The organism is Microbacterium sp. NPDC057658 (assembly GCF_042799975.1).
GTDB lineage: Bacteria > Actinomycetota > Actinomycetes > Actinomycetales > Microbacteriaceae > Microbacterium.
Genome location: NZ_JBHVHT010000001.1, coordinates 312,326 through 424,739 on the forward strand (window position 1 = coordinate 312,326; position 112,414 = coordinate 424,739).

108 protein-coding genes, 1 tRNA gene and 1 pseudogene (1 of these 110 only partly in view) are annotated in these 112,414 nt (G+C 68.0%); 40 read left to right on the forward strand and 70 right to left on the reverse strand.

Going from position 1 to position 112,414, the window contains the following annotated elements:
* Positions 1-100: 100 nt before the first annotated feature.
* A complete protein-coding gene (locus ACFU8V_RS01425; protein WP_025102685.1) occupies positions 101-1,384 on the reverse strand; it encodes an ABC transporter substrate-binding protein in 1,284 nt (427 codons plus the stop codon).
* Between the two features lie 137 nt (positions 1,385-1,521).
* On the opposite strand from ACFU8V_RS01425, the gene ACFU8V_RS01430 reads away from it, so the two are divergent.
* The 5 genes from ACFU8V_RS01430 (at position 1,522) to ACFU8V_RS01450 (ending at position 6,559) form a co-directional block, all read left to right on the forward strand.
* Entirely contained in the window at positions 1,522-2,388 is an 867-nt protein-coding gene (locus ACFU8V_RS01430; RefSeq protein WP_303709328.1) for a MurR/RpiR family transcriptional regulator, read from the forward strand.
* A 2-nt stretch (positions 2,389-2,390) separates the two neighbouring features.
* Positions 2,391-3,566 carry a DUF1343 domain-containing protein gene (locus ACFU8V_RS01435; RefSeq protein WP_303709327.1) on the forward strand — a complete coding sequence of 392 codons (1,176 nt, stop codon included), beginning with the start codon at positions 2,391-2,393 and terminating at the stop codon, positions 3,564-3,566.
* Between the two features lie 63 nt (positions 3,567-3,629).
* Positions 3,630-4,118: a DUF3253 domain-containing protein gene (locus tag ACFU8V_RS01440; RefSeq protein WP_025102688.1), complete on the forward strand. Its 489-nt coding sequence runs from the start codon at positions 3,630-3,632 to the stop codon at positions 4,116-4,118.
* 70 nt (positions 4,119-4,188) lie between these two features.
* On the forward strand, positions 4,189-5,595 hold the full coding sequence (locus ACFU8V_RS01445; RefSeq protein ID WP_378868424.1) for an MFS transporter: 1,407 nt from the start codon (positions 4,189-4,191) through the stop codon (positions 5,593-5,595).
* A gap of 46 nt (positions 5,596-5,641) precedes the next feature.
* Entirely contained in the window at positions 5,642-6,559 is a 918-nt protein-coding gene (locus tag ACFU8V_RS01450; RefSeq protein ID WP_378868427.1) for a cation diffusion facilitator family transporter, read from the forward strand.
* 6 nt (positions 6,560-6,565) lie between these two features.
* Here the strand turns inward: ACFU8V_RS01450 and ACFU8V_RS01455 are convergent, their stop codons facing one another.
* Positions 6,566-7,123 carry a MarR family winged helix-turn-helix transcriptional regulator gene (locus tag ACFU8V_RS01455; protein ID WP_240743066.1) on the reverse strand — a complete coding sequence of 186 codons (558 nt, stop codon included), beginning with the start codon at positions 7,121-7,123 and terminating at the stop codon, positions 6,566-6,568.
* A 126-nt stretch (positions 7,124-7,249) separates the two neighbouring features.
* Between ACFU8V_RS01455 and ACFU8V_RS01460 the strand changes: the two genes are divergently transcribed.
* Positions 7,250-8,050, forward strand: coding sequence for a MarR family winged helix-turn-helix transcriptional regulator (locus ACFU8V_RS01460; RefSeq protein WP_378868431.1), 801 nt, complete (start codon positions 7,250-7,252; stop codon positions 8,048-8,050).
* Between the two features lie 749 nt (positions 8,051-8,799).
* Here ACFU8V_RS01460 and ACFU8V_RS01465 read toward each other — a convergent pair.
* The gene (locus ACFU8V_RS01465) at positions 8,800-9,447 is read right to left on the reverse strand and encodes a TetR/AcrR family transcriptional regulator (RefSeq protein ID WP_025102694.1); all 648 of its coding nucleotides are present in this window, start codon (positions 9,445-9,447) and stop codon (positions 8,800-8,802) included.
* 72 nt (positions 9,448-9,519) lie between these two features.
* Here ACFU8V_RS01465 and ACFU8V_RS01470 point away from each other — a divergent pair, with 72 nt between their 5' ends.
* Positions 9,520-10,521: an alpha/beta fold hydrolase gene (locus ACFU8V_RS01470; RefSeq protein ID WP_025102695.1), complete on the forward strand. Its 1,002-nt coding sequence runs from the start codon at positions 9,520-9,522 to the stop codon at positions 10,519-10,521.
* On the opposite strand, the gene ACFU8V_RS01475 is transcribed toward ACFU8V_RS01470, so the two are convergent.
* Entirely contained in the window at positions 10,454-10,927 is a 474-nt protein-coding gene (locus ACFU8V_RS01475; RefSeq protein ID WP_025102696.1) for a hypothetical protein, read from the reverse strand. The two genes, ACFU8V_RS01470 and ACFU8V_RS01475, sit on opposite strands and share 68 nt — an antisense overlap.
* 1 nt (position 10,928) lies before the next feature.
* Positions 10,929-11,534, reverse strand: a complete 606-nt coding sequence (dcd, locus tag ACFU8V_RS01480; protein WP_025102697.1) for a dCTP deaminase — start codon at positions 11,532-11,534, stop codon at positions 10,929-10,931.
* Between the two features lie 86 nt (positions 11,535-11,620).
* Here dcd and ACFU8V_RS01485 point away from each other — a divergent pair.
* Positions 11,621-11,694 (forward strand) — tRNA-Gly (locus tag ACFU8V_RS01485).
* 480 nt (positions 11,695-12,174) lie between these two features.
* Here ACFU8V_RS01485 and ACFU8V_RS01490 read toward each other — a convergent pair.
* The 5 genes from ACFU8V_RS01490 to ACFU8V_RS01510 form a co-directional block, all read right to left on the reverse strand.
* Positions 12,175-12,588, reverse strand: coding sequence for an arsenate reductase ArsC (locus tag ACFU8V_RS01490; RefSeq protein WP_025102698.1), 414 nt, complete (start codon positions 12,586-12,588; stop codon positions 12,175-12,177).
* 24 nt (positions 12,589-12,612) lie between these two features.
* Positions 12,613-13,602: a metalloregulator ArsR/SmtB family transcription factor gene (locus ACFU8V_RS01495; protein WP_025102699.1), complete on the reverse strand. Its 990-nt coding sequence runs from the start codon at positions 13,600-13,602 to the stop codon at positions 12,613-12,615.
* Positions 13,599-14,696, reverse strand: a complete 1,098-nt coding sequence (gene arsB / locus ACFU8V_RS01500; RefSeq protein WP_025102700.1) for an ACR3 family arsenite efflux transporter — start codon at positions 14,694-14,696, stop codon at positions 13,599-13,601. Before arsB ends, ACFU8V_RS01495 begins: the two co-directional genes overlap by 4 nt.
* The gene (gene trxB / locus ACFU8V_RS01505) at positions 14,693-15,676 is read right to left on the reverse strand and encodes a thioredoxin-disulfide reductase (RefSeq protein ID WP_378868439.1); all 984 of its coding nucleotides are present in this window, start codon (positions 15,674-15,676) and stop codon (positions 14,693-14,695) included. The genes arsB and trxB overlap by 4 nt, the downstream gene beginning before the upstream one ends.
* 110 nt (positions 15,677-15,786) lie before the next feature.
* Positions 15,787-17,091 (reverse strand): NAD(P)-binding domain-containing protein, encoded by a 1,305-nt coding sequence (locus ACFU8V_RS01510; protein ID WP_025102702.1) that lies wholly within the window; start codon positions 17,089-17,091, stop codon positions 15,787-15,789.
* A 26-nt stretch (positions 17,092-17,117) separates the two neighbouring features.
* Between ACFU8V_RS01510 and ACFU8V_RS01515 the strand changes: the two genes are divergently transcribed.
* On the forward strand, positions 17,118-17,513 hold the full coding sequence (locus tag ACFU8V_RS01515; protein WP_197426468.1) for a helix-turn-helix transcriptional regulator: 396 nt from the start codon (positions 17,118-17,120) through the stop codon (positions 17,511-17,513).
* Between the two features lie 184 nt (positions 17,514-17,697).
* Positions 17,698-19,728, forward strand: a complete 2,031-nt coding sequence (locus ACFU8V_RS01520) for an MMPL family transporter (protein WP_378868442.1) — start codon at positions 17,698-17,700, stop codon at positions 19,726-19,728.
* Positions 19,729-19,752: 24 nt separating this feature from the next.
* On the opposite strand, the gene ACFU8V_RS01525 is transcribed toward ACFU8V_RS01520, so the two are convergent.
* Genes ACFU8V_RS01525 through ACFU8V_RS01535 form a run of 3 tightly spaced genes read right to left on the reverse strand, consistent with a single transcriptional unit; the run spans position 19,753 to position 21,774 of the window.
* Positions 19,753-20,313, reverse strand: a complete 561-nt coding sequence (locus ACFU8V_RS01525) for a dihydrofolate reductase family protein (protein ID WP_025102705.1) — start codon at positions 20,311-20,313, stop codon at positions 19,753-19,755.
* A complete protein-coding gene (locus tag ACFU8V_RS01530) occupies positions 20,310-20,924 on the reverse strand; it encodes a DUF1684 domain-containing protein (RefSeq protein ID WP_085605165.1) in 615 nt (204 codons plus the stop codon). The genes ACFU8V_RS01525 and ACFU8V_RS01530 overlap by 4 nt, the downstream gene beginning before the upstream one ends.
* 40 nt (positions 20,925-20,964) lie before the next feature.
* Entirely contained in the window at positions 20,965-21,774 is an 810-nt protein-coding gene (locus tag ACFU8V_RS01535; RefSeq protein WP_025102706.1) for a sugar nucleotide-binding protein, read from the reverse strand.
* Positions 21,775-21,824: 50 nt separating this feature from the next.
* Between ACFU8V_RS01535 and ACFU8V_RS01540 the strand changes: the two genes are divergently transcribed.
* Complete coding sequence (locus tag ACFU8V_RS01540; RefSeq protein ID WP_164498171.1) at positions 21,825-22,850, forward strand: FUSC family protein; 1,026 nt, start codon at positions 21,825-21,827, stop codon at positions 22,848-22,850.
* 55 nt (positions 22,851-22,905) lie between these two features.
* On the opposite strand, the gene ACFU8V_RS01545 is transcribed toward ACFU8V_RS01540, so the two are convergent.
* Entirely contained in the window at positions 22,906-23,559 is a 654-nt protein-coding gene (locus ACFU8V_RS01545; protein ID WP_025102708.1) for an MIP/aquaporin family protein, read from the reverse strand.
* Positions 23,560-23,730: 171 nt separating this feature from the next.
* Here ACFU8V_RS01545 and ACFU8V_RS01550 point away from each other — a divergent pair, with 171 nt between their 5' ends.
* Both ACFU8V_RS01550 and ACFU8V_RS01555 read left to right on the forward strand, forming a co-directional pair.
* Positions 23,731-25,086 (forward strand): APC family permease, encoded by a 1,356-nt coding sequence (locus tag ACFU8V_RS01550; protein WP_378868449.1) that lies wholly within the window; start codon positions 23,731-23,733, stop codon positions 25,084-25,086.
* Positions 25,073-25,282 carry a multidrug transporter gene (locus ACFU8V_RS01555; RefSeq protein WP_371513850.1) on the forward strand — a complete coding sequence of 70 codons (210 nt, stop codon included), beginning with the start codon at positions 25,073-25,075 and terminating at the stop codon, positions 25,280-25,282. The genes ACFU8V_RS01550 and ACFU8V_RS01555 overlap by 14 nt, the downstream gene beginning before the upstream one ends.
* Positions 25,283-25,342: 60 nt before the next feature.
* Here ACFU8V_RS01555 and ACFU8V_RS01560 read toward each other — a convergent pair whose 3' ends face one another.
* The 8 genes from ACFU8V_RS01560 to ACFU8V_RS01595 form a co-directional block, all read right to left on the reverse strand.
* Positions 25,343-26,113 (reverse strand): SDR family NAD(P)-dependent oxidoreductase, encoded by a 771-nt coding sequence (locus tag ACFU8V_RS01560; protein ID WP_249521216.1) that lies wholly within the window; start codon positions 26,111-26,113, stop codon positions 25,343-25,345.
* The gene (locus ACFU8V_RS01565; RefSeq protein WP_025102712.1) at positions 26,110-26,724 is read right to left on the reverse strand and encodes a nucleoside/nucleotide kinase family protein; all 615 of its coding nucleotides are present in this window, start codon (positions 26,722-26,724) and stop codon (positions 26,110-26,112) included. The genes ACFU8V_RS01560 and ACFU8V_RS01565 overlap by 4 nt, the downstream gene beginning before the upstream one ends.
* A 68-nt stretch (positions 26,725-26,792) precedes the next feature.
* Positions 26,793-27,803: a sugar ABC transporter substrate-binding protein gene (locus tag ACFU8V_RS01570; RefSeq protein WP_025102713.1), complete on the reverse strand. Its 1,011-nt coding sequence runs from the start codon at positions 27,801-27,803 to the stop codon at positions 26,793-26,795.
* A 49-nt stretch (positions 27,804-27,852) separates the two neighbouring features.
* Entirely contained in the window at positions 27,853-28,896 is a 1,044-nt protein-coding gene (locus ACFU8V_RS01575) for an ABC transporter permease (RefSeq protein ID WP_338566938.1), read from the reverse strand.
* The gene (locus tag ACFU8V_RS01580; protein WP_366215736.1) at positions 28,893-30,392 is read right to left on the reverse strand and encodes a sugar ABC transporter ATP-binding protein; all 1,500 of its coding nucleotides are present in this window, start codon (positions 30,390-30,392) and stop codon (positions 28,893-28,895) included. Before ACFU8V_RS01580 ends, ACFU8V_RS01575 begins: the two co-directional genes overlap by 4 nt.
* Complete coding sequence (locus ACFU8V_RS01585; RefSeq protein ID WP_025102716.1) at positions 30,389-31,444, reverse strand: NAD(P)-dependent alcohol dehydrogenase; 1,056 nt, start codon at positions 31,442-31,444, stop codon at positions 30,389-30,391. The genes ACFU8V_RS01580 and ACFU8V_RS01585 overlap by 4 nt, the downstream gene beginning before the upstream one ends.
* 40 nt (positions 31,445-31,484) lie before the next feature.
* Entirely contained in the window at positions 31,485-32,942 is a 1,458-nt protein-coding gene (locus ACFU8V_RS01590; RefSeq protein WP_051582167.1) for an FGGY family carbohydrate kinase, read from the reverse strand.
* Positions 32,939-33,589, reverse strand: coding sequence for an SIS domain-containing protein (locus tag ACFU8V_RS01595; protein WP_051582168.1), 651 nt, complete (start codon positions 33,587-33,589; stop codon positions 32,939-32,941). The genes ACFU8V_RS01590 and ACFU8V_RS01595 overlap by 4 nt, the downstream gene beginning before the upstream one ends.
* A 108-nt stretch (positions 33,590-33,697) precedes the next feature.
* Here ACFU8V_RS01595 and ACFU8V_RS01600 point away from each other — a divergent pair, with 108 nt between their 5' ends.
* Together ACFU8V_RS01600 and ACFU8V_RS01605 are read left to right on the forward strand one after the other, a co-directional pair.
* Entirely contained in the window at positions 33,698-34,678 is a 981-nt protein-coding gene (locus ACFU8V_RS01600; RefSeq protein WP_378868458.1) for a sugar-binding transcriptional regulator, read from the forward strand.
* Positions 34,675-35,283, forward strand: a complete 609-nt coding sequence (locus ACFU8V_RS01605; protein ID WP_025102720.1) for a hypothetical protein — start codon at positions 34,675-34,677, stop codon at positions 35,281-35,283. Before ACFU8V_RS01600 ends, ACFU8V_RS01605 begins: the two co-directional genes overlap by 4 nt.
* A 6-nt stretch (positions 35,284-35,289) precedes the next feature.
* Here the strand turns inward: ACFU8V_RS01605 and ACFU8V_RS01610 are convergent, their stop codons facing one another.
* The 3 genes from ACFU8V_RS01610 to ACFU8V_RS01620 all read right to left on the reverse strand — a co-directional run bounded on the left by ACFU8V_RS01610 (position 35,290) and on the right by ACFU8V_RS01620 (position 38,996).
* Positions 35,290-36,600 (reverse strand): FGGY family carbohydrate kinase, encoded by a 1,311-nt coding sequence (locus ACFU8V_RS01610; protein ID WP_338566943.1) that lies wholly within the window; start codon positions 36,598-36,600, stop codon positions 35,290-35,292.
* Between the two features lie 72 nt (positions 36,601-36,672).
* Positions 36,673-37,689: a magnesium/cobalt transporter CorA gene (gene corA, locus ACFU8V_RS01615; RefSeq protein WP_025102722.1), complete on the reverse strand. Its 1,017-nt coding sequence runs from the start codon at positions 37,687-37,689 to the stop codon at positions 36,673-36,675.
* Between the two features lie 26 nt (positions 37,690-37,715).
* Complete coding sequence (locus tag ACFU8V_RS01620; RefSeq protein ID WP_025102723.1) at positions 37,716-38,996, reverse strand: serine hydrolase; 1,281 nt, start codon at positions 38,994-38,996, stop codon at positions 37,716-37,718.
* An 85-nt stretch (positions 38,997-39,081) separates the two neighbouring features.
* Between ACFU8V_RS01620 and ACFU8V_RS01625 the strand changes: the two genes are divergently transcribed.
* The gene (locus ACFU8V_RS01625) at positions 39,082-39,396 is read left to right on the forward strand and encodes a DUF2470 domain-containing protein (protein WP_249521208.1); all 315 of its coding nucleotides are present in this window, start codon (positions 39,082-39,084) and stop codon (positions 39,394-39,396) included.
* A gap of 56 nt (positions 39,397-39,452) precedes the next feature.
* Positions 39,453-40,100 carry a heme oxygenase (biliverdin-producing) gene (locus ACFU8V_RS01630; RefSeq protein WP_249521207.1) on the forward strand — a complete coding sequence of 216 codons (648 nt, stop codon included), beginning with the start codon at positions 39,453-39,455 and terminating at the stop codon, positions 40,098-40,100.
* Positions 40,101-40,114: 14 nt separating this feature from the next.
* On the opposite strand, the gene ACFU8V_RS01635 is transcribed toward ACFU8V_RS01630, so the two are convergent.
* Positions 40,115-41,524, reverse strand: coding sequence for an ATP-dependent RecD-like DNA helicase (locus ACFU8V_RS01635; RefSeq protein ID WP_249521206.1), 1,410 nt, complete (start codon positions 41,522-41,524; stop codon positions 40,115-40,117).
* Positions 41,525-41,641: 117 nt separating this feature from the next.
* On the opposite strand from ACFU8V_RS01635, the gene ACFU8V_RS01640 reads away from it, so the two are divergent.
* A complete protein-coding gene (locus ACFU8V_RS01640) occupies positions 41,642-42,712 on the forward strand; it encodes a hypothetical protein (RefSeq protein ID WP_025102727.1) in 1,071 nt (356 codons plus the stop codon).
* Positions 42,713-42,722: 10 nt separating this feature from the next.
* Here ACFU8V_RS01640 and ACFU8V_RS01645 read toward each other — a convergent pair whose 3' ends face one another.
* From ACFU8V_RS01645 to ACFU8V_RS01725, 17 genes are all read right to left on the reverse strand, one after another.
* Entirely contained in the window at positions 42,723-44,735 is a 2,013-nt protein-coding gene (locus tag ACFU8V_RS01645) for a cytochrome c oxidase assembly protein (RefSeq protein ID WP_378868464.1), read from the reverse strand.
* An 82-nt stretch (positions 44,736-44,817) separates the two neighbouring features.
* Positions 44,818-45,105 (reverse strand): HU family DNA-binding protein, encoded by a 288-nt coding sequence (locus tag ACFU8V_RS01650; RefSeq protein WP_017203554.1) that lies wholly within the window; start codon positions 45,103-45,105, stop codon positions 44,818-44,820.
* A 322-nt stretch (positions 45,106-45,427) separates the two neighbouring features.
* The gene (gene rpsN, locus ACFU8V_RS01655) at positions 45,428-45,733 is read right to left on the reverse strand and encodes a 30S ribosomal protein S14 (protein WP_017829734.1); all 306 of its coding nucleotides are present in this window, start codon (positions 45,731-45,733) and stop codon (positions 45,428-45,430) included.
* Positions 45,734-45,736: 3 nt separating this feature from the next.
* Entirely contained in the window at positions 45,737-45,907 is a 171-nt protein-coding gene (gene rpmG / locus ACFU8V_RS01660; protein ID WP_017203558.1) for a 50S ribosomal protein L33, read from the reverse strand.
* Entirely contained in the window at positions 45,907-46,143 is a 237-nt protein-coding gene (rpmB, locus tag ACFU8V_RS01665) for a 50S ribosomal protein L28 (RefSeq protein WP_025102729.1), read from the reverse strand. Before rpmB ends, rpmG begins: the two co-directional genes overlap by 1 nt.
* Positions 46,144-46,334: 191 nt before the next feature.
* Entirely contained in the window at positions 46,335-47,057 is a 723-nt protein-coding gene (locus tag ACFU8V_RS01670) for a DNA-3-methyladenine glycosylase (protein WP_303709291.1), read from the reverse strand.
* A gap of 1 nt (position 47,058) precedes the next feature.
* On the reverse strand, positions 47,059-48,885 hold the full coding sequence (locus tag ACFU8V_RS01675) for a hypothetical protein (RefSeq protein ID WP_378868468.1): 1,827 nt from the start codon (positions 48,883-48,885) through the stop codon (positions 47,059-47,061).
* Positions 48,875-49,687: a TIGR03943 family putative permease subunit gene (locus tag ACFU8V_RS01680; protein ID WP_062765693.1), complete on the reverse strand. Its 813-nt coding sequence runs from the start codon at positions 49,685-49,687 to the stop codon at positions 48,875-48,877. Before ACFU8V_RS01680 ends, ACFU8V_RS01675 begins: the two co-directional genes overlap by 11 nt.
* Positions 49,680-50,720 carry a permease gene (locus ACFU8V_RS01685; RefSeq protein WP_085605183.1) on the reverse strand — a complete coding sequence of 347 codons (1,041 nt, stop codon included), beginning with the start codon at positions 50,718-50,720 and terminating at the stop codon, positions 49,680-49,682. The genes ACFU8V_RS01680 and ACFU8V_RS01685 overlap by 8 nt, the downstream gene beginning before the upstream one ends.
* A complete protein-coding gene (locus tag ACFU8V_RS01690) occupies positions 50,717-51,133 on the reverse strand; it encodes a Fur family transcriptional regulator (protein WP_025102734.1) in 417 nt (138 codons plus the stop codon). The genes ACFU8V_RS01685 and ACFU8V_RS01690 overlap by 4 nt, the downstream gene beginning before the upstream one ends.
* 119 nt (positions 51,134-51,252) lie before the next feature.
* Entirely contained in the window at positions 51,253-52,125 is an 873-nt protein-coding gene (locus tag ACFU8V_RS01695; protein WP_378868473.1) for a metal ABC transporter permease, read from the reverse strand.
* Positions 52,122-52,967 carry a metal ABC transporter ATP-binding protein gene (locus tag ACFU8V_RS01700; protein WP_378868476.1) on the reverse strand — a complete coding sequence of 282 codons (846 nt, stop codon included), beginning with the start codon at positions 52,965-52,967 and terminating at the stop codon, positions 52,122-52,124. Before ACFU8V_RS01700 ends, ACFU8V_RS01695 begins: the two co-directional genes overlap by 4 nt.
* On the reverse strand, positions 52,964-53,962 hold the full coding sequence (locus ACFU8V_RS01705) for a metal ABC transporter solute-binding protein, Zn/Mn family (protein WP_126894409.1): 999 nt from the start codon (positions 53,960-53,962) through the stop codon (positions 52,964-52,966). Before ACFU8V_RS01705 ends, ACFU8V_RS01700 begins: the two co-directional genes overlap by 4 nt.
* Positions 53,963-54,025: 63 nt before the next feature.
* Positions 54,026-55,717, reverse strand: coding sequence for a glycoside hydrolase family 13 protein (locus ACFU8V_RS01710; RefSeq protein WP_126894410.1), 1,692 nt, complete (start codon positions 55,715-55,717; stop codon positions 54,026-54,028).
* A gap of 37 nt (positions 55,718-55,754) precedes the next feature.
* On the reverse strand, positions 55,755-56,633 hold the full coding sequence (locus tag ACFU8V_RS01715; RefSeq protein WP_062765712.1) for a carbohydrate ABC transporter permease: 879 nt from the start codon (positions 56,631-56,633) through the stop codon (positions 55,755-55,757).
* On the reverse strand, positions 56,633-57,577 hold the full coding sequence (locus ACFU8V_RS01720) for a carbohydrate ABC transporter permease (RefSeq protein ID WP_172400071.1): 945 nt from the start codon (positions 57,575-57,577) through the stop codon (positions 56,633-56,635). Before ACFU8V_RS01720 ends, ACFU8V_RS01715 begins: the two co-directional genes overlap by 1 nt.
* Entirely contained in the window at positions 57,574-58,899 is a 1,326-nt protein-coding gene (locus ACFU8V_RS01725) for an ABC transporter substrate-binding protein (protein ID WP_303709288.1), read from the reverse strand. Before ACFU8V_RS01725 ends, ACFU8V_RS01720 begins: the two co-directional genes overlap by 4 nt.
* Positions 58,900-58,995: 96 nt before the next feature.
* Between ACFU8V_RS01725 and ACFU8V_RS01730 the strand changes: the two genes are divergently transcribed.
* Positions 58,996-60,210, forward strand: a complete 1,215-nt coding sequence (locus tag ACFU8V_RS01730) for an ROK family protein (RefSeq protein ID WP_025102742.1) — start codon at positions 58,996-58,998, stop codon at positions 60,208-60,210.
* Positions 60,211-60,429: 219 nt separating this feature from the next.
* On the opposite strand, the gene ACFU8V_RS01735 is transcribed toward ACFU8V_RS01730, so the two are convergent.
* The gene (locus ACFU8V_RS01735) at positions 60,430-61,101 is read right to left on the reverse strand and encodes a helix-turn-helix transcriptional regulator (protein WP_197426471.1); all 672 of its coding nucleotides are present in this window, start codon (positions 61,099-61,101) and stop codon (positions 60,430-60,432) included.
* Between the two features lie 17 nt (positions 61,102-61,118).
* Positions 61,119-61,742 carry a flavin reductase family protein gene (locus tag ACFU8V_RS01740; protein ID WP_378868484.1) on the reverse strand — a complete coding sequence of 208 codons (624 nt, stop codon included), beginning with the start codon at positions 61,740-61,742 and terminating at the stop codon, positions 61,119-61,121.
* A gap of 595 nt (positions 61,743-62,337) precedes the next feature.
* Here ACFU8V_RS01740 and ACFU8V_RS01745 point away from each other — a divergent pair.
* Entirely contained in the window at positions 62,338-63,021 is a 684-nt protein-coding gene (locus tag ACFU8V_RS01745; RefSeq protein ID WP_378868487.1) for a hypothetical protein, read from the forward strand.
* Between the two features lie 461 nt (positions 63,022-63,482).
* Here the strand turns inward: ACFU8V_RS01745 and ACFU8V_RS01750 are convergent, their stop codons facing one another.
* The gene (locus ACFU8V_RS01750) at positions 63,483-64,646 is read right to left on the reverse strand and encodes a type II toxin-antitoxin system HipA family toxin (RefSeq protein WP_378868489.1); all 1,164 of its coding nucleotides are present in this window, start codon (positions 64,644-64,646) and stop codon (positions 63,483-63,485) included.
* 88 nt (positions 64,647-64,734) lie between these two features.
* Complete coding sequence (locus tag ACFU8V_RS01755; RefSeq protein WP_378868492.1) at positions 64,735-65,076, reverse strand: helix-turn-helix transcriptional regulator; 342 nt, start codon at positions 65,074-65,076, stop codon at positions 64,735-64,737.
* Between the two features lie 203 nt (positions 65,077-65,279).
* On the opposite strand from ACFU8V_RS01755, the gene ACFU8V_RS01760 reads away from it, so the two are divergent.
* The 3 genes from ACFU8V_RS01760 to ACFU8V_RS01770 all read left to right on the forward strand — a co-directional run bounded on the left by ACFU8V_RS01760 (position 65,280) and on the right by ACFU8V_RS01770 (position 68,958).
* Entirely contained in the window at positions 65,280-66,500 is a 1,221-nt protein-coding gene (locus ACFU8V_RS01760; protein WP_378868495.1) for a helix-turn-helix domain-containing protein, read from the forward strand.
* Between the two features lie 34 nt (positions 66,501-66,534).
* A complete protein-coding gene (locus ACFU8V_RS01765; protein ID WP_378868498.1) occupies positions 66,535-68,280 on the forward strand; it encodes a zinc-ribbon domain-containing protein in 1,746 nt (581 codons plus the stop codon).
* Between the two features lie 474 nt (positions 68,281-68,754).
* The gene (locus ACFU8V_RS01770) at positions 68,755-68,958 is read left to right on the forward strand and encodes a hypothetical protein (protein WP_378868501.1); all 204 of its coding nucleotides are present in this window, start codon (positions 68,755-68,757) and stop codon (positions 68,956-68,958) included.
* A gap of 677 nt (positions 68,959-69,635) precedes the next feature.
* On the opposite strand, the gene ACFU8V_RS01775 is transcribed toward ACFU8V_RS01770, so the two are convergent.
* The gene (locus ACFU8V_RS01775; RefSeq protein WP_378868504.1) at positions 69,636-71,159 is read right to left on the reverse strand and encodes a SulP family inorganic anion transporter; all 1,524 of its coding nucleotides are present in this window, start codon (positions 71,157-71,159) and stop codon (positions 69,636-69,638) included.
* 166 nt (positions 71,160-71,325) lie between these two features.
* On the opposite strand from ACFU8V_RS01775, the gene ACFU8V_RS01780 reads away from it, so the two are divergent.
* On the forward strand, positions 71,326-71,697 hold the full coding sequence (locus ACFU8V_RS01780; protein ID WP_378868507.1) for a MerR family transcriptional regulator: 372 nt from the start codon (positions 71,326-71,328) through the stop codon (positions 71,695-71,697).
* Positions 71,698-72,532: 835 nt separating this feature from the next.
* On the opposite strand, the gene ACFU8V_RS01785 is transcribed toward ACFU8V_RS01780, so the two are convergent.
* Positions 72,533-72,997, reverse strand: coding sequence for a DUF421 domain-containing protein (locus ACFU8V_RS01785; protein WP_378868509.1), 465 nt, complete (start codon positions 72,995-72,997; stop codon positions 72,533-72,535).
* Positions 72,998-73,348: 351 nt separating this feature from the next.
* On the opposite strand from ACFU8V_RS01785, the gene ACFU8V_RS01790 reads away from it, so the two are divergent.
* Positions 73,349-73,888 (forward strand): DUF305 domain-containing protein, encoded by a 540-nt coding sequence (locus tag ACFU8V_RS01790; protein ID WP_378868512.1) that lies wholly within the window; start codon positions 73,349-73,351, stop codon positions 73,886-73,888.
* A 215-nt stretch (positions 73,889-74,103) separates the two neighbouring features.
* On the opposite strand, the gene ACFU8V_RS01795 is transcribed toward ACFU8V_RS01790, so the two are convergent.
* The 6 genes and pseudogenes from ACFU8V_RS01795 to ACFU8V_RS01820 all read right to left on the reverse strand — a co-directional run.
* On the reverse strand, positions 74,104-76,089 hold the full coding sequence (locus ACFU8V_RS01795) for a BCCT family transporter (protein WP_378868515.1): 1,986 nt from the start codon (positions 76,087-76,089) through the stop codon (positions 74,104-74,106).
* Positions 76,090-76,313: 224 nt separating this feature from the next.
* Positions 76,314-76,499, reverse strand: a complete 186-nt coding sequence (locus tag ACFU8V_RS01800; protein WP_378868518.1) for a hypothetical protein — start codon at positions 76,497-76,499, stop codon at positions 76,314-76,316.
* 157 nt (positions 76,500-76,656) lie between these two features.
* On the reverse strand, positions 76,657-77,457 hold the full coding sequence (locus ACFU8V_RS01805) for an ABC transporter permease subunit (RefSeq protein ID WP_378871765.1): 801 nt from the start codon (positions 77,455-77,457) through the stop codon (positions 76,657-76,659).
* Positions 77,450-78,388: an ABC transporter ATP-binding protein gene (locus ACFU8V_RS01810; protein ID WP_378868521.1), complete on the reverse strand. Its 939-nt coding sequence runs from the start codon at positions 78,386-78,388 to the stop codon at positions 77,450-77,452. Before ACFU8V_RS01810 ends, ACFU8V_RS01805 begins: the two co-directional genes overlap by 8 nt.
* A 49-nt stretch (positions 78,389-78,437) precedes the next feature.
* A complete protein-coding gene (locus tag ACFU8V_RS01815) occupies positions 78,438-78,929 on the reverse strand; it encodes a hypothetical protein (protein ID WP_378871768.1) in 492 nt (163 codons plus the stop codon).
* An 84-nt stretch (positions 78,930-79,013) separates the two neighbouring features.
* Positions 79,014-79,136: pseudogene (locus ACFU8V_RS01820) on the reverse strand (TetR/AcrR family transcriptional regulator); the annotation flags it as partial.
* A 244-nt stretch (positions 79,137-79,380) separates the two neighbouring features.
* Here ACFU8V_RS01820 and ACFU8V_RS01825 point away from each other — a divergent pair.
* Both ACFU8V_RS01825 and ACFU8V_RS01830 read left to right on the forward strand, forming a co-directional pair.
* A complete protein-coding gene (locus ACFU8V_RS01825) occupies positions 79,381-80,646 on the forward strand; it encodes a TrkH family potassium uptake protein (protein ID WP_378868524.1) in 1,266 nt (421 codons plus the stop codon).
* Positions 80,647-80,769: 123 nt separating this feature from the next.
* Entirely contained in the window at positions 80,770-81,246 is a 477-nt protein-coding gene (locus ACFU8V_RS01830) for a hypothetical protein (RefSeq protein WP_378868527.1), read from the forward strand.
* Positions 81,247-81,396: 150 nt separating this feature from the next.
* On the opposite strand, the gene ACFU8V_RS01835 is transcribed toward ACFU8V_RS01830, so the two are convergent.
* Together ACFU8V_RS01835 and ACFU8V_RS01840 are read right to left on the reverse strand one after the other, a co-directional pair.
* The gene (locus tag ACFU8V_RS01835) at positions 81,397-82,476 is read right to left on the reverse strand and encodes a sensor histidine kinase (RefSeq protein ID WP_378868530.1); all 1,080 of its coding nucleotides are present in this window, start codon (positions 82,474-82,476) and stop codon (positions 81,397-81,399) included.
* A gap of 142 nt (positions 82,477-82,618) precedes the next feature.
* Entirely contained in the window at positions 82,619-82,792 is a 174-nt protein-coding gene (locus ACFU8V_RS01840) for a hypothetical protein (protein WP_378868533.1), read from the reverse strand.
* A gap of 97 nt (positions 82,793-82,889) precedes the next feature.
* Here ACFU8V_RS01840 and ACFU8V_RS01845 point away from each other — a divergent pair, with 97 nt between their 5' ends.
* From ACFU8V_RS01845 to ACFU8V_RS01870, 6 genes are all read left to right on the forward strand, one after another.
* On the forward strand, positions 82,890-83,540 hold the full coding sequence (locus ACFU8V_RS01845) for a response regulator (protein ID WP_378868536.1): 651 nt from the start codon (positions 82,890-82,892) through the stop codon (positions 83,538-83,540).
* Between the two features lie 161 nt (positions 83,541-83,701).
* Positions 83,702-83,968, forward strand: coding sequence for a hypothetical protein (locus ACFU8V_RS01850; protein ID WP_378868539.1), 267 nt, complete (start codon positions 83,702-83,704; stop codon positions 83,966-83,968).
* Between the two features lie 193 nt (positions 83,969-84,161).
* Positions 84,162-84,494 carry a hypothetical protein gene (locus ACFU8V_RS01855; RefSeq protein WP_378868542.1) on the forward strand — a complete coding sequence of 111 codons (333 nt, stop codon included), beginning with the start codon at positions 84,162-84,164 and terminating at the stop codon, positions 84,492-84,494.
* A 29-nt stretch (positions 84,495-84,523) separates the two neighbouring features.
* Entirely contained in the window at positions 84,524-85,111 is a 588-nt protein-coding gene (locus ACFU8V_RS01860) for a hypothetical protein (protein WP_378868544.1), read from the forward strand.
* Positions 85,108-85,518 carry a hypothetical protein gene (locus tag ACFU8V_RS01865; RefSeq protein WP_378868547.1) on the forward strand — a complete coding sequence of 137 codons (411 nt, stop codon included), beginning with the start codon at positions 85,108-85,110 and terminating at the stop codon, positions 85,516-85,518. The genes ACFU8V_RS01860 and ACFU8V_RS01865 overlap by 4 nt, the downstream gene beginning before the upstream one ends.
* A gap of 14 nt (positions 85,519-85,532) precedes the next feature.
* Positions 85,533-86,063: a hypothetical protein gene (locus ACFU8V_RS01870; protein ID WP_378868550.1), complete on the forward strand. Its 531-nt coding sequence runs from the start codon at positions 85,533-85,535 to the stop codon at positions 86,061-86,063.
* 674 nt (positions 86,064-86,737) lie between these two features.
* On the opposite strand, the gene ACFU8V_RS01875 is transcribed toward ACFU8V_RS01870, so the two are convergent.
* Genes ACFU8V_RS01875 through ACFU8V_RS01895 form a run of 5 tightly spaced genes read right to left on the reverse strand, consistent with a single transcriptional unit; the run spans position 86,738 to position 93,598 of the window.
* Positions 86,738-88,339 (reverse strand): gamma-glutamyltransferase, encoded by a 1,602-nt coding sequence (locus tag ACFU8V_RS01875; protein WP_378868553.1) that lies wholly within the window; start codon positions 88,337-88,339, stop codon positions 86,738-86,740.
* A complete protein-coding gene (locus tag ACFU8V_RS01880; RefSeq protein WP_378868555.1) occupies positions 88,339-90,087 on the reverse strand; it encodes an ATP-binding cassette domain-containing protein in 1,749 nt (582 codons plus the stop codon). The genes ACFU8V_RS01875 and ACFU8V_RS01880 overlap by 1 nt, the downstream gene beginning before the upstream one ends.
* A complete protein-coding gene (locus ACFU8V_RS01885) occupies positions 90,084-90,998 on the reverse strand; it encodes an ABC transporter permease (protein WP_378868558.1) in 915 nt (304 codons plus the stop codon). Before ACFU8V_RS01885 ends, ACFU8V_RS01880 begins: the two co-directional genes overlap by 4 nt.
* A 3-nt stretch (positions 90,999-91,001) precedes the next feature.
* Complete coding sequence (locus ACFU8V_RS01890) at positions 91,002-91,958, reverse strand: ABC transporter permease (RefSeq protein WP_378868561.1); 957 nt, start codon at positions 91,956-91,958, stop codon at positions 91,002-91,004.
* A gap of 41 nt (positions 91,959-91,999) precedes the next feature.
* On the reverse strand, positions 92,000-93,598 hold the full coding sequence (locus tag ACFU8V_RS01895; RefSeq protein ID WP_378868564.1) for an ABC transporter substrate-binding protein: 1,599 nt from the start codon (positions 93,596-93,598) through the stop codon (positions 92,000-92,002).
* A gap of 330 nt (positions 93,599-93,928) precedes the next feature.
* On the opposite strand from ACFU8V_RS01895, the gene ACFU8V_RS01900 reads away from it, so the two are divergent.
* Positions 93,929-95,005, forward strand: coding sequence for a LacI family DNA-binding transcriptional regulator (locus ACFU8V_RS01900; protein ID WP_378868567.1), 1,077 nt, complete (start codon positions 93,929-93,931; stop codon positions 95,003-95,005).
* Positions 95,006-95,016: 11 nt separating this feature from the next.
* Here the strand turns inward: ACFU8V_RS01900 and ACFU8V_RS01905 are convergent, their stop codons facing one another.
* The 8 genes from ACFU8V_RS01905 to ACFU8V_RS01940 all read right to left on the reverse strand — a co-directional run bounded on the left by ACFU8V_RS01905 (position 95,017) and on the right by ACFU8V_RS01940 (position 104,949).
* A complete protein-coding gene (locus tag ACFU8V_RS01905; RefSeq protein WP_378868570.1) occupies positions 95,017-96,651 on the reverse strand; it encodes a hydantoinase B/oxoprolinase family protein in 1,635 nt (544 codons plus the stop codon).
* Complete coding sequence (locus ACFU8V_RS01910; protein WP_378868573.1) at positions 96,648-98,711, reverse strand: hydantoinase/oxoprolinase family protein; 2,064 nt, start codon at positions 98,709-98,711, stop codon at positions 96,648-96,650. The genes ACFU8V_RS01905 and ACFU8V_RS01910 overlap by 4 nt, the downstream gene beginning before the upstream one ends.
* The gene (locus ACFU8V_RS01915; RefSeq protein WP_378868575.1) at positions 98,708-99,577 is read right to left on the reverse strand and encodes a PfkB family carbohydrate kinase; all 870 of its coding nucleotides are present in this window, start codon (positions 99,575-99,577) and stop codon (positions 98,708-98,710) included. The genes ACFU8V_RS01910 and ACFU8V_RS01915 overlap by 4 nt, the downstream gene beginning before the upstream one ends.
* 19 nt (positions 99,578-99,596) lie before the next feature.
* The gene (locus ACFU8V_RS01920; RefSeq protein WP_378868578.1) at positions 99,597-100,622 is read right to left on the reverse strand and encodes an SIS domain-containing protein; all 1,026 of its coding nucleotides are present in this window, start codon (positions 100,620-100,622) and stop codon (positions 99,597-99,599) included.
* A gap of 178 nt (positions 100,623-100,800) precedes the next feature.
* Positions 100,801-101,970, reverse strand: a complete 1,170-nt coding sequence (locus ACFU8V_RS01925; RefSeq protein WP_378868581.1) for an NAD(P)/FAD-dependent oxidoreductase — start codon at positions 101,968-101,970, stop codon at positions 100,801-100,803.
* Between the two features lie 388 nt (positions 101,971-102,358).
* Positions 102,359-102,964: a hypothetical protein gene (locus ACFU8V_RS01930; protein ID WP_378868584.1), complete on the reverse strand. Its 606-nt coding sequence runs from the start codon at positions 102,962-102,964 to the stop codon at positions 102,359-102,361.
* Between the two features lie 666 nt (positions 102,965-103,630).
* A complete protein-coding gene (locus ACFU8V_RS01935; protein WP_378868587.1) occupies positions 103,631-104,440 on the reverse strand; it encodes a metallophosphoesterase in 810 nt (269 codons plus the stop codon).
* Between the two features lie 62 nt (positions 104,441-104,502).
* The gene (locus tag ACFU8V_RS01940; protein ID WP_378868590.1) at positions 104,503-104,949 is read right to left on the reverse strand and encodes a hypothetical protein; all 447 of its coding nucleotides are present in this window, start codon (positions 104,947-104,949) and stop codon (positions 104,503-104,505) included.
* 115 nt (positions 104,950-105,064) lie between these two features.
* Here ACFU8V_RS01940 and ACFU8V_RS01945 point away from each other — a divergent pair, with 115 nt between their 5' ends.
* From ACFU8V_RS01945 to ACFU8V_RS01970, 6 genes are all read left to right on the forward strand, one after another.
* The gene (locus ACFU8V_RS01945) at positions 105,065-105,805 is read left to right on the forward strand and encodes a TnsA-like heteromeric transposase endonuclease subunit (protein WP_378868593.1); all 741 of its coding nucleotides are present in this window, start codon (positions 105,065-105,067) and stop codon (positions 105,803-105,805) included.
* A 21-nt stretch (positions 105,806-105,826) separates the two neighbouring features.
* Positions 105,827-107,827, forward strand: coding sequence for a Mu transposase C-terminal domain-containing protein (locus ACFU8V_RS01950; protein ID WP_378868596.1), 2,001 nt, complete (start codon positions 105,827-105,829; stop codon positions 107,825-107,827).
* Between the two features lie 19 nt (positions 107,828-107,846).
* The gene (locus ACFU8V_RS01955; RefSeq protein ID WP_378868599.1) at positions 107,847-108,905 is read left to right on the forward strand and encodes a TniB family NTP-binding protein; all 1,059 of its coding nucleotides are present in this window, start codon (positions 107,847-107,849) and stop codon (positions 108,903-108,905) included.
* On the forward strand, positions 108,895-111,006 hold the full coding sequence (locus ACFU8V_RS01960) for a zinc-ribbon domain-containing protein (protein ID WP_378868602.1): 2,112 nt from the start codon (positions 108,895-108,897) through the stop codon (positions 111,004-111,006). The genes ACFU8V_RS01955 and ACFU8V_RS01960 overlap by 11 nt, the downstream gene beginning before the upstream one ends.
* Before the next feature lie 72 nt (positions 111,007-111,078).
* Positions 111,079-111,438: a hypothetical protein gene (locus ACFU8V_RS01965; RefSeq protein ID WP_378868605.1), complete on the forward strand. Its 360-nt coding sequence runs from the start codon at positions 111,079-111,081 to the stop codon at positions 111,436-111,438.
* Positions 111,439-111,845: 407 nt separating this feature from the next.
* Positions 111,846-112,414, forward strand: partial view of a hypothetical protein gene (locus ACFU8V_RS01970; RefSeq protein ID WP_378868608.1) — the 5' portion only. It continues 205 nt past the right edge of the window; only the first 569 of its 774 coding nucleotides appear in the window; it begins with the start codon at positions 111,846-111,848; the stop codon falls past the right edge of the window.

Below are 112,414 nucleotides of genomic sequence, written 5' to 3' on the forward strand. Positions count from 1 at the left end.
TGGGGAGGGTTGGGGTACGCTGTGGCGCGCGGCGCGGGGGGTTGTGGGGGGCGCCCCCCCGCCCCCCCGCCGCCCCCCCCCCCCCCCCCCCACGCTCGGATCAGGAGGAGGGGGTGAACCAGGTGGAGATGCCCGACTGCAGGTCGGCGCCCAGCTGCTCCGGGGTCTTCTGACCGAGGAACATGGCCTGAATGTCCGGGCCGAGCACCGCGGTGCCGGTCGGGTCGCCGTACCGGAAGTCGACGAGCAGCAGGTACGGAGCCGGGTTGGCGGTGTACTGCTCGTTCATTTCCTGCATGAGCGGGTCGGAGTACTCCACCCCGGGGAGCGCGGAGAACTGGTCGACCTCGTCGGCGACGAGCTGGCCGAACTCCTTCGTCGTCATCCAGTTGAGCAGCTCGGTGGCCGCCTCCTGATTCTCGCTGGCCGCGTTGATGCCGAAGCTGCCGTCCGCGTAGCCCGGGGTGACCGCGTGGTCGAGAGCACTGTCGGGGGACGGCGGGACCTCGTAGACGCCCCACTCGGTGTCGGGCGCGGAGCTCTGGAACGTGGGCAGGTCGAACGAGCCGCCGGGCCACTGCGCGGCCTGGCCCGAGGTGAACTGCAGGACGGCGTCGGCGACGGCGATCGCGTTGACGTTCTTGTCGAGGTACTTCTGCATGTCCTGCACGATCTGCAGCGAGGACACGTAGGCGGGGTCGGTGAAGTCGACGTCGCCGGCGAGTACCTTCTCCTCGAAGTCCGCACCGCCGTAGTGCGCCGAACCGACGATGTCGTGGAACATCGGCAGGACCCAGTCCTCGCGGGCGCCGAGCGCCATGGGGGTGACGCCCTCCTTGAGAAGGGTCTCCTGCAGCTCGATGAACTCGTCCCAGTCGGTGGGCTCCTCGAGGCCCATCTCGTCGAACATGGTCTTGTTGTAGAACATCTGCATGGTCTGGTACGCGAAGGGGACGCCGTAGGTCTTGCCGTCGTCCTTGCCCTGGGCCGCGCGCAGGACCGTGGGGTCGAACTGGTCGAGACCGTCGACGATGTCGTCGATCGGCACGATCTGCTCCGACTGGATCGCCGACTGCACGCCGCCATAGGCGCGCAGCATCGCGATGTCCGGACCGTCGCTGCCCTCGAGGCCGGTGGCGAGGATCTGGTTGTACTCGGTGGGCTGGAAGCCCTCGAACTCGATGGTGACGCCGGGGTGGGACTCTTCGTAGGCGTCGAACACGGCCTCCCACTTCGGGGACGACGAGGCCTGCCAGGACCAGATGGTCAGGGTGACATCATCCTGACCATCGCCGCTCGAGGCTGCGGGCGCGCAGCCGGCGACGGCGAGTCCGGCGACCAGGATCCCTCCGGTGAGAGCGAGGCGGACGGGGCGGTTTCGCATGGTGTTCCTCTCGGGTGACGTCTTCGTCGCGGCACGGGGACGATGCCGACACTGCCACTGTGGGCAATCTCTTACAAAAATGCAAGCGTTTCTGAAAATTCCTACCGAGTGCGGACCCGACCTGCCATCATGGGCTCGTGCCGAACAGTGTCGTGACAGCCATCCATCAGCGCCTCTCCGCGCTCACCCCCACGGAACGCCGCATCGCCGAACGCGTGCTCGCCGAACCGCAGGCGGTCCTGGAGAACTCCATCACCCGCCTCGCCGAGGAGTGCGGGGTGTCGGTCGCCAGCGTCGCCCGCTTCACCCGCAGCCTCGGGTTCCCCGGGTACCCCGACCTGCGGATCGCCCTGGCCGGAGAGCTCACGCGGAGCGCATCCGAGCGCGAGCGCTTCCAGGTGTCCGCGGGGGATGTGAGCCGCCACGACGACGCCGCGACCACGGTGCGCAAGATCGCCTTCGCGGAGGCCGAGGCCATCGAGCGCACCGCCCGCCAGCTCGACATCGCCGAGCTGGAGCGGTGCGTCGCCGTGGTCCGCGGCGCGCGTCGTATCGACATCTACGGCGCGGCCTCCAGCGGACTCGCCGCGCAGGACCTTGAGCAGAAGCTCCATCGCGCCGGCCTCGTCGCCCAGGCGCGGACCGACCACCACCTCGCCCTCACCGGCGCCGCGCTCCTGGACGATCGGGACGCCGCGATCGCCATCTCGCACTCCGGCCGCACCCTGGAGATCGTGCAGGCGGCCGAGGTGGCCGCCGCCGCCGGCGCCACCACCATCGCCATCACCAACAACCCGCGCTCGCCGCTCGCCCGCGCGTGCGCGCACACCCTCGTCACGGCGGTGTCGGAGTCGACCTTCCGCTCCGGCGCGATGGCCAGCCGCATCGCCCAGCTCGCCGTCCTCGACTTCCTCTACACGCGTATCGCTCAGGCCGACTACGACCGGATCTCCACGAACCTCCAGCGCACGCACGACGCCGTCACCGCTCACAGAATCGATTGATCATGCAGCTCGGAATCGACCGCCTCCTCCACGACGACCTGACGCAGCCGCAGCGGGACCGCCTCCGGGGCGCCCGCCTCGGGATGGTCACGAACGACCTGGCCCTCACCTCGACCCTCGCCCGTGGACGCGCAGGCCTCGCCGACGCCGGATTCCCGCTCACGCTCCTCTTCGGCCCCGAGCACGGCCTCGACGGCCGGGCCAGGGAGGGAGAGCTGATCGGGGATCTGCGGGACACGCTGACAGGGCTCCCGGTGCGCAGCCTCTACGGCGCGGACGTGCGTCCCGCGGCCGCCGACCTCGCCGACCTCGACATCGTGCTCGTCGACCTTCCCGACGTGGGTGCGCGTTTCTACACCTACATCTGGACGATGAGCCATGTGCTTGAGGCGTGCGCCGACGCGGGCGTCGCCGTGATGGTGCTCGACCGCCCGAATCCGCTCGGCGGACGCCTGGAGCAAGCCGAGGGGCCGATGCTCGACGAGGCGGCGAACTCGCTCGTCGGGCGGTGGACGATGCCCGTCCGCCATGGTCTGACGATCGGCGAGCTCGCGCGGCACTGGGTGCGCACGCGCGGGATCGACGTGGAGCTGCACGTCGTCGAGGTGCAGGGATGGACGCGCGATCAGACCGCCCTCGGCCGGCAGGAGCTGACCTGGATGCCGCCCTCGCCGAACCTGCCCAGCGCCGCGACCGCCCTCCTGTACCCCGGCACGTGTCTGGCCGAGGGCGTGAACGTCTCCGAGGGTCGCAGCACGGCCGTGCCCTTCCGCGTCGTCGGCGCCCCGTTCATCGACGCCGAGGAGTACACGACCGCGTTCGTCGAGCTCGCCCTTCCCGGCGTCACCGCCTCCCCCTACGGCTTCACCCCCCTGGTGCGGGATCACGCCGGCGAGGCCTGCCAGGGGCTCCTCCTGCACGTGACCGACCCGGCCGCCTTCCGGCCGGTGCACACCGGCGTCCGCCTGCTGTCGCTGCTCGCCACCCTCTACCCCGAGGCCCTGGCCGAGCGGGCGCTGGTGCCGATGCCCGGGGAGTCCGACTGGTCCCCTCTGGAGAAGCTGTTCGGGGTCGAGGGCGCCTTCCGCCGGATCACGGCGGGCGAGTGGGACGAGCCGGAGTCGCTCGCGGTGCCGGACTGGCCGGGGCTCGTCGACGCCGACCTCCTCTACCGCTGACCGGCAGCCGCGCGGACGTCAAGGGGATGGCGGCGCGCGCGGCCGCCGCGCAGGATGGCCGGTATGACGGACGACGGCCCCGCGCCCACCGCGGACGGACACCACATCGTCGTGAACGGCCGGCGGTGGCGCGCCACCGATCCGTCGATCCCCGAGAACCTGCGGCAGGAGCTCGTCGACGAGCTCATGGCCGCACGGCGCGCGGTCAAGGCGGCGGAACCCGACGCCCGCCGTCGCGTGCAGGATGCGAAGACCGCCCTCGGCGAGCGGGGTGCCCCGTGGTGGGAGGAGCCCTCCGCGGCGCAGGCCGAGGAGCGGATCGCCGCGACGATGCGCGCCCTCACCCGGAAACGCGCGGACTCGTCGATCTGCCCGAGCGACGTCGCCCGCGCGGTCGGCGGCGAGGAGTGGCGCGACCGGATGCCCGACGTGCGCCGCGTCGCCGCGGACCTGGCCTCCCGCGACGTCGTGGTCGTCACGCAGAAGGGCGAGCCGGTCCAGATCGCCGACGCCCGCGGACCCGTCCGCATCCGCCGCGGCCCCGCCCTCTGAACGCCCCGGGCGCCCGACGCCGACGGCGCGCCGTCACCGGGCGTTCACCGTCCGCGGCCAGACTTCGACCATGACCTCACCCGATCCCGCGGCGGGCGCCCCCGAGCCCGTGGCGACAGCGAACAGCGGCGCCGTGGCCGTCGTCGGCCTCGATCTGCGCGGAGACACCCCCGCGCCTCGGAAGCAGGTGTACTCCTGGGCGCTGTGGGATTGGGCGACGCAGCCGTTCAACACCGTCATCCTCACGTTCGTCTTCACCGCGCTGTACCTCGTCAGCGCCTCGTTCCTGCCGCCGGAGATCGCCGCCCTCGACCCGAGCGACCCGGTCCGCGTCGCCGCCGAGGCCGACCTCGCCTCCGGTCTCGGACTGGGGTCGACGATCGCCGCCCTGGGCATCCTCCTGCTCGCTCCCGTCCTCGGCCAGCGCGCCGACGCGGCCGGACGACAGAAGCTCTGGCTGGGCATCGGCACCGGCGCTCTCATCCTCTGCATGCTGGGACTGTGGTTCGTGGAGCCGCAGCCGGCCCTCTTCTGGCTCGGCGTCGCGCTGATCTCCGCCGGTTCCGTGTTCGGCGAGATCGCCGCGGTGAACTCCAACGCCATGCTCATCGGCATCGCGAACCCGAAGAACGTCGGCCGCATCTCCGGCCTCGGCTGGGGCTTCGGCTACCTCGGCGGCATCATCGCCCTCGTCATCGTCGTCCTGCTCGACACCTTCGACTGGTTCGGGATGTCCACCGACAACGGCCTCGCGTACCGGCTCATCGCGGTGGGGTGCGCGGTCTGGGCGATCGTCTTCAGCATCCCGATCTTCCTCAACGTGCCGGAGCCGTCGCTCGGGCGGCCGGAGCGCAAGGTCGGATTCTTCCGCTCCTACGTCCTCCTCGTGCAGGACGTGATCGGCCTCTACCGCGACCCGCAGACCCGGTCGACGTTCTGGTACCTGCTCGCCAGCGCCGTGTTCCGCGACGGCCTCGGCGGGGTCTTCGCGTTCGGCGCCATCATCGGCACCGCGGTGTTCCGGTTCGGCACCCAGGACATCATCGTCTTCGGCATCGCCGCGAACCTCATCGCCGGCGTCTCGACCATCATCGCGGGGCGCCTCGACGATCGCCTCGGCCCCAAGCGGATCATCCTCGGCTCGATCGGATCGATGGTCGTCGCCGGCCTCGCCGTGTTCCTGCTCCGCGACGCCGGGTCGCTCGTGTTCTGGATCGGCGGCCTCGTGCTCTGCGCCTTCGTCGGCCCGGCGCAGGCGGCGGCGCGCTCCTTCCTCGCCCGCGTCACCCCGGCAGGCCGGGAGGGCGAGATCTTCGGTCTCTACGCCACGACCGGCCGGGCTGCGAGCTGGATGGCCTCGGCCGCATGGACCGTGCTGATCGTCTCGACGAGCCAGACCGCCTACGGGATCCTCGGCATCGTCATCGTGCTCATCATCGGGTTCCTGCTCCTGCTCCCGGTGAAGGCGCCGCGCTGAGCCCGTTCGGGGCATCGGACGGGTCGGGCGGGAGTAGCCTGACCCGGTGACCGTCGTCCTCGCCTTCCTCGCCAACATCCTCGTCGCGATCGCGAAGACGGTCGCCGCCGTCATCACCTCGTCCGCGTCGATGGTGGCCGAGGCCGCGCACTCCTGGGCGGACGCAGGGAACGAGGTCTTCCTGCTCATCGCCGATCGGCGCGGCGCGAAGACCAAGGACGCCCGGCATCCGCTCGGCTACGGCCGCAACGCGTTCGTCTGGTCCCTCATCGCGGCGTTCGGCATCTTCACCGCCGGCTCGATCGTCTCGATCATGCACGGCATCCAGGAGCTGTCCGACTCCGGCCCCGTGGAGAGCCCGGTCGTGGCGTACATCGTGCTCGGCATCGCCTTCGTGCTGGAGGGGGCGTCGTTCACACAGGCGATGGTCCGCTCCCGTCGGCTGGCCCAGGAGCGCGGATCCTCCACGTGGGACTTCGTGCTCGAGACGAGCGACACCACGCTCCGGGCGGTGTTCTTCGAGGACTCCGCCGCCCTCATCGGCCTCGTGCTGGCCGGCGGGTCGATCCTCCTGCATCAGCTCACCGGTGTCGCCGCGTGGGATGCGATCGGGTCGATCCTCGTCGGGATCCTGCTGGGCATCGTCGCCGTGATCCTGATCGGACGGAACATCGCGTTCCTCGTCGGCGCGTCGGTGTCCCCCGCGCTGCGCTCCCGGGTCGGCACGGCCCTCCTCGGCATGGACGACATCGAGCGGGTCACCTACCTGCACATCGAGTACGTGGGGCCGAACCGGCTGTTCCTCGTCGCCGAGGTCGACCTCGCGGGCGATGCGCGCGAGCACGACGTGGCCCGGCGACTGCGGGAGGTGGAGCGGCGGATCGAAGCGCACGACGCGGTGGAGACCGTCGTGCTGTCCCTCTCGGTGGACGACGAGCCCTCACTGGACTTCGCCCGCGCGTGAGGCCGGTCAGGCGCGCCAGTTGTCGGCGAGCTTGGTGAGCAGCCGCGCGAGCTCCGTGCGCTCCTCCGGCGTGAAGGACTCGAGCGCGCGGCCGAGCAGCTCGCGGCGTTCGCCCCGCATCCCGCGAGCGAGTCGGCGCCCCTCGTCGGTCAGCGCGATGCGGGTGCGGCGGGCGTCGTCCGGATCGGCCTCGCGCCGCACGAACCCGGCTTGCACGCCCTGCTGCACGAGCCGGGACGCCCGTGGCTGATCCACGCCGATCGCCTGCCCGAGCGCGCTCACGCTGAGGGGTTCTGGCGCGGCGGCGAGGGCTTCGAGCATGCGGAGACGGGCCGGTCCGCCGAGGCGGCCGCCGTCGGCCATCCACGGCGGCATCCCCGGGTGGCCGCGGTGATGGGCGAAGTGCTCGCGCGGGTCACCATGGGGCCCGTGCCCGTGTGCACCGCGTGGCCCGCCGTGCTCGCGACCGCCGGGCCCGGGTCGACGTCCGCGCAGTCGGGAGAGCGCCTGCGCGATCGCTTCAGCAGCGTCGGGGGACGCGGGGTCGATCGGATCGGTGGCCATGCCCCGATTTTACATGCAGCTTGACATGCGTCTCGGTTCCATGTCACACTGCATGTACATGCACAGTGACATTGATATGTCGGATGACATCCGTCATCGGTGCACCACAGACCACGAAGGATCACCATGAACACCACTGCAGACAGCACTTTGGACAACACCTCCCGCCCGTTCGGTTTCTGGCTCAAGGCCATCGACCGCCTGATGGCACAGGACTTCGCCACTGTCTTCGCCGCGGAGGGCGCGACCCGCCGCGACTGGCGGCTGCTGAACGTCGTCGATGGCTCGGTACCCGCCCGCCGCCCGTTGAACCCGCACAAGCTGCACGATCTCATCGACCGCGGCTGGGTCGAGGCGGACGGCGACGGATGGGCGCTGACCGACGAGGGCCGCGCGGCGAAGGAGCGTCTCGGCGCCGCCGTCGACGGCATCCGCGCGAAGGTCGCCGACGCGGTCTCCGACGAGGAGATGGCGACGACCCTCGCGGCGCTCGAGAAGATCGCCCGCGCCTTCGGGTGGGACGAGGAGACCCCTCTCCCCCGGAAGCAGCGCCCCGGGTTCGGCTTCGGCCCTCGTGGCGGCTTCGCTCGCCGGCACGGGCACGGGAACGAGCACGGGCGCGGCTTCGGGCACGGCTTCGGGCACGGGGACTTCGACCCCCGGCACGGCTTCGACCCCCGGCACAGCTTCGGCCCCGAGGAGGGCTTCGGCCCCCGGCACGGCTTCGACCGTCACGACGGAGCCGAGGAAGGCGGGTACCGCGGGCGCGGTCACCACGACGGCCAGGGGCACCGCGACCACGGTCACGCACACCGCGACCACGGCCGCGGTCACGGGCACGGGCACGGCCACCGCGCGCAGCGGATGGCGGAGCGCGCATTCGAGCGTGGCTTCGACGCCGGATTCCGCCACGGCCACGCCGCCTGACCTCACCTCCTCGAAGCGCCCCACCGGAACCCCGGCTGGGGCGCTTCCGTGCACCGGGACGCCCCTCCGGGATCACTTCCGCACCTCCCGAGCGCACTCGAGGCACGTCTTCGATCCCCCACCCGCGCCCCAGCCCGACCCGAGCCGAGGACGGAGGCGAAGCGCCCTGAGCCGAGACGGGATCAGAGTCGCGCCTCCCAAGCCGTTCCGGAGCACGTTCTCGCTCCCCCACCGCGGCGACGCGAGCGCCCACTCTGCGGACGGGATCAGAATCGCCCCTCCCGAACGCCCCAGCGGCACGTTTTCCATCCCGCAGGGTCATGCAGGCAGGCGGCGCGGGAGGGACGAGGAACGAGGCGCCCGGTGGAAGCGCAAGGGCCCGAGGCGACAGGTACAGGGAAGGCACGTGCGCGGATCAAGAACAGCCCCTCCGTCGCACCTCGCGGGCCACTTCTCATCCCGCACGCAAGACGGCAGACCCCGACCGTTAAGCAGGATCGGAAACGCCCCTCCCGACCGACCTCGCGGCTCATTTCCATCCCGCACGCAAGACGGCAGGCCCCGACCGTCGGGCGGGATCAGAAACGCCCCTCCCGACCGACCTCGCGGCTCATTTCCCATCCCGCACGCATAAGGGGGCAGGGCCCGACCGTGGGGCGGGATCAGAAACGGGCCTTCGACACGGGACTGCGGTGCGTTTCTGAGCCCGCAGGGGGAACGGGGGCGTGGGGCCCGGGCGCGGGACGGGGCTAGAGGTCGAGGAGGGCGAGTGCGGTTTCGGGGGCGCCCGCGTCACGGAGGCGTGAGCGCATCGCGGCCGCCGCAAGCGCATACGGCCTGTCGCTCCGCAGGAGGAGCGACCGCGCGTTGGCCTGCTCATTGAGGGCGACGAGCTCGAACGCCAGCACCTCGACGTCAGCCGCGTCGACCTCCCCCTCCGCGGCCGCGAACCGCAGCTGGGCCTCGATGTATCCGTACCAGTCGACGAGGGCTGCACGCACGGCATCGCTCACGGGACCGGGCTTGGAGTCGACGTCCGCCGCGGTCGCCGCGAAGAAGCAGCCGCCCGTGAAGACGCGGTCCTTCGAGTAGACCAAGGCGTTGTGGAGGAGCGCGGCCAGGCGGTGCGCTCCCCTTGGCTGGGCGCGGGCGGGCCCGATGATCCGCTCGACGAAGATGTCCTGAGCGGCGGCGACCGTCGCGAGCTGCAGGCCCTCCTTGCTCTGGAACAGCGTCGCGATGCTGCTCTTGCTCGACCCCGAGGCGGTCGCGAGGCGTCCGATCGTCACGCCGTCCAGACCCTCGACGGAGGCGAGGTCGGTCGCGCTCTCCAGCACGATGCGGCGGGAGGCGTCGCCGCGTGCCCGCCGGCCGTCCTGAATTACACCATCCACCATGGCCCTAGTATACGAACGACCGTTCGCCTAGTATACGGATGATCGTTCGTATAGTTCGGTGAAGGAGCCTCCATGCCGTCCGCGTCCTCTCTCCTCGTCCGCGCCCTCCCGACTGTGGGACGCCTCTCCCCTCTCCTCGCCGGCGATCTCGCCTACCGGCTGTTCTTCTCCACCCGCCCACGGATGGCCGTGCGTGCCGCCGACGCCGCCACCCACGACGACGCCCGCCGCGGGACGCTCCTCGTGCGCGGCATCCCCGTCACGACCTACACGTGGGGCACGGGTCCGCGCACCGTGCTGCTCCTGCACGGCTGGCGGGGCCGCGCCTCCCAGTTCGCCCCGCTCGTGCGGGAACTCGTCGCCGAGGGATTCCGGGTCGTCGCCTTCGATGCCCCGGCGCACGGCTCCTCCGGCGGGCGGCACACCGATATCCGCGACTGGGTCGATGCCGCGGAGCAGCTGGACCGCACCCACGGCCCCTTCTCCGCTCTCATCGGACACTCCTTCGGCGGGCTCGCGGCGCTGACCGTCGCCCGGTCGTCCGGCTCGGTCCCCGCCGTCGCCGTCGTCGCCGGGGCCGCCGCACCCGAGGCGTTCCTCGCCCAGTTCGTCCGTGACCTCCGGCTCGACCCCGCCACCGCGGACCGACTCCGCACCCGCTTCCACCGCCGCCTCCGGCTCGATCCCGCAACCGCCGTCGAACGGTATGACGCAGGCGCGCATCCACTCCCCGCCGGCACCACACTGCTCATCGTGCACGACCGGGGCGACCGCCGGATGCCCGACCACGACGCCCTCCGGCTGCACGCCGCTCATCCCGGCCGCTCCCGTCTCGTCCGCACGGTGGGTCTCGGTCATACGAGAGTGCTGTCGGCTGATCCGACCCTCGACGCCGTGGTCGCTCTCGTGACCGGGGGTCTCGACGCCGTGGATGCGCTCGGCACCGCCACGGGACGAGCCGACATTGATGCCGCACCGGCGGACCCGCCCGCCGCCCTTCGGAGCCCTACACCCGGGTCGGCAGGAAGCCCGCGCCCGGGTCGACGGCCGCGAACGGCAGCCCGACAGTGGTGATCAGCACGACGAGCGTCACCACAGCCGCCGCGAGCAGGAGGAAGAGCACGACGAAGACGACGACCGCGAGCATCCGGTAGCTGCCGGTGTCGGCGACCTCCGGGGCGATCGATCGCTGCGCCCAGTCGTCCGCAGCCGCCGCGGGCTGCTCGCCCTGGAGGATCGCGGGCGTCGGGCGGGATCGCTCCGAGCGACGGGTCGGTGCCGGAAGCGCATCGCCTGCGGCGTCCGGTGCTGTCAAGAGCCCCTCCGGGATCGGTGTCTCCGGCGGTGGAGGCGGGATGACGGCGTCGGCCGGCGGGATCACCGCGTCGGCGGGAGCGACGTCCGGCCCCGAAGCATCCGGCGGCGCCGCCCCCTCGGGCACCGCGGACTCGTCGGAACTCGTCCCGCTCGCGTCGCTCATGTCAGCCTCCGACGGCTCCGATGTCAGTCACACCCACGTCGGTGCGGTGGAAGTTCTGGAACGACCGGGACGCCGTCGGACCCCGCTGACCCTGGTAGCGGTTGCCGTAGGGACCGGAGCCGTACGGGTTCTCCGCCGGTGAGGTGAGCCGGAAGAAGCAGAGCTGGCCGATCTTCATGCCGGGCCACAGCTTGATCGGCAGCGTCGCCACGTTCGCGAGCTCCAGCGTCACATGCCCGGAGAAGCCCGGGTCGATGAAGCCGGCGGTCGAGTGGGTGATGAGCCCGAGGCGCCCGAGCGACGACTTCCCCTCCAGCCGCGCGGCGATGTCGTCCGGCAGGGTGACCTGCTCGAACGTGGCCCCCAGCGCGAACTCGCCGGGGTGGAGGATGAAGGGCTCGTCCGGATCGACCTCGATCAGCCGCGTCAGCTCGGGCTGGTCGACCGAGGGGTCGATGAACGGGTACTTGTGATTGTCGAAGAGGCGGAAGTAGCGGTCCAGTCGCACGTCGATGCTCGACGGCTGGATCATCTCCGGCGCATGCGGTTCCAGGCCGACGCGGCCGGAGGCGAGTTCTGCTCTGATGTCGCGATCGCTGAGAAGCACGGCACAAGCCTAGTCATGAGCGACCCGCGCTTTGGCCATCCGGCCCGCGACAGGTAGGCTTGCTCCACCTGCTCTCGGGCGGGTGCGGGGCTGTAGTTCAATGGTAGAACTTCTGCTTCCCAAGCAGACAGCGCGGGTTCGATTCCCGTCAGCCCCTCCATATGTGACTTCCACAGCTGATCCGGACATTCCGGAGATACTCCAGACCGGAGCTCGCCTCTTGTGCTCCCGCGGTTGCCCGCTTGTTGCGTCGATCCTCCCTGATGACGCTGATGATGCTGACGGTCGTCGTGATGAGCAGCAGGGTCTGGAAGGTGGCCTGGAATGGGTCAGGGTTCTCGGAGGAGTGAGCTTGCGGCAGGGAGGCACCCAGGGTCCCGCGCCCGAGGCGAGGTAGGGCACATCGCCGAGCTACGAGCGATGCCGCGAAGAACGCCGCATCGTGTCGCAAGGTACGGGCCACTCCCGGACGGATGGTTCGTCGCCGAATCGCGACCCTGCCGTTCCGACCCCGACGTTCCGTGGCGGGGCTCCGGGTGTACCCGTTCTCAGGCAGACTGCCCGCCGGAGGCCGAGTTCATCCCGATGTCCGACGGCAGCTGCAATAAGAATGCGCCGTGGTGTTCAGCCGGCCCAGGGATCACAGCAGTTCGGCCACCAGCTTCTGAATGCGCGCGCGGATGTCGTCGCGTATCGGGCGGACTGCGTCGATTCCCTGTCCGGCCGGGTCCTCGAGCTTCCAGTCCTCGTAGCGCTTGCCCGGGAAGAACGGGCAAGCGTCGCCGCATCCCATCGTGATGACGACGTCAGATGCCTGCACGGCTTCGGTTGTGAGCACCTTGGGCTGTTCGGCCGTGATGTCGATGCCGAGCTCGCCCATCGCCTCCACGGCGATCGGGTTGATCTGGTCGGCTGGCATGGAGCCAGCGGAGCGCACTTCGATGCGGTCGCCGGCGATGTCACGGAGGAAACCGGCGGCCATCTGTGAGCGTCCGGCGTTGTGGACGCAGACGAAGAGGACCGAGGGCTTGGTGCTCGTGGTCGTGTCAGTCATTGGTGCTCCTGGTGAGAGGCGTGGTCAGTGGACGAGGTCGTCGACGAGTGCGCGAACGCGTTGGGCGATCTCGTCGCGGATGGCCTCGACGCCTTCGCGGGAGGCGAGGGCGGGATCGCCGACCGCCCAGTCGTCGTAGCGGACGCCGGGAATGATGGGGCAGACGTCGCCACACCCCATGGTGATGACGACGTCGGCCGCGCGGACGGCATCGTCGGTGAGCGGCTTCGGGAATCGCTCAGCAGCCCCGTCACCTTCGATCTCCGCTAGGAGCGAGCGGACGTGGGGGTGGACGACGTCGGCGGGAGCGGAACCGGCGGAGCGTGCGACGACCTTGCCGGGGGCGAGCTGGTTGACGAGCGCGGCGGCGAGCTGCGACCGTCCCGCATTGGCGACACAGACGAACAGCACTTGCGGGAGGGCCGAGCCGCGGTCTCGGGTCAAGTCCGCGAGCCGTTGCCGCGCGAAGCGCTCGGTGAGAGGGATGAGCGTCGAGGTAACGCGGGCGGTCCGCGCGAGCGCGGTGTAAGACTCTCGGACGGTCGTGAGGACGACATCTGGGTCGAGCTCGGGCACTTCTGCCGCGAGCTCCTCGGCGAGGCGGGTCACGCGCGCGTCGAAGTCCGGCCGTAGCGGGCTTTCTTCGTCGACGCGGCCGGGCGCGACCGAAGCCGGCGCGAAGGAGTCCAGCAGTGCGGTGACGGCACCACGTCGCGTCGGGTTGATCCGATACCAGACCCATGTGCCGCGTCGCTCAGATGTGAGCACCTCGACGTCCCTGAGCACCTTGAGGTGGTGGGAGACGGTGGGCTGGGAGACGTCGGCGAGCTCAGCGAGGTCGCACACGCACGATTCTCCTCGCGGGTCGGAGGCGATGGCCGACAGCATCCGTAGGCGCAGCGGATCCGACAGCGCCTTCAGCGTCACGGCGACTGTGGAGGCTGCTTCCAGCCCGATGGCGTGCGTCGCGACCGGACTGCACGTGTCGATGTCCGTCGTTGCAGTGACGTTCATGACTGCATCCTTTCAGCCGCGTACGGGTCCGTGTGGAACCAGCGGCGGGCTGCCCAGAGCGAGACATACACGAGCCCGACGAGAACCGGGACCTCGATCAACGGACCGACGACGCCTGCCAGGGCCTGTCCGGACGTCGCTCCGAACGTGCCGATGGCGACAGCGATGGCGAGCTCGAAGTTGTTGCCGGCCGCGGTGAACGCCAAGGTCGATGAGCGGGCGTAGCCGAGTCCAAGTGCTTTCCCGGTGAAGAGACCGATGAACCACATGACCGCGAAGTAGGCCAGCAGAGGAAGCGCGATCCGCGCGACGTCCCACGGGCGGCTGGTGACCTGTTCCCCCTGAAGAGCGAACAGCAGCACGATGGTGAAGAGCAGACCGTAGAGGGCCCAGGGACCGATCTTCGGCAGGAAACGACCTTCGTACCAGTCGCGTCCCTTCGCACGCTCTCCGATGAGGCGGGAAGCGAAGCCGGCGATGAGGGGGATGCCCAGGAAGATCAGGACGTTCAATGCGATCTGCCAGACCGATATCTCCAGGCCTTGCGAATCGAACCCGAGCCAGCCGGGGAGGACGGTCAGGTAGAACCATCCGAGCAGCGAGAATGCGACGACTTGGAAGACCGAGTTGATGGCGACCAGAACGGCTGCCGCCTCCCGGTCGCCGCAGGCGAGGTCATTCCAGATGACGACCATGGCGATGCAGCGCGCGAGCCCGACGATGATGAGCCCCGTGCGATACTCGGGCAGATCGGGGAGGAACGCCCAGGCGAGGACGAACATCAGCGCAGGACCGACGAGCCAGTTGAGCACCAGCGACGAGATGAGCAGTCTCTTGTCTCCGGTGACGGCAGCGATCCTGTCGTAGCGGACCTTCGCGAGGACTGGATACATCATCACCAGCAGGCCGAGCGCGATGGGAATGGAGATTCCACCGAGTTCGAGAGCGGCCAGGAGATCGGAGACGCCGGGGATGAAGCGGCCGACGAGGATTCCACCGACCATGGCCAGGCCGATCCACAGTGGCAACCACCGGTCGAGAGTCGACAGACGTCGAGTGGCTGGAGCAGTAGTGGGAACAGTTGCGGTGCTCATGCGAGGAGCGCCTCTGCGGCGGCGTCAGCCTCGATGGGTGCGGTTTCGTCAAGCGCGGCCAGGTAGTGCTGGGCATCCTGAGCCGCGGCGCATCCGGTGCCCGCCGCAGTGATCGCCTGACGGTAGGTATGATCCACCAGGTCGCCGGCGGCGAAGACTCCCGACACGTTCGTGTGGGTGGAGGGGTGGTCGACGAGGACATATCCATCGGCGTCGGTTTCGACGAGCCCGGTGACGATCTCGGAGCGCGGGTCGTGACCGATGGCGACGAACACTCCGGTGGCGGGCAGTTCCCGTTCCGCACCGGTGACGCTGTCGCGGAGTGCGACCGCCTCGACCTTCTCGGCGCCGATGAGGCCCGCGACTTCCGCGTTCCAGGCGACTTCGATCTTCGGGTGGTCGAGCACGCGCTGGGCAATGATCTTCGATGCGCGGAACTCGCCGCGGCGGTGCACGATAGTCACCTTCGATGCGAAGCGGGTGAGGAACAGCGCCTCCTCCATTGCGGAATCCCCGCCGCCGACGACGACGATCTCCTGGTCACGGAAGAAGAAGCCGTCACACGTGGCACACCAGGACACGCCGCGGCCAGTGAGGCGCTCCTCGTCTGGCAGTCCCAGCTTGCGATAGGCGGAGCCCATCGTGAGAATGACGGCGCGAGCATGGATAGTGTTCCCCGTGCCGGTCTCGATGGTCTTGGTGCGCCCGTCGAGGTCGACCCGGATCGCGTCGTCCAGGAGGATGCGGGCACCGAAACGCTCCGCCTGCGCGCGCATCGACTCCATCAGTTCGGGCCCCTGTACGCCGTCAACGAACCCAGGGAAGTTCTCGACCTCGGTCGTCGTCATCAGCGCGCCACCCGCCGTCACGGATCCGGCAAGCACCACGGGCGCGAGGCCAGCTCGCGCAGCATAGATGGCTGCGGTGTAGCCCGAAGGGCCGGACCCGATGACCGCAAGCTCGACTTCTTGTATCGACATGTGTCTATATTGACACTCATCAATGCCTGAGGCAACCGCTACGATCCGCGTTGGTCTGACACGGAAGGGCGGGGCTCCACTCATGAGCCCCGCCCTTCCGTCAGCGGAGATCAGCTGACGGCGACGGGCCGTGCGCCGATCTGGATGGTTGAAGGAGCCGCACAGCAGCTGCCCGCGTTGTCATCGAAGTCGCCGGACCCCCCGCACACCCCGGTGTCGGGGAGGACGAGTTCGCTGCGCCCGGCGGCCTCGTGATCTCCCACGAGGTGCGCGGCAACACTTCGCACCTGCTCGAAGCCGGTCAACGCGAGGAAGGTCGGCGCCCGACCGTAGGACTTCGCGCCGACGATGAAGAACCCCTGCTCCGGCTGCGCGAGCTCTCGCGCCCCCGTGGCACCCACAGATCCGCAGGAGTGGATGTTCGGGTCAATCTCGGACGCGATGCCCACGACCGCCTCGAGCGCGGGATCAAGATCGATACGGAGCTCTCGCAGCATCTCCGTGTCCGGCCGAAAGCCCGTGAGTGCGAATACACGCCCGACACCCGCGACCTCGCGCCCGTCTTCGGCGACCACGGTCAGGCCGTCAGCGGCTTGCCGGAACTCGGCGACACGGAATCCGGTCACCAGCTCCACGACACCCTCGTCGACCATCTTGCGCGCACGAGAGCCGAGCGCGGCCCGTTCGGGAAGTTCATCTCTGGCGCCACCCCCAAAGACGTTCGTTGCCTCCCCCCTACGGAGAATCCAGGTGACGCGGGTGCCAGGGGCCCGGCGTGCCAGCTCGCTCAATCTCAGGACAGCGTGCGCGGCGGAGTGCCCCGCTCCCACGACGACGACGTGCGACCCCGCGAGTTCTGACACATCGGCCGGGATGCGGTACGAGATCAGATCGGATGCTGCGGCCTCCCCGAGGGCGGGATATCCATCCGCGCCCGCCGGATTCGGAAGCGCCCAGGTGCCGCTCGCGTCGATGACCGCGCGAGCGAGAACTCGCGACTCTTGGCCGTCCGCGCTGACCGTATGCACGACGAAGGGCTGGCCCTTGCGTCCGCCGTCGACGACCTTGTCACGACCTTGACGAGCGACTCCAGTAACGGTGGTCGCGTAGTGAACCCGCTCGCCCAAGGCATCCGCGAGAGGCGCCAGGTAGCTGTCCACCCATTCGGCGCCGGTCGGGTACCCCGAGTCGGGTGCGGTCCATCCGGTCGGCTCAAGAAGACGTCGTGCCGCCGCGTCAGTGAGCTCTGGCCATGCCGAGAAGAGGCGCACATGCCCCCATTCAGCGACCGCAGCAGCAGGCCCCTGCCCGCGCTCGACGACAACCACGTTCTCGTCGCGTTCGACAAGACGCGCCGCTGCGGCGAGACCCTGCGGACCCGCTCCGATGACGACGACAGGAAGCTCGGACATCATGTCTCCTCAAATTGACAAACTTCAATATGAAGACTGTCGCCCACCTATCGAAGATTGTCAATACGTGTCACACTAGACCCGTGAGCTTGCCGACGACAATCGAAGCGACCAGCTGTTGCGTTCCGCCTATAGCGCCGTCGATGACCGTCGCGGACGCCGAGCGTGTCGCCCGGGTCTTCAAAGCGCTGGGCGACCCCACGCGCGTCCGACTGTTGTCGCTCATCGCCGCCGGAGCCGGCGGGGAAGCGTGCATCTGCGACCTGACCGAACCCGTGGGACTCTCACAGGGCACGGTGTCGCATCACATGAAACTACTGGTGGAAGCGGGCCTGGTCACACGTGAGCAGCGCGGCAAGTGGGCCTACTTCGCTCTGGACGCGGGGGCGATGGATGCTGCCGCCAGTGCGCTCCGCGCGGTGTGACCAGCGCACCGAGCCGGCTGGAGCTGGCTCTTCGTGATGCCCGCCCGTGCGGACGCGTGCCCGACCGGCATCCATCGAAAGAGGGAGACTTCCCTCCATCGTCTTGACGATGTCGCCGCCCGGCGCTCCTGGTGGAGTGACGGGTATGGCAGATTCTCGCGCTCTTCGGCGCTTTCCCGAGTGGATGACCTCCCGTGGCGGAGCGTGGATCACGCTCGGAGCGGTCGTCCTGATCATGATGACTCTCTTCGGCCTGTTCGGGTCGGCGAAGGCACCCGCCGGCAACGAGCAGGCCCCCGCGGGGTCGGAGTCGGCGCACACGAGCGACCTGCTGGCCGAGTTCCCGAACGCGGATCGGCAGTCCGTGATCGTGGTCGCGTCACGCGACGACGGCGCGACGCTCTCGGCAGAGGACGTCACCGCCCTCGAAGGTCTCCTCCCGGTGCTCGACGCGCACGCGGACGCGGATCCGACCGGGCCTCTCGTGAGCGAGGACGAGAAGGCCGCGGTTCTCGTGACGCCGATCGCGGTCGGCCAGACGAGCACCGACACCGCCGCGGTGATCGCGGCGCTCCGCGCCGACATCAACGAGCACGCACCGGACGGGATGACGCTACTCGTGACCGGCGGTCCGGCGTTCGGCGCCGATATCGCCGCCTCCTTCGAAGGCGCCGACTTCACCCTGCTCCTCGTGACCGTCCTGATCGTCGCCGTGCTCCTCATCGTCACGTACCGGTCACCGGTGCTGTGGCTGCTGCCGCTCGCCGCCGTCGGCCTGGCCGACGGACTCGCCGGGCGACTGACCGCGGCTGCCGGTTCCGCGTGGGACCTGCAGTTCGATGCCGGGATCATCAGCGTCCTCGTCTTCGGCGCCGGGACCAACTACGCCCTGCTCCTGATCTCGAGATATCGGGAGGAGCTCACCACCACGACGAACCACCGCCGCGCGCTCAGCACGGCCTGGCGCCGGACCGCTCCGGCGATCCTCGCCTCGAACCTCACGGTCGTCCTCGCCCTCCTGACACTCGCCCTGGCGGTGATCCCCGGCACGCACGGACTCGGCGTCTCGTCCGCCATCGGGCTGTTGGTCGCCCTGGCGTCCGTCCTCTTCCTCCTGCCTCCGCTGCTGGCGGTGTGCGGACGGAAGGTGTTCTGGCCGTTCGTCCCTCGTCCCGGAGCTGCCGCACGACGCGACGGGGTGTGGCGGACGATCGCGACGCGCGTCGTGAGCCGGCCGGTCGTGAGCCTCCTCGGGGGTGCGGCCCTGCTGGCCGTGATGACGGTCGGCCTCGTCGGGACGACCGTCGGACTCGACCAGGTCGACAAGTTCCGGGTCCCGTCCGAGTCCGCGACGGGTCTCGAGGTGCTCTCGAACCACTTCCCGGCAGGAGAGGCGCAGCCGATCCTCATCGTCACGGACAGCGGCGAAGCCGAAGCCGTCCTCACTGCGGCGCGCGACGTGGAGGGCATCGTCCGCGCCGCTCCTGTCGGGACGACGGACGACGAGAAGCTCACGAAGATCCTGGTGACCAGCGAGTATGCGCCCAGCACCGACGAGAGCCTGGCTCAGATCACGGATCTCCGGGACGCCGTGCACGATGTGCCCCGGGCGGGGGCTGTCGTCGGCGGCGCGGTGGCGACGGATCTCGACGCCCGTGCCGGGAACCTCGCGGACCTCGGCGTCGTGGTGCCGCTGGTGCTGGCCGTGAGCTTCCTGGTGCTGGCGTTCCTGCTGCGGTCGCTGGTCGCGCCGCTGCTGCTGCTCGCCGTCAATGTGGCGAGCGCCGTGGCCGCCATCGGCGCCGGAGCCTGGCTCAGTCGCGTGCTGTTCGGGCAGCACGCGCTCGATCTCCCGGTACCGCTGCTGGCCTTCCTGTTCCTGGTCGCCCTCGGCACCGACTACACCATCTTCCTCGTCCACCGCGCCCGGAGCGAAGCGGCGCTGCGGGGTACCCGGGACGGCATGGTGGAAGCGGTCGCCCACACCGGCGGCGTCATCACGAGCGCCGGGATCGTCCTCGCCGCCGTGTTCGCGGCGCTCGGCGTCCTGCCGCTGGTCACCCTCGGGCAGCTCGGCCTGATCGTCGGGGTCGGCGTGATCGTCGACACGCTGGTGGTCAGGACGGTGATCGTCCCTGCGCTGTTCGCTCTCGTCGGCGACCGCATCTGGTGGCCGGGGCGACCGGCCTCCCGAAGCGTCGCTGACGCCGGCTGATTCGTCGGGGCTGCTGTGCGTCGCTCACGCCGCCGGACGGTACCGCTGCGCGACGGCGCCGGAGCGGAACTCCCGCCGCTCCACGAGCTCGAGCCGAAGACGCTCGCGCACGCCGTCGAGCAGCCGAGGACCATGCCCCGCGACGACCGGGTGGACCACGAACAGGTACTCGTCGATCAACCCGAGGTCGGCGAGCGCCGCGGGCAGAGCCACTCCGCCGACCGACAAGCCCTCCCCCGGCTGATCCATCAACCCCCGCACCGCCTCGGCGAGGTCGCCGCGCACGAGGTCCGCGTTCCAGTCGACGGCATCGAGCGTCGCCGACACCACATGCTTCGGCAGGCGATCGATGGTCTCGGCGAAGGGCGTCTCCCATTCCTCCATCCAGCCCGGCCAGACCCCGGATTCCGGACGCCGCCACGCGGCCCGCATCATGTCGTACGTCACCCGGCCGTAGAGCAGAGCGTCGGCGCGCTGCAGCTCCGCGGTCCAGAAGCGCATCGACTCCTCGTCGGGCGGGAGTCCCGCTTCGTGATGGCAGCAGCCGTCGAGCGTCACGTTGATCGCGTACCGCAGCGGCCTCATCGGAGCTCTCCGACCGGGACCGGCACCGTCAGCACGTTGCCGGGTGGCGCCAGCGGGCACGCCCACGCCGGGTCGTAGGCGCAGGACGGGTTGTACGCGAAGTTGAAGTCGAGCACGAGCGTGCCGCGGCGCGGGTCGGCCCCGAGGTCGGCACCCTTGATCGTGTCGATGAGGTACCGCCCGCCGCCGTACGTCCCCCCGCTCTGCCCGGCGGAGGAATCGCGCACTGGCACGAACAGGCCGCCGCCGTAGGAGGCGAGCCGCCACACGTCGAGAGACCCGACGTCAGGGATCTCCACGACGCCGACGCGCTCGAACGGCACGATGCCGTCCGTCCCCGTGGCGAACTCGAACGTGGCCGGCTCCGTGTCGAGGATCGGGAGCTCGAACCGCCAGGCGGGGTCGTACGAGGCGATCGGCAGCCCCTCGAACAGCGCCCTGTCCTGCGGGAGGAGGGGCGTCGCCGGGTGCCGCAGCAGCAGCTCGTCGCGCTCGATCCGCCACAGCTCGTGCGCCTCCTCCGGGGAGTCGGCCCGTCGCACCGCTTCGTACAGGGCGAACACCCGCCGCCGCCAGTCGACGACCTCGACGGCCGTCTGCGCATTCGTCATGCGCCCACGGTACGCCGGACGACGGACGCTCGGAACGGCCTCAGTCCCGGTCGATCATGTCCGCGTAGCCGTCCTCGTAGGTCGGGTAGTCCAGCCTGCCGAGGACCGCATGCACCAGCGAGCCGTCGTAGACGAAGCCGCTCACCGCACCGCCGTCGTCCGGGGGCACGGGCACGCCGAGGCGGTCGGCGAGGAAGGTCACGACGTCTCCCAGGGGGGCGGGCGCCTGGTCGACGGCGTGCACGAGCGCCGGGGGCTCCGGCATCCGCAGCAGCAGGTCGAGAATGCGTACGAGATCGGTCTCGTGGATCCGGTTCGTGCGGCGGCGGTGCGTGACGGGTGCCCCCTCCCTGACCTTCCGGAGGAGGAACTCGCGCCCGGGACCGTAGATGCCCGCGGGGCGCACGACCACCGCGTTGAAGAGCTCGACGGCCGCCTTCTCGCCGTCCCGCAGACCGCGGCCCCGGTCGGTGGTGGGTGCCGGCTCGACCCGCTCGGTCACGGGCTCGGAGCTCCCGGCGCCGTCGAACACCCCGGTGGACGAGACGAAGACCGTCCGCGTCGGCCGGGCCGGCAACGCCGCCGCGAGATGCGCGAGCGCCGTGCGATACGACGACACGTCCGGACCGGGCGGCAGGGTCATCACAACCGCGTCGACCTCGGGCAGCGGCGTGGTGAGCGGAACGGTCAGATCGGCCGCGAGCGCCGTCACCCCGTCCGGCACGGGTCCGTCACTGCGGCGGAGGGCCAGGACCTCACCACCGTCCGCGAGGAGCAGCGGAGCGAGCCGGGTGCCGAGTTTCCCGAAGCCGACCAGGAGGGTGCGGCGCGGCGGAGGCGGAGTGGTCATCCCTCCCACCCTCGCACATCGTCGCCGAGCGACGGACGTAGGCTTGATCGGTGACGGAATCGCAGGGACGGGTGTGGACGGGAGTCCTCCGCGTCGGTCCGCACCGCGGGGATCACCGGGTCGCCCTGCGCGCCGCGGTCAGTGTCGCCGTCCCGCTCCTCGTGCTGTGGGCCGTCGGCCGGCTCGACCTCAGCATCTATGCGAGCTTCGGCGCCTTCGCCGCACTCTACGGCCGGCACGACGTCTTCCGCGACCGGATCCGCATGCAGGCCAGCGCCGGCGGCGTGCTGCTCGGCGCGATGCTGATCGGCACGGCCCTATCGGTCCTCGCCGCCCCCGCCGTGCTGAGCATCGTCGTCGTCGCCCTCGTCGCGTCGGCCGTGACGCTGCTCGCCTACGTCCTGCAGTGGCACCCGCCCGGTCCGCTGTTCACGGTCTTCGCGACCGGGGCGTGCGCGACCATCCCCGCCACCGGCGCCTCCTTCGGCGCGGTCCTGCTGGTCGGCGGGGCGAGCGTGCTCTTCGGCCTCGCGCTCACCGCCCTGGTCGCCGTCGTCACCCGGACCACGGCGGAGGCGGCACCGAAGGCACGCCCGGCCGTCGGGCCGGTCGCCGCCGAGATGGCCGCCTCGGTCGCCGCCGCGATCGTCGGAGCGGGTGTGGTCGGCCTGCTCCTCGGCGGCACCCACTGGTACTGGGCGGCGGTCGGCGCGGTCGCGGCGGTCAGCGGCGCACAGCTCAACGCCCGCGTGATCCGCGGCATCCAGCGCCTCGTCGGCACGCTGCTCGGCGTGCTGGTCGCCGCCGGGATCCTCGCCCTCGACATGCCGCCGCTCGCCGTGATCGCCGTCGTGGTGGTCCTGCAGGGGACGGCCGAACTGTTCATCGGCCGCAACTACGGCATCGCGATGGTGTTCGTCACCCCGCTCGCGCTCCTGATGGTGCACCTGGCCGCGCCGACTCCTGTCGCCGACCTGCTGACCGACCGTGTGCTGGAGACGATCATCGGCGTCGTGGTCGGAACGGTGGTGGCCGTCACGTCCGCCGCGCTGCGCCGACGGAGCCGACGCCGCTGACGAGACGACGAAGCGCCGCACCCCGGGAGGGATGCGGCGCTCCGAGGCGAGGCTTCTACTCGGCGTCCGCGGCGATCTTCCGCGCATCGTCGGCGTTGAGCACCCGGAACAGCAGGGCGGCGATGATGGCACCGACCGCGGGGGCCACGATGTACAGCCAGAGCGAGCCCCACGCGAAGTGCCCGCTGACCGAGAGGCCGAGGGCCACCGCCGGGTTGAATCCGCCGCCCGAGATGGAGCCGACCGTCGCCGCACCGACGAAGACGGTCGCACCGATCGCGAGCCCGTAGAACGAGTTGCCCGCAGTGTCCTTCGAGGTGGCGGAGTTCAGCACGACCCAGACGAGGATCAGCGTGAACAGCGCCTCGACGAGGAATGCCGGGCCGACCTCGATGACCATCGCCTTCTCCCCTGCCGGCCAGACGGCGAGGGCCACGAGAGCCGCGAGCGCCCCACCGGCGAACTGCGCGACGAGGTAGGAGACGAAGTCGGCGACGCTGAGCCCACCGCGCAGGAACACGCCCAGCGAGACCGCCGGGTTGAGGTGGGCGCCGGAGATGTGGCCCGTGGAGTACACGAGCACCATCAGCGTGAAGCCGATCGCGAGCGGGGTGAGCGGGCTTCCGCTGTTCACCGCGGCGATGATGGCGAGGACGAAGAGGAACGTGGCGACCGCTTCTGCGAGCGCCTTTCGAGGTGTACCGGTCATGATGGTGTCCTTCTGTGGGATCGCAGGCGGCCCCCCGTCTCCCCGGAACGGCCCGGGCGACGACCCGCCTTGCGGCACCGAGGATAGCGCGCGGTCGGCTCTCGCTGGCTCATTGGCGGCGGAACTGTCAAGCCCGTCGCCCGCCGGAGTCCCGGCCCCTACCGTGCAAGGATGACCGTCCAGACCGAGCCGCGCGCCGAGAACCCAACCCGGCTGCGCCGCGCCATCACCGGCCCCCTGTTGTTCGCGTTCATCCTCGGCGACGTGCTGGGGGCGGGGATCTACGCGCTGATGGGTGTGCTCTCGGAGGACGTGGGCGGCCTGCTCTGGGCACCGCTCGTCCTCGCGCTCCTCCTCGCCATGCTCACCGCAGGGTCGTATGCCGAGCTCGTCACCAAGTACCCCCGCGCGGGCGGCGCCGCGGTGTTCGCCGAGCGGGCGTTCCGCAGCCCGCTGGTCTCCTTCCTCGTCGGCTTCAGCATGCTCGCGGCCGGCGTGACGAGCGCGGCCGGTCTCGCCATCGCCTTCGCCGGCGACTACCTCAGCACCTTCATCGACCTGCCGACGATCCCGGTCGCGATCGTCTTCCTCGCGATCGTCGGCCTGCTCAACGCCCGCGGCATCCGCGAATCGATGGGCGCGAACCTCGTGATGACGGCGATCGAACTCAGCGGCCTCGTGATCGTGATCGTCGTCGTCGCGGTGTTCGTCGGCGGCGGAGGCGGCGATCTGTCCCGGGCGACGCAGGTGCCCGAGGGGGCGAACGTCGCCCTCGCGGTGCTCTCCGGCGCAGTGATCGCGTACTACTCGTTCGTCGGCTTCGAGACCTCGGCCAACATGATCGAAGAGGTCAAGAACCCCCGGCGGACCTACCCGCGCGCGTTGTTCGGCGCGCTCCTCACCGCCGGCGTCGTGTACGTGCTCGTCGGCATCGCCAGCGCCGTCGCGCTGCCGGCCTCCGAGCTGCAGGAGTCCAGCGGCCCGCTGCTCGCGGTCGTCGAGGCCACCGGGGTCAGCGTCCCGTCCTGGATGTTCAGCCTCATCGCGCTCATCGCCGTCGCCAACGGCGCCCTGCTGACGATGATCATGGTCAGCCGCCTCACCTACGGAATGGCCGAGCAGAACCTCCTGCCGTCGGTGCTCGGACGCGTGCTGCCGAAGCGGAAGACCCCGTGGGTGGCGATCCTCACCACGACGCTCGTGGCCATGGGCCTCACGCTGGTCGGAGACCTCGCGACCCTCGCCGAGACCGTCGTGCTGCTGCTGCTCGTCGTGTTCCTCAGCGTGAACATCTCGGTGCTGGTCCTGCGCCGCGACAAGGTGGAGCACGACCACTTCCGCGTGTGGACGTTCGTCCCGGTGCTCGGCATCGCGTCGTGCATCCTGCTGCTCACCCAGCAGCGCCCGCAGGTGTGGCTGTTCGGAGCCATCCTCCTCGCCGTCGGGGGCGTCCTCTATGCTCTCGCCCGGTGGACCCGCAATCGTTCCCAGACCGCCGACACGAAGGAGAGCCATGAGCACGCCTGACCACACCGCCGACGAGACGTTCGAGGAGAACCGTCACGACCAGCTGACCTCGGCCCCCGATGCCACGGAGGCCGACGCCGCGCCGCGCGTGGACGTCTCGGAGCACGACGGCAACACCCGTATCGACATCCGGGACGATGCCGAGGTGCGTCCGGGCCCCGGTCCTGGCATGCCCGAGGCCGACGGCGAGGACTGAGTCCGTACACGCACGAGCGCCCGCTCTCCTCCCCGGAAGCGGGCGCTCGCACGTGCGGGGTCAGAACAGTGTGTAGCCGCCGTCGACCACCAGGACGGTGCCGGACATGAAGCTCGCGGCATCCGACGCGAGGAAGACCACCGACGGGCTGACCTCGCTCGGCGTGGCGTAGCGCTGCTGCGCGGAGTCCTCGATCCAGAACCGTCGGAAGCGCGGCTCGTCCACCGGCGACATGTCGGTCTTGATGTAGCCGGGCGCCACGGCGTTCACGCGCACCCCCGCCGGCGCCCACTCGGCCGCCAGCGACTTGGTGAGGTGGTGCACCGCGGCCTTGGAGGCGTTGTAGGCGGGCTGCATCTGCGGGCGGTTGACGATCTGGGCCGAGATGGAGCCGACGTTCACGATCGACCCGGAGCCGCGCGCCACCATGTGCGCACCGACCGTCTGCGACAGTCGCCACAAGGCGGTGAGGTTCGTGTCGATGACGTGCGCCCACTCGTCGTCCGTCACCTCGAGCGCCGGGCGGTGGATGCAGGCGCCCGCGTTGTTGATGAGGATGTCGAGACGCCCGCCCACAGCCTCGATCGCCTCCGCCGCGATGCGGTCCACGGAGGAGCGCTCGGTGAGGTCGCCGAGCACGACCCAGGCCCGCCGGCCGACGGCCTCGATCTCGGCCGCGGTCTCCTTCGCTGCGGCCTCGTCCCGGCCGTGGACGACCACGTCGGCGCCGGCCTCGGCGAGGGCACGGGCGAACTCGCGCCCGAGGCCGCGGGTGGCGCCGGTGACCAGCGCGGTCTTGCCGGTGAGGGCGAATGCATCCATGACGCTCATGCGTCGTCTCCTTCGTTCAGGGTGATGATGGCGTCGGCCCGATGCCGGGTCGCGCGGATGAGGACGGCGTTGGGGCCGTCGACGTCGGTCGCCCAGGCGACGGCGTCGGTGTGCGACCTCCCGTACGCCTCGTGGCGGGCGACGAGACGACGCAGCCGCAGGTCCTCGGGCACGTCGAGGTACCAGGTCTCGTCGAGCAGGGGGCGCACGTGCTCCCACCCGTCGGCGTCGTGCAGCAGGTAGTTGCCCTCCACCACGATCACGCGATCCCGGGCGGAGAGCGGCAGCATCTCGGCGACCGCGGCGTCGATATCGCGGTCGAACCGCGGGGCGCGCACGTCCTCCCCCGCGCGGAGGCGGCCGAGGAGGGCCGCGAAACCGGCGACGTCGAACGTCTCCGGTGCCCCTTTGCGGTCGCGGAGTCCGCGGCGATCGAGGTCGTCGTTGGCGAGGTGGAACCCGTCCATCGGGAGGACCGGCATCCCGAGCCGCTCGGCGAGGGTGGACTTGCCGGCCCCGGGCGGCCCGACGACGCCGAGCAGGAACGGCCGCCCGTCGCGGGACAGTTCCCGCACCCGGGTCAGGGCATCGGCGGCGGTGAGTGCGTGCATCAGCGGTCCTCGGCGGTGGTCGGGCACGGATCGGGGGAGCGGGCGGGTGCCCGCTCCCCCGGCCGGTGTCACTGGTCGAGCAGTCCGGCTTCCTTGTACAGGTCGATGTACTCCTGGACGCCGTCCTTCGTGATGAGCGGGTTGCCGATGTCGACGTTCACCTCGTCCTCCGCGCCCGTCAGGAGATCGTGCACGGCCTTGAGGTTGAGCTCCGCCAGCTCGCGGGCGTTCTGCAGGGAGGTGGCGGTCATGGTGCCGGCCTCGATCAGCAGGACGGCCTCGGGGGTGCCGTCGACGCCGTAGGCGAGGATGCCGTCGAAGCCGCCCTTGCCCTTCACCGCCTCCAGCGCACCGGAGGCCATGTTGTCGTTCATCGAGATGATCGCGTCGATGTCGGAGTTGGCCAGCGACCAGTCCTCCATCAGGGTCATCGCCTCGTCCTTGTTCCAGTTCGCGATGTCCTCGGCGACGATGGTCACGTCGGGACGCTCGGCGAAGAACTCCTTCTCCCAGGCGTCGCGGCGAGCCGTGCTGTGGAAGTTGCCGGCCGGGCCGTTCAGCACCACGACGTTGGCCCCGTCCGGGATCTGCTCCACCGCGAGCTCGGCGACGACCGCGCCCTGCTTGTAGGGGTCGGCGTCGACCGAGTCGCCACCGGTCAGGCCCTCCACGCGCGGGTTGGTCGTGATGGTCACGATGCCCGCGTCGATGGCCTGCTGGATGTACGGCAGCTGTGCGTCGGCGTTGTTGGCCTGGACGATGATCGCGTCGAACTTGTTCGCGATCGCGTTCTCGATCATCTTGTTCTCGATCTCGTCGTCGGCCTGGCCGTCGAAGACCTCGAGGGTGATGTCGTCGTACTCGCCGGCGGCCGTCTTCATCTCGTTCGCGAGCCAGGCGGCGAACGAGTCGGCCTGCGCACGGGCGATGTACGCGACGCGGTACTCGTCCTTGTCCTCGGAGCCACCGCCTCCGCCGTTCCCGGTCGGGTTCCCGGTGGTGACGGCGCAGCCGGCGAGGCTGATCGCCGCGGCGGCAGCGGCGCCGAACGCGATGATCCTGCGGGTAAGACTCTTCATTGTCTTCTCCTGTTTCTCTGGGTGGGGTGAAGCGGTCGGGTGGGCGCGGTCAGGACGACGTCCTGCCGCCTCCCGGGTCGGATGCGGATGCGGATGCTCCGACAGGGAAGGGATCGCCCTTCGCGTCGGACTTGAGGATCGTGGTCTTGGCCTTGCCGCGCTTGCTGAACACGTCGTAGGCGACGGCGACGACGATGATCGCGCCCATCACGATCTGCTGGATGTACGAGCCGATCCCGATGAGGTTCATGATGTTGCCGAGGATGCCGACGATGAGCGCACCGGCGAGGGTGCCCATCACGGTGCCGACGCCGCCGGAGAAGCTCGTGCCACCGATGATCGGGGCGGTGATGGCCTGCAGCTCGTAGCCGACGCCCGCGTTGGGGAGACCGGCGTTGACGCGGGACATGAAGATGACACCGGCGATGCCGACCAGGGCGCCGTTCACGAGGAACGCCTGGTACTTCACGCGCTCCACGGAGATTCCGGCGGCGCGTGCCGCCTCCTCGTTGCCGCCCACCGCGTAGACCGAGCGGCCGTACCTGGTCTGGTTCATGAGATACCAGATCACGATCGTCACGCCGATCAGCACGAGCACCGGGATCGGCAGCCAGCCGAGGTTGCCCTGGCCGATGAGGATGAAGTCGCCCAGCTGGAGGACGTTCTGCCCCTGGGTCAGCTCCAGCACCGCGCCGCGGGCCATCAGCATCATCCCGAGCGTCACGATGAACGCGGGGGTCTTCAACGTCGCGACGAGGAAGGCGTTCACCAGGTTGCACAGCATGCCGATGAGGATGCCGGCGAGGATCGCGAGCAGCAGGTTGCCCGTCGACTTGTAGACCAGCACCGACACGACACCCGCGAACGCCATGACGGCGCCGGCGGACAGGTCGATCATGCCGCCGATGATCAGCGTCATCGCCCCGAAGGCGAGGATCGTGATCACCGCGACCTGGCGCAGCACGTTGAAGATGTTGTCCGAACTCAGGAAGTTCGGGCTCAGGAAGCTCGCCGCGACGATCACCACCAGCAGGATGATGTAGATCGAGAAGCGGTTCACCTCGAGTCTCTTCAGTGTCTGGAGCATTGTCATGCCACCTCGATTTCATTCATGGCGTAGGTGAGGATGGTTTCCTGCGAGAACTGATCGGGCGTCAGCTCCGCGGTGAGGCGTCCGGCCGACATCACGTAGACGCGGTCGCACATGCCGATGAGCTCGGGGAGCTCGGACGAGATCATGAGGATGCCGCGTCCCTGGCGTGCGAGCTCGGTCATGATCTTGTAGATCTCGAACTTCGCGCCCACATCGATGCCGCGCGTCGGCTCGTCGAGGAGGAGCACCTTCGGATCGGCGATCAGCCAGCGGGCCAGGAGCACCTTCTGCTGGTTGCCGCCGCTGAGGTTCGCGATGCGCGTCTGCAGGCTCGGCGCCTTGACGTTCATCTTCCGGAAGTACTCGGTGACGAGCTCCTCCTCCTCCCGACGCCGGGCGAAGCCGCCGTGGATCACCTTGCGGAGGCTGGCGAGGGTGGCGTTCTTCATGATGCTCAGCTGCGGGACGATCCCCACCAGCCGGCGGTCCTCGGACAGCATCGCGACGCCCGCCTTGATCGCCTGGGTCGGGTTCTTGATCTTCACGGTCTGCGTGTCGACCTCGATCTCCCCGGCGTCCAGCTTGTCGAGGCCGAACACGGCGCGGATGACCTCGCTGCGCCCGGCGCCGATGAGCCCGGCGAGCCCGACGATCTCGCCGGCGCGGATGTGCAGGTCGATGTCCTCGAACATGTGCTCGGCGGACAGCCCGGTGGCCCGGAAGACCGTGTCGCCGATCTCGACGCGCTCCTTCGGGTAGGACTGGTGGTCGAGGTCACGGCCCACCATCTGCGCGATCACCTGGCTCGACGTGATCTCGGAGGCCGGCTGCGAGCTCACCACCGTGCCGTCCCGCAGCACGCTGATGTCGTCGGCCAGCTCGAAGACCTCGTCCATCTTGTGCGAGATGTAGATGATCGACTTGCCCTGGGCGCGCAGGTCGCGGATCTTCGCGAACAGCGACTCGACCTCCTTGTGCGCGATCGCCGAGGTCGGCTCGTCCATGATCAGCACGTCCGCGCTGTGGTACACGGCGCGGAGGATCTCGAGCGTCTGGATCTCCGACACGGTGAGGGTGCCGAGACGGCGGTTGATGGAGAAGTCGAGCCCCTCCTCGGCGAGGATGCGCCGGGCCTCGCTGCGGATGAACCGCCAGTCGACCTTGCCGAACTTCATCGGCAAGCGGCCCAGGAAGAAGCTCTCGGCGATGGTCATGCCGGGCACGTAGTTGAGCTCCTGCGAGATCATCGCGATGCCGCGGGCGCGGGCGTCGATGGGGTTCTTGATCCGCACCTCCTCGCCGCGCACCCGGATGGTCCCGGCGTCGGGCTGGTAGATGCCGTTGATGATCTTCATCAGCGTCGACTTGCCGGCGCCGTTCTCTCCGCACAGGGCGTGGACGGTGCCGGGACGCACGTCGAACGAGACGTCGTCCAGGGCCTTCACCCCGGGGAACGACTTCGAGACGCCCTCGACCGAGAGCAGGGCCTCGGTCATGACGCCGCCTTCACGGCGGGCTCGTCGACGCGCCGGACGCGGGGCAGGACGATGCGCTTGAGGGAGTCGATCGATCCCTCGCCCGACAGCGCCTCCTCCACCTGCTCGATGCCGTAGACGTGGGTCACGAGCGAGTCGAGCTCCACCTGACCGGATTCGAGGAGCGCGCGGGCGATGGGCCACGTGCCGGTGTACCGGAAGATGCCGGTGACGTTGAGCTCGCGCATGGCGACCTCGGGCACCGACAGCGGGAACTCGTCGGCGCTGCCCACGAGCACGACCGTGCCGCCGGCCCGGGTGGAGCGGATGCCGTTGACGATGGCGGGCGTCGCGCCGGAGGCGTCGATGAACACGTTCGCCTCCAGCTCCACCGTGGAGTCGGCGGCCGGATCGATCGTGCGCGCACCGTACGACGCGGCGAGCTCGCGGCGGGCCGGGTTGATGTCGGCGATCACGACGTCGACCGCACCGAATGCTTTCGCGACCTGCGCCGTGATGATGCCGATGGGACCGCCTCCGGCGATCAGCACGGTGTCGCCGACCTTGATGCCGCCCTTCTGCGCGGCCGCGATCCCGACCGACAGCGGCTCCATGAGGGCGGCGGCGTGATCGCTGATCGAGTCGGGGACGTCGTAGGCGAAGTCGTCCTGGATGAGCACGTAGTCGCAGAACGCGCCGTCCACGGGCGGGGTGGCGTAGAAGGCCATCTGCGGGCAGAGGTTGTAGTCGCCCGCCCGGCAGAAGTCGCAGCGGCGGCAGGGCCGCTGCGGCTCGATGGCGACGCGCCGGCCGATCCGCGCCGGGTCGACGTCCGCACCCACCGCGACGATGCGTCCGCTCACCTCGTGGCCGAGGATGAGCGGGCTGTCGACGACGTACGGGCCGATGCGGCCGTGCTCGTAGTAGTGCACGTCGGAGCCGCAGACGCCGACGCTGGCGACCTCGATCAGCACCTCGTCGGCCGCGGGGACCGGGACGGGGCGCTCCTCGAGCGCCAGGTCCTTCACCCCCCGCAGCACGCTGGCGGTCATGGTGGTGGGGATCTCCGTCATGGGTGTCCTCTCTCTCCTGTGGAAGCGGGCATGCGTCCGCCTAGAACCGTCGGCCGTCGGCCTGGAGCTCGGCGAGCTCGAGGTAGCGGTCCGCGATGTCGGTGCGATCGGCGGCGGGGGCGGTGACGGAGGTGATCTCCGGCCGCCACTCCGCGGTCACGGCGGCGACCGTGGTCCCGCGCCACACGGCCGCGGCCTGCACGGCGGCGCCGCGCGCGGTGCCCTCGGGCGCGTCGACGGTGTGCACCGGGCGACCCGTGAGGTCGGCGATCACCTGCCGGTAGGCGAGCGACCGCGCGCCGCCACCGATGGCGATGGTGTTCCCCGTCACCGGGATGCCGAGGTCGGCGAGGGCCCGCTCCCCGCGGACCAGGCCGAGCACGACGCCCTCGAAGGCGGCGAGGGCGAGCTGCTCGCGGCTCGTCGCGGTGGTGAGTCCGGCGAGCATGCCCCGCGCGGCGGGGAGCCGCGGCGAGCGCTCCCCGTCGAGGTAGGCGGCGAGCACAGGACGGTCGGGGGCGAGCGGCGCGTCGAGGGCGAGGGCCGTCAGCGTCGCGTGGTCGACGGCGAGCAGCCGCGCCATCGTGTCGGTGACCTTGGTGGCGTTGAGCGTGCAGACGAGCGGCAGGTACCCGCCAGTGACGTTGGCCACGCCGTCGACGGCTCCGCGGGGGTCGACGACCGGGTCGGGCGTGGTGGCGAACACCACGCCGGAGGTGCCGAGGCTGTAGGCGATGTCGCCGGTGCCGAGACCGATGCCCTGCGCCGCGAGGTGCTGGTCGCCTCCGCCCGCGCTGACGACGGCCGCAGGATCGATGCCCAGCGCCGCGGCGGCCTCGGGGAGGATGCGTCCGGCGGCCTCGTCGGGTCCCAGGACCTCGGGCAGCAGGGCCGCCCAGTCGCGGGGTCCTACGAACTCGTCCAGGATGTCGGTGCGCCACTGCCCTGCGGCGGCCGCGTAGTAGCCGGTGCCCGATGCATCGGAGCGGTCCGTGACGTGACGGCCGGTGAGGCGGAAGGTCAGCCAGTCGTGCGGCACGGCGAGGTGGCGGGTACGGCCCCACGTCTCGGCATCCGTCTCGGCGAGCTGGACGAGCTTGGGCAGGGTGAGCGCCGCCGACGGCACGACGCCGATCTGCTCGGCCCACCACGCCGCGGGGCGGGCCTGGACCAGCGCGGCCGCCTGACCGGCGGAGGTCGTGTCGTTCCACAGGCGCGCAGGGCGCAGCACGCCTCCGTCGGCGCCGGAGACGACGAGCCCGTGGCACTGCGCTCCGACGCCGACGCCGACGATGCGGACGTCGTGGTCGGCCCGCGCCGCGGCCATGGCGAGGACGAGCGCCTCCCACCATGCCTGGGGGTCCTGCGTGCTCACGGGCGGGTGGGTGATCGGGTGCGGCGCCCGGCCGGTGCCGATGAGGGCCCCGGTCGTGGCGTCCCTGAGCTCGACGGTGCAGGACTGCGTCGAGCTGTCGACTCCGGCGACGACGTCGATCATCGCGCACCTCCGCCGGGAGCGGGGATGACGATGCGCGGGGGGTCCGACGGCAGGTCCTCGAGGCGACCGACCGCACCGGCGGGATGCGTGGTCATGAACTCCGCCCACGTGTACCCGCGGCCGCGCATGAGCACCTCGGCGAGCGCGTCACCCCAGGCGGACTGGGCGATGGTGATGCCGGTGGCCACGATGCCGCCGATATCGGCGGAGGGCGACACCGCGACGGCCACACTGTGGTCGGCGAGCTGCGCCAGTGGGGTCGTGTGGCTCCGGGTGAGCGCGATGACGCGGGCACCGCGACCGCGGGTGATGCGGGCGAGCTGCACGACCTCGTCGGAGGCGCCGCCGTTCGAGATGAGCAGGACGACGTCGTCGGCCGTGATCGCTCCGGACGCGCCGTGAAGGCCGTCCATCGGGGAGAACGGCAGTGCGGGGGTGCCGGTGACGGACAGGATGTGCGCCATGCGACGGGCCACGGTGCCGGACGTCCCCGAGCCGCCGACGAAGAGCTTGCCCGTACCGGCGAGGATCAGCGACGCGGCGGTCACGAGCGTGTCGTCGATCGTGTCGATGAGCGCCGTCACGGCATCGGCCTCGGCCCGCAAGCGCTCGCGCGCCACCGCCAGGATGTCGTCATTGACCGTCAACACGTCTCCTTCGATCGCGCCTGAAGATTCACTTCGCTCATCTGTGATGCTTGGATGTACGTTTGAGCATAGGAAAGCGGCCGGAGCCGGAGGAAGGCAGAATCACATATGTCACAATTTCGTGATTTCAGCGCTCAAACGAGCGATGTGCCGAAGGGCCTGGAACACGAGCGCGCACTGATGGCCGCGGTGGCCAGGGCGCATTATCTCGAGGACCGATCCCGGGTCGAGATCTCCGATGCCCTCGGTATCTCCCGGTTCAAGGTGGCCCGGCTGCTCGCTCGCGCCAAGGAGGAGGGCGTGGTCACGATCGAGATCCACGACTGGGGTCTGCCGGACGTCGAGCTCAGTCAGCGCCTGCAGGACAAGCTCGGCCTCGAGAACTGCCTCGTCGTCCGTTCCCATGGCGACGACGACGACGTCCGCCGCCAGATCGGCGCTGCCGCGGCCCGCGCCCTCAGCGACACCCTCCATGAGGACGAGGTGCTGGGCGTCACCTGGGGGCGCACGCTCACGGCCACCGCGAGCCAGTTCGCCCATCTGCCACGCCTGTCGATCGTGCAGCTCACCGGTGTGGTCGCCGGCGATCTCGCCTCCTCCCCCATCGAGGTCGTCCGGCAGACCTCGCGGCGCGCGGGCGGCGCGGTCTACCCCATCTTCTCCCCGCTCATCGTCGGGGATCGCGAGACCGCGGCGAGCCTGCGCAATCACCCCGACATCCGCTCCGCGATGGACCTGTTCCCCTCCGTCACGACAGCCCTGCTCTCGGTCGGCGCCTGGGACCCGCCCGTGTCGCAGGTGCGGGACGTGCTCCCCATCGACGATCTGGCGAATGCCCTGAAGAAGGGATGCATGGCCGACATCGCAGGGATCCTCATCGGCAGCGATGGCACCCCGGTCGACGAGGAGTTCCAGGACCGCTGCGTGAACATCTCCTACGCCGAGCTGCAGAGGGTGCCCCGCGTCGTCGCGGTGGCGGGCGGCGCCGCCAAAGCCGACGCGATCCGCACGGTCTCCCGGGTAGGCCTCATCACCGAGCTGTTCACCGATCACGCGCTCGCCCAGGCCGTGCTCGCGGAGGAGGCGTGATCCAGGTCGCGGGGTCGCTGTGGTCGGTGCCGGCGACCGAACGACGGGCGACCGCCGAGCGGCTGCGGGCGGCCGGACTGCGCCGCCTGCACTGGGACACGACCGACGGACGGTTCGCCGCGGCAGGCGGCTTTCGCCCCGAGGAGGCGGCGAGCCTCGCCGCCGAGACCGGTCTGACGGCGGAGGCACACGTCATGGCGCGGCGTTCGGCGGTGGAGGTCGACCCGTGGACCGATTTCTGCGACCTCGTGATCGTGCACGTCGAGAGCGACGACTGGGAGGCCGCCGTCGATCGCATCGCGCGGCGCGGCGGCACGCCCGGCCTGGCAGTGTCACCGCAGACGCCGGCGACGAGCGTGCCGGCGGACATGGCGGTGCTCTGCATGTCGATCGTGCCGGGTCAGGCCGGCAGTGCCTTCGACCGCGCCGTCCTCGCCAAGGTCACCGCCCTGCGGGAATCCTCGCCGTCGCGTCGCATCGGCGTCGACGGCGGCGTGCGCCGGGCTGACGCCGCAGCCCTCGCCGCGGCGGGGGCGGACTGGGTCGTCGTCGGCACCGATCTCGTCGGCGACCGGACCGCGGCCTGGGCCGACGTCCTCGCCTGATCGCGGTCAGGCGGCCGGAGGCAGATCCCGCCCCAGCGTCCGCGCCGCCTGACGGGCCATGCCCCACGCCACGTACTCGCCGGGCGGCGGCGCGTCGATCGGGATGTCGAGGATCAGCGGCGCGATCGCCCGCACCGCCGCCGACCGCGCACCGCCGCCGATGAGTATCCCGCGTTCCGCCGGCACCCGGAGGTCCCGGATGGCGTCGAGGCCGTAGCGCAGACCGCCGAGCACCCCTTCGAACGCCGCGCGGGCGAGGTTCTCCCGCGTCGTCGACCCGAGTGTCATGCCGAAGAGCGTCCCGGTCGCATCCGGGAGGTTCGGCGTGCGCTCTCCCTCGAAGTACGGTTCGAGCATCAGTCCGCCCGCGCCGGGCTCCGCGGCGAGGGCGAGTCGTCCGAGCCCATCGTGGTCGACGCCGAGAAGGGCCGCGACCACGTCGAGCACCCGGGCGGCGTTCACCGTGGCGACGAGGGGCAGATGGCCGCCGGCCGCATCCGCGAAGCCCGCCACGGTTCCGGTGGGATCGACCGTGCGGTGCGCACTCGTGGCGAAGACGGTGCCGCTCGTGCCGAGCGAGAGCACCACGTCGCCGACGCCCGCGCCCAGACCGAGCGCGGCGCCGGCGTTGTCCCCGGACCCGGGACCGACCGGGCGCCCCCGGGCGTCGTCGACGGCCGCGTCGTGCGCGAGCACCCGCGGCAGGATCGCATCCTGTCCGAGCGCCGCGCAGAACAGTTCGCGGTCGTACCCGGCATCGGTCCAGTACCCGGTGCCGGACGCCTCCGAGCGATCGGTGACGAGCTCTTCCAGCACGGCGCCGCGCTCGCTCTCCGGTCCGAAGCCGCGCAGCCGCCACGTGAGCCAGTCGTGCGGGAGCGCCACCGAGGCCACCCGGCGCGCGTTCGCGGGCTCGTGCTCCCGCAGCCAGCGCACCTTGGTGAGCGTGAAGGAGGGCACGGGCACGAGTCCCGTACGCGCGGCGAGAACCGCGGCACCGTGCTCGGCGATGAGCGCGGCGGCGGCGTCGGCCGAGCGCAGGTCATTCCACAGCAGAGCAGGCCGGACGACCCGGCCCTGTGCGTCCAGCGCGACCATTCCGTGCTGCTGACCGCTGATCGCCCAGGCCTCCACGTCGTCGAAGCCGCCTGCGACTGCGATCGCCGCCTGCAGAGCACGCCACCACTCCTCGGGATCGACCTCGGTCCCCGGCGGGTGGGGAGCGCGACCCTCCCGGATCACCCGGCCGGAGACCGCATCGACGATGACGACCTTGCAGGACTGCGTCGAGGAGTCGATTCCCGCCACGAGTTCCATGGTGCGATCATCCCATGCCCGACCTCATCGCCCGTCGCGACGGCCGCGACCCGGATCCCGCTGCGGACCGGCTTACAGCCAGCCCTTGCGTTTGAAGGCCGCGTAGAGCCCGACCCCCATCGCGACCATGAGCAGCACCGCCATGGGGTACCCGAACACCCAGTGCAGCTCGGGCATGTGGTCGAAGTTCATGCCGTAGACCGTGCCGACGAGCGTCGGGGCGAAGAGGATCGCGGCCCAGCCGGAGATCTTCTTCACCTCGTCGTTCTGGCGGATGCTCAGCTCCGTCATCCGGCGCATCTCGTCGTTCTGGCGCCGCGCGACGATGGTCGACTCGACCGTGAGGGCGTTGTCGAGCACGGAGCGGAAGGTGGCCGCCTTGTCGCTCACGCGCAGGGTGTGGTCGAGCACGTCGCGCAGGTACCGTTGGAGCTCCTCGCTCACGCGGTACTTCTCGGAGCCGCGCAGCAGCGCCTCCAGCATGCCGGCCAGCGGCTGGGTCGCCCGCTGGAAGTCGATCACCTCGCGGCCGAGGTCGTAGATCCGCTGGGTCGCGTCGGCGTCCTCCTCGAAGAGCTGACCCTCGATCTCGTCGATGTCGTTCTCGAGACCGGCCAGGACCGGGGAGTACTCGTCGACCACCTCGTCGAGGATCGCGTAGAGCACCGCCTCGGGACCGTGGGCGAGCAGCGCCGGGTCGGCCTCGAGCCGCCGCCGCACGCGGCCGAGGTCGGGCGACTCCGCATGACGGATCGTCACGACGAAGTCCGGCCCGACCAGCACGTGCACCTCGCCGAACTCGACCTCCTCGCGCTCGTCGAGGTAGCGCGCGGGCCGCAGCACCATGAACAGCACGTCGCCGTACCGCTCCAGCTTGGCGCGCTGATGGCCGGACAGGGCGTCCTCGACCACGAGCTCGTGGATGCCGAACTCGTCGGCGACGGCCCGGACCTCCTCCGCGCTCGGGCGGTAGAGGCCGATCCACCCCATCCCCCGCCGTTCACGGATCCGCTCGAACGTCTCGTTCAAGCTGCGCGGGTTCTCGGCGCGCACTCCGTCCACGTAGATCGCGTTGTCGACGATCGCCATCCGGACCTCGCTCGCTCGGGCCGGGATCACTCCGCCGGCGGAATGCAGGGAAGAGCCGCCTCCGCCGTCGCCGCGTGGTACTGCTCCGCGGTGAAGGGGAGACCGAACTCGGGTGCCGTCTCCCCGGACGCGGCCGGCGCCTTGGAGGCGATCGCCGCGAGCTCCCACGAGAGCTGCTGAGCGAACACCGCTCCGGCGGTGGAGTCGTTCAGCACGACCGCGACCGTGAACCCCGTGGTCGGATCGGAGTAGGCCGCGGTCGCGTACCCGGGCGTCCACCCGTGCTGACCGATCATCGACCCGGCGATGTACGCTCCCCCGGTCGCCTGGTACCAGGTCGGCGCGTCCTCGGCCACGGGCAGCGGAGTGGCGAACCGGTCGGGATCGTCCTTCGTGCGCAGGGCCTGCGTGGCCTCGGCCTGGATGTAGCGACCGAGATCGGTGATGGTCGACACGGCCCCGGAGTCGGTGAAGCCGGTGCTCGACGACAGCGTGGTGATGTCGACGGGGGCGGCGCAGTCGTACCCGCCCTCGCCCTTGTTCATGTAGTGCCCCTCGAGCACGGGGCCGTCCGAGGGCGGCGCGGCGGCCGCGGGCGGAAGCGACGTCTCGGCCAGCTCGAGCGGCTCGGTGACGTACTCCGCGATGAGCTCACGCGCGCTCATCCCGGACGCGCGCTCGAGGGCGAGCCCGAGCAGGAGGTACCCGGCGTCGGAGTCGCGGAACGTCGTGTGCGGAGCCACGCGGGTGCGACCGAGGCCGTACCCGGCGAGCTCGAGCGGCGCCCACACACGGTCGGGGGTGTTCTTCCACGCCGCCTTGACCGTCTTCTCCGAGGAGCCGGCTCCACTGGTCCCGTTGCAGAGGTCGAGCAGGGTGATGTCGTCCATGTCGGCGACGCCGGAGACGTACTCCGGCACCTTCGCGTCCAGCTCGACCGTGCCCTCGTCGGCGAGCGCGTAGAGCACGTCGCAGGTCATCAGGCGGGTCACGTCGGCGATGCGGAACGACATGTCGGTGGAGAGCTCGCCTCCGTCCGCCTTGCTCTGCGTGCCCGTGGCGGCGACCCAGGTCCCGCTCCACGGCACCCAGACGCCGACGATCGCGCCGCTTGCACCGGAGGCCGCGATCGCGTTGTCGACGGCGCCCTGGAGCGCGGCGACGGTCTCGTCGGGCAGGGTCGCGTCGACCTGCTCGGGCGGTGTATAGCTGAAGGTCTCCTCAGAGGAGCATCCGGTGAGGACGAGACCGAGGACGGCCGCCGTGGCCGCTGCGGCGCGCCACCGGCGCGACGAGAGAAGCTGCATGTGTGGGAACCCCCGAAGACGTGTCTCCTGAGTCTAGAGCGCGGATGCTGAAAGTCGGCCCCGCGAGCCGTCGTAGGGTGTCCCTGTGCCCCATGACTTCACTGCCGACGTGATCGCCGCCGTCCTCCGCCACATGAACGACGACCACACCGACGACAACCTGCTCATAGCCCGCGCCTTCTCCGCACCGCCCGTGGACGACGTCGACGGCGCCGTGATGACGGGCTTCGACGGGGAGGCCGGAGTGTGGGAGGTCTCGCGTGGCGGCGCGGCGTCGGAGCTCCGGGTGCCGTGGCCGGGCGGTCCCATCACCGAGCGCCGGGAGGTCCGCCGGGAGATCGTGGCGCTGTACGACGACGCCTGCGCCCGCCTCGGCGTGGAGCCCCGACCTCACGACTGACCGCCGGCGGCGCCCCGGGCTTCCCTCCAAGGTTAGGCTGCCCTTACACTGAAGCCATGCCCGAGATCCTCTCCTTCTCCGCCGCCCTCCGGGAGCGCTCCTCCGGTTCGCATTCCCGCAGCGAGACGGCGGGCTTCATGTCCGATCTCCTCAAGGGCGAGGGGTCGCGCGAGGACTACATCGCGCTCGTCGCGCAGCACTACTTCATCTACGACGCGCTCGAGGGCGCCGGCGAGCGGATGCGCCAGGACCCGGTGGCGTCGGTGTTCCTGAGCGACAAGCTCACGCGCCTCCCCGCGCTCGAGGCCGACCTCGCCTTCCTCCTCGGGCCCGAGTGGCGCGAGCGGATCGCCCCGCTGCCCACCACGGAGCGCTACGTCGAGCGCATCCGTCAGGTCGGCGCGACGTGGGCGGGCGGTTTCGTCGCCCACCACTACACCCGCTACCTCGGCGACCTCTCCGGCGGCATCTTCATCGGCCGGGTGATGGCGCGGCGCTTCGGCTTCGAGACGAACGGCATCGGCTTCTACCTCTTCGACGACATCGCCGACCCCTCCGCCTTCAAGGACGTGTATCGCGAGCAGCTCGACGCCGCTCCGTGGGACGAGGCCGAGCGCGAGCGCGTCATCGACGAGGTGCTCCTCGCGTACCGCTTCAACACCGAGCTGTTCGAAGACCTCGACCGCGCCCGCGCCGCCGCCTGACCCGGCGGTCGCCGTCAGGTCCGCGGCAGCTCGGGCGTCGAGGCGGCGAGCCACGCATCGCGCATGAACCGCCGCACGTCCTCGTCCACGCGGATGTCGCTCGGCCGCAGGGGTCGGGAGAGGTAGAGGCCGTCCAGCGACGTGAGACGGCTGAGGGCGACGTAGGTCTGCCCCGGCGCGAACGCCCCGGAGCCCAGGTCGATCACGGCCCGGTCGTAGGTCTTGCCCTGCGACTTGTGGATCGTCACGGCCCAGGCCAGGCGCAACGGGAACTGGGTGAACTCGGCCACGACGTCCCGGGAGAGCTTCTTCGTGTTCGGGTCGTAGGCGTACCGGAACCGCTCCCAGACGGCCGGCTCGACGTCGACCTCCTCGCCGTCGATCTCCACGCGCACGGTCCCGCCGAGGATGCGGGTCACCGTCCCGATGGTGCCGTTGACCCAGCGCGGCGGCTCTCCGGTCATCGCGGTGTCGTTGCGCAGGAACATCACCTGCGCCCCCACCTTGAGCTTGAGCTCGGACTCGGCGGGGAGGGAGGCCTCTCCGCGTCCGAAGTCGCCGCTGACCTCCGCCCGCGCGGTCTGCTCCTTGCCGGGGAGCGCGGCCAGATGCCGGCTGTTGATGCTGTTCACGATGTCGTTGCGGGTGGCGAGGGTGATCATCGGCACCTCGCCCGGCTCGGGGTCCGGAGGGATGCGCGCGCCCTGGGCGTTGAGGATCCCGGCGATCTCCGCCGTCACCCGGCCGTAGCGGACCGCGTTGAGCATGGACTTGAAGCCGTCGTCCGACTGGCGGTGGATCTGCACGAGCTCCCGCACGTGCAGCTCGGCCCGGGTGTCCACCTCGAACAGCGCCCCCTGGCCCCCCTGGGTCCCCGAGCCTGTCGAAGGGCCTGTCGAAGGGCCCGCCCACACCTTCGCGTCGAAGAACCAGAAAGAGCGGTAGTGATCCTTCACGTACCGGGCCTCGTCCCCGCGCGGGGGGACGGGGGCGAGCTGGTACGGGTCGCCGAACATGACGATCTGCACGCCGCCGAAGGGCTCGCCCCGTCGGCCCCTGGCCTGCCGGAGGGAGCGGTCGATCGCGTCCATGAGGTCGGCGTTGACCATGGAGATCTCGTCGATGACGAGGGTCTCGATCGCGTTGAGGATGCGGCGGGTCGCATCGTTCTGGTCGATGTCCCCGTCCCCGATCAGCCCGATCGGCAGCCGGAAGAGAGAGTGGATCGTCTGCCCCTCGACGTTCAGGGCCGCGACGCCGGTGGGGGCGCAGATCGCGATCTGCTTCTTCGTGTTCCAGGCGAAATGCTGCAGCAGCGTGGACTTGCCGGTGCCCGCGCGTCCCGTGATGAAGACGTGCTCCCTGGTGTCCTCGATGAGCCGGAACAACTCCTGCTGCTCCTCGGACAGGGCGGGAAGGGACACGGTTCTCACAGGGCTGGCGGGTCGGACACGGGACGCTCCCCCATGGTACGTGCCCCGTCCGGTGGGGGCTCGCCGACGCTCGGCGTCCCCTCAGGACGCCCTCCTAGACTGACCGGCATGGAGCGGGCCGGGACGCGCGCGCCCCGGCGGTCGCGCCTGGGCGCCGATCTGGCGATCCTCGGGCTCATCGGCGTCCTCCTGCTGGCCGCGATCGGTGCCGGGGGTGCGACCCTCTACCGGCAGTTCTACGGTCCGTCGGCCTTCGTGGTCCGCTATCTCGATCTGCTCGCCGAGGGGCGCGCGGCCGACGCCCTCCGGGTCCCCGGCGTCGCGATCGATCGGGAGACCCTCGACGAGGCCGGGATCGACCCCGCCGCATCCGAGGCGATGCTGCGCCGCTCCGCCCTCGGCCCGCTCACCGACATCGAGGTCGAGTCGGAGGAGACCTCCGGCGACGACACCGCGGTCACGGTCAGCTACCGGGCGGGCGGCCATTCCGGGACGACCACCTTCCACGTCACGCAGGACGGCTGGGCGGGGGTCACCCCGAACTGGCGCTTCACGACGAGCCCCCTGGCGGTGGTCGAGCTCACCGTGCGCGGCTCCGACAGCTTCGCCGTGAACGGCTTCGAGGTCGACCGTCGCCAGGTCTCCGCCGCCGGCGCCGCCGCCGCTCCGCTCGAGCCGCTGCCCCTGCTGGTCTTCACCCCCGGTGTCTACTCCGTCACCGTGGACACTGCGATCTCGGAGTCGTCCGGCCACGGCGTCCTCGCCGACAAGCCGCTCGCCGTGACCCCGTTGGACGTGCAGTCGGAGCCGACGGAGGAGTTCGTCGAGGTCGTCCAGGAGCGCGTCGAGGAGTTCCTCACCGGCTGCACCACGCAGGAGGTGCTCCAGCCCACGGCCTGCCCGTTCGGGCTCCGCGTCGAGAACCGGATCGCGTCGCCCCCGAAGTGGTCGATCGCCCAGCAGCCCGAGATCATGGTCGCGCCCTCCGACGACGGCCACTGGCAGATCCCGCCCACGACCGCCGTGGCGCACGTCGAGGTCGAGATCCAGTCGCTGTTCGACGGCTCCGTCGAGCCGGTCTCCGAAGACGTGCCGTTCCGCGTGAACGGATCGATCGCCATCCTCCCCGACGGCTCCGCCTCGATCCGCGTCGGGTCGCCGGACGACCTCGGGCAGTGAGGCCGTCGCGTCAGCGGCGCTGACGCTCCGCGGCGCGCTGGTCGCGGGCCGCGAGGTCGGCCAGCCGGGCGTTGTACTCCTCCAGCTCGGCGTCGCCCGTGCGGTCGGCATGCCGATCGCGACGGCGCTGGAGCTTGGTGTCGCTCCGGCTCCACTGGATCGCGACCGTGATGGCGAGGATGAGCGTGGGGATCTCCCCGATCGACCACGCGATGCCGCCGCCCACGTACTGGTCGGTCATCGGGTCGGCGCCCCAGTCGCGGCCCATCGCGCCGAACCAGTCCGCGACCATCAGCCCTTCCTGCATCATGATCGCCATGCCGAAGAACGCGTGCATCGCCATCACCGCGATGAGGGTGATGAGCCGGCCGGGGTACGGCAGGCGGTACGGCACGGGGTCGGCGCCGATCAGGCTCATCACGAACAGGTAGCCCGAGATCAGGAAGTGGATGACCATCCACTCGTGCCCGAGGTGCTCGTACATCGACCAGCGCACGAGGTCGGTGAAGTAGAACGCCCAGAGCGACAGGATGAAGATCGCCGCCGCCACGATGGGGTGCGTGACGACCCGCGCGAACGGCGAGTGCACGGCCCACATGATCCACTCCCTGCCGCCGCGCGTGCCGTCGTCGCGCTTGTGGATGGCGCGCAGGGCGAGGGTGATCGGCGCCCCGGAGACCAGCAGCAGCGGGATCGCCATCGAGAGCATCATGTGCCCGAGCATGTGCACGCTGAAGAGGTACTCCTGGTAGGCGTTGATGGGGCCACCCGTGACCCACACCAGCAGCAGCAGGCCGAGCACCCAGAAGACGGTGCGGTGGATCGGCCAGCGGTCGCCGCGGAGCCGGAGCCGGCGCACGCCCGCGAGATAGAAGAAGAGTCCGAAACCCGCCGCGACGAGCCACAGCACGTCGATGTCCCACGCCGTGAACCAGCGCTCCAGGGTGAGCTCGGGCGGCAGCAGCGATCCGGTGAGGATCTGCGCCGGGGTCTGCGCGAACGCCGCGACCTCGCCGGTGGGCGGGGGCGTGCGCGCGAGCGCGGCCGCGGCGCCGGAGGCGAGTCCCATCAGCGCCACCTCACCGAGGACGAGCGCCCAGAACCACCGGGACGCGCGGTCCCCGCTCAGCTTCGGGATCAGACGCGTGCGGTACCAGGCGCCGAGCAGCCCCATCCCGACGAGCAGAGCGGCCTTGACGACGACGATGAGTCCGTAGGGGGTGGTCCACACGGCCTCCCAGCTCCCGACGGCGACGATGGAGCGGGTGAAGCCGGAGACGGCGACGACCGCGAAGGCCGCGATCGCGAGGGAGGAGTACCGGCCGACGAGCGTGCGCAGATCGAGGCCCTGCTGCCCGCGGAGGAGCACGAGGAGGAGCAGTCCGCCCAGCCACACGGCCGCGCCGATCGTGTGCAGGAGGATGGAGTTGACGGCCATGTTGTGTCCGTCGAGGTCGCCGGCGTGTCCCTGCGTGGCGAGCGGCAGGAACGACACCGCGGCCAGCAGGGCGGTGAGCAGCGTGGGCGTCCAGGTGCGCCAGGCGAACGCGAGCACCGTGATGACCGCACCGAGGATGGTCGTGATCAACCACGACTGCCCCAGCGGGAGCTCCAGCAGGAAGCGCCCGAGCTGCGAGCCGAACTCGCGCTCGATGCTGAGCTGCGGGTTGAAGGCCGCCATGAAGGAGAAGAAGCCGGCGAGACCCGCGGAGACGGTGAAGACGGCGGCGCCGACCGAGGCGATGTTCAGGGCCGTGTCGAACGTGCGCTCTCCCGCTCGCAGTCCGAACAGGGCCAGCACGAGCGATCCGAGCATGAGCGCACCGGCGAGGTTCATGACGAGCTTCGCGAGCGGTGTGCCCCACAGCACCACGGGTCCGGGGTCCTGCAGCAGCGGCGGGTTCGCCCCTCCCCCGACGAGCAGCGCCCAGACGAGGGCGACGCCGGCGGCGGCGAGGAGGATGACGATGCCGGCGAGACGGTACGCCGACGTCGAGCGCGGCGTCTCGGTGCGGGAACTCACCCCTCCAGCCTAGGCGCGCGCAGCAGGGAGGATGCACGAAGGCCGCCCCCGGAGCGGGGGCGGCCTTCGAAAGGGTGCGGTCTTACTTGACGGCAGCCTTGAGCTTGGAACCGGCGGTCACCTTGACGCGCTTGCCGGCCGGGATCTTGATCTCGGCGCCGGTCTGCGGGTTGCGGCCCGTGCGGGCGGCCGTGTCGACCTGCTCGAACGAGATCCAGCCCGGGATGGAGACCTTGCTGCCCTTGGCGACAGCGTCGGAGACCGTGGCGAACAGCGAGTCGAGGACACCGGAGACGGTGGCCTGGCTCTGGCCGGTGGCGGAAGCGATGCTCGCGACGAGCTCGGTCTTGGTGATGGACTTGTCAGCCATGTCATCCTCCAGCGACGAAGGACCGTCGCATCGTGTGTGGGTGCGAGGAGCGGGTGCTCCCCGTTGGTCGTGTGACCGCCTCGAATGTACCAACGGCCACCCGGATTTCCGCGTCATTTCGCGGGTTTCGACCGATTTCCCGGCGTGTCGCGTCACATTGGCCACTCGCGTCACAGGTTTTCGGTCGCCCTCTCGCCGGTCCAGGCCCCCACGCGACAACAGGCGCTCCCCCGCGTACGCGCCTGATCCCGCGCGATCGCCTGCGCCGCCGGGCATGCAAAAAGGGCGAGGATCCGAGATCCTCGCCCTTCTTCGCTGGTGCTTACCAGCTCGACTTGGTCACGCCGGGCAGCTCGCCACGGTGCGCCATGTCACGGAAGCGGACACGCGAGATGCCGAACTTCGTGAGGACACCACGGGGGCGGCCGTCGATGACGTCGCGCGAACGCACGCGAGCCGGCGACGCGTTGCGCGGCAGCTTCTGCAGGCCGACGCGGGCGGCCTCGCGGGCCTCGTCGGTGGCGTTCGGGTCGACCAGGGTCTTCTTCAGCTCGGCACGACGCTCGGCGTAGCGCTCGACGATGACCTTGCGCTGCTCGTTGCGCGCGATCTTGCTCTTCTTAGCCATGGATCAACGCTCCTCTCGGAATTCGACGTGCTGACGGATGACCGGGTCGTACTTCTTGAGAACGAGGCGGTCGGGGGTGTTGCGGCGGTTCTTCTTGGTCACGTACGTGTAACCCGTACCCGCCGTCGAACGCAGCTTGATGATCGGACGGACGTCCTGAGCCTTCTTGGCCATTAGAGCTTCACACCCTTCGCCTGGAGGTCCTTGACGACGTTCTCGATGCCGCGCGCGTCGATCACCTTGATGCCCTTGGCGGACACGTTGAGCGTGATCTTACGACCGAGCGAGGGCACGAAATAGGTCTTCTTCTGCACGTTCGGGTCGAAGCGACGCTTCGTCCGGCGGTGCGAGTGCGAGACGTTGTGACCGAAGCCGGGAACAGCTCCGGTCACCTGGCACACTGCTGCCATGATGATGACTCCTTCATTACCGTGAGACCGGACGGCCTCACCCAAGATCCCTTGTCTGCACGCCGCCCCGCATGCCGATCTCTCGGCGGAAGAAGGGGGAGCACACGAACTGCGCACAGGAGCGTGCGCAGACGAAGAGTCAGTCTAGCACGGCTTCGGTCGGCCGTTCGAATCGCCTGAATGGCCCCATCTCAGGCCGAAAAGCCGCCATTCGCGCGATTCGAAGCGTCGGCGGCACCCCGCCCCCAGCGGAACGGGGAGACCGTGGGGTCGCCGGGGATCCAGAAGCGCCAGGGGAACGCGTCCGTCCCGGCGACACCCGCCACGCCCACCCGCGGACCCTGAGCCACGTCGACCACGGGAAGGCCGAGCCACAGCTCCGCCCTGGCGCCGTTCTGCTCGTCGCCCGTGATGGCGTCGATGCCGTCGTGCAGGGAGTGCCGCAGGCCCGCGGCCTGTCCGAGCCGCCCTGGTCCGCGCGCGAGGTCACGGAGAGCGGTGCGGCCGAGCGGCGGGACCGCCCGTCGTCGTCGGGCCGCCGCCTCCACGCCGGACACGATCTCCCCGGCACGCAGCAGGACGCCGTCACCCTGCCCCTCGGGACCACAGGCCACATTGACGCAGGAGTGGATGCCGTGACTCAGGTACACGTACAGATGCCCGGGCTCGCCCCACATCGTGGCGTTCCGGGCCGTGCGCCCCATGCGGGCGTGCGACCCGGGGTCGGCCACCGCCCCCGTGCCCTGCCCGTGATACGCCTCGACCTCGGTGATGCGCACGCGCACCTCGACGGGGAGGCCGCCCTCGATGACGACGGTCCGCAGCTCCGCGCCGAGCAGCGTCGGCGCGACGTCCACGGCGGAACGCATCACGTCCTCACGGGTGGCGCGGCGCAGGGCCTCCGGCTCCGTCACGTCAGAACCGCGGCGCCGTCTGGCACCAGGACGCGTCGAAGCCGGTCAGCGCCACGAGCTCATCCCCTGACTTCATGTCGATCAGGTGCGTCTCGAGCTCCTCGGGGAGGGGCAGCAGCATCCCGTCATAGGCGTTGTCGGCCATGTCGGGGGCGATCACGACGGCGGCGTACTGGCCGCTCGGCGACGCGCAGGCCTGGAGGATCGAATCGGCGGCACTCACCTCCACGAGCGGGGTGGCCGCACCGGAGTCGTCGACGCGGATCACGGCCTGGCCCACCGGGAGACCGCCCTCGTCCCGGGCGACGACGTGTCGCAGGGTCCCTCCGGGGAACGGGGTGATGGAGGTGGCGCTGCCGTAGTCCGGCTCGGAGGGGGCCAGCGGCTCCTCGGAGCCGTCCGCGAGGTCGAGCTCGACGACCGACCCGTCCAACCGCTCGACGATGGCGGTGTACGTGCCGCGGGAGATGCCCTGGATGGTCGTCGCGAGCCCGAGGGACTGCACGCCGGTGTCGGCCGACTGATCGACGAGCGAGAGCGCCCCGTCGAAGTCGATGAACAGCACGGCGGCGCTGTCGGGCACGAACTGCCACACGAAGACGCTCACCTCCTCGTCGCCGACCTCGATGATGCGGGGCTCGTCGTCGCCGCTCAGCGACTGGGTGACGAGCACGCTCGCGCGCCCCTCGGTGTCGCTGAGCTCGCGATCGGAGTAGCTGTAGCCGACGAGGTTGCCGCGCTCGGACACCTGGATCGCGCCCACGTAGCCCTCGCCGGGCAGCGGGAGTTCGCGCTGATCAGAGCCGTCCCTGTCCATCACGAGCAGCCGCGACTGGTCGTCGTCCTCGACGGCGGCCACGAGCTGCGTGGACGTGGCCCGGAAGTCGTCGATGCGCGGGTGGGAGAACACCGGCTGCGCGTTCTCCCCGCTCAGATCGGTGCGGAAGATGATGTCGTCGCCGTCGGGGTCACGCCGCAGCAGGAAGATCGACGACGGCGGGGTCTCGAAGGACGTCGTGAGGTCCGCGGCGGGGCCGCCCCCGGCGCCGGTCACCCCGGCGACGGTGACCGTGTAGGTCGTGTCGTCGTCGAGGGGCACGGTGAAACGCACGCCCACCCCGCGGCCGGCGGCATCGACCGTGAAAGGCACGGAGGGCTCGACGGTGACCTGCTCGGGGTCGATGGCGGAGAGGGGCTGGTTCGCGGTGAGGATGACGCGGCTTCCGGACGATTCGATGGCCTGCGCGGCGTCGACCTGCACGTCGGTGACCCGCGGGCCCTGGAGGAGGCTCACGATTCCGAGCCCCGTGCCGACGAGTACGAGCACTCCGACGACGGCGCCGATCGTGACGAGGAACCGGCGGCGGGACCACGGGGCGCTCCGCGGCGCCTCATCGTCGGCGGGGAGGTCGGTCGTGGGCGTCCAGCCCGGCTCCGCCGCGTCGTCCGGGGCACCGTCTGCTCGGGAGGTGGACGTCGGGCCCGCGGGGGTGAACACCGGTTCGGGTGCCTGCGGGATCGCGGGGATGCCAGCGGCCGACTCCTCTGCCGCCTGCTCCGCGGCTTCGCGCTCCGCGGCACGCTCCGCCGCAGCACGCTCCGCGGCTTCCCGGTCGACGGCTGCCTGCTCGGCCGCGACCTCCGCCGCCATGCGCTCCACGGCCGCACGCTCCTCGGCGACCTGCTCCGCCTCGGCCTGCTCGACGGCGGCGCGCTCGGCCGCGGTCTGCTCCTCCGCGGCGCGCTCCTCCGCTTCCCGGGCGGCGCGCAGCTCGGCGCGGGTCCGCGGGACGGCGGGCGGCTCCGGCCGCTCGTCGTCAGTACTCATACGGGTCCTTCGGCTCGTCGATCGCCACCACATCGGTCGGCTCGATGTGCAGGGAACCGTCGTCGTCGGCGCGGACCTTCCCCGTGATCTCGACCCATTGTCCGGTCTTGTAGGCGTCGGCGTCGACGCTCACCGGCAAGGCGGCGGTCTGGGCGTCGATGACGCAGTGCGTGATGACGAGACGGGTGAGGTTGACGCCGTCTCCCTCACCGGGCGTGACGAAGCCCTGCAGCGTGACGTCGGCCCCGTCGTAGGCCGCGGTGTTCGTCGCGGCGGCGAAGACGCTCGCCCAGTCGCCCACACCGAAGGTCGAGGTGTCCGCGACCCCGAGGGCGACGGTGTCGGCCCCGGCGAACAGCGCGGTCTCCTCGCCGGCGCGGGACATCGCGAGCTCCACCGAGAGCGAGGCGGGCGGGAGGACGAGCGCGGAGACGACGACCCCGGTCGCGACCACGCCGCCGGCCAGCGCACCGACGCCCGCGAGACGCCGGCGCGACAGCCCGGACGGGCGGTCGGCTTCGTCGTCCACGGACGCCGCCGGCTCGTCGGAGCGCGAGGCCGCGGGACCGTGGTCGTGTCCGTGGTCCTCCTCGGCCCCCAGCGGCAGCGCGCACGACCAGATCGCCCCGGCGAGCGTCACGACGGCGGCCGCGCACGCGAACCACACCGACTCCGGGCTGATGTAGAGGCTGAGACGGTCGGTCACCGCGAGGCCGAGGGTGACGACCGCGACGACGGATGCCAGGCCGATCCCCAGCCACCGGGTGGCGAGGGCGCGGGAGCGGGCGGAGAGCTCAGGCAAGGACGTTCACCCCGATCCCGATCGCGAAGGCCGATGCCAGCACGACAGCGGTGATGCCCACGAGCGTGCGGGTGGTGAAGGTCGTGCGCATCAGCGCGAGCATCTTGATGTCGACGAGCGGGCCGACCAGGAGGAACGCCACGAGCGCACCCGAGGAGAAGGTCGACGCGAACGACAGCGCGAAGAAGGCGTCGACGTTGGAGCAGATCGCCACGACGATCGCGAGCAGCATCATCGCGACGATCGACAGCACGGGGTTGGCGCCGATCGTGAGCAGGACGTCGCGCGGGATGAGCACCTGGACGGCCCCGGCGAGCGCGGAGCCGATCACGAGCGCCGGCATCACGGCCCGCAGCTCCACGAGGAACTGCGTGAGGCTGCGGCGCACCGGGGTTCCCGGTTCGTGCGTGACGCGCTCGCACGTATCGACGAAGCGCTGGGTGAGCAGCGACTCCGGCGAGGGGTGGCGGCTGTAGATCCAGCCGATCAGGTTCGCGATGAGGTAGCCGCCGACGAGGCGGGCGACGAGGATGCCGCCGTCCCACCCGAAGGCGGCGTGCGTCGTGAGGATCACGATCGGATTGACGATCGGCGCCGCGATGAGGAAGGTCAGCGCCTCCGCGGGGGCGAGGCCGCGCATCATGAGCCCGCGGGCGAACGGGACGTTGCCGCACTCGCAGACCGGGATGAGCATGCCGAGCAGGGAGAGCACCGCGCGACGGGCCCAGGCGCGGCGCGGGAGCCAGCGGTGGATGACGTCCGCCGGGAGCCAGACCTGCACGACGATCGACAGGAGCACGCCGAGCACCACGAACGGCAGCGCCTCGATGAGCACACTGAGGGCGAGCGTCAGGCCGTCCTGCGCTCGGGTGGGCAGCGAGGCCGGGAAGAGGGTGGGGAGGAAGGCGTCGATGAGGAACAGGGCCGCGATGATCACGACACCGATGCCGACGGCGATCCACGTCGAGCGCGGCGAGGGCGCTCGACGGTGCGTGTGGCCCGGACGGGTGGCCGTTCGTGCCGGGGCGGTCACGCTGTCGCAGCCCTCTCGGCGTCGCGCTTGTTGGCGCAGGGGGTGCAGAGCCCGAAGATGTCGACGACGTGGGCGGCCTCGGTGAAGCCGTGCAGGGCGGCGGTGCGATGCGCCCACTGCTCCACGTCCTTCGCCTCGATCTCGACCGTGAGGCCGCAGGATCGGCAGATGAGGTGGTGGTGGTGGCCCTGGGTGGTGCACGCCCGGTAGAGCGCCTCTCCTTCGGGGCTCTGCAGCGAGTCGGCGTCGCCGGCGGCCGCGAGCCCGGCGAGAGCGCGGTAGACGGTGGCGAGGCCGATCCCGGTGTTGTCGTCGCGGAGCGTCGCGTGCAGGCTCTGCGCGCTCACGAAACCGCGCGCGTCGGCGAGCGCTTCGCGCACACGTTCGCGCTGCCAGGTGTTCCGCTGAGCCATGCCATCGATTCTAGGCCGGGACGGTTGGCGAGGGCTGGGAGCGGCCTTCCCCGCTTCGAATCGCCCGATTGGCGGCATCTCCGGCCGAAATGGAGCCAGGTGCGCGACGTGAAGCAGGGTCAGACGCGGGTGACCCGGGAACGGACGCGCTGCACGATCCAGCACACGACGTAGATCGTGAAGGACAGGGTCGTGATGTAGGGGCTCACCGGGAGGGTTCCGGCGAGCGCGAGGAGGATCCCGCCGACGGCCGACACGAACCCGGACACAGCCGCCAGCACCGGCACCGCGACAGGGCCCGCCGTGATTCGCATGGCGGCGGCCGCCGGTGTCACCAGCAGCGCCATCACCAGCAGCGCGCCGATGATGTGCACGCTCACCGCGACGATGAGCCCCAGCAGCACCATGAACAGCAGGCTCACGGTGCGGGTGGGCACCCCGCGGGCGGCCGCCGACTCCGGGTCGAGCGAGTCGAAACGCAGCGGATTCCACATCACGAGCAGGCCGAGCAGCACCACGAGGCTGATGCCGATGAGCCAGCCGAGGTCGGGGCTCGAGACCGACACGATCTGCCCCGTCAGGAGGCTGAACCGGTTGGCGCTCCGGCCGTCGTACAGCGACAGGAACAGGATGCCGAGACCGAGCCCGAACGGCATGAGCACGCCCACGATCGAGTTGCGGTCCCTGGCCTTGGCGCCGAGGACCCCGATGAGGATCGCCGCCACGAGGGCTCCGCCGAGGGAGCCGAGCACGACGCTGCCGCCGAACAGCAGCGCCGCCGCCGCTCCCGCGAAGGAGAGCTCGCTCACCCCGTGCACCGCGAAGGCGAGATCGCGCTGCATGACGAAGACCCCGATGAGGCCGCCGACGAGGCCGAGCACGGCACCCGCGATGATCGAGTTCGAGAGCAGGGCGACGAGCTCGCCGTAGTCCTGGAAGGAGAAGATGTCGTCCCAGCCGACCATCGGGACGAGGGCGGACGCGGCGGTCATGCGGCGCCCCCGTGCTCGTGGTCGTGGTGCGGCTCCGCATCGGGGACGCCGACCACGACGAGGCGGTCGCCGGCCCGGAGCACGAACACCGGGGTGCCGTAGAGATCCGTCAGCACGCGGGTCTGCAGCACCTCCTCCGGGGTCCCGAGGAGGAACCGGCCCCCGGCGATGTAGAGGATGCGGTCGACGCGGTTCAGGATCGGGTTGACGTCGTGCGTGACGAAGAGCACCGCGGCCCCGCGCTCCCGACGCTGGCGGTCGATGATGTCGGTGACGGCGACCTGGTTGGCGAGGTCGAGGTTCGACAGCGGCTCGTCGCAGAGCAGCAGCGCGGGCTCGTCGGCCAGCGCCTGTCCGACCCGGAGGCGCTGCTGCTCCCCGCCGGAGAGCAGGCCCACGCGGCGGTCCGCGTAGGAGGTCGCCCCGACCGCGGCCAGCAGCGCGTCGACCTTCGCCCGGTCGCCGCGGTGCGGGACCGGAAAGCCGAAGCGGCTGCCCTGCACGCCGAGGGCGACGAGGTCACGGGCCCGCATGCTCGTGTCGGGCGCGAGCGCACGCTGCTGCGGGATGTACCCGATGCGGGCGTTGCCGCGGTGCACGGGCTCGCCGGCCACGCGGATGCTGCCGCGGGACAGGGGCTGGAGTCCCAGGATGCTGCGCAGGAGCGTCGTCTTCCCGGAGCCCGACGGACCGAGCACCGCGATGAACTCGCCGGGCTGCACCGTGAGGTCGAGTCCTGACCAGAGCTCGCGGTCGCCCCGCTGCAGGGCGCCGTCGGCGATCTCGAGGACCGGACCGGTCTCCCTCGCGGGTCGCTGAGCCTGTGAACGGGCTCCGCTCACGACTGGACGGCGGCGGCGAGGCTCTGGATCGCGTCACTCATCCACTCAGAGTACGACGATCCGTCCTCGAGCAGCTCCGTGAACGCGACCACGGGCACCCCGGCGTCCTCCGCGGCCTTCTCCACGCGCTCCGTCTCCGCGCCGCCGGTCTGGGCGTTGGTGAGCACGGCGGTCACATCGCCGGACCCGACGACCTGCAGCGCCTCGAGCAGCACGGCGGGCGCGACATCGCTGCCCTCCTCCACCGACTCCGCGAAGCCCTCGGGGGTGACGTCGGTGAGCCCGGCGGCCGTGGCCAGGTATCCGGGCAACGGCTCGGTCATGAACACCGTCGCACCGGCGGCGTCCGCCTTGATCGCCTCGAGGTCGCCCTCGAAGCCCTCCAGCTCCGCGACGAGCTCGTCCGCGTTCGTGCGGAACGTGTCGGCGCCGTCGGGGTCGATCTCGGTGAGCTCGTCGGCGATCGCCTCGACGACGTGGATCATCGTGTGCGGGTCGAACCAGACGTGCTCGTTGAAGCCCTCGATGTGGTCGTGGCCGGCGTGCTCGTCCTCGCCCTCGGCGTGCTCGTGATCGTGCGGCTCCTCGGTCGCGGCCTCGTGGTCGGCGTGATCGTCGTGACCCTCGTTGCCCGGGTAGTCGTGCGAGAACTCCACCGCGGTGACGACGTGCGGGTCCTGCGCATCCTGCAGGAGGCTGTCGATGAACGCATCGTAGCCGCCGCCGTTCTCCACCACGAGGTCGGCCTTCTGCAGCGTGAGGCGGTCGCGAGCGCTCGCCTCGTAGGAGTGCGGGTCCTGGGTGACCGAGTCGATGATCGAGGTGACGTCGACCCGGTCTCCGCCGACCTGCGCGGCGATGTCGCCGTAGACGTTGGTGCTGGCGACGACCGTCACCGCGCCGTCGTCCTCCGCCGCGCCGGAGGTCGACGAGCATCCGGCCAGGGAGAGGGCGGCGACGGAGGCGAGCGTGAGGGCGAGGGCGGGCTTCTTCATGCATCCCACTCTAAACGCTAATGAGAACCATTATCAAACCGGCCCTCGCCCGTCGGTGCCGCCTCAGCTCGTGAGCGCCCCCGGGGCGACCCACACCGTGGCCTCGCCCGGCAGCTCGGACCCGTCCACGGCGACGGTCGACAGCACGGCGTCGTCGGCCGCAGCGCCCAGATCGAACGGCACGGTACCGAAGTTGGTCACGACCTCCCACCCGTTCGGGCGGCGGAACCGCAGCACGTCCTCCCGACCCGTGTCGACCCACTCGAGCGTCTCCCCGGTCTGCAGCAGTCGTCGCAGCCGCAGCGCCTCGCGGTACAGGTTGAGGGTCGAGCCGGGGTCGGCGTCCTCCACCTCCACCGCATGCTCCGCGAACCAGGCGGGCTGCGGCAGGTGCGCGCCGGCGGCGCCGAAGCCGTACGAGCTGCCGGACGCCGTCCATGGCAGAGGCACGCGGCAGCCGTCGCGGCCCAGGCCGTCGAAGTCCGCGCCGCGGAAGAACCCGGGGTCCTGACGCTGGTCGGGCGCGATCTCCGCGACCTCGTGCAGGCCCAGCTCCTCGCCCTGATAGAGGTAGGCGCTGCCGGGCAGGCCGAGCAGCAGCAGCGTCGCGGCGTGCGCCCGGCGCAGGCCGCCCTCGCGGTCGAGGCCCTCCTCCGGGCCGCCGGCGCGCACCCACTCGGTGCCCTGCTTGACCGCGCGGCCGCGCAGCGGCGGCAGGCCGTAACGGGTGGCGTGCCGCGTCACGTCGTGGTTCGAGAGCACCCAGGTGGTCGACGAGCCTGCGGCCTGCGCCTGAGCGAGGTTGTCGGCGATGATGCGCTGGAAGTCGGCGGCGTCGAAGTCGGCGACGAGCAGGTCGAAGTTGAACGCCTGCCCGAGCCCCTCCGCGGAGGCGTACTTCGCGCGGCGCTCCGGGGTCTCCACCCACGCCTCGGCGACCGCGGTGCGCGGCGGGTCGTACTCGTTGAAGACCGCCCGCCACTGGGCGTAGATCTCGTGCACGTCGTCGCGGTCGATCATCGGATGCGTGCCGGAGGTGCGGTCCATCGCGTCGAGCTCCGCGCGGGACGGCAGCGGCTCGGTGAGGTCCTTCGTCAGCATGTGGGCCACATCGATGCGGAAGCCGTCCACGCCGCGGTCCGACCAGAAGCGGAGCGTCGTGAGGAAGTCCTCGCGCACCTCCGGGTGGTCCCAGTTCAGGTCGGGCTGCTCGACCGCGAAGTTGTGCAGGTACCACTGACCGTCCGCGACGCGCTCCCAGGCGCTGCCGCCGAAGACCGAGACCCAGTCGGTGGGCGGCTCCGCACCGTCGGGGCCGGTGCCCTCCCGGAAGATGTAGCGCTCCCTGGCGGCCGAGCCGCGGCCGGCGGCGAGCGCCTCCTGGAACCAGGCGTGCTGGTCGGAGGTGTGGTTGGGGACGATGTCGACGACGACGCGGATGCCCCGCGCGTGCAGCGCCTCGACCATGGCGTCGAAGTCGTCGAGGGTGCCGAGGCGGGGGTCGACGTTCCGGTAGTCCGCCACGTCGTACCCGCCGTCGGCGAGCTCCGACGGGTAGAACGGGCTCAGCCACACCGCGTCGATGCCGAGCTCGGCGAGGTAGTCGGCGCGCGACACGATCCCGGGGATGTCACCCAGGCCGTCGCCGTCGGCGTCCGCGAAGCTCCGCGGATAGATCTGGTACACGGCGGCCTGACGCCACCAGGTCGCGGTCTTGTCGTCTTCGCGGGTCGCGGTGAGCAGCGAATCGGTCATGAGGAAGAGGCTCTCCTTGTTTCTTGCGGGGGTCGGGTCAGCCCTTGACGGCACCCTGCGTGACGCCCTCCATCACCCAGCGCTGAGTGAAGAGATAGGCGACGATCGCGGGAGCCATGGCCATCAGGTACGAGGCGAAGGCGACGTTGTAGTTGTTGCTGAACTGGTTCTGGAAGAGGTTCTGCCGCACCGGGAGCGTCTGCAGCGCCGGGTCGGAGATGATCAAGGACGGCATCATGAAGTCGTTCCAGGCGTAGAGGAAGGCGAAGATGCCGACCGTGGCGCTCATCGGCGCGAGCAGCGGGAAGATGAGCCGCCAGAACGTCTGCCAGGTCGTGGCGCCGTCGATCCGCGCGCTCTCCTCCAGTTCGATCGGGATCGAGCGCAGGAACGCCGTGAACAGCAGCACGCTGAAGCTGAGCTGGAACATCGTGGCGAGGATGATCACGCCGAACGGGTTGTCGAGGCCGACGCGTCCGGTGAGCTGGATCTGCGGAAGGGCCACGACGGGGAACGGAATGAACATCGCCGCGAGCAGGTAGAAGAACGAGTAGCGGAACAGCCGTCGGTCCCAGTTGCGCACGATCGCGTATGACGCGAAGGCCGCGAGCACGATCGTCGCGATGACCGTGCCGGCCGTGACGAGCAGCGAGATCGCGGCGCCCACCGGGAACTTCGTGAGCGTCCACGCCTGCACGAAGCCGTCGACGCTGAACGGCGCCGGCAGCGAGAACGCGTTGCCGTCGACGGCCTGGCCGGTGGTCTTGAACGCCATCGAGATCGTCACGTACAGCGGGATGAGGATCGTCGCCGTGCACAGGATCAGGATGATGGTGCCCGACCAGTTGACGCGCTCCATCTTCTGCCGCTTCCGGCGTCCGTCCGCGGGGATGGTGGTGAGGGTCTCCGTCGACATCAGAACGTGTTCCTTCCGCGGGTCAGCGAGAGCTGGAGGACGGAGATGAGCACGGCCACGATGAAGAAGATCGTGGCGTTGGCCATCTGGTAGGCGTAGTCGCCGCCGTTGAAGCCCGCGATGATCGTCATCGCGACGCTGCGGGTGGCGGTGCCCGGGCCGCCGTTGGTGAGGCCGACGATGATGTCGTAGGCGTTGAGGAAGCCCTTGAAGCCGAGGATCACGTTGATGACGACGTATCCGGCGACGAGGGGGATCGTGATGCGGGTCAGCTGCTGCGTGCGGCTGGCGCCGTCGATGCTCGCCGCCTCGTACACCTCGCCCGGCACCGACAGGAGTCCGGCGATGTAGATGAGGAGGGTACCGGGGACCGCCTGCCAGGCGGTGACGATCACGATCGCGACCCAGGCGAGATCGGGGTTGGCGAGCAGGCTCGTCTCCAGCCACGGGATGCCGGTGGCCGCGCCCGCCGCGGGGATCGAGTTCGAGAACAGGAAGTTGAAGACGTAGGCGATGATGATGCCCGAGATCACCATCGGGATCACGAAGATCGTCCGCAGCCCCGTCTTGAACCGGATGCGGGAGGTGAGGCCGACCGCCAGCAGGAACGCGATGACGTTGACGACGATCACGGTCGCGATCGAGAACCCGAAGGTGAAGAGGTAGCTCTGCAGGATCGCCGGGTCGCTGAACAGCGCGATGTAGTTCGTCAGCCCGTTGAAGCTCCACTCGCCGATGCCGATGGAGTCGGTGAAGCTGAAGAAGATGCCGATGACACCGGGGACGGTGATCGCGAGCGTGAAGATCACGAGGGTCGGCAGGAGGAACAGGTAGTAGATCGGCTCGACGCGGCGGGTGTGGCGGCGGATCTTCCGCGGCCCGCCGGTGAGGATGGCGGTGGTGCTCGTCCCGGCGTCGGCGCCGGTGGTCGTGGTGGTGCTCATGGCGCGGACTCCTCTGTCTCGCCCGATGCGGAATCCTCGGAGCTCGGGATGGGGGCGCGGAAGGCGATGCGGGCCCAGTCGGCGTCCATGGTCGGGAGGATGGACGACGGGGCGGCGCCGAGGACCATGGCCTGCGCGTAGTTGAAGATCGGCAGGGTCTTCGGGACGAGCACCGAGGGGCCCTGGTAGATGCGGCCCTCGTCGTAGTACGGGATCATGCCCTCGATGCGCGGGTCGTCCGGCGGCGCCGCGTCGGTCGTCGGGGTGAACCCCAGCTGCGAGGCGTTGTACTCCTCGATGTTCTCGGGGAGGTAGAGGTACTCCAGGAAGTCGCGCGCGGCCTCCTGGTGCCGGGACTCCTCGGGGATCATGACCGCGAGGTCCATGTTCACGCGGACCGCGAGGTCGTCCGGGTCGTCGGTCATGGGCAGCGGGAAGGTGCCGAGGTCGAGGTCGGGGTCGGTCTTGGCGATCTCGCTGAACGCCCACGGCCCCTGCAGGTACATCGCGGCCTCGCCCTTCGCGAAGGCGAGGTTCCCGTCTCCGTACGCCCGGCTCGCGGCGTCCTCGTTCGTGTATTCGTCCGCGAGCACCATCATCCTGTCCATCGGCTCCGCGAAGTCCTTCTCGAAGGAGACCTCCGAGTCCGGCCCGACATCGGTGCCCTCGGCGGCGAGCGCGTCGAAGAACGCCAGCACGTCGAGCGAGCCGCCGACGGCGTAGTCGTACCACCCCTGTCCGACCGTCCAGTCGTCCTTGAAGGTGGCGTAGAACGGATCGATCCCGGCCTCACGGAGGCTGTCGCTGACGGCGAGGAGCTCGTCCCAGGTCTGCGGCACCTCCAGGCCCTGCTCCGCGAAGATCTGCTTGTTGTAGATGACCGAGGCGGCCATGACCGAGTAGGGCAGGGCGCTGGTGCGGCCCGCGCAGGAGCCGTACTGGTCCATGAGCGGCTGCAGGTCCTCGCGGATCCCGGCGGCGGCCTCGGTGTCGGAGAGATCGGTGAGCGCGCAGCGCTGCACGAACCGGGCGACCTCGTAGTTGTAGTTGGCGAGCATGATGTCGGGCGGATTGCCCCGGACGAAGCTCGCGGAGACGACGTCGACGCCGGACGTGTCGATCTCCACCCGCACGTCGTCCTGCGACGCGTTGTACTCCGCGACGAGCTCCGTCATGAACGGGATGGCCTCGCGCTTGCTGAACGTGAATCGGATGGTCTCCGCTCCCCCGCCGGCGGCGCAGCTCGTGAGCGCCGTGCCGGTCAGCACGAGACCGAGCGCTCCGGCGGCCCAGCGCACCGCCCGTGATCGTGTGGCAGACACCGTCGTCCTTTCGTAGATCCGCGGAGTAAATCTAGTGAGCGAATTTAGTCCGTCTAGAGGTACTGTCTCATCTGGGCGACAGAAAGGTCAAGGGGAGTGGCAGAGGTCTCGACAGGACTCGGCACCGGCCGCGCGAGTGTGAGCGCGGTGCTCGACTTCGCCTGGACGGCCGGCGAGTTCACCGCCACCGAGGCGATGGCCGGCACCTCGCTCACCCGCTCCACAGCCATCGACGCCATCGACACGCTCGTCACCGCCGAGGTGCTGCGCGAGCTTCCGAACGCTCGCGCCATCGGCGACTACCGCTCCGGACGCCCCGCGCGCCGCTTCGCCCTCGCGGCGGATCTCGGTGTGGTGATGGGCATCGACGCCGGGGACACCCACCTCGCGGTCACCGTCGCGGATCTGCTCGACCGCACGCTCGTGCATCATCGCGTGGAGGTCGACCCCGCGCAGAGCGTCGACGACCGCCGGGCGACGATCCTGCGGCATCTCGCCGCCGCGCGCGACGAGGCCGGGGTGCCCCCGGAGCGCGTGCTCGCGGTGTGCGCCGGCGTCGCCGCCCCCGTGAACCGCGACGGCATCTCACCCCCGCACCCCGACGGCTTCTGGGAGCGCACGAACCCCGGCCTCGCGGAGGCTCTGCGCGACTGGGCCCCGGTGGTCGAGGTCAAGAACGACGCCCAGCTGGCCGCGATCGCCGAGGGGACGCTCGGGGTCGCCGTCGGCTGCCGCGACTATGTGGCCCTGCTCGCCAGCGAGCGCTTCGGCGGCGGCGTCGTCGTCGACGGGCATGTGCTGCACGGCGCCCACGGCGGCGTCGGCGAGGGCGTGGTGTTCGACCACATCATCGGCGTCGGCTCGGCGGTCGGGTTGCGGTACGCGCTGGAGGAGCAGGCCCGGGCCGCCGTCGCGGAGGGCGAGGCCCCCGCCGATGGAGCCCTCGGCCGGCTCGTGGCGGACGGGCCGGTCGACCCCCGACTGGTGCTGACGCTCGCCGCCTCCGGAGACCCCGACGCCCTCCACGTCGCCGAGCGCGTGGGCGCGACCCTCGCCCGCGTCGTCGGCGTGCTCGGCAGCATGTACGACCCCGCGCGCGTGATCATCTGCGGCGCCGTGGCGGAGAGCATCGAACCCGTGCTGGCCGCCGCCCGCCGCATCCTCCCCGACGAGCTGCACCTGCCCGCGCCGGAGATCCTCGCCTCGACGCTCGGCGCGGAGGTCGTGTCGGCCGGCGCGATCGCGACCGCCCGGAAGGCCGCCAGGGAACGGGCCGTCCCCCGCCTCGCGGAACAGCGTCTCACCGCCTGACCCTCTCCCTCCCCCCGCCAGAACAGGCAAGCACGGGGGTTCAGGATCTCCCACCCCTGGCAGCCTGTTTCCGCGCGAACGCCTGTCCCGCCAGCCTGTCGCGAGAACAGGCCCCCGCGCGGACTCAGGCGAACGCGGGAGTTCAGGCTCTCCCACCCCTAGCAGCCTGTTCCCGCGCGAACGCCTGTGTCGCGCGTCGCACGGACGGGGTGGTCGCGGTCAGGACAGTGTCGGCGGAATACCGAAGAGGCTGTGGAAGGCGGCCGTGCCGGCGGGAGAGATCGTCACGGCGCGCGAGGTCTGCTGAGCGTGGATCCAACCCCTGTCGCGCGCGGCGCGGAGGAGGACGGCTCCGAGGTGACCCGAGAGATGCGAGCGCCGTTCGGTCCAGTCGAGGCAGCTCCGCACAAGAGGACGACGAGACGACGGCACCAACGCGTCCGGCCCCGCGATGCTCTCGAACAGGTCGCGCCCCGTCGCGGTCACCGCGAGGTCCGGCGTGAGGTGCCCCCGCTCGACGAGCGCGTCGAAGAGGGCGACCCCCAGGCGACCGGCGAGGTGGTCGTAGCAGGTGCGGGCCAGGGCCATGCCGTCTCGCGCCGTCGCCGAACGAAGGCTCGAGACGGGAGCCGCCTTCCCGGCGTATGCCGTCGCGGCCTCGATGATGTGCGCGGCGTCAGAAGACGCGAGGGTGACGTAGGAGTGCCGCCCCTGTCGGCGGAGTGCGACGAGCCGGACGTCGAGGAGCGTCGTCAGGTGCTCCGACGCCGTCGACCTCGACACCCCGGCGGCACGCGCGAGCTCGCCGGACGTCCATGCCCGGCCGTCGAGGAGCGCCAGACACATCTGCACCCGCGTCGGGCTGCTGAGCGCGTGTCCCAGCTGGGACACGGAAGAGGGGTCGACGATCACGCCACGACGGGGTCGTCGAGGAGCGGCGCGCGGAAGTTGGAGCCGACCCGAGGCCCCTGGGCGAAGTAGTGGCGGAAGGCGTAGGAGAGAGGGTCCCACTTGTCCGTGTCGATGCGGTCCGGTCCGTGCGCCTTCAGGATGTCCTCGTGCACGTGGACCTGCAGGGCCTCGGCTTCGACCGCCAGCGCGTCGCCGCCGTCGATCGGGATGATCTGCGCCACGCGCGCTTCGATCTGCACCGGGCATTCCGCGATCCGGAGCGGGATCACCGCGTCCGACGGGACAGGGGTGAAGCCCCCGAGACTCCATTTGTCCGGTTCATGCCGGTACGCGGGAACCTTCTCGGCGGGAACCGGCGAGCGGCCGGTGGTCGGCGCGATCGCCTCCACGGCGTGCACGAGGTCGGCGGAGGGGAGGTTGATGACGAGGTCCCTGACCCGTTCGATATTCGCGGCCGCCTGTCCTTCGGCACCGAGCCCAAGCATGTACCGCGTCCCCAGCGCCCATGCGGACGAGATCGGGCTGATGTTCGAAGACCCGTCCGGGTTGACCGTGGTGATCAGCGCGACGGGAGTCCCGAAGTACAACACCGGCAGGTCGACGCTCCGCGTGGTTCTCATCCATCCATTCTCGCCACCCGATCGTTCGGGCCACGCCGAAGTGTGGACTCCCTCAGTTATGGGTCGTTGCTCATCCTGATCCGGATCCGTGATATCTGGTCCAGGCAAACACTGGAGTCGCTGAAGAGCGTGTCTGACCAAGATCGTCAAACTATCTGATCCGGTGTAGCGCCCCCCGGAAACACTGGGCCTGGGGCCCATGGAACAACTCAGCGGGGCTGAGAAGTCTTCTCCACGGTACGAGCGATTCTCGGCGCGGCGAGGCTCAGTTGACCTGCGGATCTGTGAGCCGTCTCCATCGCGCGGATATTCTCATTCCCTGGGGCCACCGAAGATATCGCACCCTGCTTATGGGGGCAGCCACGCCGCGCACCGTGCCGGGCGACGGAGCCGGCGCGCCCAAGTTCTGTTCCACAGCGGGGAGCAACTCGCCCTGATGCGTGCACCCGGATGCGATGTCACAACAGGCGTCACGGTTAGGAGCGGATGTAGGTGCCGCAGGGTATGGCGTGGAGTGTCCACCTGTTAACTGGCTCCGGCCGTCGTTGACATCACGGCTCAGCGTCCCGACCACAGACGCGTAGCGGAGGTAAGAATGGCTTCTGCGATCCTCGAAGCTCCGGCTCGGATCACACTGAACGACTTCATGACCGGGTTGCTGGCGGGTCTCGCCGCACACCGGGTGACAGTCGTGTCCATTCGCGAGTCCGAGTTCTATGCAGCTGTGGTGAAGACTTTCGAGGAGCTGGAGCGCACTGTTGCCGGAACCGACGTGCGGTTGAGGTTTTGGCTGACGCAGGACGACACTCACGGCGACGCCGATGAGCAGCGTGCGGGCGCACTCCGCGAGGATGCACAACATGCGCTACGTGCCAGACCCGTCGCTGTCGTAGCATCTGTGGGCTTTGAGGAGGGAGTCTCCACCTTGCGCGAGCGGATGCGCGCGCTGGGATTCAAGAACGCCATCGTCGACGTGATGCTCGACGCAGCGACACTTCCGACTGTCGACTCGGTACTCGATGGCGCAGGCGTCGCCCCGAGCCTGAAAGACGAGTTCCTCGAGGAATGCCGACGAATCGGTGACGCAGTTCTCAACGACGGCGAGGAACGTCACGATGACGCATGGAGAGCCGACAAGGCGCTTGGTTACGGCAACCACAAGACCCTCGTCGTCAGTTCCTACAACACTCCAACTATCTGCCTCACGGCACTGTGGGCAAAGGGAACGGTCGACGGAATAGAGTGGCGTCCGCTACTCCCACGCCGCAAGAAGAAGTAGCCAGCGTCTGTGAGCCACAGACACGATCTCAGGCTCGACTCCTGGCTCGTTTGCGCGATGAGCTTGCGGAGCATCGCGGCGGTGTCACCGTCGGATGCCTATTCAGTTACGTCGTCAAGCAGCGTCATGCGCTCCTGATGACATGCGTCCACGACACCGAAGCGGGTCGGAATTCAGGAGGAGCTCTCAGCAGCTCAGCAAAAGTGATAAACACGGCTCAGGCCCCTCCTCCACTACTCCCCGGACAACTCAACCCGGCAGCGGCGTCGCGGAGGCCGCGCTGAACTTCGGGCCGGCGGTAGAGCTGAACGCGCCGTCAACACCGCCGGCGACCAACACTGCCGGCAACGCCACGGAACGGCCTATTCGCCGTGGAGCCCGACCTCCGGCGGCGAATGCCCCGATGAAACGAAGCTCCCACGATTCCCTCCAGCCGGAGTTCTCCCCTGCTGGAGGTCTCCTCAGCGTCTTTGTCCCGCAGACGGACGCCCGGAGGTGGTGATGCGCGCGCTCTCGACGGCGCCGATGATCTCAGGGGTGGCTGTGCGCTGCATTAGTAGTTGCGTCTCGCTCGCTGTCATCTGAGCCACCTCTGCCGCGTCCGCGCGGTACTCCCGGACGGCGTCAATCATGTGACGGGCGGTGGACAGGGCGTCCGCGTGGCTTACTCGGTAGAAGCTGTGGCGCCGTACGAGCGCTTCGAGGCTGAACTCGCGGCTCCCGTCGCCGATGTCGGTGAGTCCTCCCGGTGTTGCATCCAGGTCGGGCGAGAGGTCGAACGCCGGCGTGAGCTCAGCGTGGACCCCATCCCAGAACACGGCGACGTTGCGCAGGTGGTCATCGTCGATTCTCATCGCCATGCGGAACGCCAACCGTCGGAAAAGTTCGGGGCCCACCTCCGCAGGCCTTACGCTGAGGCGGCTCAGCCGCTCGACGAGATGCGGGTATGACCCGCCGTCCGTGCCCGTGTACTCGGTGATTGTGTTACCGGAGAGGACCATCCGCCGCTCGTCACCGATGCGGTCGAAGCGTTCGATGAGAAGGGTCAGCCCGCGGCCTCCGACGTCCACCAGTCGCGCGTCAGGCACGTTGAGTCCCACCTTGGCGGCTATGTAGATGGCGGCGCGTTCAGCCTTGATGAGCGGGCTGACCCGGTCGTAGTTCGTGGTGAACTTCGCAAGCCACGACCGGCCGTCCAAACGAACGAACGCCTTGGGTTGCGATCCTCCCGCTGCGGTGAGCGTGTTCCGGACTGCGGCGTCGAGGTCCGGTCCGGCGGGTGCGTCATCGTCGATGGCGACTGCGGTCTCGGCGATGGTCTTGAGCCGTCCGCCGCCGCTTCGGGGGACGTAGTCTGTCGCGCTTGCCTGAAAGTCGAGCGCCCCGACACGGTCGGAGCCGGACTCGAGCATGTAGCGCAGGTCGGGAAGAATGTCTTCGAGGTCGACCCCGAGCTGCCGATTGATGACCTGCCGCCCCCAGTTGTCGGGCATCGCGTCACGGATGGTGAACGGCATATTGAGCACGGGCACCGGCGGGTAAGCGACGCCGCGCTCGACGGGCAGGTCGGGCCCGAGAGCTACTCCTCCGCGTTCGACGTACGACCGGGCGTACTGAAAAGACATGCCTTTCGTGGTGGTGGCGGGAAACATCACCCCGGCGACAACGGGTTCGGCGCTCCCCTGGGGGAACATCCAGACGTAGGCCCGACCATTAGAAGTCATCGTCGATTGCCTGTTCTCGTCGGTTGCGGACGTTGGAGGGGATGAGTGTGAGGGCTTGCTCACCCTGCTGGCGGGTGCGAGCGAGGGTCCTTGGGTCGGTGATATCGAAGAGGGGCACCCCGGCCGCCACGGCCGCGTTGAGGACATGCCCGAGCGAGACGGCGGCATCGCCACGCTCGATGAGCGTCATGGTCCGCGGAGACACGTCGATGAGCTCCGCAAGCTGAGCCGCAGTCATGCGGCGAGCGTGACGACCGAGTCGGATCTGTTGCCCGAGGATGCGGGCAGCGTCAGCCGCCTGTACGGACATCACGATCTTCTTCCTGCTCATACTCATTACTTTCGCATTAAACCAGCTTTAGAGTCAATCTAAAGACATCGGCGGGTTTGGGAAAGCTCTTCCTGTTCTACAGCGAGGGACGAGTGTGGGTGGCAGCACACTGGTGCGGACGAACTGGGCCAGGCTTAGTTTCATCGTCTGCTCGTCCGCCATGGCCACATCCTGGCAGACCCGCGATCTGACATCATCGGTCCATGGGGATCTGGTTGCCTACGACTGAGGCCGAGATTGAGGCCGTCCTATTCTCCGGCACCGCGCCCGAAGGACACTTCTTGGACTTCAAACGGGAGCTCGGTTCAACGCCCGGATCACGCAAGGAGACCGCGCAGGACATTGCCTCTTTCGCTCTCGACGGCGGAGTACTCATCGTCGGCGTCGACGAGCCGGACGCCGGTTCATACAAGCTTTCGCCTCAACCACTCGCCGACCTTTCCGAGCGCGCCGAGCAGATCGCGGCGAACCGTCCCGACCCCGGACTGTATGTGCGCACCACCGTCATCCCGTCTCGCGACAATGCTGGCGTCGGATATCTCGTCGTCGAGGTTCCCCCAAGCCCCGCGGCACCTCACATGGTCGACGGTCGATACTGGGGGCGATCAGAGAGGACGAAGCGGCAACTCAACGATGCCGAGGTCGCGCGCCTTCACGCGGCGAGAACCATCAGCGACCAGAAGGTGGTCGACGCCCTCAACGAGGAACTGCTTCGGGAACCTCAACCGGTTCCGGCGAGCCGCATGTTCTTCGTCGCTGAACCGCTGGTTGCACCCGAGGGCCTAGCCCGCGCGTTCGTCCGAGGTGCGCCATCGCTGGTACGCGAGCTCGTGCATGGCCAGGAGCATCGAGTACCAAGTTCAGTGCGCGAGCATTCCCCCACCACGTGGGATCTGAGCGCCTCGGTACGACGGGCAAAGGGCATTGCACTCACGAGTCTTGCCGACGGCAGGAAAAGTCCGCCGGAGGATTTCCTTGCGGAGACGGCCACCGATATTGAGGTTCAGACGTCTGGCGCTATCCGCGGCCTCATGTCGCGACTCACCTACCGCGAAGAGCATCCCCGAGTTCCGGAGGGGACGAGGCGCGTCATCGAGTCTCTCCCTATTGCATGGTCCCACCGCCTGGTGGTCTGGGCCGGGGCGCTTGGCAAGGAACTCGACTACCGCGGCCCCTGGGGCTTTGGCGTTCACCTCTACGGGCTCGAGGGCGTAAGTGCGGGACCGCAGGACGAAAGGGGCAGATCGATATTGACGTCTCGCTCGTTGCCCGTGTATGAAGCCGCCAGCTTCCAATCGACCACGACGGCGGGTTTCCGAGAGGTGCACGACGCCCCCCACGCCATCGTCGACCGCCTCGTCGGCGATTTCATCCACTCACTCGGCGTCTCCAACCGCTACCCCGACTGCTTCCCTCATCAGTAGTCGAATAGGATCCACACGAGAGGCCCATCGAGCCGTGCCCGCCATCACACAGGAGTGTTCCGAGGAGCAGTGCGCCGCCCCTGCGGTGTACCGGACGAGGGTGAAGCCGGCCTACTGTCTCCCTCACGTTGAGGAGCGCTTCCGCCGAGGTGGGCTCGAGCTCCTGGACGAGTTCGACAAGCCCACTTCATGGCAGCTCACGCGGTGCATGAAATGCGGCCTTGAAGCGCACTACCGCCTCGAATACGTCATGGACAACAACGCCCACGGCCTCAAGACGTGCCGCGCGTGTTTCTGGACATCGTGGGCCGTCGACAGTCGACAGATGATGGGTAGCTTCGGCGACTACTCACCGGTCGCCGAGGACACCGCCCGCGCACACGCAGAAAGCAATGGCTTCAACTACATCAGACCTCTGACGGAGCCATCCCTCAGCGGCGACCCTCACTACGTGCGTTGCCGAAGCTGCGGCCGACTTTCCGCACAGCGGCTAGGCGACATCGGGTTCGGGTGCTCATGCCTGAACAGCTCCAGGCGCAGCGCCGCTGCGCGCCCGGCCTCGCGCGTGAAGCAGCTGTTCAAGGACTCCGGGTCCCCCGCAGTCTCGTGGTGGAACCATGACGCGAACTCCGAGAAGCTCTGGGGGACTGCGACGTCGCGGTCGCGGAGCGGTGCGCAATGGACATGCCCGGCGTGCGACCACGAATTCACCGGCACCATTCTTGATATGGCAAGGCACCCGGTATGTCCGCAGTGCGCGGAGATGGCGGCCTTCGTGCGGACGGTCGAACGGTCAGTCCTCGCAACGAAGACCGTCTTCGATGTGCCCGACCTGCTCGCCGCATGGGCTGACGACGCAGACCCGCGCAGCGTGGCAGCCGCTGGCGACTGGACGGCAAGGCAGTTCATCTGCAAGGACGGGCATCGCGCCCGCATGTCTCCCGAGAGCTACCTTGATGGCGGGTGCCCATCCTGCCGCGGTAACGCGACCCGTGCCGCCCGCATGCAAGAGGGCCTAACTCTAGATTCCGAACTCGCCAGCCAGTGGCACCCCGATCTCAACACCGTGGACATCGCCAAGGTCGGAGACAACTCCAAGCGGCGGGTGTGGTGGCGCGACCCGGAGTGTGGGCACGAATGGGAGGCGCAACCACGGGAGCGTCACAAGCGGCCGCGATGGCGATGCCCCACCTGCCAGACACGGTTGGGGTCGCTCGCCTGGTTCTACCCGGAACTGGCGGCCGAATGGTCACCGGCGAACCCGACGTCCGCATGGCACGTATTGCCAACGGGAAAGACAACCTTCCTCCCGGCCTGGATCTGTCCGACAGACGCGACACACATCTGGCAGGCGACGGTCGCCTCCCGCGTCTCGGGCGCCACGTGTCCGGAGTGTCGCGTGAGCGGGAAAAGCGCGGTCGAACTCGCCTACCGCGATGCGGCCATTGCAGTCTTCGGAGCCGCTTCTTCGGGAGAAACCATCCGCGACGAACGCTTCAAGCGGCGTCTGACTTGGACCATCGACATTGGGATCGAAGTCAATAACCAGCCGGTCGCCATCGAGTACGACGGAAGCTACTGGCATCGGGACAAGGTCGCACTCGACACCGACAAGACCCGCGATCTGCTGGCCGCCGGGTACCGCGTCGTCAGGCTCAGGGAGGACCCGTTGCCACCTCTGAGCATCGACGATGACGGCTACCTCGAGCTCACGGCGTTCGCTACTAGCCCGGATACGAGTACAGCCATGACGGAGATTGCAAGGTGGCTCACCCGCTAGACCATGCTCGAGCTCGCACCTCCAGCTGTACCTATGAGACCGACCAGCCAAAAGACTGCACCGCGTGGTCATCAGCCCGGTTCGCCGCGGCATCAGAGGCTAGCGCGACCGAGCCTGGTCCACGGCTTCCGTGATTCCTTTCGGCGAGTGCGCTGGTCATCTTCGATGTGGCGGCGCGAGTCCCTCACCCGTGAACAGTGCCGTGCCTGGAGAGCGCTCTCGGGACATCGTCAGGCGAGATGTACGCCTGTTGGTCGAGACTGCCCCCATCTATCTGTGCGTAGATGTTCTGACGATGGTGGTCACGGTGGCCCGAAAGCCAGGGTTTCCGACACACGAGCGCCCCTCGGCCAGGAGCTCTCGAGGGCCCCTGTTGATCACCGCGCGACCATGTCAAGCTGGTCAAGCTGACGACGAGGGCGCTCGCGAAGCTTCTCGACCCAGTGGCCCCACTTCAGCAAAGGCGGTGACGACATGACCCTAAGCCGAGATGAACGCTTCATCGGCGCGTTAGAGGCACTGCATTCCGGACGCCTGGACGGCCTCCCGACCACACCCGCGGCTGTCCGCGACGCGTGGGACTATGTCGAGGGCCGTCGAACGCTCGACCAGATCATCGAAGACGTGATCATCCGACACACCCGTGTGCCGGAAGGTTTAGAAGAGCTCGAACGATGACGGGCAGACCCCCGAAGAAGGCAGCGCCCGACCCGCCTGCGAGCAGGTTCTCGGCGCATGGTGCCGTGGCCTGACGCGCGAGCGCATCACCTGGGCGCGCGGGAGCACTCGGCGCCATCAGGAACCCTGCCCCCGTGACCACGTGGCATATCTACACACTTCGCCGAAGCAGATGTTGCGCCACAGCAGCGGCCTTGCGAATCGCCGGGACGCTTTCCTTCCCGCTGCGAGCCGTCAGAAGGCTCTCGCCGGCCGCCGTTGTGCCGTTGGGAGAACCGCCAGAGCGGTCGGGTTGAGCGTCGGGATGACCGCGCCTGGGCGACATGCAACAGCGCCGCGACGACTCTCCTCCATCGCTTCACGCCGAGTAGCGCCTGAGCGCGTAGGTCGGGATCGCCCCCGCGATCCCGACCTACCAGCGGGCCCTGCGCACTCCGCGAAGTCGCATCTGGAGAACGAGCGGAGAGCACGTACAACGCCGCCCGACCTTCTGCCGCGTCAGGATCTGACATCGCTCACCACGCCGCGACGCAGGCGAGGCCTTTCAGCGGCAGAAGCCGCCGCATGGCCTCTTCGCCCTTTGGCCGTATGTCCGAGTCTGCGCCGACCGCTTTGAGCGAGCTCGAGCTCCTTTAAGAGTTCACCTCACGCGGCAACTCCAAGCTTTCGATGCGAACTCAGTGGCCAGCGCCGAGGTTGCCGCTGAGACGCTCGTGGAATGCTGCGGCTGTGTCGTTGAGTCCGAGGATCGTGACAGTCTTGCCGAGGCGTTCGTACTTGGTGACGACAGCGTCGAGCGCGGCGACGGTGGAGGCGTCCCAGACATGTGAGTGAGTCATGTCGACGACGACGTTCTCGGGGTCATCGGTGTAATCGAACTGGGTGGTGAGGTCATTGCTGCTAGCGAAGAACAGCTCGCCGTCGACGGAGTAGCGCGCCACCTGCTGGTTGTCATAAGCGCTCGTGGAGCGGGTGACGGTGACGAAGTGCGCGACGCGGCGGGCGAACATGACCATTGCGGCGATGACACCGAGGACGACACCGATGGCGAGGTTGTGCGTGACGACGGTGGCGATAACGGTGATGAGCATGACCGCGGTCTCGCTCTTGGGCATCCGCTTCAGGGTCGCAGGACGGATGCTGTGCCAGTCGAAGGTGGCGACGGAGACGAGGATCATCACGGCGACGAGGGCGGCCATAGGGATGATGGCGACGACGTCGCCGAGCGCGAGGACGAGGATGAGGAGGAACACGCCGGCGAGGAACGTGGAGATCCTCGTGCGAGCGCCGGATGCCTTGACGTTGATCATGGTCTGGCCGATCATCGCGCACCCACCCATCCCGCCGAACGCGCCGGAGAGGATGTTGGCCGCGCCCTGCCCCCAGGCCTCGCGCGTCTTGGGCGAGTGGGTGTCGGTGATGTCGTCGACGAGCTTGGCGGTCATGAGGGACTCGAGGAGCCCGACCACGGCCATCGCGAGCGCGTACGGGGCGATGATTCCCAGCGTCTCGAGGTTCAGTGGAACGTTCGGGATGAACAACTCCGGAAGGCTCTGCGGGAGCTCGCCCTGGTCGCCGACGTTCGGGACGCTCCAGCCGAAGACGACGACTGCGGCGGTGAGGAGCACGATGGCGACCAGGGGCGCCGGGATGACCTTCGTGAGCTTCGGCATCAGGAAGAGGATGAGCAGGCCGACAGCGACGAGCGGGTAGACGAGCCACGGCACGCCGAACAACTGCGGCAGCTGGGCGATGAAGATGAGGATCGCGAGCGCGTTGACGAATCCGACCATGACGGATCGCGGGATGAATCGCATGAGCTTCGCGACACCCAGGACGGCAAGCAGAATCTGGATCGCGCCGCCCAGCAGCACGGTGGCGATGAAGTAGTCCATCCCATACTCGCGGGCAACCGGCGCGATGACGAGCGCGATGGCTGCGGTCGCCGCGGTTATCATCGCGGGGCGTCCACCGAGGAACGCGATGGCGACCGCCATGACGAAGCTGCTGAAGAGTCCGACCCGGGGGTCCACGCCCGCGATGATGGAGAAGGCGATGGCCTCGGGAATGAGCGCGAGGGCGACCACGAGGCCCGCGAGCACCTCGCGGGTGAGCAGGCGCGGGTTCTTCAACGCTTGCATCACCGTTGGTTCGATGCGGTAGCGGGACGCGGTGTCGCGGCGCGGGGTCACTGCAGTCATGGGCCCTCCTCGGGCGCTGGCCCACGAGGTGGGCGTCGGAAAGCGCATCGGCGCGCAGGTGTCGGTCAGCCCGGCACGGAAGAATGGAGTTCGTGCGAGATCCGCACCCTCACGACAGACTCTAACGTAACGTGAGGTTTGAGAGCGAATCGTTGAGGGACGCCTGATGGACGAACCGCGAACAATGCGTATCGGCGAGGTCGCCGACCAGACCTCGCTGTCGTTCCGCACTCTCCGCCACTACGACGACATCGGACTCGTCTCCCCCTCAGCACGCACCGACGGCGGGTTCCGCCTCTACACCGACACCGACGTCGCGCGGCTCATGGTCATCCGTCGCATGAAACCTCTCGGGTACACGCTCGACGAGATGAGCGATCTTCTCGCCGTGGTCGACGCGCTCCGGGACAGCCCCGCCGATGATTCCCTGCGCGAACGCCTCGGCGAGATCAAGACCGAGGCGCTCGGACGACGCGAACGCCTCGCCACGCACCTCAGTATGGCCGATGACTTCATCGACGAACTCCGCCGAGTCTGAACGGCAGCCACCATCGGCGCTCGCTGTCAAGATCTCTGCACCTGCTACACCTCAACCGACGAAGGCCATGCCGCGCCTAGGGCGCAGTCCTAGTGAGCCAGCGCGGAGCTGTTGAGTCGGTCTAAGGCCTCCTCTCGGCTATCTGGAACGGCCTGGTTCCAAACCGAAAGCCTCCCTCTGCCAGTCGCTGTCGTAGTGCGCCCAGCATGTTCGTCGCGTGCACGCATGGCGTCTCCTACCAGTCGGTGAGCATGGCGGCTCCGGTTTCCTCCTACCCTGCGGCAAGTGCCCCACGAGTCCGAGTGAACGCTGCTCGAACGGGCGAGCGCCCTGAGGAACGCGCAGTGCATCGCCGATACGACCAATGTCGTCTGCCAGCTTCAGCCAAGGTCACCTTGGCTAGCGTCCGCCCAGTGTTTAGTAGGGGTGAAGAGGGGTTGGCAAGGTTGCCAAGTAGTAGGTAGTTCATATGAGAGATCAAAAGTAAGTAGTAGATATAGGCAGCTTCTCTCTTGAAATCCCTACAGGAATACGTTCCGCACTTGGCCACCTTGGCAGATCTTGCGAAGCCCCTACTCCCGACTGGGAAAGACGGCCATCGCAGCCTTGGCTTCGGCTTGCCCGGACGGGGCCGCTTCCCGCAGCGGGGATGGCCGGCACCGTTCCCGCGGGTTTGCCGCAGGGTATAGGGCGAGAGGTACTCACTCCTGGCCCAGCCCGTGCTCGGCTCAAGCTCGCGAGCGTAGCCTGGCGCAGTGTTAGGCTCCGACAATTCCACAGAGAACGAACAGCCGAAGTCAGAACTTCAAGGGTGGCCTAGACGAGTAATAGATCGTCAGTGCATCGAGGAGCGTGGCGGAAGGGCGCTCCCGTCACCCATCTTGTCCTTGGGGATCACGCTGAAACGCCCGTTGGCTTCCAGAAAGACGGCGCCAACTTCATCCATACCACCGCACCCGGACTGTCGGATGGCTTGGTCAATGTCCGCGCGAGCCACTCTGTGCCGACGCAGCGCGGGCTCGTCTACGCGGCCGCGCCACACCAGCAGCGATGGTTCCGCGGTTGCCAGCCGATGGATTCGAGGGAATGCAGCAGTGAGGAGCGAGACGAGAACCTGCAGAAGGAGCAGGACGGCGATGGCAACAGCGCCCTCGATGAACGAGACGTCCGAGCTCAGCAGGATCGTGGCGAGCGTGGAGCCGAGCGCCACCGTTACAACGAAGTCGAATGCGCTGAGCTGAGCTAGTGAGCGCTTACCCGCGAGCCGTACGCTGATGACGAGGGTGAGGTACGCGGTCACTCCTACGAGCAGAACGCGAAGGACATCGGACCAGCTGTCGAACCACATCGGGTCAACGTACGGCGACCCTCGCTCACCTCCCAGGGCCTTGCCGCGCCGCTGAGGCTGAGGTATCGACCATCCCTTCCGGTCCGGGCCGAGAGGATACGCCTAGCCGGCATGGGCCGCCACGCCCTAGGAGTGCAATATCCCTCCGGGCATACTCGCAGACTCGACCTACAAGGCGCGACGACGCGATCTCCCCGCTTCGATGAGAGACGCGACCTCCCCGCTTCGATGAGAAGGGACCACTCAGTGGCTGCGAATAGAGCTCAGCGTGACCAAGAGCAAGAGCCCAAAGAAGAGCGATCCATGGCGTGGAAACCGTACCTCCGCTTTGCGGCGATGCTGACCACGGCGATGGTCGTGATGTATGGCGTGATGTTCGCCGGCTCCTGGGAATGGAGTCACATCCGGTTCAGCGAAAGCCGAGTGTTCATGGCGATCACGATGGGCGGCACGATGGGGATCGTCATGCTCCTGTGGATGCTGCACATGTACAAGAACTGGAAGGCGAACGTCGCCGTCATAGGCGTGAGCGTGCTTCTCATCGCGGGCGGTGTGACACTTGATCGATCTCAAGCCACGGTCGACGACACGGGTTTCATGCGGGGAATGATCCCGCATCACTCGCTGGCAATAACTCGCTCTGAACGGGCCAACATCGAAGATGTGCGGGTCTGTGAGCTTGCTGTGGCGATCAGCGAGGCTCAACGTCGGGAGATCCTCGAGATGGATTGGCTGATACAGGACATTGAGGAAAACGGGCCGGCGACTACCGAAGCCGAAGCCGCAGCTCGTGAGGTCCCAATCTTCGACAGGGCCGCCGAGCGCAGCTGCGCTAACGACTGAGGCGATGGCCCGCGTTCTAAGCGGTGACCACTGCACTCAGGAGCGTGAACAGCAGCAGCGCCAAGGCAGCAAGCCCGATGAGGGCCCAGGTGTCTTTCGCTCCGCACTTCGCCATCGAGCCAGTGTAGGCACACTACTGCTCCCCGGGTTCAGAGCACTGCGATACGCGGACCGTGGGCAGAGCCGGGTCCGAGATCGCTAAATCGGGAGCGGTGTTAGCGGTCGCCAGTTGTTTCGCCGAGGCCTGAGCCATGGCGCCGTCGAGATTCTCGACGGTTCTCGCCCACAGTGAGTGACGCATCACCCGACGCGGTGTGTGCGGGGTTTCCCGGCCCCATAGGCTGGATTCTTCCCGGCTCGAGAGTGCGAGTGACGTCTTGGGGCGAGACGACCGGGATCTGACCGGTGGCTGTTTGGTACCACTCGGTGAGCGCCGGGTCATCCGTGTCGATCCCCGCCCCAGCTCCTTCATCTGAGGCAACCTCCGTCGCACCGAAGACGAAATCGTCGCCATGCTCCGCGATGCCGCGGCGAACTCCCTGCGCAATCGCGGCACGCGCGTACCGATGGCGCAGCATGTACGGGTCTGTGCGCAGTTCTTTCGCCCACGCGACCATGATGCCGATCACGATGAACGCGAACGGCAGCGCAGAAACCACCATGATCGACTGCAAACCGGACAAGGCGGTCTGCCCTCCCGCCAGGAGAAGAGCAAGCGCCGCGGCTCCAAGCAGAACACCCCAGGTGATGGTGACCCAGGTAGATGGTTCCGGCTTGCCGCGCTGGCTCATGGATCCCATCACAATCGCGGCGGAGTCGGCGGAGGTCACGAAGAACAAGATGATCGACACCATTGCGAGCACCGACAGCACCACCCCAAAGGGCAGCTCTCCGAGCACGGCGAACAGGATCGCCTCTGGCGAACCCGCTGCTGCGATCCCGCGCCCTTCGGACTCGAAGAACATCGTGGTTCCGCCCATGATCCCGAACCAGAGAACGCAGACAATGGACGGTACGACGATGACCACGGTGACGAACTCGCGAAGCGTGCGCCCGCGCGAGATCTTTGCGATGAACATGCCTACGAAGGGCGTCCAGGAGATCCACCATGCCCAGTAGTAGTTGGTCCAGCTGGCCATGAACGCGGCGGCGTCCTCGCTCTGCGCGGGGTTTCGAGTGAGCATGATCCACAGTTCTCCGAAGAATGCGGAAACACTTGCGGGGATCATGTTCAGCAGGAACAAGGTCGGGCCGGCGATGAAGATGAACACGCCGATCACAGCCGCGATCACCATGTTGATGTTCGACAACGCCCGAATTCCCCGCTTGATGCCGGAGACAGCAGAGACCACGAACGCAGCTGTCAGGACCGTGATGATGACGATGAGCCCCGTGTTACCGAGTGGGCCTATCCCTGCGACCACCTCGACGCCGCTAGCGATCTGCAGAGCACCCATCCCGAGCGTCACCCCGGTACCGAAGAGAGTGACAATGATCGCGAACACATCGATAACAGTTCCGATCCAGTCGTCTGTACGCTCCCCGAAGATTGGACGGAAAATCGCCGAGATCAGTGGCGCACGGCCCCTGCGATACGCGGCGTATGCGATTGCGCCGCCGACCAGCGCGTAGAACGCCCATGCCATCGGCCCCCAATGGAGGATGGACTGCGCGAGCGCATCGAGCATGGCGTTACGACTCCCCGGCTCAGAAGTGAATCCAGGTGGAGAGTCAGTGAAGTAGGTCAGCGGTTCGGCGGGCCCCCAGAACAACAGACCGATACCCATGCCCGCGGAGAAGAGCATCGCGATCCAGGAGACGGTGGAGAACTCCGGCGCTTCGTCGTCTGCTCCCAAGCGAACGCCGCCGGTGCGTCCGTACCCGACCACGAACATGAACGCAATTGTCACGACGGCCAGCAAGGAGAATAGCCACCCGAAGTTGTCGGTCACCCACCCGAGCGAGGTGGCGCCTGCCGCGCTGATGCTCTCTGGTGCGACGAATCCCCAGATCACGACAGCGAGGACGAGTACTCCCGCGACACCGAAGACGGCCCAGTTGGTGCTGAAGACACGCGGGGTGTCTTCGACGCCGATCCCGGGGATCAGCGCCGGGTGGGTAACTTCTTTCAGGATCTTCTTCGGTGAAGATTTCGCCGGAGCGGAGGTTCCGGCTTTGGCGTCTCGTTCTCGGTCGCTCATCAAGATCTCCTTACGCTGAGGGCGTTTCGAGTCAAGCTGGGGTTCCCGGCGGGTTGCGGTCGCCGGCTCTTACGATAGGCCAGAGTCGCCGGCGCGACGGCCCAGGAACACACGACAAAGCCGAACGCCGCCCGTTTCCACCCTGAAGTGTCAGCCCGTCGTGACGAGGCGTGACTCATCCAGGACTGCGGAAAAAGACAGTTGGCCGCCGACGCCCGTTCGTGTCAGCTCGCACCGGTCGTATCGTGAACCGCCCACACTTCATAGGCGCCGTTATCAGAGACAACACCGCGCCCGTCCGTTCGCAGTTTGAGGCGAAACGCGTCTGCTGGCAATTGCGACAACGGAACAAGGCTTCCACCGATGTACTTGGGTCCCAACACCAGCCAGACCTCGCTCTTGTTCCCCATACAGCGACTGTACCTAAATCGGGTGACCGGACGCTCTCGACAGCTGCCATGCCCAGGGGGCAGATGGTCGGTGCCTGTCAAGCGCGCGTCGCGAACGCCGGGGCCGCGTCAGTCATCGATATGTCGCCCGTCAAGACACTCCTCATGCTCCGCAGGATCACCCGACGATGTCGCGATGGCGTAGTGCCCAGGCGCTTCCAACAATGAGTACAAGGCTGAGCGACCACAGAGCGATGGCTCCACTCGGTTCGAATCCGTCCTGCAGCGGCGACTCGTGGAAAGCCCAAGAGTATGGCGAGAGGATTCGCAGCCACTCTGCATCCACGACCTGATTCGCGACCGCATTGAAGGCGTAGCCGATGACGGCGACTCCCGACCCCGCAGCGACCGCCCAGGAGCGACGGCCGAAGACGGCTCCGACGAAGAGCGCTGCACTCCCTGCGACCATGGTGACACCGACAAAGACAACGGTGGTATCCGCGATGTGGACCGGCTCGATATCAAGTTGGGCAGGCGCGTTGAGCATAGCGACCGTGGCGCCCGCGAACAGTCCCAACCAAGCCAGCCGCACTAGAATCGCCGCCGCAGACTCCAGTGCATAGCTCTCTCGACTCACCCCATGCGCGAGGTCTAGCTCGAGACGACCGGCCTCCTCCGCACCGGCGATAGCACCGGCACCCCAGGCTATGGCGGCGATGGTCAGCAGGAGGAAGCCGATGAGGCCGTAAAAAGTGCCCTGCGCATATCCGGCCCCCGTGCCGATCTGGTCGTAACCGAGTGCCCCCACGAGCTCGGGCGGGAGGCTGTCGATAATCTGCTGCATCTGCCCGTTACCGCCGATACTCGGGAACAGCGGCAGATACATCAAGAGCACCACAGCCACGCCGGTGGTCCAGCCGAGCGTTCCGCGCCAGCTTTCGCGCAGTGCGCGGCGGAAAATAGGGAGCGCATCACGCATGGCGCTCACCAGGCCCCGGATGCGACGATTCGCCGTAGAGCCTCAACACGGATTCCTCAAGGTCGGGTTCCTCGATAGCTAGGTCGACGACCCTGTGCTGAGCGAGGGTCTTCACGACGGGATCGACGTTGCCTTCGACGGTGGCACTTACTCGCACGATCTCATTCGCCACGCGCACGTCCAACTCTGAGACGTGGGGAAGCGCCCCGAACTGTTCGCGGATTACGGTCGCGTTCGTCTCGACAAGGCCGACCCGCACCCGACGGATGGCGCCGAGCCTGAGCGAGGCCACGTTGCCCTCCGCGACAACCTTTCCGCCGCTGAGGACGGCGACCTCATCTGCAGTCTGCTGGATCTCGCTTAGCACGTGTGAGCTCAGGAGCACGGTCTGTCCGCGTTCTCTCGCATCCGTCACGAGGTGAAGGAACTCTCGTTGGATAAGCGGGTCAAGGCCGCTGGTTGGCTCGTCAAGGACGAGTAACGGTGGTTCGTGCATGAAAGCTTGGACGATACCGAGCTTCTGCTTGTTGCCTTTCGAGAGGGCGTGCACCGGTCGCGCCAGGTCGAGGTTAAGCCGGTCTGCGAGGTCGTTGATCGTGGCGGGTCGCACGGGACCGGACACGTGGCTGTAGAAGTCGAGCAGACGGCGTCCGGTCACACGCCCGTCAAGCCGGAGCTCGCCAGGGATGAATCCGATGCGTCGCCGCAGGGCGGCACCACCGTGGCGAGGGTCCTCGCCCAGGACGCATATCGAGCCCGCCGTGGGGCGGATGATATCGAGAATCATGCGCAGAGTGGTTGTCTTTCCGGCGCCATTGGGGCCGATGAGCCCGAAGACCGTGCCGGGCTCGACGCGAAGGTCGAGGGAGTCGACGGCCGTGCGGCGGCCGTACTGTTTGCGGAGACTTGCCAGTTCGACGGCAGGGGACACGTCCCTGCTCCTTTCGGTAGAGAACGAGAAATCGGTCCTGGTGTTCGCGTCAGCGCGGCGGATCCGGGTCTTGATTGGGGTCGTTCTCCCCCTTGCCTGAAGAAGGGCCGCTGCGACGGGACAGCGCGTCTCTTGCGGCGACGAGGAGGCGGTCATCGGCATATAGCCCATGCGTGAAGAGTTCCAAGACGGGGATGGTTGAGCGCTCCATCACTGACGTCGTGAGGCTACTTTCGCCGAACGCGCGTGCGAGGTGACGCCGAAGTATGACGGGGCCGAGCCCGTAGAGAGTCAAGTAGACGGCCGTCGCTTCCACATCGGATTGCCCGCGCATGACTCCGGAAGCGATTTCATCGTCCAGCATCTCCCTGGTGCCAGCGAGGAACGCGTCGAAGAGTCGGTCGGAAGCCTCGGAGTCGTCGAGGAGCATGCCCGCGAGATAGTCCAGTGCGATGTTGCGATCCTCTGGCGAGTCCAGAGCTTCCCGCATCAGCTCTGACGCGTTGGCACCGGTCATGTCGTCCCGTTCCGAAAGGAACATGCTCACAACGTGAGCGTCGCATACCTCCCGCAAACCTTCCTTGTTGCCGAAGTGATGCACTATCAGCGCAGGACTGACCTCTGCATCTTGAGCGATTCGCCGGAGGCTTGTACCAGCGAAACCGTGCGCACTGAACCGCGCTATCGCCGCGTCGCGGATGCGTGCTCTAGTCGTGAGATCTTCGAATGCTGAACGCACAGTCAGCATACTAAACACTTGTTCAACTTTCGAGCAAGGGCACTTCTCCTCAGGCCTGAGGCCGACTACTGTGAGTGCTCGGCGTACAGGGAAGCCTGCTGGGCGTCTCTTCCGCGACCCGAGGAGTTACGTGACGATGCAACAGCAGTCCGCGTCCACCCGCTCCCGACTCGGGGCGGTGGGCGCCTGGGTCGTTGACATCCCACGCCGATCTCCGGCTCGAGCATCGATTGCCGTATTCGTTCTTGCGGCGATGGCCTTCACGGTCCTACTGCGGCTTCCTGTGGCCGCTGCCGACGGTGTCGCGGCGTCATGGGAGGACGCCACCTTTACGGCGTCGTCAGCCGTCACTGTCACGGGCCTGACCTCGGTGGACACCGGAACGTCATGGTCGTTGTTCGGGCACATTGTGATCTTGCTGGCGATTCAGACGGGCGGACTCGGGATTGTCACGGTGGCGCTGCTGCTCACTCAAGCCGTCACGCGCCGCCTGGGCTTGGGCGGGCGGGTCTTCGCTCAACAGGTAATGGGGGCGACGCCGCTAGGCGACGTGAAGAGACTGCTCAAGATCGTCGTATCGACGACCTTCATTATTGAAGGAGCGCTTTGCGTGTTGCTGCTGCCCGCTTTCGTCATCGAGGACGGGTGGATTCGGGGCCCCTGGCACGCGCTGTTCTACAGCATCTCTGCATTCAATAACGCCGGGTTCGTCCTCGACCCTGGCGGCCTCGCCGTTTACAGCCACAACCTCTGGATCATGGCTTTCCTTGTGATGGGCGTCATCGCGGGCAGCCTGGGGTTCCCTGTCTACCTCGCAGTTATCGCGCACCTATGGGGACGCGGGAGCTGGACACTCCATACGAAGCTGACTGTGACGACCACCCTCGTCCTTTTCTTGGTCGGCTCAGCAGCTTGGGGGGCGAGTGAATGGAATAACACCGCGACCGTCGGCACGCTGAGTCCGATTGATCGGATCCTTCATGCACTCTTCGCGTCGACGATGATGCGCTCCGGCGGCTTCGCCATCGTCGACACGGAACAGTCGACCTCGACGACCCTGCTCCTTACCGATGCGCTCATGTTCGTCGGCGGCGGCTCCATCTCCACAGCCGGCGGCATCAAGGTGACGACACTCGCCGTACTCTTCCTCGCCATTGTCGCCGAAGCCCGCGGCACCAAGGACATCTCGATCTTCGAACGTCGACTTCCCGACAGCGTTTTGCGGGTGGCGATATCGGTCACTTTTCTCGGCGCCTCGCTCGTACTCGGCGGCAGTGTCCTCCTGACCCTCACAAACAACGCGCCGCTAGACCACATCCTGTTCGAAGTCATCTCTGCGTTCGCGACCTGTGGCCTCTCAGTAGGGCTTTCCGCCGACCTCGACCCGTTTGGCAAAATTGTCCTCTCGGCCCTCATGCTCGCGGGGCGGGTAGGTCCTATCGGCCTCGCCGCCGCCCTCGCCGTCAGGCAGCGCACCGAGCACTTCACCTATCCCACTGACCGTCCCATCCTTGGATGACGACGAACAATGCCAACGAAGCTCCGCGTGCACCCTGCGACGCCTAGACTCGCTGGGTGCCCGGGGACGGGCGGGAGAGCCGGGAAGCCTGGTCGGCATCGTTTGTAGCGACCGAGAAGACCCATGAACACCACGATCACATACCTAGGGGACACAGTGAATAACTTCCCCTCGACGCCACCGACCGCTGGTGCACACTGCCTCGTCTGGGCGATTGACATCGCCGGCATCGAACGTCGGCGAGAAGCGAAGTGCCAGCTGCGTTCAGCGGCGACCCGCGCGCTAGAGGCCAGTCGAGCATGCGGGGACCTCAAACACCTGGTCATCCCCTACCGGGCCGCGAGCGCGCATCGACGGTTCCTGCACTTCACAGCGCAAAGCAACGCCCGACGCCTTCACAGCGAGCTCGAGCGAGCTCACGGCCGATACGTTGACGTGGTCCTCATAGACGTCTCGGAGATCGACGACAACCATCTCCTTACGCAGCGCGTCGATGAGCTCGCGTGCACTGGGCGAGGCATCGTGGGGTACGCCGCCATCTCGTGGGAAGTTCTGCGTAGTGAGAGCATCCGCGAAGCCTGCACACGGGACGTCATCTAGCCGCTTTCCCGAGCGCGTCAGTCGGGTCGGCCTTCCGAGCGTTTTCAGCAGTCAAGAATGGAGCGCCCACTTATACCTTGTGGATGTATAAGTTCGCGCCACGAACCCGGGCACGGTAAGTCGCACATCAATGCCGATGCCGCCCGCGGTTCAGGCGTTGACGTCGGATTCGGTCCCGATAATCGCTCGCAGTTCCCATCCGCCGTCTGTCGGCCCTGTCTGCAGGTGCCCGTGGATCTGGTTGAGGCGCTGTCGCGCGCGCCTCAACCCGCGCCCGCCCGAGGGCAGATTCGAACGGTGCGACGAGGCGCCGGCGTTCGTGACAACCAGCTCGACATGGTCGGGCTGACTATCGATCTGAATCGTCGCGGATCTCGTCTTTGGGGCGTGCTTGATGATGTTCATGACGGCCTCGATCGCCGTCTCGATGAGGACACGCTCTACGACCGGTTGGACGTCGAGTGCAGTGCTCGGCGCACCGAGCCTAACCGGTATCCCCGCATCACGCAGAAGCTCGCCGAGAGCCGCGATTGCAACGAAGATGCTTCCTTCATACCGCTCCTCTTGTATCGGCGGCGCTTCTGTTTTCGTGTCGCGCATCAGCGCGAGCAACGACTGGATGCTCTGCAGCGCCTGCTCGGCCGAATCCTCGATGGTGGTGAGTGACACCTGTCGTGCAGCATTATCGGGCTGTCGGGGAAGGGCGCGGGCATGGAACAGGATGAGGGTCAGGTCGTGCGCGATCCCGTCGTGGAGCTCGTCGGCGATGCGCTCCTGGTCCTCTCGGGCAAGGGCTTCCAGATCTCGCTCGACACGAGCACGCTCAGCGACAAGGATCGTTTCTCTCGCGGCGACAAGTCGGAAGGCGACGCCAACAAGGAAGGCGATCGTTGCGATGCCGGCGATGCCGTAAACGCCGCCAGCTGCGAGCGTGGTGGTTTCGACTGCAACATATGCGGTAAGCACTCCCAGCACGACGACGTGAATGATAATCACCCACGGTGCGCAGGTCACGGCAACCAGTCCGAGCGAGATCGACAGCTCGAGGAGATCGCCACCGCTCCCAGTGAAGATGACGCCGACGCTGCTGATCAGCATGACGATGAACGCCGCCGTCATCGGATGCCACGCGAACGCCGCGAGCCCTAGGTAGAAGACGATGGCGAGAAGGTCGTACCGGGTGAACTCACCGCCCTCGAGGACAAACCCGATGGCGACGGCCAGAAGCACGCCGATGATGACGATCAGAAGCAGACGCGCTACTGGATGGAGTGTCCGGGGCTCCCAGAACCTCGGCGACCGCAGCATCCTCCCGACGGATCCGCGCCCTGTGAAGAGTGATTCCCGGGGGCGACCGGACGGCGCCGGGCCGTCAGGCACAGATGCCCATCACCTTACAGAGCCAGTCGCCGAGATCGGCGTTCTGCTCAGTGATCACACGCCCCAGAGCGTTCACGACATACCCGCTGATGAGTCCCACGCTGGTCTCCTTCGTTGATCCGATCGCCTCATTGTCGACCCTCAGCTCGGCGTCGACAGGCGCCACGGTAGCTCCGTCCACCCTACGAGCGATGCTCCCTGGGGCAAGGAACCATGACCCTAGGGCTAAAGTTGCGCATCAAGAGCCGCGATACCGTGAAGACGTGAGTAAGGCCGTACGAGTTCTCGTCGTCGACGACGAAGCCCTGGTTCGGCACGCACTGCGCGCATTCCTCTCCGACGATGATCGCGTCGCTCTTGTCGGGGAAGCGACCGACGGTTCCGAGGTCATCGAGACATGCGAGGCCACGAAACCCGACGTCGTCCTGATGGACATCAAGATGCGCGACGTCGGTGGAGTAGAAGCGACCCGCCGCATTCTGGAGTGGAACCCTCGCTGCCGCGTCCTAGCACTGACAACGTTCACCACGGAGTGGCAGGCACTCGAAGTTCTGCGCTCTGGAGCCTGCGGGTACCTCGTCAAAAACTCCACTCCTGTGCAGATCATCGATGCCATCGTCGGCGCCCACGCTGGCGACCGCGTGGTCTCACCGGAAGTGCAGGAGAGGTTCGTCCGCGCCGCAATCGAAGCCGGCACCGACCGGAGCTACGATGCGCCTGCGCTCAGTGACCGCGAACGGCAGATCATCGAGATGATTGCGAAGGGGCACTCCAACGCGGAGATTGCCGAAGAACTGCATTATGCAGAGAGCACCGTGAAGGCGGACATCCGCCACATCAACCAGCTGTGGGAAGTCGAGAACAGACTGCAGATCGTGCTTCGGGCGACCGAACTCGGAATCATCGCCCTCTGACCTTCCTGCGCTTACGCAGGCTCGCGCGCGATCAGTAGCCCTAGGTATACGAAACGCCTTCGTTCCTTGAATCGGCGCCGAACGGACCCCCACGATGAAGACGGCCCTGCTACCGGGGGAGTCCTTGCGCACACCGCCCCACCACCGGAAAAGAAGCGATCATGACACACACCGTCACGCAGCGTTTGACCGTAACGCTTCCCCTTCTGGGCGTCGCCTTTCTCCTCGCCTCGATGTTCCTACCGGTACAGCTCGCGGTCGTCGCATGGGGGCTGGCGTTGATCACCTTCCTTGTCGCCCTGGTTTGCGCGCTCGACGCCCGACGCCGTCGCGGACCCAGTGACGTATCCAGGCGTGAGCTGGTGCCGACCATGACGAAGCCGATCCCCCTGAGGGTCGGCGCGAGGTCGGATGCGAGCACGCGGTGAGGATCACCGCGTGGCGGCCCTGAGTGATCTTCACGCCCCGACAACCAAGTGATTGAGAGGACCAAAGATGGTGCACGAGATGACAACAGCGAGGAACGGAAGCAGCGTATCGGGAGCATCCCAGCGAAATCGACGAAAGGCGCTGCGGCTTTTCGGGTATGCAAGTCCACTCGTACTCGCGGCAGTGCTTGTCGTGGCACCTTCCGCGTCCGCCGCTTCGTACACCTACGCGAACGCGGCCTCGACAGCCGAGAACGCCTATCACTACTCGGGCACCCGATCATCGATCACGGGCGGTCAGGCACAGACCGAGCCCTTCTCCGCTGAGGGTGCACTTCCAGAGGCGTTCATCGAGACGTACCGGCCCGCTCCGGGGTATCAGACCATCGGATTCTCCTCCGGCGGTACAACGGCCAACCTGTCACATGCCGCGGCAACCAACGTTCAGTCCAAGTGCCACTGGGATTGGCCGTGGTCCGGCGGCAACGTCGGAAAGCTCAAGATCACCTGCAAGGCGTACTCGTGAACTCCCGCGATCGAAAGGAAACAGAGCCCATGTCAACGAAGAACACCCGACTCCGAGTGATCCAGGGAACAGTCGTGGCGGGAGCTGCCGGGTTGCTGCTCGCCGCGACTGCGATGCCGGCAGCAGCATCCTCGGCGAAGCCTGTCGAGGACGTCATCCCCGCTCTTGCAGCGGCGCAGACGCCAGCAGACGCCGCGCCCAGCATCATCGATCTCGAAGCTCTGGAAGTCGACGCTTCGGCGCTTCGCTCCCTCGGGTCCGACGAGGTCGCTGACTACTGGGTGGCTCGCTCCGGCAACGAGAACGTGTGCCTCGTCGCGCATGTCCGCGGCGGGAACGAGGTTGCGAGCTCTGCGTGCGTCTCCATCGCGGACTTCTATCAGTCAGGCCTTGGGATCGTCACCGGGGAGTCGCGAGACACCCCGGATCGCGCGACAGAGGCCTACCTGATCCCCTCGGATGTGAACGTCGACCTGGTGCCCCACGGCGGCGAGGCCCGTCTTTCCGAATCGGTAAGCAGCCAGTTCGTCGCAACGCGCCCCGGAAGCGTCGACTTCACTCGGGCCGAAATCGAACGCGCGGACGGCACCACGTTCGTGTTCTCCCCCATCCCGTGAGCGACGACGACATGAACCGGACACCCACGACGAAGAAACTCGTCACGCGCCTTGGAATCGTTGGCGCCCTTGCCATCGCCTCCCTTGGTCTCGCAGTACCTGCAGCCCAAGCCGCCACATATACCTACGCGAACGCCATCTCGACCCCTGAGAACCAGGCACGCATATCGCCGAGCTACTCCTCCGTCAGTGGCGGCCAAGCCTGGGCGAGCATCGGACTGGGAACGACGACCCTGATCACGTTCTACCCGGCACCGGGGTACCGTGAAATGGGTTACGCCGACGGCAATAACCCCGTGAAGGTGAACCTCGGGCACATCGCGGCACCGAACGCGAAGAGCAAGTGCTATTGGAGCTACTACGGCGTCGGCGGAAATGTGGATATGACCTGCAAGGCATACTCCTGACGAAAGGAATCACCATGAAAGCCGCGATCTGGTTTGTCGTCGGTCTCATCGAAGCACTGGTCTTCACCGTTGCCGTGGGGCTCTTGAGCGTTCAGGTATCGGGAGCGCTATCTGGTGCTGTCTACGACCTCAACAACACCGTTGTCGCGGTGGCGAACCCATCACTGCCGCTTCTGCAGTATGTGGCGATCGCGGTACTCGGCCTGCTCGTTCTGTACACCGTCACCTTCGGCAACGCGGCGTTGCCGCGGTCAGCTCGCCTCGGATTGACCGCGGGAGTGAGTGCAGGTTTGCTCGCCCTCACCGTCTGGGCGTTTGTGTTGCGTTCCGCCTGGATCGGCGACAACACGCGAGAGCCGGGAATTCCCACAGGCTGGGACGGATGGGTGCTCCTCGGTGGCTCGAGCCCGGTTGTACATCTCCTCTTTCTGGTCGCCGTCGTTGCGTTCGTTCTCACGCTGCGCCGGCGCACGGATGCCACACCGGCGCAGTCGCTGAACACAACGCAGCCGAAGGAGGAAGCCATCTCCGACATCGGTCGGTGACAGCTCTCGTCCCTCATGTTCGCACCGCTCTAGGGCACGGGGAACATGAGGGACGCTCTCCGACCGGCCGTCCGGTGTGCCCGTGGCTCACACCTTGCAGCACTTCTACCGCTCAGGACCGTCGATCCGTGTATAGGGCAGCCACCGAATTCAGACCGACGCTGCAGGCCTCCGCCGCGCATCTGTTCACCCTCGATGAGGACACCCTCTTCGAAGCAGGGGTAAGCCGACTACTCCAAAATGCACACGCTCTGCCCATTGGGGAATCGGATCACCGCGAGGCCGTGCCAGTCATCGACGTCAACGAACGTCTCTGACTAGCGCTCAGAGCAGTCGACCGATGCCGAACGCGTGAGGCCCCCACTGTGACCGCTTGGGGTGTCACCGCAACCCCACTCCCGACATGACGAAGATCCCGCTTTCCAGTCAGTTCAAGGAAACTCGCCTCAAGCACCCCGAAGTTCACCGCTGTCGATTCGCGTTCGAACGAGCTACCGAGTCTCGTGCGACTCTGAGGTCCGCTGCCGCTCACCTGCATACTGCCGACGAGGACCCTCTGAGCTGTACGAGGCGGCGGATTTCCGGGAAGGCCGGGAGCGCAGAGAGGGCACAGGCCCGATGCTCGACGTGGGCTAACACCGTTCGAAGGTGGCCGCCTTGCCTCGACGGCGGTGTCAGACGGCGGCCGCAACGCCCATGCGGCGGGGATCGCCGCACGAACGCATCTCCCCGGTGACCGGATCGATGGTGATGCCGTCGAAGTTCCCGGTCATGGAGTTCCACGGCCCAATCTCCCGCGTCCAGAGCCGGTTGCGTCCCGCCCAACGCCGCACCTCATCGAGAACCGCGTCGGGGAAACCGGACTCGAGCGTCGTCCCCGGCACCCATCCGCGGGCGGGTTCATGCGGACGCGCGCCGAAACGCGGCTCGGCGACGCTCTGCTCGATCGGCATCCCGAAGTCGATGAGGTTCACCAGGTTCTGCAGCACGCAGGCCACGAGGGAGACCGAAGGCGAACCGGAGACGATCCGGGGCACACCGTCGCGCAGAACCATGCTCGGGGCGAGGTAGATCGTCGCGCGCTCCCCCGGTTGCGGCATGACCCGCTGGAAGAAGGATCCTCCCCCGGCGAGCTGGAATCCCTCGGCGAACAGCCCGTTCACCCAGGGTGAGGCCATGTGCGAATGGGTCAGCGTGGCCACATTGTGGTCGGCGTCGACGACCGAAAGGTGGATGGTTCCCGGCGATGGAGGCGTCGAACTGCCGGGTCCGGCGAGTGTGTCGAGCAGCGCGAACCGCTGACGTCCATACTCCTTCGACAACAGCACGTCCATGATGCGTTCGTCGTCGCGGAAGCGGCGTTCGCGCGGAGCGGCGTAGTACACCGCGTTGTGAGCCGCGATGAGCGCGGACAGCGTCGCGGGCGAGGCGCTGGCCGGCCCGAGGGCTGCCAGGTCGAGGTTCTCCAGGATGTTCAAGGCCTCGATCAACTGCAAGCCCCCATCGTCCGGTGGGGCGGAGCCGACGATCTCGAAGCCGCGATACGTCCCTCGCACCGGGTCGGCCCACTCCGGCTCGTAGGCCTCGAAGTCCGCGGGCGTGATGACCCCGCCGTCCGAGTCGCTCGCCGCACAGAAGGCCCGCGCGAAGTCGCCGAGGTAATAGCCCATGCCCTCATCACGCAACCGCTCCAGCGTGCGCCCGACCCGCTCCTGGACGAGAGACTGGCCTGGTCCAATGAGCGAACCGTCGCGGAAGTACATCTCCCTGGACTGCGGGTTGCGGCCGAGGTTTTGACGGGCGTTGTACATCTCCCCGAACAGGTACGGCGAGACGGCGAACCCCTCCCGCGCGGCATCGATCGCCGGTGCGAGCAGTCGGCCGACCGGCAGCGACCCGAAACGCGTGTGGGCAGCCGTGAACGCAGGCCACCACCCCGGCACGGGCACGCCGCGGCCCCGAGTCAGGTCGGCGCCGCCGAAGTCCGGCAGCTCCGCCAGAGGCGCGTTGACGTTTCCGGAGAGGTACACCGCTTCGCCGGTCGCCGCCTCTCGGTACACCAGGGAGATGCCTCCGGTGAGCGAAGTCATGTGCGGCTCGGTGACCAGCTGTGTCGCGGCGACGGCGAGCGCGGCGTCGAGCGCGTTGCCTCCGTCACGAAGGACGGCGGCACCCGCTTCGACCGCGATGGGCTCGGAGCTGACCACCATCCCCCTCGTCCCGACGGCCGGCTCCTTGAGGCCATAGTGTCCGGGCGTGGCGTACTCGGGGCGCATCAGAGTCCTGCCCCTGCGGCGTGCACGGAGTCCTCCGCGTCTCGGCCCGCCCGCTGCACCACCGGGTCCGGCACGGGGATCGCTCCGAGGAGTGTGCGGGTGTACTCGTTGTGCGGATCATGGATGACGTCGGCGGTCGGACCGCTCTCCACGATCTGCCCGTCCTTCATGACCAGCACGCGGTCCGAGATGGTCGACACGACATAGAGGTCGTGGCTGATGAAGATGCAGGCGAAATCGTGCTCCCGCTGCAGGCGCGCCAACAGTTCGAGCACGGTCACCTGCACCGTCACGTCCAGTGCAGAGGTGGGCTCGTCGGCGATGAGCACGTCCGGGCGGTGCGAAACGGCCCTGGCGATGGCGACGCGCTGCCGCTGCCCTCCCGACAGTTCATGACGTCGGCGATCGAGCCACGTCGGGTCGAGGTCGACATCGATCAGCAGCTCACGCGCTCGACGCCGGAGTTCGGCCGTGCCGCGCACGGCGCCGCTGCGCCATAGCGGCTCGGTGACCACACGCCAGAGGGGAAGGCTTGGATCGAGCGAGGAGGTCGGGTCCTGGAAGACCACCCCAAGACGCGAGAGCGCACGGCGCCGCCGACGTCCGCGCAGCCCCACGAGTTCGACCCCCGCAAGCGACACCGAACCGGCTGTGACGGGCGCGAGCCCGAGGATCGCCCGTGCGATCGTGGACTTGCCTGAGCCGGACTCCCCCACGATGCCGAGCGTCTCCCCGCGTGCGACGGTCAGCGCCCCATCGCGGACCGCCGCCCGCCGGTTCTCCTCGGTCCGCGGACGCCGCAGACCGGAGCGCCGGTACTCGACCACGAGATCGCGCACCTCCAGGGCCACGGAGGGCGCAGCGGCGGGTTCCTCGAAATGCCGCTCCGGTTCCGCTACCACCGTGACGGAGACATCCTGCTCCGGAGCGCGAGACTCCGTTGGGGTCGAGGTGCCCGTCTGGGCGCCGTGCAGCGCGCGAGCCGCGCCGAGCAGGGAACGGGTGTACTCGTGTGCGGGACTCGCGAAGATCGAGTAGACGTCACCCGTCTCCACGACGAGCCCGTCGCGCATCACCACGACGGAGTCCGCGATGTCGGCGACCACGCCCATGTCATGCGTCACGAAGATCATCGCCATGTTCTCGCGTCGCACCAGCTCGCGGAACATCGCGAGCAGGTTCTTCTGCGTGGTGACGTCGAGCGCGGTCGTGGGCTCGTCGGCGATGAGCAGCTTCGGCTCCCACGCCACGGCCCCCGCGGCCATGATCCGCTGACGCTGCCCGCCCGACAACTGGTGCGGATAGCGGCGAAGCAGGTCGTCATACCCCCCGAGACCGACCAGTTCGAGCAGTTCTTGCGGCTCACGACGCCGGCCGGTGCTGGCATTCTCGTGAGCGCCGATGGCCTCAGCGAGGAAATCGCCGACCGTGTGCAGAGGATTCAGCGCCGTCATCGGCTCCTGGTACACACAGGCGATCTCCGCACCGCGATAGCGCTGCATCTGCGACTCCGACGCGTCGAGTAGCTCCTTGCCCTCGAAGCGGATGGAGCCGCTGCGGGTCGCCCCCGGCGGAAGCAGGTCCGGGATCGCCATCGCCGTCATCGACTTGCCGGCGCCGGACTCCCCGACGATGGCGACGACCTCGCCCCGCGCAACGGCGAACGAGGCGCCGTGCACGATCGCTTTGCCGGCGACCTCGATCTCGAGACCGGTTACCGCCAGCAGGTTCTCACCGTGTGCGTTCATGCGTTGACCCCTTGTCCGGACGGCAGGCTGGTACGGCGCTGAGTGGCGATCGTCCTGTCCGGACGGCGACGTCGGGTGACACCTCGCGGGTCCAGCAGATCCCGCACCCAGTCGGCGACGTAGCCGAGGGAGACCAGCAGGGCCACCAGCACGATGCTCGGGATGAGCAGCTGCCACGGGCTCTGCATGAAGTACTGCTGACCGGTGGCGATCATCAGTCCCAGCGAAGGCCGCGGCGGCGTGATGCCGAGCCCCAGGAAGCTGAGACCGGACTCGAGTCCGACGGCGAACGCGAGAGTGAGGAACGCCTGCGCCAGGACCAGCGGACCCACCCCGCGCAGCAGCGGCCCGCGGATGATCTGCCAGCGGGTGCCGCCGAAGAGTTCGGCCGACTCCACGTACAGCGCCTGGCGCAACGACAACACCTCACCGTAGGTGAGACGCGCGAAGCTGGGGAAGAACGCGATCGCACAGACGGCCACGACGGTCAGATCACTGGCGCCGTAGAGCGAGACGATGAGCATTGCGAAGACGAGGTTCGGGAACGCGAGCACGACATCGACGACCCGCATGAGCAGGAGATCAGCGAATCCGCGGAAGTAGGCCGCGAGGATCCCGATGAGGGTCCCGATCAATGCAGCCAGCAGCGTGCCGGACGCGCAGGCGATGATCTCCGTCCGCAGCCCGACGACGAGTCGCGCAAACGTGTCACGTCCGAGGTTGTCCGTACCCAACGGATGACCGGGGGTCCCGATCGGCGCAAAGGCGTTCGCGACGTCCTGAGTCAGTGGGTTGACGACGCTGAAGATCGGGTAGATGAAGATGAACAGCAGCACGACAAGCATGATGCAGGTCGTGACGAACAGCCCGGGGCTCGACCTGTTCCAGACGGTGCGAAGCGCGTTGCGCATCGATCAGCCCTCCACTCGGGGATCGAGGAATCGGTACAGGAGGTCGACGACGAGGCTCGTGACGATGAAGACCACGGCGAACAGGATGACGATGCCCTGCACGAGCGGATAGTCGCGACCGTTGATGGCGTTGAGCAGGGTGCTGCCGATGCCGGGCCAGTTGAAGACCTGCTCAATGAGCACGGTGGCCCCGAGCAGTCCGCCCAGCTGCAGTCCGGCGACGGTCACCACCGGATTGACGGCGTTGCGGAAGACGTGACGGCGGAAGACCCGCGTGCGCGGAAGCCCCATGCCCCTGGCCGTGCGCACCCAGTCCTCGCGCCGCACCGAGAGGATCGACGTGCGCATGACCCTCCCGACCATCGCAAGGAACCCGAACGACAGCGCCAGGCTCGGCAGGAAGGCGTAAGAGAGGAAGACGCCGATCCCCTCCTCCGGAGGGCTGTACCCGAGGGAGGGGAACCACCCCAGGCTGAGACCGATGACGAGGGACAGGAAGATCGCGATCACGAACCCGGGGGTCGAGACCGCCACCGAGATGAGTCCGGACAGCACGCGATCGAGCACGCTCCCCGGCCGGTTGCCCGACACGACGCCGAACACGATGCCGACCACTCCGCCGATGACCAGCGCCAGGACGACGAGCGCCACGGTGTTCGCGAAGGGCGACGCAATGATCTCGGTCACCGGTGCGGAGTACTTGATCGAATCTCCGAGGTCGCCACGCAGCAGGTCGCCGAGATAGGTGACGTACTGGACGAGCAGGGGCTGATCCAACCCGAGTTCTTTCTCCAGGGCGGCGACGGCTGCGGGATTGACCTCCCCGCCGCCGGCGCCGCCCTGGAGGATGATCGATGCCGGGCCGCCGGGGACGGCGTGCAGCGCGAGAAAGACCGCTGTCACGGCGCCCCAGACGGTGACGACACCCAGTCCGAGTCGAAGCAGAATGTAACGAATCATTGAGAACCCATTCGATTCAGAGGGTGCCGTCGCGGTACGGCTCAGTCGGTGAGCCGTGCTCCGGCCAGGCTGTACATCGACGAGTAGACGATCGGCCCGCTGAGCATCTCGAACCCTTCCAGCTTGTCCGAGTACGCGTACGCCGCAGCCCCCTGCCCCCACGTCACGAACGGCACGTCCTGGAGGTAGATCTCGCCCAGCTCGTGGTAGATCTCCTCGCGCTCCGGGCCGTCGACGGTCTTGGCGCCCTCATCCAGAAGGCTCGCGTACAGCTCCTGATCGATGCCGAAGCTGCGCACGAACGTCGGCCCGCCGATGAACGCTCCGGTCAGTGCGGAGGGGTCGTTGATCGCCGCGGGCGGACCCCCGATCATGAGGTCGTACGAACCGCTATTGCCTTTCGCGATCTGGTTGGCGTAGTCGCCGGTCTCGATCTCGACCGTGATGCCGATCGCCTCCAGGTCGCTCTTGACGACCTGCGCGCGCTCGCTGTACCCGAAGTACTGCGAGTTCGTGAGCAGCGTCAGGCTGAAACCGCCGTCGGCGTAACCGCCCTCCGCGAGGAGCTCCTTCGCCTTGTCGACATCCTGAGCGAAGTGGTTCGCCTGCTCCTCGTCGAAGTATTCGCTGTCCTCCGGGATCGGCAGTCCGCCGTTCGAGGTGCCGTAGCCGAGAGTGCCGACTTCGTTGATCGACTCCAGGTCGAGTGCGTAGGCGATCGCCTGTCGCACTTCGGGGACCGCGAGCGGTCCCTCGGTGAGATTGAACTGGAGGGCGCCGTACAGGCCGTGGGCCGTGTCGAGAGTGATGCCGTTCGCGTTTTCGAGGGTGGCGTAGTCGGCCGCCGGGACGTAGTCGATGAAGTCGACCTGGCCGCCGACGAGCGCCTTCACGCGCGTTTGCGCATCGGCCATGAACGTCATCACGATCGTGTCGAGCTCGACGGCGTCGGCTTCGTAGTAGTTCGGGTCCGCCTCGAGCGTGTACGAGACGCCCTTCTTGTAGTCGGTGACCATGAACGGTCCGGCGCCGATCGGCACGCCGTCCGCATCGACCGCTTCCTCGGGCACGATCGCGTTCAACGGGTTCGCAATCACCTTCGGCAGCGCGGTCTGCGGCTCCGAGAGCGTGAGGACGACCGTGGTGTCGTCCGGAGTCTGGATATCCGCGATGTTGGCGAACGAGGTTTGATCCGCCGCACCGTTCTCCGGCACCGCGAGGAACTCGAAGGTCCGCTTGACGTCTTCCGACGTCAGCTCCTCGTCGCTGGAGAAAGCGAGCCCGTCGCGCAGGGTGAACGTGTAGGTGAGTCCGTCCTCGCTCACCTCGTAGTCGGAGGCGAGCGCGGGAACCACGTCGCCATCGGCCCCGTAGGACAGCAGGCCGCGGCGCACCAGCGTGGTGAGCTGTCGGTTCGCCGACCCCTGATCTACTCCGGTCTTGAACCCGGGGGGTTCCGCCGACAAGCCGATCTTGAGGGTCTGGTCGGCGGCGGCCGCATCGCCGCCCCCGTTCCCACCGCTCGCGCAGCCTGCGAGGCTCAGCGTCGCCGCCATCACGGCGGCTCCCGCCAGGCCGATGATCCGCGCCCCACGAGCGCCCCTGGCGCCCCGCGGGAATCGGGTGTTGAGAGTGTTCATGCTGTCAGTCCGTCTCTTGAGGGCCCCTCGGGGCATAAGGAAGAGAAAGTGCGTGCTCGGCGGCAGCGCCGAGGTCGAGCTGTGGACGTTCGGGTACTGGCCCGCCCGTTGACCGGGTTCTGCGGTGAACCTCCTCCTCCTGTCTTTGTCGGTGGGAGAATCGCATTCAACACCATATTGGGAACGTTCCCGCTTGGTATTCCCCCAACTCTTACGCACGTTGGGAACGATGTCAATATCATTGGGGAAGATTTACCGCACGGTGATCTGCCGCGGTGGCGGAGGACGACCTGTCCGCTACGATGCCATCGACCGACGAGGGGGCCAGGCATGGCGCATGGAGCAGTGACGATCATCGACGTCGCAGAAGCAGCGGGGGTGTCCAAGTCCGCTGCCGCACGTGTCCTGGCGCAGAACGGCTCCGCGAGCGACAAGACTCGCAAGAAGGTCCTCGAGGCGGCGGACCGCCTGGGATACCGTCCGAACCAGCTGGCCAGAGCGATGAAGTCGGGGGCGACGAACACCATCGGGATCGTCGTGCCCGACGTGGCGATCCCCTTCTTCTCCGCCGTGCTGCGCGGCCTCGCCGACACCGCACGAGCCGCGGGGTTCGAGGTGCTGGTGAGCAATACCGACAATGACGCCGACATCGAGGCGCGCTCGCTGGAACTCCTCGCGGAGCAGCGCGTCGACGGCATCGTGATCGCTCCCGTGTTCCAGCCGGATCCGTCGGCGATCATTCGCCTGGAGAGCGAGGGGATGCCGATCGTGCTGCTCGACCGCCGGATGCCCGGATTGGAGAAGCTTCCTCTGGTCTCCCTGGACCACGTCGACGCGACGGAGCAGGCCGTGCGCGCTCTCGTCGCCGACGGTCATCGCCGGATCGCACTGGTCACCGAGGCGTCACAGGTGCGCTCCACGCTCGAGAGCTTCACGGATCGCCCTGCGGAGGACTTCGACCTCTCGCTGCTGCGGCCGTCGGCGCAGCGCCTCGTGGGCTACCTGCGTGCGCTCCAGCAGGCGGACATCGAGATCGACGACGCGTTGATCATCCGCTCCGGCTACACCACGGCAGACGCCCAGACCGCGGTGGAAGAGTTCTTCGCGAGCGGGATCCCGGCCACAGCACTGCACGCCACCGACGCGGTGCTGAGCTCGGGCGCTTTCCGCGGCATCCGGTCGGCGGGGCTCGTCATCCCGGACGACCTGTCGTTCATCGCCTTCGACGACCAGGACTGGACCACGATGGTGCAACCGACGGTGAGCGTCGTGGAACAGCCGCGTCAGCGCCTCGGGGCCACCGCCACGACGACTCTCGTCGGGATCATCCGCGGCGGCGCGGCGGAGCCCGCGCACCAGACGCTCGCCGCCGAACTCCTGGTGCGGGACTCCGTCACCGCCGTCTGAGGCGACGCGGCTCAGGCGCGATGGCGGCGGGCGGTCTCCTCCGACACCCGACCGTCGCGCACGTCCGCCTCGATGGCGGCCGCTTCGCGTGCGCCCGGATCGCCGTATCCCCCGGCGCCCGCCGTCTCGATCGAGGCCCACTGGCCCGGCTGCAGCACGGTGTACCCATGATCGATCGGGGCGGCATCCTCGCTCAGGACGCAGCGCGCCGAGGCGCCTGGCCCGCCTCCGAAGACCCCCCATGGCTGCGACTTCTGCCGGCTCGTATCGAGCCAGAAGTGCACGTCCTCCGCCTCAGCCCTGATACGCCGCCGGATCCCCATCCCTCCGCGGTGCTCCCCGACCCCGCCGGAATCCTCGATGAACTCGTAGGCCTCGACCATGAGCGGGTACTCGGTCTCCAGACTCTCGACCGGGAGGTTGGAGGTGTTCGTCATGTGCACCTGGACGCCGTCGAGGCCGTCCTTGTTGTACCGTGCCCCGCTTCCCCCACCGATCGTCTCGAGGTACACGAAATCCCGTCCACGCGCACGGTCGTGACCGGAGAAGTGCACGCCGGTGTTCGCGCCGTTGGACGCACCCGTGATGCGCTCCGGCACCGCCGGAGCCAAGGCGCCCTGGATGAGGTCGACGATCCGCTGGCAGGTCTCGCTCCGCCCGTTGACCGCCGCGGGGGCGGAGCAATTGATGATCGACCCCTCCGGCGCTTCGATCGTCACAGGTCGATAGAGGCCCGCGTTCGGAGCGATGTCCGGATCGATGAGCGTCTTGATCGTGTAGTACACCGCCGCGTACAGACCGGTCCACACGACGTTGACGCTGGCACGGACCTGCGGCGGGTTGCCGGCGAAGTCGAAAAGCATGCGATCGCCGTCCACCACGATGCGCACGCGGAGGGTGAGCTCGTCGTCCAGCTCCGGGCAGTCGAAGCGATCCTCGAACGAGTACTCGCCGTCGGGGAACTCCATGATCGCGGCGCGCGTGCGGCGCTCCGTGTAGTCGAGCAGCTCGGCGCCGATCGCCCGCACGACGTCGGTGCCGTGGTGCGCGCACAGTTCCCGGTAGCGGGTCTCCGCCACGCGCAGCGCCGCCTCCTGCGCTCGGAGGTCGGCGATGCGTTCTTCCGGCACCTGGCAGTTGAGCAGGATGAGCTGCAACAGTTCGTCTTGCCGCACTCCCTCGCGTACGAGGTGCACGGGAGGGATGCGGATGGCCTCCTGGAAGATGTGCGCGTGCCCCCGGTCGCCGAAGTCGGCGTGATGCGCCAGGGCTGCCGCCCAGGCGGTGAGCTCATCGTCGACGAAGATCGGGGCCGCCAGCACGATGTCAGGGAGATGGGATCCGCCCCCGGTGTAGGGGTCGTTCCCGATGAACACGTCTCCGGGCCGGATTTGATCCAGGGGATACTGCTCGCGCAGGGCGGACACGATGCCCATCAACGATCCCAGGTGGAGGGGAGAGCCCCCCTCGTCCTGCGCGATCGCCTGTCCGTCAGCGTCGAACAGGCTCGCCGTGCAGTCGCGACGCTCCTTGATGTTCGGCGAGTACGCGGCCTTCACCAGCGTCTCGCTCATCTCCTCGACGATGGTCGACAGCGCGGAGCCGACGACCTCCACCAGCACGGGGTCCAACTCGACAGCGGTCATCGCTGTTCTCCGATCTCCACGATGAGGTTCCGATATTCGTCCACGCGGCACACGTCGCCCGGTAGCAGGACGGTCGTGGTGTCCATCTGCTCGACGATCGCTGGCCCGAGCAGCACCGCACCCGGCGTGAGGAGGGAGCGGTCGTACACCGGGGTGTCGACGTATCCCTCCGCCGGATCGAAGCACGTGCTGCGGGTCTCGACGAGCGCCGTCGCCGGGTCGGACGCGCGCGCTTCTTCACGGCGGACGTCGACGTGCGCCGCGGATCCCGACGCCTCCAGGCGGAACGTGACGGCCTCCACAGCCGCATCTTCCGAGCGGTATCCGTAGACGCGCTCATGCGCTTCATGGAAGAGCTCGATCACCGCGTCCACGCCGTCCTCGACGAAACGGTGTCTGCCAGGCACCTCGACGGCCAGCTCGAAGTTCTGGCCGCGATAACGCAGATCCATGCGACGGCGCAGTTCACGCCCGCTCTCGGCGACCTCCTCCTCGACGAACCAGTCCTCGGCGCGCCGGACGAGCTCATCGAAGACCGCATCCACGGCAGGTGCCGCCGTGTCGTCCACCGCTGTGATCACCGTCCGCATGAAATCCGTCTTTACGTCGGTCATGAGCAGACCGAGTGCCGACTGCGCCCCGGGGATCTCGGGCACGACGATGGTCCGCATCCCCAGCTCGCGCGCGAGGCGGGAGGCGTGCAAGGGCCCGGCCCCGCCGAACGGCACGAGGGCGTACTCCCGCGGGTCGTAACCGCGTTGCACGCTGACGACCCGGATCGCCCTGGCCATGTTCGCGGTGACGACACGGAGGATCCCGAGCGCCGTCTCCTCGACGGACAGGCCGAGCGGCTCCGCCAGGCGCTGCACGGCGGCCACCGACGCGCTGCGGTCGATCTTCATCTGACCGTTCAGCAGATACTCCGGGTTCAGCATGCGCAGCACGACGTTCGCATCCGTCACCGCAGCATCGTCGCCGTTGCCGTAGCACGCCGGTCCGGGGAAGGCCCCGGCGCTCTGGGGACCGACGCGCAGGTGATTCCCGCTGTCGATCCAGGCGAGCGACCCACCTCCCGCTCCGACGGTGTGGATGTCGAGCATCGGCGACCGCACGGGGCGACCGTCGAGTTCCATCCCGGCGGTGACCTTCGGCCGTCCGTCCTGCACCAAGGAGATGTCCGACGAGGTGCCACCCATGTCGAACGTGATGATGTCGTCGAAGCCGGCGGCTGAGCAGATCTGCGCCGCACCGACGACCCCGGTGCTCGGTCCGGAGAGCACGAGTCGCACCGGCAGCGCCTCGGCGGTGGAGAACGGAATGACTCCGCCGTTGCTCTGCGTGACGTGCGGCACTGCGGTGAGGCCCCGATCCGCGAGCACCTGGCGCAGGCGGGCGAGGTAGTTCGCGACGACGGGTCCGACATAGGAGTTCGTGACGACGGTCGACAGCCGCTCGTACTCACGGAACTCGGGAAGCACGTCGCACGAGAGCGAGACGTAGACGTCCGGCATCTCCTCGCGGATGATCTCCCCGATGCGGCGCTCGTGATCCGCGTTCAGGTAGCTGTAGAGGAGGCAGACGGCGATCGAGTCCACCGCCGCATCTTTGAGCTCGTGGACAGCGCGACGGACGTCGTCCTCGTCAAGGGGCGTCTCCACGCGTCCGGTGTGGCGGATGCGCTCGGTCACCTCCATGCGCAGTTGGCGAGGGACCTGCGGAGTGGGCTTGTCCGCCTGCGGGTCGTACATGCTCGGGCGACGACCGCGACCGAGCTCGAGCAGATCGCGGAACCCACGCGTGGTGATGAGACCGGTCCTGGCGCCACGGCCGGTGAGGAGCGCGTTCGTACCGACGGTCGTGCCGTGCGCGAAGTAACCGACCTCCTCGATCGAGCGTCCGCCGATCTGGTCGAGGATCTCGGCGACGCCGTGGACGATGGCGCGTCCTGGGTCATCGGGAGTGCTCGACACCTTGCGCACGTGCACGCGCCCGGTCCCCTCGTCGAACGCGCAGACATCGGTGAATGTCCCTCCGGTGTCCACTCCGATGCGCAGGCTCATGCCGTCACCGCTTCCTGGTCGTCGTTGCTTTTGCGTGTGGTTCCATGCTGGCGGCGCACCGCCTCGGCGTCGAATGGGATGCCGTGCTCGAACGCGCCGTTGACCTGGCAGACCTGCGCGGCCTGCGCGCTCGCGGCGACGAGTGTGGAGCGGATATCGCGCCCCGTTCCGATGCCGACGAGGACGCCAGCGATGAACGCGTCGCCCGCTCCCAGCGTGTCCTTGACATGGACGCGGTCGGCCTCCTGCTGGCTGATCCCCGCGGCCGAGCCGAGCAGAGCGCCACCGGCACCGAGGGTGACGAGGGCGTACTCCGCGCCGGCGTCGAGCACGCGCTGCACGAGCGCCCTCGCTTCTGCCCTGTCCATGTGTCCACCGGAGAAGCTCGCGAGGTGGAGATGCGGCAGATAGGGGCGCACGTCCGCCTCGTCGAAACGGCTGCCGAAGTCGAACGAGACGCGTGCCCGCTGCGCCATGTCCGGGATGCGTGTCAGCAACGGACCGGCGTAACCCGAATGCACCACGTCATACGCGGCCATGGCCTCGAGCTGGGCGTCGTCCAGGTCGAACAGTGCGGTCGTGCGATCCGAACGGAGGAACACGCGATCGTTGCCGACGAGCTCGACGTCGGCCGTCGCATTGGGCGCATGCACGACCCGCGTGAGCGCGGTGTCGACGTGCTCCGCCTCCAGCGCTCGCAGGATCTGCCGCCCCGCCGCGTCGTCGCCGAGCACTCCGAGGTACCCGGCGCGTGCGCCGAGCCGCGCAGCGAAGACGGCGACGTTCACGGCATTCCCGCCGGGGTACAGCATCGCCTGATGCAGGTATCGATCGGCGACGTTGTCACCGGCACCGAGAACTCTCATCCGAAGCTCCGCCCGCCGCTCAGTAGGCGATCTTGTACATGTACCGGCGCTGCGACGTGTCGTGACCGCGGCGGGCCGCCACGTGATCGAGCACACGACGCTCCGCGCTCATCAGCGCGAGCACGCTCAGGTCCGGACGAGCATCGGCGGGGATGCCGGGAAGGGTGAACGTAGCGGTGTCCACCGCGGCCGAGTTGCGCGTCTGCTTCTCGGCGAAGCGGATGACGCGCTCACCGAGCTCGCGGCTGGCATCCTCGGCGACGAGGGTGACGACCGTCGTGTCCTCGAGCACCATCTCCAGCGGCCCGTGGAAGAAGTCGCCGGCGTTGAGGGCGGCGGAGTTCATCCAGCTCATCTCCTGGAAGTAGCACCACGCCATCATCTTCGCCATGCCGTAGGCGGGCCCGCCGCCGACGATGTAGCTCAGGGGCGCGTCAGGGGCGGACAGGAGGTTGGCGATGCGCTCCCCCGCCTCGGCGACCTCGTCCTTCACAGCGCGCAAGGCTCCGGGGAGCGCGGGGATGCCGGCCCGCAGCTGGGCGGCCTTCTCCGGGGCGCCGTACGCCTCCAGCAGCGCGGCGGCGATCTGCTCGTTGTGCACGAGCTTCGGCTCCGTGATCGAAATGGTGTCCGGGTAGTCCAGGTGGACGTGGCCGATGCGCGACAGGCCGTTGTCACCCTGACGGGAGATGCCGGCGATGAGGGCGCCACGCGTCTTCGCGAACTCCGCGGCGGCGACGGTCTCCGGCGTGTTGCCCGAGTGCGATGCGGCGACGACGAGCGCCTTGTCGTCGAGCCCGATCGGCGCCCGCGAAGTCAGCTCGGCGCTGGTGATGCGTTGCGCCACGATGCCGGGTGCATAGCGGTCCAGCAGGTCGAACGCGGGGTAGGTGCCGAAATGCGAACCGCCGCAGCCGACGAGATAGACGCGCTCGACGCCCCGCTCCACCGCCTGCGCGACCAGGGAGCGTGCCTGGCCATCCTGGTCGATGGCGTGCTGCACGCATGCCTCGAAGTCGTCGGGAACCGGGATCAGGTCGCTCATCGCTGTCGCTCTCTCTGCCGTTGATCGTCGTGATGACAAGAAATGTGGAACGTTCCCACACAAGTACTCTTGCGCAGATTGGGAACGGTGTCAATAGTCGCGATCGACCAACGGACTGCGCGTCGAGATGCGTCGGGGCATGCGGGATCGTCGAGACCCCGCGAGAATTCGATCGGTGTCAGCGGGTGGAAACCGGCGTCCAGGCCGCGCTGTCTGCCCCGGCCGCGACGACGCCTGTCGAGAAGCGCTCGATCCGATAGGGGGCCAGCACTGGCGACGGGTCCCCCGTGACGAGCTCCTCAGCGACCAGTTCTCCGAGGATGAGGCCGAGCGTCGCGCCAGAGTGCGTGAACAGGACAGACAGGCCGGGCACCGCATCCACCGCGCCCACCACGGGCTCGCCGTCGCCCGGGATCGGCTTCGGCCCGACGCCGATGCGTCGCACCGTCAGGAACGGCCGTCCGGCGAGCACCTTCGCCGCCTCGGCGAGTAATCCGTCGATCGTCTCCGCCGGCGCCGTGAGCGTGCCGTCCCCGCCGACCACAATCGAGCGCTCCGCCCATCCCGCGTCGAGCGCCACGCCTCCGTCGGGCATCGGGCGGACGGCGACGCGCGGCGTGTTTAGCACGGTGCGGACAGGGGCGGACAGAGGCTCCGTGACGACTATGCACGCGGGAACCGTCGCATCCGGCACGGCGACGCCGAGTGCGGCCAGCTGCGCGGGAACCCCCGCCCCCGAAGCGAGCACGACCCGATCAGCATCGATCCGCTGTCCGTCCGCGAAGCGCACGCCGCGAACCCGGGCATCGTCGACCACGACGTCGACCGATCCCGTGTGCTTCAGGATGCGCGCCCCGCCCGCGACGGCCTCGGCCACGAGACCGGGGATCAGGTGCGGCAGATCGACCCACCCCTCCCCCGGGTTGAAGATCGCCCCCTCGTCGGGGACCGCCTCCGACCGCACGTCCGGCAGTCGCGCCGCGACCGCGCGACGGTCGAGCCAGGTGGCGTCGTAGCCGCGCGAACGCTCACGGTCGAAGGTCTCTCGCAGGCTCTGCCCCGATCGCGCCCACTTCAGCGCGCCGTCGAAACGGAGGAATCGGGCGCTGTCGGGATGCCGCGCACTCCAGGTGCGATACCGATCGAGGCCCATCAGGCGCAGGTAGTGGTAGTCGTGGGAGCGTTCGCCCGAGGAGTTGAGCCAGGACAGCGAACGCCCAGATGCCCCATCGGCGAACGTCGCGGCGGCCAGCAGCGTCACACGCGCCCCGGCGCGGATCAGATGCGCGGCCGTCGAAGCGCCGAGGATGCCAACGCCGACGACGACGACGTGGGGCGGACGGGGCACGGCCTTCGCTTCCTTCGTTGAGAGACTCGGACGTCGTCAGTCTGGAGGGAGAGCCGGACAACCGCAACCCCCTCCGTTCTGCGCCACCCTGCCGGGCTGCGCCCGATCGGGACCTCGGCACCGAGGCTGTGCTGCCGGCGTCGGATGAGCGGGTCGACACTGCTGGTCGCCTGCTCGCTTGCAATAGCGATTCGCATCGCGTTACCGCTGCGATACCGCGAGGCGCCGCTCCGATGTGACGAAGGCCCCGCATCCCAGTCGTTACAACGGGAGTCGGGGCCTTCGCGGTGGCGGTGACGGTGACGGTGGGATTTGAACCCGAGGTCAACGGGTACGGCATCTATCGCGGGCGCCTCGCCATGATGTGCGGCAACGACGCCATGGCGGGTCAGAACGCGACTACGCCCGCCGGGGTACCGCCGGCGCCCTTTCCGCTCTCCTCCAGGTACCGTCCGTACTCTTCTTCGGGGTCGTACCGGTTCGGGTGGCCGTCGCCCCACAGTTCGTACTTCCTCTCGATCCTGCCGGGCGGGAAAGAAGGCCAGCTCCACTCTTCGCCGCGTGCGTGTGCCCACACCGCAGTTTCCAGGGCGGCGCGCGCGAAGTCGATGGCGGCGAGGACCGAGTCTACGAATGCACTCCAGCGGTCTCGGTTCGAGGTGGGCCAGCCCCCGGATTCTTCGTCCCAGGCGCGATCTCGGGCTGTGTAGGAGATGCGTTGCGTCGAGAAGGTGGCGAGCTGGGACGCCCAGTCGGCCGGCAATCCCCGGGGGATGCGGAAGTGGATGGTCGCGTACTCGTCCGTCTCGTTGGTGAGTACGCGAACGCCGTAGCCGTCCCAGGTGCCGATGACGTAGCGAGTGCATGCGAGATGCGAGTAAAGAGGTGACGGGTCCATGTCTCGCACGTACTCGTCAGTGTCAGTGGTGGGGCGGGGGAAGTCCGGGAGATCGATGTCAGACTGCGGCGTAGTCGAGGCGTGGATGTTGGTCATAAGTCGCTTTCTCTGAGTGGTTTGGACGCCTCCCTATGCGCGACAACATCGAGCCGGCAAGGCTTAGCTGTAGGTCGTCATGTACGCGTGGTGAGACACCGGCGTGGGAGAGAACTGGCGTCGAGAATCGCCGAACGGAGGACAACGCTCCATGCGAACAGACTCGACGCATGTTTGCTTGAGATGCTGGCCGGACCGCCCGGTGCGCGGTCGTGGTGCTCGCCGCTGAACGGAGTCGGGATGAGAGTGTCTGAACACACGGAGAGGATCTCTTTGCCCGATCGGCGCCTCGCGATGTGCGGTGACTGGCCCGGCAATGCAGGTTGGGCTCGTCCGGCCGCCCGCGCACTCCCATCGCTGGCACCCGATGTGATGACGTTGCTGCACCTAGGGGATTGGCAGATGTCGCCGCGACGTCGACGCAATCTTCGCCGACACGAACATCGACCGCTTCTATGTGGTCCTAGGCAGTCACGACGACTACGGTCAGGTCACTCCGCTGCTCGATCGACATTCAGGGGAAGCCGTGTGGGTATCCGAGTTCACACTTGGATCCCTCCACAGCACGGGTAGGTTCGCGCCATGCAGGCTGCGATCATGCGCCCGGGTCGGAGTGGTCGGCGGGCGATGACGATCCGCGAATCCCTCACCGAAGGCAGTTTTCCGCTACTGATCTGCAAGACCGCGAATAGTGCTCAGGCTTGGCACAGCCATTGTCAATGAGCGCATGTCGAGGAACGCAAGGTTGCCCTCCTGAGCGTCGCGTCCGAGGCTCGCGACCCGACGCCCGCACTCAGTTCGGCCCCCGCCGGGCGTATGGAGGTGACCGTGCACGAGCAACTCGGGATGCACCGCGTCCCACACCCTTCTAACCCTCGCGCGGGATGCTGCGGACTCAAGAAGCACATCCTTGGGGAACCCGTGCGGGTTCCTGCGAAGGACTTCGCGGACAGGGCGAACTGGGGTTCCCGCCGGAGATTCATGGGTGAGCATCAGGTCTGCGGGTCCACCGGCGATGGCAGCCGCCACATCCTGATCTGTGATGGCTTCATCGGGCCACCACGTCACTCCTTCAATTCGGGACATGCGGTCGAGGGATGCGGCGCCGCCCAGCGACAAGACCCGTCGGCTGCCCACGGATAGTCGCGCCGGGCGGGGGAGCAGCCAGACAAGATCGGAGACGCGAACTGCGGCTCCGGGCTGCTCGGCCAAGAGTGAAGTGATCTCGCCCCATGGCTCATGGTTGCCGTTGGTTACATATATGCGGGTGATGCCGGTGTCGGCGAAGATCTCGTCGGTCTCTGCAGGCTCCATCCACCAGTCCCCTAGATGCAGCATCGTCGCGATGTCCGGCGCGAGGGCAGGCAACACCCTAGCTATGCTTCGAGCCCAGCCGACGTTGCCGTGCCAGTCTCCGCAGACTGCCACACGCTGGTCGGGCAGCACGATATCCGACGCGTACTCGAGCGCTTTCACGAGCCCTCCTTGAAGAAGTGGTTGCATCGTAGCGGAAATGCGGAAAGTATTCCGCATATGAGTCACTCGACGTGTCGGCGGACGGCGTGGGTACCGACGTAGGGAGCGCCAGCGCGTTGCGCCTGCGCCTGGCGCTCCTTCTTGCGATGGAGGTCCCGCTCCACCGCACGGACGTACTCCGCGGACTCACCTCGCATCATGAAGTAGTCCAGGCGTGTGCCGATCAGAAGACGCAGGCGAGCGAGATCAACCATCTGCATAACGATTCGTCCTGCGAGCATCTTCTGAAGGCGGTGGTACTCGACCTCGATCTCCTGAGCGAGTTCCGTGACCTTCTTTCGCTTCTCGGTCAGGTACAACTCTCGAACTCCGCGCGAGATGTTGTGCTGCGAGATCGACGCATCAAGCTGAGCCCGTCGTTCCAGAGTCCAGTCGTGGTCGATGAGATGCCAAACGGCCCTAGGCCGCCGCCCGAAGTCGCGAGGTTCGACCAGGAAGTCACGGGGCACGTATCTGGGGTCTGACACCTAGAGAGCGTATCTAAAAGACCTACGAAGAGCGAATAGACCCAAGAATAGGCACTTTCGGGCTCACATTCGCTTCCTCCCGCGCACAGGGGACGACATGACCAAGTACCAGACTCTCAAGAAGACTGCGGGCGATGGCTTCGACCGCATTCAGTGGTTTGACAAGAAACTGAATACGCACACCATTCGAGCGAACGACCCCGCAACCGCGCTCACGGTCACTCCAGGCGAGCGCACACGCAAGCCCGGCAAGTGGAAGGGTCAGAAGCCCTACCAGGGTCACTACTGGTGCGCCGGCTCCCGCACCAGCGTCTTCCACGAGTCGATGACCGAGTACGCGGGCATGATGCTCATCGACCACCTCTACGACGTCGTTGCGGTTTACGCCCAGCCCATGCTGATGACTTTCTTCGACGGTCGATTCTGCTACCCCGACTTCCTCGCTGTCGAAGCCGACGGGACCCGTCACCTCATAGAGGTTCACCCGAAGGCGCTCATGAGCCCGGAGGACGATGTGAAGTTCGCACACGCCGCTCGGGTTTGCGAGGTCCTTGGGTGGCGATTCACCCTCATCGACCAGCTCAGCGAGACCGTCCGCATGAACGTGGAGATGATGAGCCGCTACCGGCATCACCGGTACACGCCGACTCCCGACGTTGAAGACCACATCCTCAGCGTGGCTAAGAAGCACGAGTCCTTCGGCAGTCTGCGCCTCGCCCTCGCCACAGACAAGCCCGGCGAGCTCATGCCGTTCCTCTTTCACCTCATGTGGAAAGGGGAACTCACCTTCGACCTCACCGCCCGCTTCACCGAACACACGACGCTCACCGCGGCGTGAATCCCAGCAAGGAGAAACACAGTGATTGCACCGCGCACCATCGTCCTCGGCCAGACCGTTCACCTCGAAATCGGAGACTTCACCCTCGTCAGCTACGCGAACGGTAGCTACCGCCTCCGCGACGAACTGACCGGCGAGTACCAAATCCTCCATCACACGGAACTCGCCCAGCAGCTCCCTCCCGGCGAGTCGCTGGAGACGACTGACCCCATCGACAGCTGGCCGCTCCAGGATGTCCTCGACGGTCTCAAGCCCGTGAAGAGGGCGCTCATCCCGTACCTGCAGCAGCTCATCGACGGCACCCCCGTCGACGGCGGCGAGCCGAACCCCAACTTCGCGCTCGGCATCTCCAAGACCAAGCGCCTCGACTACACCATCGAAGCGCTCGCCGAGGTCGGCATCGACATGCCCCTCGGCTCGTTGAAGCGCGACCTCGGCAAGTTTGAGAAGAAGGGCATCGCCGGTCTCGTCGACCGGCGCGAAGGGCGGAAGGAGGCAGCGTTCGCGCGCGTGCACGAGGAGGTGAAGCAGGCGTTGGCGGAAATCCTCGTCGGATACAAGGGCAAGTCCACGGTCACCTACACCGCCATCCGTGCCGAGCTCGAGGTTCGTCTGATGGACCGGTTCCCGACCTCGGAGGACCGCCCGAAGACGCCGTCGCTCTCCACGCTCGAACGGCTCGTCAAGCACATGAGCGGCAACCAGAACCCGACCATCCCGGCGAAGCGTCGGCAGACCGCGGCCCTCTCCCCGACCGGCATGCACCGTCCCCGCCAGGTGTTCGGTCCTGGAGACGAGTGCCAGATGGACGCGACCACGCTCGACATCTTCGTCCGCATGCCCAGCGGCAAGGTCGCCCGACCCCACCTCACGGCGCTCGTCGACAAGCGCACCCGCTCCGTCGTCGGCCTTAACCTGACGGAGTCCGACCCTACGAGCATCGACCACGCCGTTCTCCTGGCGAAGGCGCTCGTGCCGCGCCGGCTCCGCCCGTGGGCGAAGGACTACGACTCCTTCGGGCTGCCGAGGATGCCGTGGACGAAGCACCTGACCAAGAAGCAGATGGAGACCTTCGACTCGTTCTGCCCGTATATCTTCCCCAGCCGCATCCTCATCGACAACGGGCAGGACTTCAAGGGCACCGTGTTCGGACTGGCATGCGAAAGGTACGGCGTCTCACTCACTGAGGCCCCCATCCACGACCCCACGGCGAAGGCCGTCGTCGAGCGCTTCTTCGGCACCGTCAAGACCAAGTTCTGTCAGTTCGTCCCGGGCTTCTCGGGCGGCAACGTCGCGAACAAGGGCGCCGACACGGTCAAGGGCGCGCTCCTCACCCTCGCTGAGCTCGACGAGCTCCTCCAGAAGTGGGTGTGTGTGGTGTGGCAGAACCGTCGTCACGCTGGCCTCGAAGATGACTACGACGAGGGCCTCGACCATTCACCGAACAGCATGTACGCCGCATGCATCGACATCACCGGTCACTTCGTCCTCGCGTTCGAGGAGGAAGACTTCATCGCGCTTCTCCCCACAGAGGAGCGCACAGTGCAGGCCGGCGGCATCGAGTTCGACGGCCGCAAGTACGACAGCCCTCACCTCGCCCCGATGCGTAACCGCAAGCGAGGACGCGACAACACCACCGCCAAGGTCGTCATCCACTACGACCCGAGCGACGAATACCGCATCTGGCTCCGCTCCCCCGATGACACCGGCTGGATTACATGCCACTGGACCAAGGAGCGAGGAATGTCCCGCCCGCTCGACGAAGCCATCGCCCTTGAAGCGCACCGGCGAGCGCTCGACAACATCTCGTTCAGCGACGCGGAAGCGGACGTGATGATGGTCCGTTTCCGCAATCAGGCAGTCACCGACTCGGTCGACGCCGTCGAGCAGGCGGCGCGAGACAAGAAGAAGGAAGAGAAGGAGCAGAGGGCCGCCAACACCCTCGCCGCCATCCTCACGCCCGCCACCGACAGCAGCAACGACTTCGCGGACTTCGCGGTGCTGGAAGTTGCAGCCCGGTAAACCATAGGAAGCACAGAACATGAACAGCAACATTGAGCCCCTCGGCCACTTCGACCAGCGAGAGGTGCTTCAGCACCTCCTCGAGAACGACGCGACCCTGGAAATCTCCCAGGTCACCGCTGCCGAGTACAAAAGCTGGACGTGCGCAAAGAAGCGTGCGTTCGACGACGAGCGTAGTAGCCGCATCGCGGACTCTATCGTCATCATCACCCCGGCCCTGCAGCAGCTGAGCCTGGCGTACAGGCGGGCCGCTCGTGTCGCCCATCGCCCCGTCGGCCGGACCGGCATCATCCTGGACGGTGAGCCGACGACGGGAAAGACGACCGCCGCCATCCGTCTGGCCGGCGAAGCCTTCCGCCGCCACGTAGACCGGCACCCGACGTGGCGGAACGATGGGCACGTGCCGGTGGTGTATCTGGAGATCCCACCGAACTGCACCGGCAAGACCGTCATGGGGCGCATCATCAACTTCTTTGGAGAGCCCGTCGTCTCGCGAATGACGCTGGAAGAGCGCACGACCCTGGCGACCAAGTTGTTCGCGAAGGCGCACACCTCGCTGGTCATCTTCGACGAGATTCAGAACCTCTCTCAATCCAACTCGACCGGCCGCTTCGAGAGCGCGCAGGCCATCAAGAACCTGATGAACCATGTCAAGGCAGTTCCGATGTACGTCGGCTTTGACCTGGACTCGTCCGCATTCACCAACGATGAGTTAGGCGCACAATTTGCTTCGCGCTGCACCCCCGTCCGCCTGGGCAAGCTCGACATTCTGACTCCGAAAGGCCGCCAGCTGTGGGGAGGAGTCATCGTTAAGTTCGAAGAGCAGCTCGGCCTGATGGCACACCCGCCGCAGACGCTGTTGAAGGATGCGATGTACCTCTGGAACCGCACACGCGGCTCCATCGCTGCGCTCTCCCGACTCCTGACGACCGCCGCACTAGACCTCATCGAAGCCGGCGACCCTGACGCCGAGCTCATCACCACAGAGCTGCTGGACGACATCCCGCTTGACCTCACTTCAGAGCGGCTGCTGTCCGCGGCGAACCGAGCGGACGAAGAGGCGCCCCGTGCTGCCTGAGCGTTCCTGGCCGTTCCACGTCCGCCCCGGCTCGTTCGAAACCGTGGACAGCTACCTGCAGCGTCTGCGGGCGGCGAACTTCGTCTCCGACGTCGCCTGGGGCTACTGGGGGAAACCGATGACCCGCGCCACGGGTCTGAACGCTCACGACGCCCTGCCCCTCATCGTCGAAGCTATAGCGGGCATGCGCGCCGGACACTTCGAGCGCGACCGCGCAGCCCTCCCGCAACACCCAAACGGGACCCGCTGCGGAAACTGCACCACCGGGCTCGACCAGAGGTTCGGCTGCATCCGCTGCCATCCCGGGCAGCACATCGCGCAGGGACCGCATGATGGCCCTCGCGTGTGCGCCAAGCACATGACGTGGGTCGGCCCCGGCACGATGCCCGAGCAGCAGCATGTCGTTGGTGCGGACGCGCTCCGCGCCGACCGCATGTACCGCCGCCTTCGACGACAAGGCATTCTCGACGCACACCGTCTCGCGGAAGTTCTCGAGTGCCTCCGGCGCTGGGAGGAAACCTCAGAGGCGAGCTTGGACGACGTTTCGCGATTCATCTTCGCTGTTCGTCTGGCGCAGAAGACGCTTCGGCCTCACACCATCGACACTCTCGTGTCTCGCGACGTCGATGCGAGCCTTCGCTATTCACGCCTGACTTCTGACGTCGAGAGTATCGTCAGGTCCGACGACTGCATCGTGCTCATCGACGCGCTCTGGCTTCTGATTCGCTCAGCCGGGCATCAGGACCCGTCCTCCCCCCACTCGTTCGTCTGCACCCCAAAGGAGGAGAACGTCGACGAACGGGATGAGCTCGAGCAGCTGCGCAGCTGCGCTTTCCCCCGAGGACGTGACCTGCACAACTCGCAGTACGTTTCGTCGGATTTCGCCGGGACTCGAGCTGCGCGGGGGCGCGCGTCGAAGGAGAACAACTACGTCTGCGCACGTGGGCACCGCTTTGGTGCACTGCCAGCCAACCTCCGAAAAGCGAAGAAGGCGGTGGGGTGCAGGATCTGTTCGAACAAAGAGGCGCGGAAGGGCTTCAATTCCCTTGCGGATACCCACCCTCACCTGGTCCGCGTCTGGCACCCCTCGGCGAACGGCGACCTGCGTCCCGGAAATGTCGTCGCCGGCTCCGACACGGAGGTGATGTGGGTCTGCGACGACGGGCATGAGTACCCGATGCTGGTTCTCGAGAAAGCGCGTAGGAACGCGGGCTGTTCCGTCTGCTCGAATCATCGAGTGGACCCCCGCGTCAATGCGTTCTCCGTCACGCATCCTGCCGCAGCTGCCACCTGGCACCCCCACCGCAACGGGGACCTCACGCCGGAGGACTTCACCTCCGGCTCATCCCGCGAGATGTGGTGGGTGTGCGAGGAGAAGGGACACGACTTCTCGATGACCATCTACTATCGGTGCCGCGGCGACAAGTGTCAGGTCTGCACGCGCAAGAGGGCACATCCGACGACCTCCTTCGCTGCCACCCACCCGCGTGAGGCCTCCCGCTGGCACCCGACGCGGAACGGGTCGGTGCTCGCCTCCGACGTCCTCTTCGGGACGAAGAAGAAGTACTGGTTCCTGTGCGAGGAGAAAGGTCATCACTACGAAGCGCCAGTCCTGACGCAGTCACGAGGCTTCGGATGCAACATCTGCGCCGGGCGCGTGGTCGATGAGCAGAACTGCATGCGCACCACACACCCGAACCTCGCCCGTGATTTCCACCCCACAGCGAACGGTTCGCTGACACCGGACAACACCCTCGCGTCGACGTACAAGAAGATCATCTGGCTGTGCGAGCACGGTCATGATTGGCCTGCTAGTGGTCTGAACAGGGTCAAGGGAACTGGCTGCCCGTTCTGCGCCAACTTCTCCTGCTGGACCGGGTGGAACGACATGGCCACGACGCGGCCCGACCTCGCGGCGGACTGGGACTGGGAAAGGAACGGGCAGCTCGAGCCGACCATGGTCATGGCTGGCACTGGCAAGCGCATCGCCTGGAAGTGCGCCACCTGCGACCACCACTGGCCGGCCAGGGGAAACGACCGGGTCCGAGGCAGCGGATGTCCGGAGTGTGCGCGGACAAAGGCGTGGCGCAAGGGACGCTGACCGCGTCCCCGAATCCGCGTAGGCCGCGCATGAGGGTGATGACCATGCACACCTCTCCGGAAGGCACACCAAATGACCACCATCACCTCCGACACCACCGCAGCCGATGCCTCTTACCTTCTCGGCTGGGCGCTCTATGAGATCCTCAGCCCCGTTTACCCGGACCGAGTGCGATTCCCTCTGAACGACGATGATTGGTTGACCGTACCCGGGCACACGATCTTCGTCCCTGTCGATGACGGCACACCCGTCTCGGATTACGCCCGCTCGATTCTGCCCGCGGTCCAGCGAGAGATCGAACGCCAGCTCGCCCGATGCCATTCGGGCGACTGGTACATCGAATACGACTACTGGGCCCATGCCATGTCCGGAGACAGTGAGAGCCTTGGCCAAGGTCTCCGGTTCGACGTTGTCGTGCTCGTACGTGGGTAGGTCATTCCTCGGCCACGGTGACCGCGTTCCTCCACACCCAACACCTGAACGTCTCGCCCTTAGCGCGGAGTGCGATACCCGCCGCCGACGGGGTTGACCGCATGAGCACCGCATCGACGCGGATCGCCTCCGACCCGAACCTCACCCAGGCTCGCACTCTCTCGTGCGGGCGTGGATAGATCGTCACCGGCTGTTCCCGAAGAGCAAGCGCCCGGTCCGTCAACGACTGCAGGCGACCCGCCTTCGAGGCCCGAATGGTGGAACGGTGTTGCATCTGCGGTCGAGAGCGGTGCGAGGCGCTTGCTGGTCCCCCTGGCCAGTGCCCCCTCCTCCGGCCGGCCCCGTCGAGCATAGAGCCGGGCCCCGACATCGGCTCCGATGTCGGGGGTCGTAAGTAGAACAGAACCATGACCGAAGCAGTCTTCTGGAGTGCGGTGCAGGGAATCGGCACTGTCATCGCGGCAGTCGCCGCCATCATCGCCCTCATCATCGCGGGAAGCCAGCTCCGTCAACTCATCGCATCGAACAGGCTGCTGGCCGAGTCGAACGATGCAATGGTCGAATCGAACATCGCCGTCACGCGCCCATACGTCATCGTCGACTATCAGTTCCGAACATCCGTCAGCCGACGCGGTGGAACAACCGGCAGCTCGGTGTTCGTCGTTGTTCGCAACGATGGAAGATCGCCTGCGCACAACATCACCATGTCCGTAGACCGCCCGTTCACCCCGGTGTCCGAGCCCGACGGAGACGGCTGGCGCAAGAGCCTCGAGGACCTGAACAGGATGATGAACGGGACAACGGTGATCCGGTCACTCACCGCCGCACGCCCCCTCAAGTACTACATCGACGATGAAGCACTCTTCGGAATCGGCGACGAAGAGGCTCCCCGATGGAGCGTGCAGGTCTCGTACGAAGACGCCGAAGGCCGCACGTTCCGAGAACTCTTCCACCTCGACGTCGAACCGTGGCGTCG

What these genes read in the sequence shown, in the direction of transcription:
- ACFU8V_RS01425 (WP_025102685.1), bottom strand. Translation starts at nt 1,384, where the DNA reads ATGCGAAACCGCCCCGTCCGCCTCGCTCTCACCGGAGGGATCCTGGTC.
- ACFU8V_RS01435 (WP_303709327.1), top strand. Translation starts at nt 2,391, where the DNA reads ATGCAGCTCGGAATCGACCGCCTCCTCCACGACGACCTGACGCAGCCG.
- ACFU8V_RS01440 (WP_025102688.1), top strand. Translation starts at nt 3,630, where the DNA reads ATGACGGACGACGGCCCCGCGCCCACCGCGGACGGACACCACATCGTC.
- ACFU8V_RS01445 (WP_378868424.1), top strand. Translation starts at nt 4,189, where the DNA reads ATGACCTCACCCGATCCCGCGGCGGGCGCCCCCGAGCCCGTGGCGACA.
- ACFU8V_RS01455 (WP_240743066.1), bottom strand. Translation starts at nt 7,123, where the DNA reads ATGGCCACCGATCCGATCGACCCCGCGTCCCCCGACGCTGCTGAAGCG.
- ACFU8V_RS01460 (WP_378868431.1), top strand. Translation starts at nt 7,250, where the DNA reads ATGAACACCACTGCAGACAGCACTTTGGACAACACCTCCCGCCCGTTC.
- ACFU8V_RS01465 (WP_025102694.1), bottom strand. Translation starts at nt 9,447, where the DNA reads ATGGTGGATGGTGTAATTCAGGACGGCCGGCGGGCACGCGGCGACGCC.
- ACFU8V_RS01470 (WP_025102695.1), top strand. Translation starts at nt 9,520, where the DNA reads ATGCCGTCCGCGTCCTCTCTCCTCGTCCGCGCCCTCCCGACTGTGGGA.
- ACFU8V_RS01475 (WP_025102696.1), bottom strand. Translation starts at nt 10,927, where the DNA reads ATGAGCGACGCGAGCGGGACGAGTTCCGACGAGTCCGCGGTGCCCGAG.
- ACFU8V_RS01490 (WP_025102698.1), bottom strand. Translation starts at nt 12,588, where the DNA reads ATGACTGACACGACCACGAGCACCAAGCCCTCGGTCCTCTTCGTCTGC.
- ACFU8V_RS01495 (WP_025102699.1), bottom strand. Translation starts at nt 13,602, where the DNA reads ATGAACGTCACTGCAACGACGGACATCGACACGTGCAGTCCGGTCGCG.
- arsB (WP_025102700.1), bottom strand. Translation starts at nt 14,696, where the DNA reads ATGAGCACCGCAACTGTTCCCACTACTGCTCCAGCCACTCGACGTCTG.
- trxB (WP_378868439.1), bottom strand. Translation starts at nt 15,676, where the DNA reads ATGTCGATACAAGAAGTCGAGCTTGCGGTCATCGGGTCCGGCCCTTCG.
- ACFU8V_RS01510 (WP_025102702.1), bottom strand. Translation starts at nt 17,091, where the DNA reads ATGATGTCCGAGCTTCCTGTCGTCGTCATCGGAGCGGGTCCGCAGGGT.
- ACFU8V_RS01515 (WP_197426468.1), top strand. Translation starts at nt 17,118, where the DNA reads ATGAAGACTGTCGCCCACCTATCGAAGATTGTCAATACGTGTCACACT.
- ACFU8V_RS01520 (WP_378868442.1), top strand. Translation starts at nt 17,698, where the DNA reads ATGACCTCCCGTGGCGGAGCGTGGATCACGCTCGGAGCGGTCGTCCTG.
- ACFU8V_RS01525 (WP_025102705.1), bottom strand. Translation starts at nt 20,313, where the DNA reads ATGAGGCCGCTGCGGTACGCGATCAACGTGACGCTCGACGGCTGCTGC.
- ACFU8V_RS01530 (WP_085605165.1), bottom strand. Translation starts at nt 20,924, where the DNA reads ATGACGAATGCGCAGACGGCCGTCGAGGTCGTCGACTGGCGGCGGCGG.
- ACFU8V_RS01535 (WP_025102706.1), bottom strand. Translation starts at nt 21,774, where the DNA reads ATGACCACTCCGCCTCCGCCGCGCCGCACCCTCCTGGTCGGCTTCGGG.
- ACFU8V_RS01545 (WP_025102708.1), bottom strand. Translation starts at nt 23,559, where the DNA reads ATGACCGGTACACCTCGAAAGGCGCTCGCAGAAGCGGTCGCCACGTTC.
- ACFU8V_RS01550 (WP_378868449.1), top strand. Translation starts at nt 23,731, where the DNA reads ATGACCGTCCAGACCGAGCCGCGCGCCGAGAACCCAACCCGGCTGCGC.
- ACFU8V_RS01555 (WP_371513850.1), top strand. Translation starts at nt 25,073, where the DNA reads ATGAGCACGCCTGACCACACCGCCGACGAGACGTTCGAGGAGAACCGT.
- ACFU8V_RS01560 (WP_249521216.1), bottom strand. Translation starts at nt 26,113, where the DNA reads ATGAGCGTCATGGATGCATTCGCCCTCACCGGCAAGACCGCGCTGGTC.
- ACFU8V_RS01565 (WP_025102712.1), bottom strand. Translation starts at nt 26,724, where the DNA reads ATGCACGCACTCACCGCCGCCGATGCCCTGACCCGGGTGCGGGAACTG.
- ACFU8V_RS01570 (WP_025102713.1), bottom strand. Translation starts at nt 27,803, where the DNA reads ATGAAGAGTCTTACCCGCAGGATCATCGCGTTCGGCGCCGCTGCCGCC.
- ACFU8V_RS01575 (WP_338566938.1), bottom strand. Translation starts at nt 28,896, where the DNA reads ATGACAATGCTCCAGACACTGAAGAGACTCGAGGTGAACCGCTTCTCG.
- ACFU8V_RS01580 (WP_366215736.1), bottom strand. Translation starts at nt 30,392, where the DNA reads ATGACCGAGGCCCTGCTCTCGGTCGAGGGCGTCTCGAAGTCGTTCCCC.
- ACFU8V_RS01585 (WP_025102716.1), bottom strand. Translation starts at nt 31,444, where the DNA reads ATGACGGAGATCCCCACCACCATGACCGCCAGCGTGCTGCGGGGGGTG.
- ACFU8V_RS01590 (WP_051582167.1), bottom strand. Translation starts at nt 32,942, where the DNA reads ATGATCGACGTCGTCGCCGGAGTCGACAGCTCGACGCAGTCCTGCACC.
- ACFU8V_RS01600 (WP_378868458.1), top strand. Translation starts at nt 33,698, where the DNA reads ATGTCACAATTTCGTGATTTCAGCGCTCAAACGAGCGATGTGCCGAAG.
- ACFU8V_RS01610 (WP_338566943.1), bottom strand. Translation starts at nt 36,600, where the DNA reads ATGGAACTCGTGGCGGGAATCGACTCCTCGACGCAGTCCTGCAAGGTC.
- corA (WP_025102722.1), bottom strand. Translation starts at nt 37,689, where the DNA reads ATGGCGATCGTCGACAACGCGATCTACGTGGACGGAGTGCGCGCCGAG.
- ACFU8V_RS01620 (WP_025102723.1), bottom strand. Translation starts at nt 38,996, where the DNA reads ATGCAGCTTCTCTCGTCGCGCCGGTGGCGCGCCGCAGCGGCCACGGCG.
- ACFU8V_RS01630 (WP_249521207.1), top strand. Translation starts at nt 39,453, where the DNA reads ATGCCCGAGATCCTCTCCTTCTCCGCCGCCCTCCGGGAGCGCTCCTCC.
- ACFU8V_RS01640 (WP_025102727.1), top strand. Translation starts at nt 41,642, where the DNA reads ATGGAGCGGGCCGGGACGCGCGCGCCCCGGCGGTCGCGCCTGGGCGCC.
- ACFU8V_RS01650 (WP_017203554.1), bottom strand. Translation starts at nt 45,105, where the DNA reads ATGGCTGACAAGTCCATCACCAAGACCGAGCTCGTCGCGAGCATCGCT.
- rpsN (WP_017829734.1), bottom strand. Translation starts at nt 45,733, where the DNA reads ATGGCTAAGAAGAGCAAGATCGCGCGCAACGAGCAGCGCAAGGTCATC.
- rpmG (WP_017203558.1), bottom strand. Translation starts at nt 45,907, where the DNA reads ATGGCCAAGAAGGCTCAGGACGTCCGTCCGATCATCAAGCTGCGTTCG.
- rpmB (WP_025102729.1), bottom strand. Translation starts at nt 46,143, where the DNA reads ATGGCAGCAGTGTGCCAGGTGACCGGAGCTGTTCCCGGCTTCGGTCAC.
- ACFU8V_RS01675 (WP_378868468.1), bottom strand. Translation starts at nt 48,885, where the DNA reads ATGAGTACTGACGACGAGCGGCCGGAGCCGCCCGCCGTCCCGCGGACC.
- ACFU8V_RS01690 (WP_025102734.1), bottom strand. Translation starts at nt 51,133, where the DNA reads ATGGCTCAGCGGAACACCTGGCAGCGCGAACGTGTGCGCGAAGCGCTC.
- ACFU8V_RS01695 (WP_378868473.1), bottom strand. Translation starts at nt 52,125, where the DNA reads ATGACCGCCGCGTCCGCCCTCGTCCCGATGGTCGGCTGGGACGACATC.
- ACFU8V_RS01705 (WP_126894409.1), bottom strand. Translation starts at nt 53,962, where the DNA reads ATGAAGAAGCCCGCCCTCGCCCTCACGCTCGCCTCCGTCGCCGCCCTC.
- ACFU8V_RS01710 (WP_126894410.1), bottom strand. Translation starts at nt 55,717, where the DNA reads ATGACCGATTCGCTGCTCACCGCGACCCGCGAAGACGACAAGACCGCG.
- ACFU8V_RS01715 (WP_062765712.1), bottom strand. Translation starts at nt 56,633, where the DNA reads ATGTCGACGGAGACCCTCACCACCATCCCCGCGGACGGACGCCGGAAG.
- ACFU8V_RS01720 (WP_172400071.1), bottom strand. Translation starts at nt 57,577, where the DNA reads ATGAGCACCACCACGACCACCGGCGCCGACGCCGGGACGAGCACCACC.
- ACFU8V_RS01740 (WP_378868484.1), bottom strand. Translation starts at nt 61,742, where the DNA reads ATGAGAACCACGCGGAGCGTCGACCTGCCGGTGTTGTACTTCGGGACT.
- ACFU8V_RS01745 (WP_378868487.1), top strand. Translation starts at nt 62,338, where the DNA reads ATGGCTTCTGCGATCCTCGAAGCTCCGGCTCGGATCACACTGAACGAC.
- ACFU8V_RS01750 (WP_378868489.1), bottom strand. Translation starts at nt 64,646, where the DNA reads ATGTCTTTTCAGTACGCCCGGTCGTACGTCGAACGCGGAGGAGTAGCT.
- ACFU8V_RS01755 (WP_378868492.1), bottom strand. Translation starts at nt 65,076, where the DNA reads ATGAGCAGGAAGAAGATCGTGATGTCCGTACAGGCGGCTGACGCTGCC.
- ACFU8V_RS01760 (WP_378868495.1), top strand. Translation starts at nt 65,280, where the DNA reads ATGGGGATCTGGTTGCCTACGACTGAGGCCGAGATTGAGGCCGTCCTA.
- ACFU8V_RS01770 (WP_378868501.1), top strand. Translation starts at nt 68,755, where the DNA reads ATGACCCTAAGCCGAGATGAACGCTTCATCGGCGCGTTAGAGGCACTG.
- ACFU8V_RS01775 (WP_378868504.1), bottom strand. Translation starts at nt 71,159, where the DNA reads ATGACTGCAGTGACCCCGCGCCGCGACACCGCGTCCCGCTACCGCATC.
- ACFU8V_RS01780 (WP_378868507.1), top strand. Translation starts at nt 71,326, where the DNA reads ATGGACGAACCGCGAACAATGCGTATCGGCGAGGTCGCCGACCAGACC.
- ACFU8V_RS01790 (WP_378868512.1), top strand. Translation starts at nt 73,349, where the DNA reads ATGGCGTGGAAACCGTACCTCCGCTTTGCGGCGATGCTGACCACGGCG.
- ACFU8V_RS01795 (WP_378868515.1), bottom strand. Translation starts at nt 76,089, where the DNA reads ATGAGCGACCGAGAACGAGACGCCAAAGCCGGAACCTCCGCTCCGGCG.
- ACFU8V_RS01800 (WP_378868518.1), bottom strand. Translation starts at nt 76,499, where the DNA reads ATGGGGAACAAGAGCGAGGTCTGGCTGGTGTTGGGACCCAAGTACATC.
- ACFU8V_RS01805 (WP_378871765.1), bottom strand. Translation starts at nt 77,457, where the DNA reads ATGCGTGATGCGCTCCCTATTTTCCGCCGCGCACTGCGCGAAAGCTGG.
- ACFU8V_RS01815 (WP_378871768.1), bottom strand. Translation starts at nt 78,929, where the DNA reads ATGTTCCTTTCGGAACGGGACGACATGACCGGTGCCAACGCGTCAGAG.
- ACFU8V_RS01825 (WP_378868524.1), top strand. Translation starts at nt 79,381, where the DNA reads ATGGCCTTCACGGTCCTACTGCGGCTTCCTGTGGCCGCTGCCGACGGT.
- ACFU8V_RS01830 (WP_378868527.1), top strand. Translation starts at nt 80,770, where the DNA reads ATGAACACCACGATCACATACCTAGGGGACACAGTGAATAACTTCCCC.
- ACFU8V_RS01850 (WP_378868539.1), top strand. Translation starts at nt 83,702, where the DNA reads ATGACACACACCGTCACGCAGCGTTTGACCGTAACGCTTCCCCTTCTG.
- ACFU8V_RS01860 (WP_378868544.1), top strand. Translation starts at nt 84,524, where the DNA reads ATGTCAACGAAGAACACCCGACTCCGAGTGATCCAGGGAACAGTCGTG.
- ACFU8V_RS01870 (WP_378868550.1), top strand. Translation starts at nt 85,533, where the DNA reads ATGAAAGCCGCGATCTGGTTTGTCGTCGGTCTCATCGAAGCACTGGTC.
- ACFU8V_RS01875 (WP_378868553.1), bottom strand. Translation starts at nt 88,339, where the DNA reads ATGCGCCCCGAGTACGCCACGCCCGGACACTATGGCCTCAAGGAGCCG.
- ACFU8V_RS01880 (WP_378868555.1), bottom strand. Translation starts at nt 90,087, where the DNA reads ATGAACGCACACGGTGAGAACCTGCTGGCGGTAACCGGTCTCGAGATC.
- ACFU8V_RS01885 (WP_378868558.1), bottom strand. Translation starts at nt 90,998, where the DNA reads ATGCGCAACGCGCTTCGCACCGTCTGGAACAGGTCGAGCCCCGGGCTG.
- ACFU8V_RS01890 (WP_378868561.1), bottom strand. Translation starts at nt 91,958, where the DNA reads ATGATTCGTTACATTCTGCTTCGACTCGGACTGGGTGTCGTCACCGTC.
- ACFU8V_RS01895 (WP_378868564.1), bottom strand. Translation starts at nt 93,598, where the DNA reads ATGAACACTCTCAACACCCGATTCCCGCGGGGCGCCAGGGGCGCTCGT.
- ACFU8V_RS01900 (WP_378868567.1), top strand. Translation starts at nt 93,929, where the DNA reads ATGGCGCATGGAGCAGTGACGATCATCGACGTCGCAGAAGCAGCGGGG.
- ACFU8V_RS01905 (WP_378868570.1), bottom strand. Translation starts at nt 96,651, where the DNA reads ATGACCGCTGTCGAGTTGGACCCCGTGCTGGTGGAGGTCGTCGGCTCC.
- ACFU8V_RS01910 (WP_378868573.1), bottom strand. Translation starts at nt 98,711, where the DNA reads ATGAGCCTGCGCATCGGAGTGGACACCGGAGGGACATTCACCGATGTC.
- ACFU8V_RS01915 (WP_378868575.1), bottom strand. Translation starts at nt 99,577, where the DNA reads ATGAGAGTTCTCGGTGCCGGTGACAACGTCGCCGATCGATACCTGCAT.
- ACFU8V_RS01920 (WP_378868578.1), bottom strand. Translation starts at nt 100,622, where the DNA reads ATGAGCGACCTGATCCCGGTTCCCGACGACTTCGAGGCATGCGTGCAG.
- ACFU8V_RS01930 (WP_378868584.1), bottom strand. Translation starts at nt 102,964, where the DNA reads ATGACCAACATCCACGCCTCGACTACGCCGCAGTCTGACATCGATCTC.
- ACFU8V_RS01945 (WP_378868593.1), top strand. Translation starts at nt 105,065, where the DNA reads ATGACCAAGTACCAGACTCTCAAGAAGACTGCGGGCGATGGCTTCGAC.
- ACFU8V_RS01955 (WP_378868599.1), top strand. Translation starts at nt 107,847, where the DNA reads ATGAACAGCAACATTGAGCCCCTCGGCCACTTCGACCAGCGAGAGGTG.
- ACFU8V_RS01965 (WP_378868605.1), top strand. Translation starts at nt 111,079, where the DNA reads ATGACCACCATCACCTCCGACACCACCGCAGCCGATGCCTCTTACCTT.